The 115,343-nt window shown below is 43.9% G+C and carries 117 protein-coding genes and 3 tRNA genes (1 of these 120 running past the window's edge); 55 read left to right on the top strand and 65 right to left on the bottom strand.

Going from position 1 to position 115,343, the window contains the following annotated elements; translation table 11 throughout:
* On the bottom strand, positions 1–137 hold the 5' portion of the coding sequence (locus tag H6F41_RS04160; RefSeq protein WP_190402216.1) for a PDC sensor domain-containing protein. It extends 4,354 nt beyond the left edge of the window; only the first 137 of its 4,491 coding nucleotides appear in the window; its start codon is at positions 135–137; its stop codon lies beyond the left edge, outside the window.
* Positions 138–466: 329 nt separating this feature from the next.
* Between H6F41_RS04160 and H6F41_RS04155 the strand changes: the two genes are divergently transcribed.
* The gene (locus tag H6F41_RS04155; RefSeq protein WP_190402215.1) at positions 467–1,306 is read left to right on the top strand and encodes an alpha/beta fold hydrolase; all 840 of its coding nucleotides are present in this window, start codon (positions 467–469) and stop codon (positions 1,304–1,306) included.
* 41 nt (positions 1,307–1,347) lie between these two features.
* Here H6F41_RS04155 and leuB read toward each other — a convergent pair whose 3' ends face one another.
* Positions 1,348–2,430 (bottom strand): 3-isopropylmalate dehydrogenase, encoded by a 1,083-nt coding sequence (gene leuB / locus H6F41_RS04150; protein ID WP_190402214.1) that lies wholly within the window; start codon positions 2,428–2,430, stop codon positions 1,348–1,350.
* Between the two features lie 266 nt (positions 2,431–2,696).
* On the opposite strand from leuB, the gene H6F41_RS04145 reads away from it, so the two are divergent.
* Together H6F41_RS04145 and H6F41_RS04140 are read left to right on the top strand one after the other, a co-directional pair.
* Positions 2,697–3,350 carry a flavin prenyltransferase UbiX gene (locus H6F41_RS04145; protein WP_190402213.1) on the top strand — a complete coding sequence of 218 codons (654 nt, stop codon included), beginning with the start codon at positions 2,697–2,699 and terminating at the stop codon, positions 3,348–3,350.
* A 2-nt stretch (positions 3,351–3,352) separates the two neighbouring features.
* Positions 3,353–3,937, top strand: a complete 585-nt coding sequence (locus H6F41_RS04140) for a LapA family protein (RefSeq protein WP_190402212.1) — start codon at positions 3,353–3,355, stop codon at positions 3,935–3,937.
* A gap of 86 nt (positions 3,938–4,023) precedes the next feature.
* Here the strand turns inward: H6F41_RS04140 and ilvN are convergent, their stop codons facing one another.
* From ilvN to H6F41_RS04120, 4 genes are all read right to left on the bottom strand, one after another.
* Positions 4,024–4,563: an acetolactate synthase small subunit gene (gene ilvN / locus H6F41_RS04135; protein ID WP_190402211.1), complete on the bottom strand. Its 540-nt coding sequence runs from the start codon at positions 4,561–4,563 to the stop codon at positions 4,024–4,026.
* Positions 4,564–4,637: 74 nt separating this feature from the next.
* Entirely contained in the window at positions 4,638–6,776 is a 2,139-nt protein-coding gene (locus H6F41_RS04130; RefSeq protein WP_190402210.1) for a DHHA1 domain-containing protein, read from the bottom strand.
* A 60-nt stretch (positions 6,777–6,836) separates the two neighbouring features.
* The gene (locus tag H6F41_RS04125) at positions 6,837–7,508 is read right to left on the bottom strand and encodes a Uma2 family endonuclease (RefSeq protein ID WP_242022904.1); all 672 of its coding nucleotides are present in this window, start codon (positions 7,506–7,508) and stop codon (positions 6,837–6,839) included.
* A gap of 81 nt (positions 7,509–7,589) precedes the next feature.
* The gene (locus H6F41_RS04120; RefSeq protein WP_242022903.1) at positions 7,590–8,756 is read right to left on the bottom strand and encodes a single-stranded-DNA-specific exonuclease RecJ; all 1,167 of its coding nucleotides are present in this window, start codon (positions 8,754–8,756) and stop codon (positions 7,590–7,592) included.
* A gap of 58 nt (positions 8,757–8,814) precedes the next feature.
* On the opposite strand from H6F41_RS04120, the gene H6F41_RS04115 reads away from it, so the two are divergent.
* Positions 8,815–9,927: a histidine kinase gene (locus tag H6F41_RS04115; RefSeq protein WP_190402209.1), complete on the top strand. Its 1,113-nt coding sequence runs from the start codon at positions 8,815–8,817 to the stop codon at positions 9,925–9,927.
* 41 nt (positions 9,928–9,968) lie between these two features.
* Here the strand turns inward: H6F41_RS04115 and H6F41_RS04110 are convergent, their stop codons facing one another.
* Positions 9,969–10,694, bottom strand: coding sequence for an NnrU family protein (locus H6F41_RS04110; RefSeq protein ID WP_242022902.1), 726 nt, complete (start codon positions 10,692–10,694; stop codon positions 9,969–9,971).
* Between the two features lie 123 nt (positions 10,695–10,817).
* Positions 10,818–11,072: a SemiSWEET transporter gene (locus tag H6F41_RS04105; RefSeq protein ID WP_190402208.1), complete on the bottom strand. Its 255-nt coding sequence runs from the start codon at positions 11,070–11,072 to the stop codon at positions 10,818–10,820.
* 48 nt (positions 11,073–11,120) lie between these two features.
* Between H6F41_RS04105 and coaE the strand changes: the two genes are divergently transcribed.
* Positions 11,121–11,738, top strand: a complete 618-nt coding sequence (gene coaE, locus H6F41_RS04100) for a dephospho-CoA kinase (protein ID WP_190402207.1) — start codon at positions 11,121–11,123, stop codon at positions 11,736–11,738.
* 113 nt (positions 11,739–11,851) lie between these two features.
* On the opposite strand, the gene secG is transcribed toward coaE, so the two are convergent.
* The 6 genes from secG to H6F41_RS04070 all read right to left on the bottom strand — a co-directional run bounded on the left by secG (position 11,852) and on the right by H6F41_RS04070 (position 16,972).
* Positions 11,852–12,184, bottom strand: coding sequence for a preprotein translocase subunit SecG (gene secG / locus H6F41_RS04095; protein ID WP_190402206.1), 333 nt, complete (start codon positions 12,182–12,184; stop codon positions 11,852–11,854).
* Between the two features lie 117 nt (positions 12,185–12,301).
* Complete coding sequence (gene ntcA, locus H6F41_RS04090) at positions 12,302–12,928, bottom strand: global nitrogen regulator NtcA (RefSeq protein WP_190402244.1); 627 nt, start codon at positions 12,926–12,928, stop codon at positions 12,302–12,304.
* Between the two features lie 353 nt (positions 12,929–13,281).
* A complete protein-coding gene (locus tag H6F41_RS04085) occupies positions 13,282–14,280 on the bottom strand; it encodes a ribose-phosphate pyrophosphokinase (protein WP_190402205.1) in 999 nt (332 codons plus the stop codon).
* 130 nt (positions 14,281–14,410) lie between these two features.
* A complete protein-coding gene (ftsZ, locus tag H6F41_RS04080) occupies positions 14,411–15,688 on the bottom strand; it encodes a cell division protein FtsZ (protein WP_190402204.1) in 1,278 nt (425 codons plus the stop codon).
* A 151-nt stretch (positions 15,689–15,839) separates the two neighbouring features.
* Complete coding sequence (locus tag H6F41_RS04075; RefSeq protein WP_190402203.1) at positions 15,840–16,652, bottom strand: cell division protein FtsQ/DivIB; 813 nt, start codon at positions 16,650–16,652, stop codon at positions 15,840–15,842.
* Between the two features lie 26 nt (positions 16,653–16,678).
* The gene (locus H6F41_RS04070) at positions 16,679–16,972 is read right to left on the bottom strand and encodes a hypothetical protein (protein WP_190402202.1); all 294 of its coding nucleotides are present in this window, start codon (positions 16,970–16,972) and stop codon (positions 16,679–16,681) included.
* A gap of 199 nt (positions 16,973–17,171) precedes the next feature.
* Between H6F41_RS04070 and htpG the strand changes: the two genes are divergently transcribed.
* Complete coding sequence (gene htpG, locus H6F41_RS04065) at positions 17,172–19,067, top strand: molecular chaperone HtpG (RefSeq protein WP_190402243.1); 1,896 nt, start codon at positions 17,172–17,174, stop codon at positions 19,065–19,067.
* Positions 19,068–19,101: 34 nt separating this feature from the next.
* Here the strand turns inward: htpG and prmA are convergent, their stop codons facing one another.
* Both prmA and H6F41_RS04055 read right to left on the bottom strand, forming a co-directional pair.
* On the bottom strand, positions 19,102–20,025 hold the full coding sequence (gene prmA / locus H6F41_RS04060) for a 50S ribosomal protein L11 methyltransferase (RefSeq protein ID WP_190402201.1): 924 nt from the start codon (positions 20,023–20,025) through the stop codon (positions 19,102–19,104).
* Between the two features lie 95 nt (positions 20,026–20,120).
* Positions 20,121–20,522 carry a DUF4346 domain-containing protein gene (locus H6F41_RS04055; protein WP_190402200.1) on the bottom strand — a complete coding sequence of 134 codons (402 nt, stop codon included), beginning with the start codon at positions 20,520–20,522 and terminating at the stop codon, positions 20,121–20,123.
* Between the two features lie 132 nt (positions 20,523–20,654).
* On the opposite strand from H6F41_RS04055, the gene H6F41_RS04050 reads away from it, so the two are divergent.
* Together H6F41_RS04050 and H6F41_RS04045 are read left to right on the top strand one after the other, a co-directional pair.
* Entirely contained in the window at positions 20,655–22,394 is a 1,740-nt protein-coding gene (locus H6F41_RS04050; protein ID WP_190402199.1) for a serine/threonine-protein kinase, read from the top strand.
* 5 nt (positions 22,395–22,399) lie between these two features.
* Positions 22,400–23,209: a DUF429 domain-containing protein gene (locus tag H6F41_RS04045; protein WP_190402198.1), complete on the top strand. Its 810-nt coding sequence runs from the start codon at positions 22,400–22,402 to the stop codon at positions 23,207–23,209.
* Between the two features lie 50 nt (positions 23,210–23,259).
* Here H6F41_RS04045 and H6F41_RS04040 read toward each other — a convergent pair whose 3' ends face one another.
* Positions 23,260–23,634: a HepT-like ribonuclease domain-containing protein gene (locus H6F41_RS04040; RefSeq protein ID WP_190402197.1), complete on the bottom strand. Its 375-nt coding sequence runs from the start codon at positions 23,632–23,634 to the stop codon at positions 23,260–23,262.
* A gap of 185 nt (positions 23,635–23,819) precedes the next feature.
* On the bottom strand, positions 23,820–24,617 hold the full coding sequence (gene cobA, locus H6F41_RS04035) for a uroporphyrinogen-III C-methyltransferase (protein WP_190402196.1): 798 nt from the start codon (positions 24,615–24,617) through the stop codon (positions 23,820–23,822).
* Positions 24,618–24,854: 237 nt separating this feature from the next.
* Between cobA and H6F41_RS19220 the strand changes: the two genes are divergently transcribed.
* The 4 genes from H6F41_RS19220 to frr are packed head-to-tail and all read left to right on the top strand — an operon-like array spanning position 24,855 to position 28,308.
* Complete coding sequence (locus tag H6F41_RS19220; protein WP_190402195.1) at positions 24,855–26,057, top strand: pentapeptide repeat-containing protein; 1,203 nt, start codon at positions 24,855–24,857, stop codon at positions 26,055–26,057.
* 35 nt (positions 26,058–26,092) lie between these two features.
* Entirely contained in the window at positions 26,093–26,989 is an 897-nt protein-coding gene (locus H6F41_RS04025; protein WP_190402194.1) for a pentapeptide repeat-containing protein, read from the top strand.
* Positions 26,990–27,002: 13 nt separating this feature from the next.
* Positions 27,003–27,773 carry a UMP kinase gene (pyrH, locus tag H6F41_RS04020; protein WP_242022901.1) on the top strand — a complete coding sequence of 257 codons (771 nt, stop codon included), beginning with the start codon at positions 27,003–27,005 and terminating at the stop codon, positions 27,771–27,773.
* Complete coding sequence (gene frr, locus H6F41_RS04015; protein ID WP_190402193.1) at positions 27,760–28,308, top strand: ribosome recycling factor; 549 nt, start codon at positions 27,760–27,762, stop codon at positions 28,306–28,308. Before pyrH ends, frr begins: the two co-directional genes overlap by 14 nt.
* A gap of 42 nt (positions 28,309–28,350) precedes the next feature.
* On the opposite strand, the gene H6F41_RS04010 is transcribed toward frr, so the two are convergent.
* The 3 genes from H6F41_RS04010 to H6F41_RS04000 all read right to left on the bottom strand — a co-directional run bounded on the left by H6F41_RS04010 (position 28,351) and on the right by H6F41_RS04000 (position 29,900).
* The gene (locus H6F41_RS04010) at positions 28,351–29,175 is read right to left on the bottom strand and encodes an RDD family protein (RefSeq protein WP_190402192.1); all 825 of its coding nucleotides are present in this window, start codon (positions 29,173–29,175) and stop codon (positions 28,351–28,353) included.
* Positions 29,176–29,265: 90 nt separating this feature from the next.
* On the bottom strand, positions 29,266–29,652 hold the full coding sequence (locus tag H6F41_RS04005; protein WP_190402191.1) for a type II toxin-antitoxin system PemK/MazF family toxin: 387 nt from the start codon (positions 29,650–29,652) through the stop codon (positions 29,266–29,268).
* A complete protein-coding gene (locus H6F41_RS04000) occupies positions 29,646–29,900 on the bottom strand; it encodes an AbrB/MazE/SpoVT family DNA-binding domain-containing protein (protein ID WP_190402190.1) in 255 nt (84 codons plus the stop codon). The genes H6F41_RS04005 and H6F41_RS04000 overlap by 7 nt, the downstream gene beginning before the upstream one ends.
* A 98-nt stretch (positions 29,901–29,998) precedes the next feature.
* Here H6F41_RS04000 and H6F41_RS03995 point away from each other — a divergent pair, with 98 nt between their 5' ends.
* From H6F41_RS03995 to H6F41_RS03980, 4 genes are all read left to right on the top strand, one after another.
* Entirely contained in the window at positions 29,999–30,709 is a 711-nt protein-coding gene (locus H6F41_RS03995; RefSeq protein WP_190402189.1) for a type III pantothenate kinase, read from the top strand.
* 66 nt (positions 30,710–30,775) lie between these two features.
* On the top strand, positions 30,776–32,179 hold the full coding sequence (locus tag H6F41_RS03990) for an AAA family ATPase (protein ID WP_190402188.1): 1,404 nt from the start codon (positions 30,776–30,778) through the stop codon (positions 32,177–32,179).
* Entirely contained in the window at positions 32,176–33,090 is a 915-nt protein-coding gene (locus H6F41_RS03985) for a hypothetical protein (RefSeq protein ID WP_190402187.1), read from the top strand. The genes H6F41_RS03990 and H6F41_RS03985 overlap by 4 nt, the downstream gene beginning before the upstream one ends.
* A gap of 592 nt (positions 33,091–33,682) precedes the next feature.
* Entirely contained in the window at positions 33,683–34,807 is a 1,125-nt protein-coding gene (locus H6F41_RS03980) for a 3-deoxy-7-phosphoheptulonate synthase (RefSeq protein ID WP_190402186.1), read from the top strand.
* 30 nt (positions 34,808–34,837) lie between these two features.
* Here H6F41_RS03980 and H6F41_RS03975 read toward each other — a convergent pair whose 3' ends face one another.
* Both H6F41_RS03975 and hisB read right to left on the bottom strand, forming a co-directional pair.
* Positions 34,838–35,614, bottom strand: coding sequence for a hypothetical protein (locus H6F41_RS03975; RefSeq protein WP_190402185.1), 777 nt, complete (start codon positions 35,612–35,614; stop codon positions 34,838–34,840).
* A gap of 65 nt (positions 35,615–35,679) precedes the next feature.
* On the bottom strand, positions 35,680–36,282 hold the full coding sequence (hisB, locus tag H6F41_RS03970) for an imidazoleglycerol-phosphate dehydratase HisB (protein WP_190402184.1): 603 nt from the start codon (positions 36,280–36,282) through the stop codon (positions 35,680–35,682).
* A 250-nt stretch (positions 36,283–36,532) separates the two neighbouring features.
* Here hisB and H6F41_RS03965 point away from each other — a divergent pair, with 250 nt between their 5' ends.
* Genes H6F41_RS03965 through H6F41_RS03955 form a run of 3 tightly spaced genes read left to right on the top strand, consistent with a single transcriptional unit; the run spans position 36,533 to position 41,562 of the window.
* Complete coding sequence (locus tag H6F41_RS03965) at positions 36,533–39,439, top strand: cation-translocating P-type ATPase (RefSeq protein ID WP_190402183.1); 2,907 nt, start codon at positions 36,533–36,535, stop codon at positions 39,437–39,439.
* 16 nt (positions 39,440–39,455) lie between these two features.
* Positions 39,456–40,994, top strand: a complete 1,539-nt coding sequence (locus tag H6F41_RS03960) for a YcjF family protein (protein ID WP_190402182.1) — start codon at positions 39,456–39,458, stop codon at positions 40,992–40,994.
* A gap of 46 nt (positions 40,995–41,040) precedes the next feature.
* Entirely contained in the window at positions 41,041–41,562 is a 522-nt protein-coding gene (locus H6F41_RS03955) for an adenine phosphoribosyltransferase (protein WP_190402181.1), read from the top strand.
* 111 nt (positions 41,563–41,673) lie between these two features.
* Here the strand turns inward: H6F41_RS03955 and H6F41_RS03950 are convergent.
* Positions 41,674–41,746, bottom strand: a tRNA-His gene (locus H6F41_RS03950).
* Positions 41,747–41,913: 167 nt separating this feature from the next.
* On the opposite strand from H6F41_RS03950, the gene H6F41_RS03945 reads away from it, so the two are divergent.
* From H6F41_RS03945 to H6F41_RS03930, 4 genes are all read left to right on the top strand, one after another.
* Positions 41,914–42,858 (top strand): glycosyltransferase family 9 protein, encoded by a 945-nt coding sequence (locus H6F41_RS03945; RefSeq protein WP_190402180.1) that lies wholly within the window; start codon positions 41,914–41,916, stop codon positions 42,856–42,858.
* A gap of 71 nt (positions 42,859–42,929) precedes the next feature.
* The gene (locus tag H6F41_RS03940; RefSeq protein WP_190402179.1) at positions 42,930–43,817 is read left to right on the top strand and encodes a hypothetical protein; all 888 of its coding nucleotides are present in this window, start codon (positions 42,930–42,932) and stop codon (positions 43,815–43,817) included.
* A 42-nt stretch (positions 43,818–43,859) separates the two neighbouring features.
* Positions 43,860–44,612 carry a M48 family metallopeptidase gene (locus H6F41_RS03935; protein ID WP_190402178.1) on the top strand — a complete coding sequence of 251 codons (753 nt, stop codon included), beginning with the start codon at positions 43,860–43,862 and terminating at the stop codon, positions 44,610–44,612.
* A gap of 143 nt (positions 44,613–44,755) precedes the next feature.
* The gene (locus H6F41_RS03930) at positions 44,756–46,477 is read left to right on the top strand and encodes a DUF3352 domain-containing protein (RefSeq protein ID WP_190402177.1); all 1,722 of its coding nucleotides are present in this window, start codon (positions 44,756–44,758) and stop codon (positions 46,475–46,477) included.
* A 58-nt stretch (positions 46,478–46,535) separates the two neighbouring features.
* Here the strand turns inward: H6F41_RS03930 and H6F41_RS03925 are convergent, their stop codons facing one another.
* Positions 46,536–46,913 carry a winged helix-turn-helix transcriptional regulator gene (locus H6F41_RS03925; RefSeq protein WP_190402176.1) on the bottom strand — a complete coding sequence of 126 codons (378 nt, stop codon included), beginning with the start codon at positions 46,911–46,913 and terminating at the stop codon, positions 46,536–46,538.
* 107 nt (positions 46,914–47,020) lie between these two features.
* Between H6F41_RS03925 and H6F41_RS03920 the strand changes: the two genes are divergently transcribed.
* Entirely contained in the window at positions 47,021–47,719 is a 699-nt protein-coding gene (locus H6F41_RS03920) for a pirin family protein (protein ID WP_190402175.1), read from the top strand.
* A 60-nt stretch (positions 47,720–47,779) separates the two neighbouring features.
* On the opposite strand, the gene H6F41_RS03915 is transcribed toward H6F41_RS03920, so the two are convergent.
* On the bottom strand, positions 47,780–48,571 hold the full coding sequence (locus tag H6F41_RS03915; protein WP_190402174.1) for a VanW family protein: 792 nt from the start codon (positions 48,569–48,571) through the stop codon (positions 47,780–47,782).
* A gap of 170 nt (positions 48,572–48,741) precedes the next feature.
* Here H6F41_RS03915 and H6F41_RS03910 point away from each other — a divergent pair, with 170 nt between their 5' ends.
* The gene (locus H6F41_RS03910) at positions 48,742–49,869 is read left to right on the top strand and encodes an undecaprenyldiphospho-muramoylpentapeptide beta-N-acetylglucosaminyltransferase (protein ID WP_408962531.1); all 1,128 of its coding nucleotides are present in this window, start codon (positions 48,742–48,744) and stop codon (positions 49,867–49,869) included.
* A 110-nt stretch (positions 49,870–49,979) separates the two neighbouring features.
* Here H6F41_RS03910 and argF read toward each other — a convergent pair whose 3' ends face one another.
* Positions 49,980–50,891 (bottom strand): ornithine carbamoyltransferase, encoded by a 912-nt coding sequence (argF, locus tag H6F41_RS03905; protein ID WP_190402173.1) that lies wholly within the window; start codon positions 50,889–50,891, stop codon positions 49,980–49,982.
* Positions 50,892–50,979: 88 nt separating this feature from the next.
* On the opposite strand from argF, the gene H6F41_RS03900 reads away from it, so the two are divergent.
* Positions 50,980–53,970: a UPF0182 family protein gene (locus H6F41_RS03900; RefSeq protein ID WP_190402172.1), complete on the top strand. Its 2,991-nt coding sequence runs from the start codon at positions 50,980–50,982 to the stop codon at positions 53,968–53,970.
* On the opposite strand, the gene H6F41_RS03895 is transcribed toward H6F41_RS03900, so the two are convergent.
* The 12 genes from H6F41_RS03895 to H6F41_RS03840 all read right to left on the bottom strand — a co-directional run bounded on the left by H6F41_RS03895 (position 53,967) and on the right by H6F41_RS03840 (position 61,816).
* Positions 53,967–54,509: a YqeG family HAD IIIA-type phosphatase gene (locus H6F41_RS03895; protein WP_190402240.1), complete on the bottom strand. Its 543-nt coding sequence runs from the start codon at positions 54,507–54,509 to the stop codon at positions 53,967–53,969. The genes H6F41_RS03900 and H6F41_RS03895 overlap by 4 nt on opposite strands.
* A 65-nt stretch (positions 54,510–54,574) precedes the next feature.
* Complete coding sequence (locus H6F41_RS03890; RefSeq protein ID WP_190402171.1) at positions 54,575–55,234, bottom strand: Na(+)/H(+) antiporter subunit B; 660 nt, start codon at positions 55,232–55,234, stop codon at positions 54,575–54,577.
* A 57-nt stretch (positions 55,235–55,291) separates the two neighbouring features.
* The gene (locus H6F41_RS03885) at positions 55,292–55,969 is read right to left on the bottom strand and encodes a DUF4040 domain-containing protein (RefSeq protein WP_190402170.1); all 678 of its coding nucleotides are present in this window, start codon (positions 55,967–55,969) and stop codon (positions 55,292–55,294) included.
* Positions 55,970–56,044: 75 nt separating this feature from the next.
* Positions 56,045–56,332 (bottom strand): monovalent cation/H(+) antiporter subunit G, encoded by a 288-nt coding sequence (locus H6F41_RS03880; RefSeq protein ID WP_190402169.1) that lies wholly within the window; start codon positions 56,330–56,332, stop codon positions 56,045–56,047.
* Between the two features lie 2 nt (positions 56,333–56,334).
* Complete coding sequence (locus H6F41_RS03875; RefSeq protein ID WP_190402168.1) at positions 56,335–56,619, bottom strand: hypothetical protein; 285 nt, start codon at positions 56,617–56,619, stop codon at positions 56,335–56,337.
* Entirely contained in the window at positions 56,616–57,008 is a 393-nt protein-coding gene (locus H6F41_RS03870) for a Na+/H+ antiporter subunit E (RefSeq protein ID WP_190402167.1), read from the bottom strand. Before H6F41_RS03870 ends, H6F41_RS03875 begins: the two co-directional genes overlap by 4 nt.
* Positions 57,005–58,477, bottom strand: coding sequence for a cation:proton antiporter (locus H6F41_RS03865; protein WP_190402166.1), 1,473 nt, complete (start codon positions 58,475–58,477; stop codon positions 57,005–57,007). Before H6F41_RS03865 ends, H6F41_RS03870 begins: the two co-directional genes overlap by 4 nt.
* Positions 58,474–58,809 (bottom strand): cation:proton antiporter subunit C, encoded by a 336-nt coding sequence (locus tag H6F41_RS03860; RefSeq protein WP_190402165.1) that lies wholly within the window; start codon positions 58,807–58,809, stop codon positions 58,474–58,476. The genes H6F41_RS03865 and H6F41_RS03860 overlap by 4 nt, the downstream gene beginning before the upstream one ends.
* Before the next feature lie 159 nt (positions 58,810–58,968).
* A complete protein-coding gene (gene mltG, locus H6F41_RS03855; protein WP_242022899.1) occupies positions 58,969–60,060 on the bottom strand; it encodes an endolytic transglycosylase MltG in 1,092 nt (363 codons plus the stop codon).
* Entirely contained in the window at positions 60,023–60,577 is a 555-nt protein-coding gene (locus H6F41_RS03850; protein ID WP_190402164.1) for a DUF3727 domain-containing protein, read from the bottom strand. Before H6F41_RS03850 ends, mltG begins: the two co-directional genes overlap by 38 nt.
* A 132-nt stretch (positions 60,578–60,709) precedes the next feature.
* On the bottom strand, positions 60,710–61,138 hold the full coding sequence (gene ruvX / locus H6F41_RS03845) for a Holliday junction resolvase RuvX (protein ID WP_190402163.1): 429 nt from the start codon (positions 61,136–61,138) through the stop codon (positions 60,710–60,712).
* A 36-nt stretch (positions 61,139–61,174) separates the two neighbouring features.
* A complete protein-coding gene (locus tag H6F41_RS03840) occupies positions 61,175–61,816 on the bottom strand; it encodes a bifunctional 4-hydroxy-2-oxoglutarate aldolase/2-dehydro-3-deoxy-phosphogluconate aldolase (RefSeq protein WP_190402238.1) in 642 nt (213 codons plus the stop codon).
* Positions 61,817–61,971: 155 nt separating this feature from the next.
* Here H6F41_RS03840 and bcp point away from each other — a divergent pair, with 155 nt between their 5' ends.
* The 3 genes from bcp to H6F41_RS03825 all read left to right on the top strand — a co-directional run bounded on the left by bcp (position 61,972) and on the right by H6F41_RS03825 (position 64,605).
* Complete coding sequence (gene bcp, locus H6F41_RS03835; RefSeq protein ID WP_190402162.1) at positions 61,972–62,427, top strand: thioredoxin-dependent thiol peroxidase; 456 nt, start codon at positions 61,972–61,974, stop codon at positions 62,425–62,427.
* 35 nt (positions 62,428–62,462) lie between these two features.
* The gene (gene folP / locus H6F41_RS03830; RefSeq protein WP_242022898.1) at positions 62,463–63,356 is read left to right on the top strand and encodes a dihydropteroate synthase; all 894 of its coding nucleotides are present in this window, start codon (positions 62,463–62,465) and stop codon (positions 63,354–63,356) included.
* A gap of 145 nt (positions 63,357–63,501) precedes the next feature.
* Positions 63,502–64,605 carry a phosphotransacetylase family protein gene (locus H6F41_RS03825; protein WP_190402161.1) on the top strand — a complete coding sequence of 368 codons (1,104 nt, stop codon included), beginning with the start codon at positions 63,502–63,504 and terminating at the stop codon, positions 64,603–64,605.
* Between the two features lie 93 nt (positions 64,606–64,698).
* Here H6F41_RS03825 and H6F41_RS03820 read toward each other — a convergent pair whose 3' ends face one another.
* From H6F41_RS03820 to H6F41_RS03800, 5 genes are all read right to left on the bottom strand, one after another.
* Positions 64,699–64,929: a TIGR02450 family Trp-rich protein gene (locus H6F41_RS03820; protein WP_190402160.1), complete on the bottom strand. Its 231-nt coding sequence runs from the start codon at positions 64,927–64,929 to the stop codon at positions 64,699–64,701.
* 40 nt (positions 64,930–64,969) lie between these two features.
* A complete protein-coding gene (locus H6F41_RS03815; protein WP_190402159.1) occupies positions 64,970–65,215 on the bottom strand; it encodes a DUF3134 domain-containing protein in 246 nt (81 codons plus the stop codon).
* Between the two features lie 83 nt (positions 65,216–65,298).
* Positions 65,299–65,637 (bottom strand): YbaB/EbfC family nucleoid-associated protein, encoded by a 339-nt coding sequence (locus tag H6F41_RS03810; protein ID WP_190402158.1) that lies wholly within the window; start codon positions 65,635–65,637, stop codon positions 65,299–65,301.
* Between the two features lie 102 nt (positions 65,638–65,739).
* Complete coding sequence (locus H6F41_RS03805; protein WP_190402157.1) at positions 65,740–66,330, bottom strand: chromophore lyase CpcT/CpeT; 591 nt, start codon at positions 66,328–66,330, stop codon at positions 65,740–65,742.
* A gap of 25 nt (positions 66,331–66,355) precedes the next feature.
* The gene (locus tag H6F41_RS03800) at positions 66,356–66,790 is read right to left on the bottom strand and encodes a DUF29 family protein (protein WP_190402156.1); all 435 of its coding nucleotides are present in this window, start codon (positions 66,788–66,790) and stop codon (positions 66,356–66,358) included.
* Between the two features lie 57 nt (positions 66,791–66,847).
* Here H6F41_RS03800 and H6F41_RS03795 point away from each other — a divergent pair, with 57 nt between their 5' ends.
* From H6F41_RS03795 to H6F41_RS03780, 4 genes are all read left to right on the top strand, one after another.
* Entirely contained in the window at positions 66,848–67,108 is a 261-nt protein-coding gene (locus H6F41_RS03795; RefSeq protein WP_190402155.1) for a hypothetical protein, read from the top strand.
* A gap of 64 nt (positions 67,109–67,172) precedes the next feature.
* Positions 67,173–68,324, top strand: coding sequence for a hypothetical protein (locus H6F41_RS03790; RefSeq protein WP_190402154.1), 1,152 nt, complete (start codon positions 67,173–67,175; stop codon positions 68,322–68,324).
* Between the two features lie 209 nt (positions 68,325–68,533).
* Positions 68,534–69,937 (top strand): dihydrolipoyl dehydrogenase, encoded by a 1,404-nt coding sequence (lpdA, locus tag H6F41_RS03785; protein WP_190402153.1) that lies wholly within the window; start codon positions 68,534–68,536, stop codon positions 69,935–69,937.
* Positions 69,938–70,065: 128 nt separating this feature from the next.
* Positions 70,066–71,298: an LL-diaminopimelate aminotransferase gene (locus H6F41_RS03780; RefSeq protein ID WP_190402152.1), complete on the top strand. Its 1,233-nt coding sequence runs from the start codon at positions 70,066–70,068 to the stop codon at positions 71,296–71,298.
* Between the two features lie 71 nt (positions 71,299–71,369).
* Here the strand turns inward: H6F41_RS03780 and rsmH are convergent, their stop codons facing one another.
* From rsmH to H6F41_RS03765, 3 genes are all read right to left on the bottom strand, one after another.
* Positions 71,370–72,233, bottom strand: coding sequence for a 16S rRNA (cytosine(1402)-N(4))-methyltransferase RsmH (rsmH, locus tag H6F41_RS03775; RefSeq protein ID WP_190402151.1), 864 nt, complete (start codon positions 72,231–72,233; stop codon positions 71,370–71,372).
* A gap of 172 nt (positions 72,234–72,405) precedes the next feature.
* The gene (gene dnaK, locus H6F41_RS03770; protein WP_190402150.1) at positions 72,406–74,307 is read right to left on the bottom strand and encodes a molecular chaperone DnaK; all 1,902 of its coding nucleotides are present in this window, start codon (positions 74,305–74,307) and stop codon (positions 72,406–72,408) included.
* Between the two features lie 183 nt (positions 74,308–74,490).
* The gene (locus H6F41_RS03765; protein ID WP_190402149.1) at positions 74,491–75,198 is read right to left on the bottom strand and encodes a DnaJ domain-containing protein; all 708 of its coding nucleotides are present in this window, start codon (positions 75,196–75,198) and stop codon (positions 74,491–74,493) included.
* 207 nt (positions 75,199–75,405) lie between these two features.
* Between H6F41_RS03765 and H6F41_RS03760 the strand changes: the two genes are divergently transcribed.
* Positions 75,406–75,478 (top strand) — tRNA-Thr (locus H6F41_RS03760).
* A 58-nt stretch (positions 75,479–75,536) separates the two neighbouring features.
* Here H6F41_RS03760 and H6F41_RS03755 read toward each other — a convergent pair.
* Together H6F41_RS03755 and petC are read right to left on the bottom strand one after the other, a co-directional pair.
* Positions 75,537–76,520, bottom strand: coding sequence for an apocytochrome f (locus H6F41_RS03755; protein WP_190402148.1), 984 nt, complete (start codon positions 76,518–76,520; stop codon positions 75,537–75,539).
* 99 nt (positions 76,521–76,619) lie between these two features.
* On the bottom strand, positions 76,620–77,159 hold the full coding sequence (gene petC, locus H6F41_RS03750; protein WP_190402147.1) for a cytochrome b6-f complex iron-sulfur subunit: 540 nt from the start codon (positions 77,157–77,159) through the stop codon (positions 76,620–76,622).
* Positions 77,160–77,404: 245 nt separating this feature from the next.
* Here petC and H6F41_RS03745 point away from each other — a divergent pair, with 245 nt between their 5' ends.
* Positions 77,405–79,153, top strand: coding sequence for a serine/threonine protein kinase (locus tag H6F41_RS03745; RefSeq protein WP_190402146.1), 1,749 nt, complete (start codon positions 77,405–77,407; stop codon positions 79,151–79,153).
* A 93-nt stretch (positions 79,154–79,246) separates the two neighbouring features.
* Here the strand turns inward: H6F41_RS03745 and H6F41_RS03740 are convergent, their stop codons facing one another.
* Positions 79,247–81,511: an Rne/Rng family ribonuclease gene (locus tag H6F41_RS03740; protein ID WP_190402145.1), complete on the bottom strand. Its 2,265-nt coding sequence runs from the start codon at positions 81,509–81,511 to the stop codon at positions 79,247–79,249.
* A gap of 677 nt (positions 81,512–82,188) precedes the next feature.
* Here H6F41_RS03740 and H6F41_RS03735 point away from each other — a divergent pair.
* The 3 genes from H6F41_RS03735 to ribH all read left to right on the top strand — a co-directional run bounded on the left by H6F41_RS03735 (position 82,189) and on the right by ribH (position 84,428).
* Positions 82,189–83,535, top strand: a complete 1,347-nt coding sequence (locus tag H6F41_RS03735; RefSeq protein WP_190402236.1) for a histidine phosphatase family protein — start codon at positions 82,189–82,191, stop codon at positions 83,533–83,535.
* A 102-nt stretch (positions 83,536–83,637) separates the two neighbouring features.
* A complete protein-coding gene (psbZ, locus tag H6F41_RS03730) occupies positions 83,638–83,826 on the top strand; it encodes a photosystem II reaction center protein PsbZ (RefSeq protein ID WP_009626196.1) in 189 nt (62 codons plus the stop codon).
* A 116-nt stretch (positions 83,827–83,942) separates the two neighbouring features.
* Positions 83,943–84,428: a 6,7-dimethyl-8-ribityllumazine synthase gene (gene ribH / locus H6F41_RS03725; RefSeq protein WP_190402144.1), complete on the top strand. Its 486-nt coding sequence runs from the start codon at positions 83,943–83,945 to the stop codon at positions 84,426–84,428.
* Here ribH and H6F41_RS03720 read toward each other — a convergent pair.
* Together H6F41_RS03720 and H6F41_RS03715 are read right to left on the bottom strand one after the other, a co-directional pair.
* Positions 84,418–84,861 (bottom strand): RrF2 family transcriptional regulator, encoded by a 444-nt coding sequence (locus tag H6F41_RS03720; RefSeq protein WP_190402143.1) that lies wholly within the window; start codon positions 84,859–84,861, stop codon positions 84,418–84,420. The two genes, ribH and H6F41_RS03720, sit on opposite strands and share 11 nt — an antisense overlap.
* A 48-nt stretch (positions 84,862–84,909) precedes the next feature.
* Positions 84,910–85,071, bottom strand: a complete 162-nt coding sequence (locus tag H6F41_RS03715; protein WP_190402142.1) for a hypothetical protein — start codon at positions 85,069–85,071, stop codon at positions 84,910–84,912.
* Between the two features lie 367 nt (positions 85,072–85,438).
* On the opposite strand from H6F41_RS03715, the gene H6F41_RS03710 reads away from it, so the two are divergent.
* From H6F41_RS03710 to H6F41_RS03685, 6 genes are all read left to right on the top strand, one after another.
* Positions 85,439–86,101, top strand: coding sequence for a sigma-70 family RNA polymerase sigma factor (locus H6F41_RS03710; RefSeq protein ID WP_190402141.1), 663 nt, complete (start codon positions 85,439–85,441; stop codon positions 86,099–86,101).
* Positions 86,102–86,128: 27 nt separating this feature from the next.
* A complete protein-coding gene (locus H6F41_RS03705; protein ID WP_190402140.1) occupies positions 86,129–86,617 on the top strand; it encodes an anti-sigma factor family protein in 489 nt (162 codons plus the stop codon).
* 128 nt (positions 86,618–86,745) lie between these two features.
* Positions 86,746–87,978 carry an HhoA/HhoB/HtrA family serine endopeptidase gene (locus H6F41_RS03700; RefSeq protein WP_190402139.1) on the top strand — a complete coding sequence of 411 codons (1,233 nt, stop codon included), beginning with the start codon at positions 86,746–86,748 and terminating at the stop codon, positions 87,976–87,978.
* 342 nt (positions 87,979–88,320) lie between these two features.
* The gene (locus H6F41_RS03695; protein ID WP_190402138.1) at positions 88,321–89,454 is read left to right on the top strand and encodes a tetratricopeptide repeat protein; all 1,134 of its coding nucleotides are present in this window, start codon (positions 88,321–88,323) and stop codon (positions 89,452–89,454) included.
* A 161-nt stretch (positions 89,455–89,615) separates the two neighbouring features.
* On the top strand, positions 89,616–89,969 hold the full coding sequence (locus H6F41_RS03690) for a TMEM165/GDT1 family protein (RefSeq protein WP_190402137.1): 354 nt from the start codon (positions 89,616–89,618) through the stop codon (positions 89,967–89,969).
* A gap of 91 nt (positions 89,970–90,060) precedes the next feature.
* Positions 90,061–90,336: a TMEM165/GDT1 family protein gene (locus H6F41_RS03685; RefSeq protein WP_190402136.1), complete on the top strand. Its 276-nt coding sequence runs from the start codon at positions 90,061–90,063 to the stop codon at positions 90,334–90,336.
* On the opposite strand, the gene H6F41_RS03680 is transcribed toward H6F41_RS03685, so the two are convergent.
* From H6F41_RS03680 to H6F41_RS03655, 6 genes are all read right to left on the bottom strand, one after another.
* The gene (locus H6F41_RS03680; RefSeq protein WP_190402135.1) at positions 90,317–92,497 is read right to left on the bottom strand and encodes a molybdopterin oxidoreductase family protein; all 2,181 of its coding nucleotides are present in this window, start codon (positions 92,495–92,497) and stop codon (positions 90,317–90,319) included. The genes H6F41_RS03685 and H6F41_RS03680 overlap by 20 nt on opposite strands.
* A 22-nt stretch (positions 92,498–92,519) precedes the next feature.
* On the bottom strand, positions 92,520–94,538 hold the full coding sequence (locus H6F41_RS03675; RefSeq protein ID WP_190402134.1) for an ABC transporter ATP-binding/substrate-binding protein: 2,019 nt from the start codon (positions 94,536–94,538) through the stop codon (positions 92,520–92,522).
* Between the two features lie 52 nt (positions 94,539–94,590).
* The gene (locus tag H6F41_RS03670; protein WP_190402133.1) at positions 94,591–95,427 is read right to left on the bottom strand and encodes an ABC transporter ATP-binding protein; all 837 of its coding nucleotides are present in this window, start codon (positions 95,425–95,427) and stop codon (positions 94,591–94,593) included.
* Between the two features lie 134 nt (positions 95,428–95,561).
* Positions 95,562–96,491: a nitrate ABC transporter permease gene (gene ntrB, locus H6F41_RS03665; RefSeq protein ID WP_190402132.1), complete on the bottom strand. Its 930-nt coding sequence runs from the start codon at positions 96,489–96,491 to the stop codon at positions 95,562–95,564.
* An 80-nt stretch (positions 96,492–96,571) separates the two neighbouring features.
* Positions 96,572–97,903 (bottom strand): CmpA/NrtA family ABC transporter substrate-binding protein, encoded by a 1,332-nt coding sequence (locus tag H6F41_RS03660; RefSeq protein WP_190402131.1) that lies wholly within the window; start codon positions 97,901–97,903, stop codon positions 96,572–96,574.
* 80 nt (positions 97,904–97,983) lie between these two features.
* Positions 97,984–99,549 (bottom strand): ferredoxin--nitrite reductase, encoded by a 1,566-nt coding sequence (locus H6F41_RS03655; RefSeq protein WP_190402130.1) that lies wholly within the window; start codon positions 99,547–99,549, stop codon positions 97,984–97,986.
* 271 nt (positions 99,550–99,820) lie between these two features.
* On the opposite strand from H6F41_RS03655, the gene H6F41_RS03650 reads away from it, so the two are divergent.
* Both H6F41_RS03650 and H6F41_RS03645 read left to right on the top strand, forming a co-directional pair.
* Positions 99,821–100,567, top strand: a complete 747-nt coding sequence (locus H6F41_RS03650) for a pseudouridine synthase (RefSeq protein ID WP_190402129.1) — start codon at positions 99,821–99,823, stop codon at positions 100,565–100,567.
* A gap of 224 nt (positions 100,568–100,791) precedes the next feature.
* A complete protein-coding gene (locus tag H6F41_RS03645; RefSeq protein WP_190402128.1) occupies positions 100,792–101,859 on the top strand; it encodes a helix-turn-helix domain-containing protein in 1,068 nt (355 codons plus the stop codon).
* A gap of 36 nt (positions 101,860–101,895) precedes the next feature.
* On the opposite strand, the gene H6F41_RS03640 is transcribed toward H6F41_RS03645, so the two are convergent.
* Positions 101,896–102,393, bottom strand: coding sequence for a bifunctional nuclease family protein (locus H6F41_RS03640; RefSeq protein ID WP_190402127.1), 498 nt, complete (start codon positions 102,391–102,393; stop codon positions 101,896–101,898).
* A 263-nt stretch (positions 102,394–102,656) separates the two neighbouring features.
* On the opposite strand from H6F41_RS03640, the gene H6F41_RS03635 reads away from it, so the two are divergent.
* Together H6F41_RS03635 and H6F41_RS03630 are read left to right on the top strand one after the other, a co-directional pair.
* Entirely contained in the window at positions 102,657–103,583 is a 927-nt protein-coding gene (locus H6F41_RS03635; protein ID WP_242022897.1) for an NAD(P)H-dependent glycerol-3-phosphate dehydrogenase, read from the top strand.
* Positions 103,584–103,647: 64 nt separating this feature from the next.
* Complete coding sequence (locus H6F41_RS03630) at positions 103,648–104,463, top strand: sulfurtransferase (RefSeq protein ID WP_190402125.1); 816 nt, start codon at positions 103,648–103,650, stop codon at positions 104,461–104,463.
* A gap of 57 nt (positions 104,464–104,520) precedes the next feature.
* Here H6F41_RS03630 and bchL read toward each other — a convergent pair whose 3' ends face one another.
* The 3 genes from bchL to H6F41_RS03615 form a co-directional block, all read right to left on the bottom strand.
* A complete protein-coding gene (gene bchL, locus H6F41_RS03625; RefSeq protein WP_190402235.1) occupies positions 104,521–105,393 on the bottom strand; it encodes a ferredoxin:protochlorophyllide reductase (ATP-dependent) iron-sulfur ATP-binding protein in 873 nt (290 codons plus the stop codon).
* Between the two features lie 171 nt (positions 105,394–105,564).
* Complete coding sequence (gene bchB, locus H6F41_RS03620; RefSeq protein WP_190402124.1) at positions 105,565–107,235, bottom strand: ferredoxin:protochlorophyllide reductase (ATP-dependent) subunit B; 1,671 nt, start codon at positions 107,233–107,235, stop codon at positions 105,565–105,567.
* Positions 107,236–107,360: 125 nt separating this feature from the next.
* The gene (locus H6F41_RS03615) at positions 107,361–108,638 is read right to left on the bottom strand and encodes a ferredoxin:protochlorophyllide reductase (ATP-dependent) subunit N (protein ID WP_190402123.1); all 1,278 of its coding nucleotides are present in this window, start codon (positions 108,636–108,638) and stop codon (positions 107,361–107,363) included.
* Positions 108,639–108,713: 75 nt separating this feature from the next.
* Between H6F41_RS03615 and H6F41_RS03610 the strand changes: the two genes are divergently transcribed.
* Positions 108,714–108,923 (top strand): hypothetical protein, encoded by a 210-nt coding sequence (locus tag H6F41_RS03610; protein WP_190402122.1) that lies wholly within the window; start codon positions 108,714–108,716, stop codon positions 108,921–108,923.
* 1 nt (position 108,924) lies between these two features.
* Here the strand turns inward: H6F41_RS03610 and H6F41_RS03605 are convergent, their stop codons facing one another.
* Positions 108,925–109,641: a tRNA threonylcarbamoyladenosine dehydratase gene (locus H6F41_RS03605; RefSeq protein ID WP_190402121.1), complete on the bottom strand. Its 717-nt coding sequence runs from the start codon at positions 109,639–109,641 to the stop codon at positions 108,925–108,927.
* A gap of 107 nt (positions 109,642–109,748) precedes the next feature.
* Here H6F41_RS03605 and H6F41_RS03600 point away from each other — a divergent pair, with 107 nt between their 5' ends.
* The gene (locus H6F41_RS03600; protein ID WP_190402120.1) at positions 109,749–110,132 is read left to right on the top strand and encodes a pentapeptide repeat-containing protein; all 384 of its coding nucleotides are present in this window, start codon (positions 109,749–109,751) and stop codon (positions 110,130–110,132) included.
* Between the two features lie 51 nt (positions 110,133–110,183).
* Here H6F41_RS03600 and H6F41_RS03595 read toward each other — a convergent pair whose 3' ends face one another.
* Positions 110,184–110,756, bottom strand: coding sequence for a response regulator (locus H6F41_RS03595; protein ID WP_190402119.1), 573 nt, complete (start codon positions 110,754–110,756; stop codon positions 110,184–110,186).
* Between the two features lie 424 nt (positions 110,757–111,180).
* On the opposite strand from H6F41_RS03595, the gene ftsE reads away from it, so the two are divergent.
* Entirely contained in the window at positions 111,181–111,924 is a 744-nt protein-coding gene (gene ftsE, locus H6F41_RS03590; protein WP_190402118.1) for a cell division ATP-binding protein FtsE, read from the top strand.
* Between the two features lie 87 nt (positions 111,925–112,011).
* A complete protein-coding gene (locus tag H6F41_RS03585) occupies positions 112,012–112,929 on the top strand; it encodes a cell division protein FtsX (RefSeq protein ID WP_190402117.1) in 918 nt (305 codons plus the stop codon).
* Positions 112,930–112,934: 5 nt separating this feature from the next.
* Here H6F41_RS03585 and H6F41_RS03580 read toward each other — a convergent pair whose 3' ends face one another.
* Complete coding sequence (locus tag H6F41_RS03580) at positions 112,935–114,200, bottom strand: adenylate/guanylate cyclase domain-containing protein (RefSeq protein WP_190402116.1); 1,266 nt, start codon at positions 114,198–114,200, stop codon at positions 112,935–112,937.
* A 214-nt stretch (positions 114,201–114,414) separates the two neighbouring features.
* Here H6F41_RS03580 and H6F41_RS03575 point away from each other — a divergent pair.
* From H6F41_RS03575 to H6F41_RS19325, 3 genes are all read left to right on the top strand, one after another.
* Positions 114,415–114,488: transfer RNA gene (locus H6F41_RS03575), tRNA-Arg, on the top strand.
* Between the two features lie 123 nt (positions 114,489–114,611).
* Positions 114,612–115,043, top strand: a complete 432-nt coding sequence (locus tag H6F41_RS03570; RefSeq protein WP_190402115.1) for a hypothetical protein — start codon at positions 114,612–114,614, stop codon at positions 115,041–115,043.
* An 81-nt stretch (positions 115,044–115,124) separates the two neighbouring features.
* Positions 115,125–115,343, top strand: a 219-nt coding sequence (locus H6F41_RS19325; protein WP_190402114.1) for a transposase, incomplete at its 3' end; no start/stop codon positions are given.

Here is a 115,343-nt window from a genome sequence, read left to right as displayed (position 1 = left end):
ATCGCAATTATGATTAATCCCAAGCCCATTGAACCTGTGGACTTGTGTGAAGTAGATGCAATTGGCGGTTCAGGCGATTGCTTATTAATCTTTGTGCCTGAAGAACTCGCTTGTTTTTTGTTAGATGTGCTTGCCATATGCCTTCGCTATAGGGAAAGGATCGGATATTTTTGTGAGAATTATCCTACACCATGCTTGCTCTAATCATCTGTATCGAATGGATGATGGTTTGACCCATAACCTTTAGATTGTTTTAACCGTTGTTAACTGTTTTTATAAGTCTAAAAAGATCTTATTTGCAGTGAATTAGATATAGATGTGGATGCTAGGTAAGATAATTTCAATGGGAGTATACTAGTTCTTCTTGATATTCGCCACTATTTGATTTATTTTTTTGAAGAAATGGTTACTAGTATCAATAGAATTGCCAGAAAATTACTAATAAATTACTAGGTGGATACCTCATTTGAGTTGCGATAGCAAGTTCAAAGTCCTTTGTTTACATGGGCATCCCGGCAATAGTGCGGCGATGCAAATATTTGTGAAACATTTTCAATCACAGGGGATTGAAGCAGTTGCGATTGACTTACGAGGCTACGGCAACCATAGGACAAATGCTGATTTTGCAATGTCTGATCATATACAAGATATTTGGCAAGTCTTGAGCAATGAATCAGCGCATGATTTAACTGACTATTTAATTTTGGGTTGGTCACTCGGTGGCATCTTGGCAATAGAGACAGCCCTACGCGATGGGGCGATTTCTGATGGTCTGGCGCAAAACATCAGGATTGTGGGCTTAGTTTTGATTGCGACTGCGGCAAAGCCACGCAGTAACTTACCAAAAATTGCTTGGTGGGAATATGCCAATCTTGCGATCGCAGTGGCATTACATCGACTCATTCCTCAACAAAATTGGCATATTGAGCTATTTGGCAAAAGATCACTAATTAAATATTTAATTCAGCAACATCATCGCGCTGCCTATGATCAAATTGCTTTTACGGGCGCAAAAGCCTATGTGCAGACTTCAGGCTATGCCCAGAGAGCTTTAGCTAAGGCACTAAGACAGGGCTATGATCGCACTGCGAATTTAGGCAAAATCGCAATTCCTTGTCTGGCGATTGCCGCCGCCGAAGATCGACATATCACTGCTGCGTCAACCGAGGAAACCGCTCAGTTATTACCGAATTGCGAATTTATTTGTTATCCCAATACCGCGCATCTCTTGCCTTGGGAAATTTGCGATCGCATATTGACAGATATCAGCCAATGGTGCGATCGACAGGGATGGATATCTAAATAAAACCTATGGCTCACGCTGCGCATGAGCCATAGGTTTTGATTTTAAATGGCAGCTAGCAAAGCCTCGCCCATTGCCACACAGCCCAGTCTCTCACAACCGTCAGCCATGATGTCGCCCGTGCGTTTACCAGAATCAAGAACCTTATTTACGGCTGCCTCGATCGCATCGGCGGCAGATCCTTCATTAAAGGCATAGCGCAACATCATCGCAGCACTAAGCACCTGTGCCAAAGGATTCGCCAAATCTTTGCCAGCGATGTCAGGGGCAGAACCATGGACAGGCTCAAACACCCCGGGTTTGCCAGCTTCACCTAAACTTGCCGAGGGCAACATCCCAATACTGCCCGTCAACATTGCCGCCGCATCGGAAAGAATATCGCCAAAGAGATTGCTGGTCAGGATCACATCAAATTGGCGAGGATTGCGAATGATTTGCATGGCGGCATTATCAACATACATGTGAGAGAGCTTGACATCCGCATATTCGCTAGCAATGCTGGTGACACACTCACGCCATAGTTGCGAGACTTCTAACACGTTAGATTTATCGACCGAGCAAACTGTACCGCCACGTTTTTGCGCCGCCTCAAAGGCAACTCTAGCAATGCGATCAATTTCAGGCTCGGTATAAACCATTGTATTAAAGCCGCGACGCACTCCATTTTCATCGGCAACAATGCCCTTGGGCTTGCCAAAATAAATGCCACCCGTTAGCTCACGCACAACTAGAATATCCACACCTTCAACAACTTCGCGCTTCAGGGTAGAGGCACCAATTAACTGGGGCAAAATCTGAGCAGGACGGAGATTCGCAAATAGTCCCATACCGCCGCGTAAACCGAGTAAAGCTTGTTCTGGACGTAGATGCGACGGCATGGTGTCCCACTTATCACCACCGACTGCCGCCAATAACACCGCATCACTATTGCGACATAATTCTAAGGTTTCATCGGGTAAGGGATGCCCTGTCGCATCGATCGCTGCACCGCCGACTAGAGCTGTCTCAAAGCTAAAGGTAATATCAAATTTAGGAGCAATTGCCTGTAGCACCGCAACTGCCACTTTCATGATTTCAGGGCCGATTCCGTCGCCAGGCAAAAGCGTAATCTTGTAATTTTTGGACATTTAATCTTAATTCTATGGAACAGGGGCTGAGCAGACCCCAATAGGGTGAGAGCAAGCCATCCTTAAATATAGCGGAATTTGGCTGGGGAATGACTGTGACTCTCATTGCCACTAGGCTCAAGCTATGATTGTTAAAGCCTTTTGGGTTTGAGTAGCCTTACAACCTATTGAGGCTAAAAGTATTACCAAGAAATTTTTGAAAGTGGCGCTTTTAGAAATTTCTTTGGGTTTTAATTAGGCGCAAAGCGCTGTATATAGTGCCAGAAATGCAAAATCAAGAACAAGACAAAAAAGCGATTGTGTTAGGAGTATCTGGGGCATCGGGCATGATTTATGCGGTGAGAACGCTTAAATTTTTGCTAAATAATAACTACAACGTCGATCTGGTCGCCTCGAAGGCAGCGATGATGGTGTGGCAATCGGAAAATAGTATTGCTATGCCCAGTAATTTGCGATCGCAGGAACAGTTTTGGCGCGATCAAAGTGAGACGAGTGACGGCAAATTGATTTGCCATCAATGGGGGGATGTGGGGGCAACAATTGCCAGTGGCTCATTTCGGACATTGGGGATGCTGGTGATTCCTTGTAGTATGGCAACGGTTGCCAAAATTGCCCATGGACTTAGCTCTGATTTGTTGGAACGAGCCGCCGATGTGCATCTGAAAGAAGGACGAAGATTGGTAATTGTCCCCCGTGAAACTCCCCTCAGCCTGATTCATTTGCGGAATCTCACCACCCTCGCCGAAACAGGGGCGCGAATTGTGCCAGCCATTCCCGCTTGGTATCACAATCCCCAAACGATTGAGGATTTAGTGGATTTTGTGATTGCTAGAGCGCTCGATCAGCTAGATGTTGATGCTGACCTCATCCAACGGTGGCAGGGTAGAATGCCAACTAACCTCGCCGCAGGAGAATTGTAATTATGTCGCGATCGCGCTTTGATCAAAATACTAATGCTCCTAATGCCGCAAAAAAAAGTCCTGCTATTGTGATTGTCCAGCTTTTGCTGGTGGGCATCACGATCACACTACTGGCGGCAATCGTGATTCAAAATTTACAGCCTGCGGTACAGGTGATCCTGTTCGGGCAGAAGATGCTTGCCATCCCCTTAAGTGTGGCAATGCTGATCGCATTTGTAAGCGGCGGCATTTTGGCATTGGTAGTTAATGCGATCGCAAATTGGCGACAAAATGTACTAATTCGGCGAGCCGTCATTGCGGCAAAGTCTAGTTCTTCAACAACTAACTCTCAGACTTACTCTACATATGCTGAAGATGATGACGAATATGTAGATGAGGAGGATGAATACGAGGATGAAGATGCCGCACTAGATGATGATCTAGAGAATCTAAATGATCCGCTTGATGACGATGAAGTGGAAGAAGAGGATTATGTCGATGATGACCCTGACACCGTTCCCTATGGTGATCGCCCCAACATGCGATCGAGTGTGGCAACATCACCAAAAAACGATCGACCTCCCCTTGATGCCAAATTTATCCGATAAAAAAGTAGAGTGCCACCCGCGTAGTGGGTGACACTCTACTTTTTTCCTAGTGATGCGGCACAAAGCGTAGCCATAGATCCCAAAAACTAGAAATTAGAAATGGGATTACTTGAAGTATTCTTGGCAATTTTCAAATATTCTGTATTCACTCCCGACTCACGAGTTAGCGAAACCTTACCAGTACGAGCAATCTCGCGAATGCCAAACTTGTTTAACATTTTCAAAATCGCCACCATCTTGCCAGGATCGCCCACCACTTCGATCGTTAAGAAATCATCGGCAACATCAACGATACGAGCGCGGAAGATTTGCGATATTTCAATAATTTCCGATCGCACCGTGGGGGAAGCATTCACCTTGACCAGCATCAACTCGCGCTCGACACAGGGAATATCTGTAAAATCTAAAATTGTGATCACATTAATCAGTTTATGCAACTGCTTAGTGATTTGCTCAATCGTATGATCGTCGCCTGAGACAACCATCGTGATGCGTGTAAATCCATCTTGCTCGGCTGTCCCGACCGCAAGGCTTTCAATATTAAAGCCTCGGCGGGCAAACAAGCTAGCAATGCGGGTCAGCACGCCTGCCTCATCTTGAACGACAACGGAGAGAGTATGTTTCATGGTGACAAATTCGGCAAATAAACAGCACAGTAGACTATATTAATAACTTTGGTTACCTTATTGTGCCGATTAAACTACTTTTGTTCAAATAGTAAAGCAAGTTTTGCGATCGCAATTCCGTACCATTTTTGCATTCTGAGCAGTTCTCCTTCAAGGGGTAATGTCGGTGGAAACTCGCAGATGTAATTCAGTTCACGCAAAGCCGAAACAATCGCACTCGGAGACATCCACCATTGCTGTGAGATATCTAATAGATTTAGTTGCCCTATATTCTCTAAATCAAGGGATTGCACTTGGGCGCGAAATTGCTCAGACGAAGGAATTGGGGGAATATGGGAGCCTAGATAGATATAGTCTGGCTTCGCTGTGGCAACTAACCACTGTAAATGGGTGAATGATGGTGGCAAAGTCCACAAGACAATTGCGTGATAATTACCATCTCCCCCGACTCGATTACGATCTGGACGATCATAATCAACATCACCTTGAAACCGATCGGCTGGACGTTCGCAACCATATAGCAATAATGGTCGGGGTAAAGGACGTGGCGCTTCACTGAGTTTTTGCCACTGCGGGAATTTGGTAATTACGGGCGCAGGTTTATATTGCAGTTGCAGATGTTTGGGCAGATTGTGGCTATTTTGTGGTTTGGCAACTGTTGCCTCACGAATACCAACGACTTCTAACTCCACAGAGGTTGTGTCTTGCCACTGATTAGCGCGTAACTTGTAAGCAATATCCACATAATCAGGGACAGGGCAATATTCGCCCCAACGCCATGCGATCGCTTTGATTTTACCGTTACCCGTATCAAGCTCTAGAGATAGATGCTTGACCTTATCCTTGCCGCGAGTTTGTTGGGAAATGACGCGCACATTTTCGCTATAAAACACAGGATCAGCATTGCCGAGTCCGCAAGGTTGCAGGCGATCGCATTGTTGCAGAAGTGTCATTGAGATATCACTGAGATCGACGCGAACATCAATATTAATTAGGGGGCTAATGTGGCTGGGTAAAATATTTTCGCGATCGGCAAATTCTCGCAGACCTTGCCGCAGTTTCTCCAAATTTGCCGCAGGCATGGTAAAACCTCCCGCCGCCTTATGTCCACCACCTTTAAGACGAATACTCTTAATCGGCTCATATTCGATCGCCTCAAAAACATGAAATTCAGGGATTCCCCTTACCGAGAATCGCACAGTGGCAAATTGTTCAGAATCATCATCATGGGCATCTTCATAACTGCCAATAAATACAGGTGCGCCATAACGTTCCACCAACCGCGAAGCGACAATCCCAATCACGCCATGATGCCACCCCCTAGTCTTGCTCCCCTCTCCCTTCTTGGGAGAGGGGCTGGGGATGAGGGCTTTTTCCCTTTTGCTAGAGGAGATCGGAGTGAGTGCTTTTTCCTTCTTGGGAGGGGGATCGATTTTCCAACTTTGATCGCGTAACTTTTGTTTTTGATCGATAACTTGACGGGTTGAATCTTTATCGAGATCGATATTTTGGTCAAAAATTTGTGAGCGATTGAGGATATCCGCAGGTTGTTGGGGCGTGACAGTTTGATTGGTACTTTGCTGTGCTAGTTGATGTTCTTTTTCGCTCACCATTTGTGCCAATCGTTGCTTTTCTGTTTCAGCTTGACGGGCTTTTTCTTCAGCAAATTTCAGGGCGATCTCTTTCTGTTCAGCTTCAAGGCGAGATCGTTCGACAGCCGATTGACTATCATTGGCGATCCTTTGCAGTCTTTCAATTTCGGCTATCAATTCGGCGGTGGCATCGGTGGGCGCAGCAGGTGGCACGAATGCTCCTGCCCTAAAATTTCTGTCATTGCCAAATTCGCGATGAAACCAGATGCCTAACTCATGCGCATTTTCGAGGAGAGTGAGGGCTTGGCGGCTGTCATCTTTGCCTGTATGAGCGGCATTGTTGCCTCCTTTGCGAATGTTATGGAAAAGTTTAGAGACTTTACTAGAAATGATACCTTCTGCTTCAAGTCGTCTTAGCAAATCTACTTGTGCTTCATCTTCTGCTTGATAATGCCCTCTCTGGTCGGCGATGTGCTGGGCAAGACGCTCGGCAAATTGTCGCAGTTTGATGATGCAGGTATTACTGTCGCTATGGAAATACAGTTCAGCACGGGCAGCAAGGTTTACCAATTGTGGATCATGCTCGCGCAAAAAACTAAAATTTGTTGACTTTATTTCCATTTGCTCCTACCTTAAGTTGCTTCCTTCCAAACTGGCAAACTTCTCAATCTTTAGCACTCATCAGAATTGCTTCATTAGCCATGCAGTGACGGTTGATTGATTTTCTTGGCGACTGCGTTCGAGAGCTTGTTCTAATATTTCGAGTTTTAGTCCAGATAGCACTAGGGATTGGCGAATATGATGGCTGCTGCCATCTGGGGCGATCGCAAAGGCATAGATTTTCATAGTTTGGACATTGACGATCCAATATTCTTTGATGCCTAGTTCTTCGTATTGCAGGCGTTTTGTGCCGAGGTCATCGTTGAAGGTAGTGTCAGATATTTCGATGACAAGATCGGGTAAGGGATATTGCTCGAGGTCAATGATGCGCGTTCCCCAAGCGATCGCATCGGCATTGTCACCAATGTAGTAGGAGACATCGGGCTGAAATTCGATTTTTCCTAATTGGCGATAGGAACAGGCATCATGTCCATTGAGTGGAATGCTTCGCATTGCTGCAAACAATCCCACAATCATAATGATGGTCATGTGAACTTTGGCGTGATCGGAACCTGTGGACATATCCTCAAATCTCATCTGGTGGTTGTAATAGTAACTTTTGCATTTGCCACTATCGGTTGCATCGGCGATCGCCACAAATTCTGTCCAAGAGGCACTAATCCATGTGTTTAGTTGGCTTGAGGCTGGTTTGAGTAATGTGTTCATAATGACTTTACCTAACTTAAACTTCATAATACCAATTCACAAAAGTGTGACCACAATGTTTGTGAATTGAAAACTAAACTCAGTAAGGGTTTTCAAACAAAGAAATAGCTATGCCATTTCTTTGTTTCCCTTGGGATCAGGATAGAGAGTATCCTGCACCTCCCGATCAACTATTACTAAAACTCGCTCTTGAGTAATATCAAAGCCCTCTGATTTGAGCTTTGACATATAGGCGATTGCTTCTTGTTCAATCTCTTTGCAAAGATCTTGGCGCTGGCGATTGGTGGCTTCACATTCTTGAGCCAAGATAATCGCTTGCCCCATGTCCTCGCAGGTTAACAAATCAATAATTACCTGCGGATTACCAATTCGCCCGATCGCATTAATACGCGGTCCTAGTCCAAACCCAATCGCTTCAGGTTTTAAACCTGTTTGTTTATCCTTAGCAATTCCCGTTTCATTAATCAGGGCAATAATGCCAATTACTTTAGATTGCGATAGTAGGCGTAAACCTTTTTTGACTAATCGGCGATTAATACCTGTGAGTGAAGCAAGATCGGCGATTGTGCCAAGGGTGAATAATTCTAATAAAGGATTCTCTAATTCGGCACGTTTGCCGAAGCGATCGCTTAATTCCAACGCCAACACGTAAGCGACACCGACACCTGCGATCGCAGCATAGGGAGAATCGGGTGCAACCTGATATTTAGGATTTAAGATTGCCGTTGCGGGGGGGATTTTGCTAGTGTCTTCGGGGACTTCGTGGTGGTCGGTGACAATTACAGAAATATTTAATGATTTGGCAAGGGCAATTGCCTCATAGGCAGCGATGCCATTATCCACGGTAATAATTAATTTGACGTTGCGATCGCAACAATCTTGAACAATACGCTGATTAATTCCATAGCCTTCAGTCATGCGACTGGGGATCTCATATTCGACAATGCCACCTAATAAACGCAGGGTACGAATGAGCAAAGCCGTACTAGTCATCCCATCAACATCGTAGTCACCACAGATAACAATGCGATCGCAATTCTTAATCGCCCGCTCAATACAGTCAATACTAGTAATTAAATCAGGAAATTCTCGCTTAGGATCGGGTAGTGCCTCTAATTCAGGATCAAGAAAGATTTTGGCAGCTTCGGGACTATTAATACCCCGATTTAACAAAACCTGCGCAATTATCGGTGAAAGTCCCGTTGAACTGGCAATCGTCTCTGACAACTCTGGTTGAGGTGAGAAAATCTGCCATCGCTGTTGAGGTAAAACCATGAGAACAATAATATAATTATTAAGAATGTCTTAAAATCCGTTGCGAGTCCGAAAACTAATGAGGACTATTCCAACATTACCTGAATCAACCTTACAACTCTTACTATTTATTGACGATCGCCCCAAGGCAAAGGATTTAGTCAAAGAAGTGGAGGAATTTTTGCAACGCGAAAGTGAATGTCGCTCTGAACTACAGGTCATCAACGTGGCAAGTCAGCCACAGCTTGCCGAACTATTTAAAGTGGTGATGTCGCCAGCGCTTCTCAAATTATCACCTTTACCACGGCAAACAATCGCAGGGAAAAATATCCTCTCACAACTTGAAACCTGTTGGGATACATGGAAACAGCAAGTATTAGATCAGACAACCAATCATCCCCCTGAACTCGCTCAAAATATTGATTACATGAACGAGGTTGCTAGGTTAGCCGACGATGTATTTCGGTTGTCACAGGAAAAAGCCGAGATTGAAGAGCAAATTCGTTTTAAAGATCGGGTATTGGGAATGCTTGCCCACGACCTCCGCAACCCATTAACAGCAATTTTGCTAGCCATTGATACGATCGAAAAAAGTGGCGATAAAATCGACCCACAAATGGTATCGCGCCTACTCAAACATGCTCGGAATAAGGCAAGGGATGCCGATAGTATGATCACCGATATTCTCGAAGCAGGTAGAGGAGCAAATACTAAGTTTCGGACGCAACGCCAAAAAATTCAATTTGATCAGCTTTGTCACAGTGTCATCAGCGATTTTTATTTCAATAAATGCTTAGAGGGGAAACATCAAAAATTAATCAAGGATATTCCCACGGATTTACCGCCTGTCTATATCGATCAAGAAAAAATCCGTCAAGTTTTAATCAATCTATTGGGGAATGCCACTAAATACACGCCTGAAGGCGGCAAGATCGAGCTAACGGTCATGCATCGCACCGCCCAAAAAATTGAAATTAGCATTACTGATAATGGTCCCGGTATTCCTGCGGAAATGCGCGATCGCGTTTTTGAAGAGCGCTATCGTCTAGAACGAGATGATGAGGCTGATGGCTATGGAATTGGTCTGTCCCTTTGCCGTCGGATTATTAATGCCCACTACGGTCATATCTGGGTCGATGATGCAATCGGCAAAAAAGGCAGTTGCTTCCGATTTACGCTACCAGTTTACTAATAACCGAAGGGGACGCAATGTGCCCCCTTCGGTTATAGATGTTATAAATTTAGATTGGCTGAAGCCGTAATTACGATCGGATGTAGCCATCGGAACAACAGAACTGTAATAGCAACACCAATATAGGCAGGACGGACAAATTCTTGTAAGACCAGTTGCTGGCGACCTTGGGCAATTGCCAAAAATGGCAAAACTGAAGTGCGTTCCTTCACCGCCAAAAAAGCATCGCCGTAACGCTTAAACAAACGCTGATCGCCATGCCATACAGCAAATAAATGATAAACAACCAATGCGATCGCAGTTGTCAAAGTGAAAGATGATCCCACCCAAAGCGCATGGGCAATTCCCCATAAACATTGACCAATCATTTGAGGATGGCGACAAATACGAATGATCCCCGTTTCAAACAAATGTACTTCTGGTCTTTTAATCGCCGCAACTTCAGTTAAGTTAAACGTAGCAGGATAGAGAAACAAGAAGGAAATTGCTGAAAGAATCCATACAAACTCATATACGCCCGTAACTGCCTTGACATCCCATAACTGCACGCCATCATAACGGTGGTTAAAGAAATAAATCATCAGCAAGACCGCCAAAGGAATACTAACTAAGGCAAAAATCACACGATATAGCCTTGCCCCAATTCGTTCCTCTGCCCACATCCTTAATTCGGCAAGCCCACTGTGGGCGATTGCAAAGCCCAAAATCAGACCTAGCATCACAAAATGCGTGAGATAGTTTGAGAAGAATTCGCTAAGAGAGGTCATGTTAACTAGGGACAAAAAATGAAAGAGAATCGTAATAAATTTTAACTTTTATTGCCTAGCTTTTAAGGATAGGTAGAACTAAAACCTGTGGTGCACGCTGCGCGTGCGCCACAGGTTTTAGCTTTAACCATGCTTGAGTTTGAACCGTAAGATTGCTAAATTCAAAACTAAGGTAACTGCATTGGCAATCACAATGGGCGAACCATTTACCAAAACCCCATACGCCAACCACAAAGCCACACCTGCAATAAAAGCAATTAACATCGGTAAGGAAATATCTTTAGTTGATCGCGATCGCCAAACTTTGATCACCTGCGGTAAAAAAGCCAATGTCGTTAGAGACGCAGCCATAAACCCCACAATATCTTTGATTTCCATAAGTTCTCAACTTTTATTCCTAGATTTCGAGTCACTATCTCCAAAACTATGCAGCAACGCATTATCGGGCTTACAGGGGGAATTGCCACGGGTAAAACCACTGTTTCTGATTACTTACACCATACCTATGGCTTACCAATTTTGGATGCGGATATCTATGCAAGGCAGGCTCTCACCAATGAGCGGCTCAGCAAAATTTGTGATCGCTATGGCAAATTAATATTTGATGATCAAGGTCATCTCGATCGGCGCAAGCTCGCTGCGATTGTCTTTGACAGCGAAATTGAACGTCAATGGCTAGAAAGCCTAATTCATCCATACGTCCGAGAATGTCTACAATCTGAAGCCAATCGTCTTGCACCATCAACCGTTGTCATGGTGATCCCCTTACTTTTTGAAGCAAATATGCAGAATTTGGTAACTGAGACTTGGGTGATTGCTTGCGATCCCCAACAGCAATTACAAAGACTAATGCAACGCAATCAGCTCTCAAAATCTGAAGCTATACAAAGGATTTGCAGTCAAATATCACAATCAGAAAAAATTGAACTCTCAGATGTCGTAATTGTTAACTCTGACAATACCCAAGATTTATTTTTTCAAGTCGATCAAGCTTTGCTTAATTCACCACTTGGGTTGTATACTCCCTTCCCAGTGAAAGATTAGACGTTGCGTCGCGAAGCGCCGCAACACTAATTCTTGGGTTTTAATGTCTATTTTTAGACTGTGGGAAAGCAATCTCGCCCCAAAAGAAAAGGAGCGAAATCGCTCCTTTTCTTTTATGGAGTTGCTGGCGTTGTGGCAGGCAAATCTAAGGGAATTGGCTGGGCATTAGGAACAGTATTTGTGGCGGGGGCAATTTGAGCAGGGGGAGAAGTAACTGTTGAGGTTGTAAACCAACCACCGCTAAGCACTACAGTTAAGCCCAAAAAAGCAGCAGTTAAGAACCAAGTCACACGGTTAAGAGCAGTTTCTGCACTTTTGGTGCTGGAAAATAACTGAGCTTGTCCACTAAAGCCACCTAAGCCGTCACTTTTAGGACTATGTAACAATATGAGAACTACTAAACAAATAGCAACAACTGACCAAATTACTTTTAATGTTTCGTACATTTTAGATACTTTCTATTGATGGTTTTCTATACACAGCTTAGCGTATCAATACTTTGATTAGAAGATTGACATCACACTTTGCCGCAGATCTAACTAATTACACAAACTTACTCCAACTTAAGCAAACTGTTGTCCTAGCTCAATTGGATTATGCACAGTAATCCGTTTCTTAGAAATGGCAATCATCTTTTGTTTGCGTAAATCACCGAGTAGCCTTGTCACAGTCACTCGTGTTGAGCCAATTGCCTCTGCGATCGCTTGGTGCGAAAGTTTTAGATCGATCGTTACCCCATCTGCCGAAGGTGTACCAAAATCACGACAGAGAATCAACAAAAAGCTAACTAATCTTGATCCCATATCACGATGAGCTAAGGTTTCGATCATCATCTCCGTTTGTAAAATGCGCGATGATAGCCCCCTTAATAACACCATCGGTAACTCAGTATCTTCTTTGAGGGCCTTCTCAACTTGATCGATGGGGACAGAAAGCAACTCCACAGGCGTAAAGGCAACGGCATGATAAAAGCGATCAGAGCGATTACCTGTAATTAAAGATAAAACTCCGAATACACTATTTTCTCGCAATAGGGCTACCGTAATTTCTTCACCTGCTTCGTAAACTCTCGAAAGTTTTACTGCTCCTTTAACTAAAAAGTAAAAACGCTCCGCAGGATCACCAGGGAAAAAAATTGTCTTACCGCGTTCAAACGTTTCTGTCATGGGAGGAAACATTCCCCCATTCATTTCGCGAAAGACTTCAACAAGAGCACGGTCTGCCAAGCTTATACACCCTCTTTAGCCAAAAATAAAACAATATATAAACTATCGTATAAGACACTTTACGCTTTAGCTAAACCTTACTAAATGTTTTTAAAGATTAAATTTATAGCTATTGCTATCGAGTTACTGCGCTTAGCGCAGTAACTCGTCTTTTGGATAAGACTAATGGCAGCTACAATAACTTTCAAAAACATTTAGATATAGCTTAGTTAATGGGAAATCCTTATAACTCATAGGTTTAAGTAATTAACATCACTTAAACTTACTACATAACTGTAGTTTGTATCGTGGGATACGCTTTTACATTAAAGCGATCACTACCGAAACATACTACTTACAGAGGTATCTTCATGGACGCGCCAGATTGTTTCACCTAATAGATCTGCTACCGACAGTACCCGTAGCTGAGAGAAATAGCTGTCTTGTCTCACAGGTGTTGAGTTCGTAACGATGACTTCCTCAAATACTCCACTAGACAGGCGATCTATGGCAGGAGGCGAGAAAATAGCATGGGTGGCACAGGCATATACCTGTCTTGCCCCTTCTTTCCGCAGTAGTTTCGCAGCTTCATAGATGGTTCCAGCCGTATCAATCATGTCATCAACAAGAACAGCAGTTTTGCCATTGACATCACCAATCACATTCATCACCTCCGCCACATTATGGCTTTGGCGACGCTTATCAATGATTGCCAGAGGTGCATCATCCAGTTTTTTGGCGAAGGCTCGAGCGCGAGCTACTCCACCAACATCTGGAGAAACTACTACTAAATCAGGTAAATTCTTTTCCTTGAGGTAATCAAACAGCACAGGAGCGCCATAGACATGATCACAAGGAATATCAAAATATCCTTGGATTTGTGCTGAGTGTAGATCCATGGCAATTACGCGATCAGCACCAGACTGGACGATCAAGTTAGCAACTAGCTTTGCGGTAATTGATTCTCGACCTGCGGTTTTGCGATCGGCGCGAGCATAGCCGTAGTAGGGCATGACCGCCGTAATTTGTCTTGCTGATGCACGACGACAGGCATCAATCATGATTAGCAATTCAGTTAAATGGTCATTGACAGGGCGACAGGTGGGTTGAATCAAATAAACGTCACAACCACGAATTGATTCCTGTACCTGTACATAAACTTCCCCATCGGCGAAATTTTTGCGTACCATCGGCCCTAGTTCAATCCCTAAATAGCGGGAAATTTCTTGGGCAAGCGGCAGGTTTGCCGATCCAGCAAACAGCCTAAGTCGATCTTCACCGCTATTTAAAGAAGGTAGTCTGTGAAGTCCGTGCCTAGTAGTTGTTAAGTGTGTCACTGCAATTTATCAAGAGTTAACATAGCCATATGCTTCTATTGTCGTGCTTAATTAGCTCTTATTAGCATTAATTTACGACAAAATTAGATTGAAATAGACAGAATTGTATTTCTGTTGATTTCTGTTGACTTTATTTTGGAGAACGACGACGTTGGAGAAAATCAGGAATGTCTAGTCCTGGCTTGCTAAGTTTGTTTTCTGGCTGTACAGCACTAGTAGTCGATGAAGACTTAGTTGGTTGGCTAGGTGGTAGGGGTGGGACTTTCTTGGAGATTTGGGGTGGAATTGCAGGATGATTTTTGGGCGTAAAGCCAGTTGCAATTACCGTGATTCTGATTTCACCGTCCATCTTCGGATCAATAACTGCACCAAAAATAATATTGGCGTTGGGATCGACCACTTCGTAAATTGTCTCTGCGGCTGCATTTACTTCGTGAAGTGTCATATCCTCACCACCTGTAATATTGAAGACTACACCACTGGCTCCTTCGACTGAAGTCTCAAGCAAAGGTGAAGAAATTGCGGTCATGGCGGCTTCTCTTGCTCTAGACTTGCCTGAACCGATGCCAATACCCATCATGGCTGAGCCTGCATCTGCCATAACTGCACGGATGTCAGCAAAGTCAACGTTAACTAAGCCGGGGATCATGATGATGTCGGAAATGCCCTGCACGCCTTGCCGCAGGATATCGTCAGCGACCCGAAATGCTTCTTGGACTGGGGTTTGTTCAGAAATGACTGAGAGTAACTTGTCATTGGGGATCACAATCAAAGTATCAACACGGCTTTGTAAGCCAGCGATTCCTTCTTCAGCCTGTTGTCCACGACGACGACCTTCAAAGGTGAAAGGACGAGTTACTATGCCCACAGTCAATGCGCCTGCTTCCTTGGCGACCTCAGCAATAATGGGGGCAGCTCCTGTGCCAGTGCCACCGCCCATACCTGCGGTAATAAAAACCAGATCGGCTCCTTCAACGGCTGCGGCAATATCATCACGGGATTCTTCGGCAGCTTTCTGCCCGATCGCAGGATTACCGCCAGCACCCAAGCCTCTGGTCAATTTTTGACCCATTTGAAAACGTTTAGAAGCAGAAGATTGTAGTAAAGCTTGAGCATCGGTATTAAAAGACCAGAACTCTACACCAACCACATCACTTGCGATCATGCGATTTACAGCATTGCCACCGCCGCCGCCAACACCAATTACTTTAATTTTTGCAACACTGCCCAACATGATATTATCCGCTTTTGCATCAACGCCTAACTGCTGCTTCATCCGATTGTGAGAGTGACTTGGGTTAAGTCTAGAGTTATTTGAAAACTCAGAAAGTTCATCCATTTGCACGTCTACTTCTCCGTTTTCTGAACCATTTGAGTCCAAATTTGACCAGTCATTTTGAGATATCATTTATTGAAGGATGTCATAAATAGAATCGTGTTTGCTGATGCTCTTTAGATCTTTTAAAGTTTAAAACACATTTGGTTCAGAAGACTGAATTACAGTTTAAACCTACCAGAAAGAAATAATAATAGCCTTAAATTGGTAATGACATAGAGATTTAAGATTTTGTTTCAGCAGATTTTTCTTGGAGTGGCTCATTCATTTCTAAGATTGGCTTGTCAGGCTCGGTAATGTCAATATGTTTGAGGCTTTTAGGATCAATTTTGGTCGAAAACATTCTCATCCTGTCGAGTTCTTCTAACTGTCTATTAAAAAGCTTCGGCTCGTATGTACCAAAATATACTAATCCCAATTCTGTTGTTAGGGCTAGATTTGATTCGTCGCGGGCATCGACCTGAGAGATTTTGATTTGGCTTTGGCTAACTTGAGTATATAGTTCTGACCATTGCTTGATGGGGCGATTTTCTGGCTCTAAAACGACTAGATTTGGTTTTTTGATATTGGGAGGATAGGCTTTAGTGGGCATCCATATGCCTTCATTGTCCAGGAATCCCTGTTGACCTTTGCGTGTAGCGCTGGCAATCGGTGCGCGTTCTTGAACTTTGATCGTTAACTTAAAGGGGAAAATTGTGCGCGAGATTGATGCGCTAGAGATTGGGACAGATGATTCTAGTTTTTGAGCAATCTCTTGGGGCTGAATTTGAAAGATTGATTGGGGATATTTGAGTGGCAGTGCCTTTTTGATTGTCTCTTCAGAGAGTAAGTTATTTCCCTCAATTTCAATTTGATTGGCACTGCGTAGTTGCCATTCTGGAAGCATAGCAACCCACAACATTCCCCCAGTGATGCCTGTGATGAATGCTATTTGCCAAATGCGTTGAAAGATGCGAAGTCGGCGTTGTTTTCGCAGTTGTTTGCGGCGCGCCACATAGTCTGCCTCTCCAGTGGAGATAGGGAATTCAACGGTCATCTTTGATCCTACCTGTTGCTGTGCTGCTAGGAGTCGGAGGAGGGACTACTAGCAAATTGTCGTTCCAGCATAGCAACGATTTCTGCTCTTCGGTTAGAAATGGCGAGGGGATCATTAGTTGCGGGGCGCAAAAACATTACTTGTTCAGTATGTTTATAGTTAGATACTTGTTTTTTGTGCATTAAGGACTGGATTGCCTTGACAAAAAATATGACTGCACTGATTACTAAAAGTACAGACACTGAGATGTAGATAATTGCTGCGATCGCCATATCTGTATGTGTGGATTCAAAAGTGCTGCTATCACAATAGATGAGCAAATTGGGTTTTTCAACTTAGCGTTACAAAAATGTATAGACTGGCTTTGCAAACCTTCATACTCATTGGGAAGGGTGTAGGTACGGAGAACGCGACAACCTCTGGGGATTTGCTTTGGTGTTGGTTCGGTATAATCAGGCTTGATTGACACTCAGTAACATTTAGCAACACATTTAGTAATAAGTAGGAGCTTTGCAAGCTATGCAAGAGCAGGGAACGATCAGCATTCATACCGAGAATATCTTTCCCATTATCAAGAAGGCTTTATATTCAGAACGAGACATCTTCTTGCGGGAATTGATTTCTAATGCAGTGGACGCAATTAGTAAGCTGAAGATGGTGTCTTATGCTGGCGAAACTAATCATTCTGCTGAGCCAGAAATTGTGGTGACGATTGATAAGGATAAGAAAACCCTTGCGATCGCAGATACGGGCATCGGCATGACCGCAGATGAAGTAAAAAAATATATTAACCAAGTTGCCTTTTCTAGCGCTCAGGAATTTGCGACCAAGTACGCCAACAGTGGCACAGGTGATCAACAAATCATTGGTAACTTTGGTTTAGGGTTTTATTCGTCATTTATGGTGGCGAGTAATGTCGAGATTGATACGCTGTCCTATAAAGAAGGGTCAGAGGCGGTGCATTGGTCTTGTGATGGCTCGACTACGTTTACCTTAGACGATAGCGATCGCAAAACTGTGGGGACGACTATCACCCTCACTTTGCAAGAAGATGCTGAAGAATATCTGAATGAGTTTGATATTAAGCGGATGATTCGCAATTATTGCGACTTTATGCCCGTGCCGATCAAGCTCAATGATGAAGTAGTCAACAAGCAAACGGCTTTATGGGACAAGTCGCCTAAATCAGTTACTAATGAAGAATATCTAGAGTTTTACCGCTATCTCTATCCCTACCAAGACGATCCACTATTCTGGATTCATCTAAATACGGACTATCCGTTTGTGATTAAGGGGATTTTATATTTCCCGAAAATGAAGGCGGATATCGACCCCAATCGCGGACAGATCAAGTTGTTCTGCAATCATGTTTTTGTCAGTGACAATTGCGATGATGTGATTCCTAAATTCTTGATGCCGTTGCGCGGGGCGATCGATAGTACCGATATTCCTTTAAACGTTTCTCGCAGCTTCTTACAGGGCGATCCCAAGGTTCGCAAGATTCAAGATTTTATTGCCAAGAAGGTGGGCGATCGTTTGACCTCACTTTATAGTGAGTCTCGCGAGGAATTCTTGAAGTGCTGGCAAGATATCAGTATCTTTATGAAGTTTGGCTCGATGAACAGTGATAAGTTTTATCAGCAAGTTAAAGATATTTTGGTGTATGCCACCACTAGCGAAGCCGAAGAGGTCAAGAGCGAAAGTGGTAACTATACTACTTTGCAGTCCTATTTAGAGCGCAACAAGGCGGAACACGAAAACCAAGTTTTCTATACTTCTGACCCGATTGCACAGGGAACTTATGTGGAGTTGCATAAGAACCAAGGCATTGAGGTTCTGACCTTTGATGCATTTATCGATAGTCACTTTATTAATTTCCTTGAGCGTGAATTTAAGGATATTAAGTTTGCCCGTGTCGATGCGGAAATTGACGATCGCCTTGTGGATAAAGAATCGAAGACCGAAATTGTCGATCCGAAAACTAATAAGACTAAAAGCGATCATCTCCAAGATATTTTCCGCGCCGCGCTGAATAAACCAAAATTGGTAATTCGCACAGAGGCAATTAAGGCTGAGGATGCGGCTTCGGCTCCACCTGCGATCATTCTATTGCCAGAGTCAGCTCGTCGGATGCAAGAGATGATGGCCTTGATGCAGCAAGGTACAGTGAGCTTCCCTGAAGATCATATTTTGTTGGTAAATACGGCTCATCCATTGATGGAAAAGCTGATCGATCTTGATAGTAGTCAAGTTTTGGTGGGTGGCAAATCAGAATCGGCGGATCTTGCCAATTTAATTTGTACCCATGTCTATGACCTTGCCTTGATGGCACAGAAGAGCTTTGATGCTGACAGCATGAAGGGATTTTTGCAGCGTTCTAATCAATTACTGACTAAGTTGACTAGCAAAATCTAAACAAGAAAGGGTCGCAAAGCGACCCTTTCTTGTTTTAGTATTCAGAGCGTCTAATGGTCAAACAAGCCCATTCTTGACGTTTCCAGAATGTTGCGACTACCCATTTATGATCATCTAGAGCCTTTGCGACTTTGGGAACTTGTTCGATTAAAATGCCGCTTAAAATCCCCCAGCCATTTTCATCGACGAGTTGATCGAAATAGGGAACCATATCAACGATGATGTCAGCGAGGATATTGCAGGTAAAACCATTAGCTGGTTTGGGCATATTGGCAATTAAGTCCTGAATGCTGCCTTCTTGCACCCAGATTTTTTCTTCGGGAATATTGTTGAGTTGGCGGTTGTGGTTAGTGGCTTTGATTGCCAAGATGTCATTATCGATCGCAAAAGTTTGACTTGCGCCAATCAATAGTGCGCCAATACTGAGAATTCCTGAGCCACAGCCCACATCAGCGACAACGATATTATCTTCGGGCTTGACATCCCAAAGGCGCATTTCTAGAGCTTCTAAACAAAGCTGGGTGGTGGCATGAGCGCCCGTACCGAAGGCACTGCCAGGGTCGAGGCGTAAAACTTTGCGATCGCAGTCGGCAGGAGGGTCAATCCAAGCAGGATAGATGACCAACATATCACCCACCTCTTGCGGGTTCCAATGCTGTTTCCAACTTGATGACCAATCTTCATCATTGATGATTTTCCATTGGGTGACAGGAGGATCGTAGTTAACTGCGATCGCATCTTGTTCGAGCCATAGCGCCAGCGCCGCAAGATCTAAAACCTTACCTTTCTCCATCGGAATATAGCTACTGACATAGAGCTTGCCATCTTTTTTTTGAGTTGCCATCCCTTGGCAACCAAAACTTTGCAGCCGCCAAAAAATTTGTTCCTCTAGAGATTGGTCGGCAATTACTTGAACTTCCCACCAACTATTATTTGCGGTGATCATCGAAGGTGACATTTGGCGCTTATGACCGTTGTATGAATTATTTTTAATTAATGCTTAGTTATGTTGGCTGCATCCTCATCGCTTCAGCGTGAGAATTATCAAGCTTGCTAGTCTTGGATATATTCCTGTTGCTGTAACAGGGCATATTCAGCGCGTTGAGATTCACGACCTAAGTAAGCCGCATGTTCAAACATGCTGACAGGCACGTTCTGAGTATTTTCAAAAATATTGACACAGAGTTCCTTTGCCGTCCTCCCCGTAAAAAGCTGCACTGCTTGCCGATCGACTTTGCCCTTAGCAGGAATTGGTTTGCCAGTGTCAGGATCAACTGCTAAGCCTTGCTCATTGATGATATTGCTATAGTGCTTGGCACAAATTAGGTTTTGTTGACGATCAACATAAATAATAAAGTAACCGCTAGGATCAAGATCTAGCGATCGTTTAGATAATTCATCATCAATATTTTGGAGTTGTTGAGCGAGATTATTCGATTCAGCAGACAGATTCATTCACTTTGAGGGGCAAGAATATTTTTCTAATTAACCTATAATACGACTTACAGAGCGGATCAACAATCTCTTACTCCATTAGACTGTAAAGCGCTATAGTTTGCCCATACATCACGAAAGAGGCGATTAGTCATGCCAGCGAAGGTACTAGATGGAAGGTACAAATTAATTAAACAAATTGGTACAGGTGGGTTTGGGCATACCTTCATCGCTAGAGATATGCGTCGTCCCGGTTCACCACCTTGTGTTGTCAAACAACTCAAACCCGCTAGTGACGATCCAACATTTATTCGTGAGGCAAGACGATTATTTAACACGGAAGCAGAAACCCTAGAGAAGTTGGGTAAGCATGATCAAATCCCCCAGTTACTTGCCTATTTTGAGGAAGATAAACAATTTTTTTTAGTCCAAGAATTTATCGAAGGTAAATCACTCTATCGGCAACTCAAGGCTTCTTTGCCTGAAATTTCAGATTTAGATAACAAGACGCAAGAAAGAATTTTTCAAGAATTAGAACATATTGATGAGCCACCTAGGGATAAACAACTGACTGAGCTAGAAGTGCTTAAAATTTTGCAGGATGTGCTTGATGTTTTGGAATTTGTGCATTCAGAGGGGGTGATTCACCGTGATATTAAGCCAGACAACTTGATTTGCCGTAAGCAAGATCAAAAAATGGTCTTAATTGATTTTGGCGCAGTGAGAGCAATGCAGGATGCTAACTCTCAAGTTACTACGGAAAATGGAGAATCACGATTTACGGTGAGCATTGGTACACCAGGGTATATGCCAAGTGAGCAATGTGCAGGGCGACCCACCTATAGTAGTGATATTTATGCGTTGGGGATGGTTGCCATCAAGGCTTTAACGGGTTATGCACCGACGGATTTGCCGAGTGACCCCAATACGGGCGAGATAATTTGGCGGGATAAGGCAAAAGTGAGTAATGGTTTGGCGATGGTGTTGACGCGGATGATTCGCTATCACTATACCCAGCGATATCAATCTGTCCGTGAGGTCAAGCAAGGCATTGCAACCTTTGCGACCATGAATGAAGTGGAGCGCCAAGCGACGACTAGCAAAATTGTGAGAACAGTTAGTACAGATAAATCGACTTATAGTTTGGATAAAGCGAGATCGGATTATGCCTCATCCTCGCCTCGACGATCTGTGCCAGTTTCGACTGCACCGAACTCTAATTCAGGAGTTCTATTTTTATTTGGGGGATTATTAACCGTCGTTGCCATCATTTTTGCGTTTGTTTTGCCTGCGATGATGCGAAACAATCAGCCAACCGTTATTGTCAAGAATTCCCCGCCAGTATCGACACCAACTGATTATGTACCTAGCCCTGTGGCAACAGCTAGTCTGCCAGTGAATCAATTTGTAAATTTGCAAGTAAATCAGGATGCGTTAACTATTCCTAACAATATAGTTGGCAATGCTATCCATACCTATACGGTTCAAGCGAAGTCGGGGCAAGTGCTAAGTGCATCGATCGCAGGTAATGGGTTGGTGTTTACGGTGCTGAATGAGCAATCTTTTGCCTTGCCTAGTGCGGTAAATGTGGTTAGTGCGGATATTCCAATTGCTGTTGATGGTGCTTATATCGTGCAGATTAAGGGTTCAGGTAAAGCGAATGAGGGAAACTATCAGTTAAAACTGGCTTTGAAAGGAACAGAATCAATACCAACTAATCTGCAAACCAGTCCAACCAATAGCCCTATACCAACTATTACTGCTGCGCCAATGCCAACAGTCTCGCCCACCACAGGTACAGCAAGCCCTAGTCCATTAGCAACGCCAACGCCCACACCAACGCCTACAGAAGCCGCGCCGCCGCCGATAGAGATCAAAATTAGAAATCGTTAAAAGCTATGCAAATATATGGAATTGACTTTACTAGCGCCCCTAGTCGCAAGAAGTCAATTGTTTGTGCTGAAGCTTATTTAGCAGCAGATATTTTATATATCGAGAAATGCTACCGATTTAGTGATTTCGAGAATTTTATGGCTTTTTTACTGCGATCGCAAAAGTGGGTGGCAGGTGTCGATTTTCCCTTGGGGCAACCGCGCAAGTTAGTAGAAAATCTGCAATGGGGCAAGACTTGGGCAGAATATATCAACCTTGTGGGGCAGATGACTAAGCTGGAATTTGTGGAAACCTTAAATCAATATCGACATAATCGCATAGCTGGCGATCGCGAACATTTGCGAGAGACTGATCGAATTACGGGGGCAATTAGCCCGATGAAGGTCTATGGTGTGCCAGTGGGCAAGATGTTCTTTGAAGGAGCGCCGCGAATGCTTGCCGCAGGATTTCAGGTCATGCCCTGTCACACCACCGATGATGCTCGTACTGTCATCGAGATTTATCCTGCATTGCTAGCTAAGCGCCTAATTGGCAGATCAAGTTATAAATCCGATCAGCGACAAAAGCAAACTGTAGAGATGCGATTATTGCGCCAAGAAATAATCAATCAAATGCGATCGCAAAATGGGCAAGCTCACCTTAATTTTGGAATCAACCTAAAACCCAAAATAATTGATGAAGCAATTAATGATCCTTCAGGGGACACAATTGACGCAATCCTTGCCTCCATCCAAACTGCATTAGCTATCCGACAACCTAACTACGGTATTCCCGAAAATTGCGATCGCATCGAAGGATGGATTTGTGCATCCTAAAACCTGTGGCGCACGCTGCGCGTGCGCCACAGGTTTTAGGATGCACCTAGCTATTTAATCGACTGTTTCATTAACTCTTTGAGAAAAGGGATATCTTTTTGGGTGAGTTCCCAGAGGGTATTGAGATCTACGTCCAAATAGCCAAACGTTAAACTATCTCCCAAACTAGTCAACTGTCGCCAATTAATCTGCGGATATTGATCCACAAAAAAGATTGGTAAACGTTTGGCAGTTGCCGCAATAATTCCTAAGGCTCTTTCTACAGCAAAGATAGTTTTTTGATCGCGACTAAACTCTAAGAAATCAATACCTGACACAAAGGACTCAGTGGCAGCAATTGCTTCTAAAATGTCATGTATTTGTCCTTCCAAACGCTGATTACTACTTTCATTGTCACTAGGAATACTCACTTTGTCGGTTCCCATTAGTTTTTTCCGTATGCTCCAATGCCGATTATTTGAGATTACAGCGCTTTGCGCTGAAATTAAAACCTAGAGAATTTTTTAAAAGCGCCGCTTCACAATGCTTTCAAAAAATTCTCTGTAATACTTCAAGCCTCAATAGGCTATATCTAAAGTTAAGAACAACAGTTGAGGAAGTCTCTCAAACTCTAGATATCTCGAAAGTTTACAATATTACCGATCACTGCGATCGCAGGCGGCGAAAAGTTACTCTCAGTAACTAGCTCCACAATATTCCCTAAACAGCCAATTAATTCTGACTGATCAGCGCGAGTACCCTGCCGAATTAAGGCAACAGGCGTGGTTTCGGGCAATCCTGCCATCATAACTTTGGTCACAATCTCGGCTAAATTGTGCAGCCCCATATAGACCACAATTGTCTCAGCAGATTTTGCGATCGCATCCCAATGTACATGTGGACGATATTTGCCAGCCGACTCATGCCCCGTCACAAAAATCACGGACGAACTAAAATCGCGGTGGGTCAGGGGAATCCCTGCATAGGCAGGCGCAGCAATGCCTGACGTAATTCCGGGAACCACCTCAACAGCAATACCAACATTACGAAGATCCGCCATTTCTTCACCACCGCGCCCAAAGATAAACGGATCACCACCTTTTAGACGTACCACAATGGCATGTTCCTTTGCCTTATCAATAAGTAACTGAGTGGTTTCTTCTTGTAAAAGGGAATGATGTCCACGCCGCTTACCTGCATGGATTTTTTCTGCGATCGGATTAATCATGGCTAGAATCTCATCGCTCACCAAAGCATCGTAAAGCACCACATCACAGGTCTCTAGTAAAGCTTTGCCCTTGAGGGTCATTAATCCCGCATCGCCAGGTCCCGCACCAACTAAATAAACCTTGCCAAACGCAGGAGCAACTGTTGCTGATTCATCTGATTCATTGGTAACTATTTCTGTACTTTTCTGCGTATTTGTCATTCGTCATCAAAACCGTAATATCTAAGCCAAATATTGCAAGGCGATCGCATCATCATTTTCCTCATGTATCCTAATTAAAGAAGCGGCATCTAAATCGCCGTAATTCTTTAAATATTGAGACGCAGCCCATTTTGTTAAGCCAAATCAAGGAGAAATAGAGAACATTCACATATTTGAAAATATGTCTAAAAATCTTCTTGAGATGTAACGAGTACAACGAATCAAAACGAGGCAGGCGTGAATATTACTGACTTTACCAAAGCAAATCTTACCAAATCAAGTCTAGAAGGGATTAACCTCAAGGGCGCAGATCTAAACCGCGTTAATCTTAGCAATGCCAAACTAGACGATGCCGTACTCACCAAAGCCAACTTGGTGGGAGCTTTTTTACATAGAGCTAATCTCAATCGTGCGAATCTTTCTGAGGCAAATTTATCAGAAGCAAATCTAACCTCAGCACTTTTAGTCGAAGCCGATTTGCAACACGCTTGTCTCGACTCAGCTTACCTAGTTGCCGCAAACCTCAACACTGCCAATTTAACCAGTGCATCCTTGATTAGTGCCGACCTGAGTCTAGCGACGCTAACGGGTGCTTGTCTGAATGGCGCAAATCTTAGTCAGGCAAATCTCAACGGCACATTTTTTATTGAATCAAATTTGTTAGGTGCAGATCTAACTGAGGCGGATTTCACAGGAGCCTTGATGATCAAATCAAACCTCAGTGGGGCAAACTTGAGTCAATCCTGTTTGATGAACGCCGATCTGACAGGCGCAAATCTGACGGGTGCAGAATTGCAGGATGTGGATCTATCGGGTGCAATTCTCAACGAAGCCAACCTAAATGCCGTTGAACTAGTCTTTGCAAATTTGACTGGCGTTTCTCTCTGTCGAGCCAATTTGGGCTGGGCAAATTTGCTAGGTGCAAACTTAGAAAAAGCTAGTTTGATTGGCTCTGATCTCAGTTGGGCAAATTTGAATGAAGCAAATCTCACTGATGCAGATTTGAGTTGGACAAATCTCACTGGCTCATTCTTAATGAAGTCCAACCTCAATGGCGCGAACCTAAGTGGGGCAAACCTCTCGAATGCCAATCTCAGTGGCGCAAACCTGAGTGGGGCAAATTTGATGGGGGCGAACCTCAGTGGCGCGGACTTGACTAATGTTGATCTGCGCGGCGCTTATCTAATTCGGACCAACTTGCATAATGCAATTTTGAATGAAGCTAACTTGACAGGTGCAAATTTAGATGAAGCAGTGCTTAACGGAGCAAGTTTAAATCATGCCAATCTCAATCGTGCCAATCTGACTAGAGCAAGCCTAACGGGTGCAAGTTTGAAAGGAGCTTTCATGCTGTGGACTAACTTGAGAGGGGCTTTTATGCTGTGGACTAACTTAGATGGCGCAAATATGACGGGCGCGATTTTGCCAGGCGAGAAATAGCAAGATTAAATCAAATAGTATGGCGTGAAATATTCATGAAACCAAAAGAAATCATCGATCGCTACAACCAAGGTCAACGGGATTTTAGCGATAGCGACCTTAGTAGTCTAAATCTTAGTGGATTTGGATTGACTGCGATCAACCTCGCAAATTCTAATCTTCGGGAAGTAGACCTATCCTCAGCAACTTTAAATGAAGGCGACTTATATGGCGTAAATATGAGCATTGGGGTCTTAAACCGCGCTAGCTTGGCGAATGTAAATCTCTGCGAGGCGGATCTAAATGGTGCTAGTCTGATTAAGGCAGATTTGCATGGTGCTAGGCTGGAACGCGCTAATTTAAGAGATGTAGACCTAACAGGTGCGAATCTTAATGCCGCTAGTCTTGCCAATTCTGACTTGACGGGAGCTAATTTAAGTTGTGTGTCTTTAGTTGGAGCCAACCTAGAGGGAGCAAATCTTGCCGAGGCATTTTTGAAAGGAGCGAATTTAGATGGGGCAAAATTAAACGGAGCAAATTTAGAAGGCGCTAATCTAAGTGGAGCTAGTTTTAGTGAGGCTAACCTTAGTCAGGCAAATATGACAGGATCAGATCTGTCCCGTGCTAATTTGTATGCCGCTAATCTCAGTGATGCTTTATTGTCAAAAGCCGATCTCAGTGGTGCAAATCTAAGTAATGCCAATCTCAATGATGCTGATCTAAAAGAAGCAGATCTTAATGGTGCATTTCTAATTGATGCTCAGTTAGGCAGGGCATGTCTTGAGAGTGCCAACTTCAGCAAATCTAATTGCTATAAGGCTGATTTTAAAGGCGCACTTTTACTCAAGACAAATTTTAATGGTGCAAATTTAAACTGCACGGATTTCTCGAATGCTTATTTGCAATCCGCCGATTATAAGGCAGGTCGCGATCCAGAGCATGTAAACGATTAATTAGGAATGAAACATGAACGCTAATATGGAAGAGACTACAGGACATGGAATTCCCAAAAAATATAAACGTATTTTGTTGAAGCTCAGTGGCGAAGCTCTGATGGGCGATCGCAGTTTTGGGATTGATCCTGAAGTTGTCCAGAATATTGCTTTACAGGTTGCCGAGATTGTTAAAGATGGTATTGAAGTTGCGATCGTGGTTGGTGGCGGCAACATCTTTCGTGGCATTAATGGCGCAGATAAAGGGATGGATCGGGCTACGGCTGACTATATTGGCATGATTGCCACAGTGATGAATGCCCTGACTTTGCAGGATGCCTTTGAAAATCTCGATGAGCCAATTCCGACTAGGGTGTTATCTGCGATCGCAATGCAAGAGATTGCCGAGCCATATATTCGCCGTCGTGCCATTCGCCACCTTGAAAACAATCGGGTGGTTATTTTTGGCGCAGGTTCGGGAAATCCTTATTTCACCACTGACACCACAGCAGCTTTGCGGGGTGCAGAGATTAATGCTGAAGTGATTTTGAAAGCAACTAAGGTCGATGGTATTTATGACAGCGATCCTAAGAAAAATCCTGATGCGAAACGATTTCAATCAGTGAGTTTTGACTATGCACTGATCAACGATTTAAGGGTGATGGATGCGACTGCCTTTGCACTTTGCAAAGAAAATGGTATTCCAATTATTGTGTTTGATCTTGGTGTTACAGGTAACATTCGTCGCGTCGTCATGGGAGAATCGATTGGTACTTATGTTGGAGGTTCCTGTGAAGTTAACTGATGTTGAGGCGCGAATGCAGAAAGCTGTAGAAGCGACCCAGCACAATTTCAATACTGTGCGGACGGGGCGTGCAAATGCATCGCTATTAGATCGGATTACGGTGGAATATTATGGTGCAGAAACGCACCTCAAGGCTTTGGCAAATATTTCTTCGCCCGATGCCACCACCTTGCAAATTCAACCTTTTGATCGTTCGACGATGCGGGCGATTGAGAAGGCAATCTCTGAGTCAGATATTGGTCTCACCCCAAATAATGATGGCACAAGCATTCGCTTAAATATTCCTCCTTTAACTACTGACCGTCGTAAGGAGTTGGTGAAGATGGTTGCAAAGCTGGCTGAAGAAGGAAAGGTTGCTGTTCGCAATGTTCGCCGCGATGCGATCGATTCAATTCGTAAGCTAGAAAAGGCTAAGGAAATTTCTGAAGATGATTCCAAGAGTCAACAGGAACAAGTAGATAAGTTAACGGAAAAGTTCGTTAAAAATATCGATAAGGTAACTGTGGAAAAAGAAAAGGAAATTTCTACCATATAAAAAAAACGGCGCGATGCGCCGTTTTTTTTGATTTTTTTTGATCTATCGCCTGCGGGGACGACGAGCTGATCGCTTAACTGGTTGCTCATCATAGTCATTATCCCGAAAATCATCTTTGTCCCAATCATCAAAATTATCCGCATCACCCTTGTATACATCTCTAGGGGGATCTAAGGGTTCAGCATAGGGATCAGCGCGATCGTACTCACGATCGCTAGGAAAGTCAAAGTCTTGAGGAGGACGGGATTTGGTACGGGGGCGGCGCTTGGGTTTGGTTCGAGGAGCGCTATATTCATCATCATAGATGCCCCGTTCTTGGCGCTCTTGATATAACTTAGTTGCCTGTTGTCCTGCTTGGTTAAACAGTTTACCTAGTTTTTGATCGATCGCAAATCCTTTACGGCTTTGAATTGAGATGGTGCGACTAATGCGATCGTGAAAGGCTTGACGTTTTTCTTCATCGACAATCGCAAAAGCAGCATCGGCAGCGAAGGGAATCCAAGCAAACACAATAAAGGTGGTGGTAATTGTCTCGATCAGAAATATAGAACAGGCAAAGACAAATATTTCGCGCTTAAAAAATGCAGCTAGTCCCGCAGTTTTGCCATATTCGGCATCAATGACCCGAATGCTCATCAGCCATCTACCAAAGCTCTGACCTTGACTGCTGGTAGAAATAAACACCCGAAACACAAACCAAGTCACCACAAAGGTAAATAGTCGAAGCGGGTTAGAACTGCTAATTGATAGTAGCGATAAAACTAGCTCTGAGATAAACCAACAACTTAAAAAGTCGATAATTAGCGCTCCGAGGCGTTGATTGACCGTGGCAAGGGGATAGCGGCTGTAAGCTGGCTCGAAGTCCATTGTGATTGCTTGATTCGTGATGAAGACACAGAGATATTCTATACTGCGAGGGATGATGCCATTGCGATCGCATCTGACGGTGAGGTCAATTTAGATTTGGATAATTTGATTTAACAAATCGCATACTTGGGCAAACAGCTCATTATCGAGTTTACCGAGGGGATGAGGCTTTGAATTTCGTAATCGCCAATCAAAGGACTTAGGCTGATGACAAAGGACATAGCTTGTTTTGAGTGTTTTCCCTTTAGTAGAACTGCCGATGGCGATCGCAAAGGGATTGTCTGCGTTGTATGCCGCAGTTGTCATGGGTAAGCCAATAACGATCGCGGTTTTGTCGTTAAAGTTACGCGGTGATAGGACTAAGAAGGGATGAATGTCACACATTTCTACTCCTACTTGTGGATTACAGTCAATCCAGATAATGTCTTGACGATCGGGTATCCAGTTTTTAGAGGGGTTTGACGATACTTTTACCACTGTTCAGCCCCTAGCCTTTGGGAAGTAGTCATTACTTCACCGCCATGTCGAACTGGGTCAAACTTGGCAAGTCGTTCTTCTAGGGTTAGTGGAGGATTTGCTAATGGGGTAATGATCACCTGCCCATCAATTACGCTTAGGTTGACGCGCTGATTAATTTGAAGATTGGCAGCACGGGCAATCGCGGCAGGTAGGCGCACACCTAAGTTATTTCCCCATGCTTTGATATCTAATGTTGCTTCTGCCATGATGATTATTTCTAAATGAGATAGTATGTCTAAACATAAGTATAAACGAACTAGAAATTTCTGCTTTAATGATATTTATATTGACTGGTAAGTGATCTGTGACTAAACATCTTGCGATCGCAATTGGCAACACCAGAATTAAGGCTGTAGTTTTTGATCGCAATCAACAAATTCAGGAAGCCTATGCTTATCCTCATGATCAATTAGCAATGCTCGAAGCCAGACTTGGAGCTAGAGATTTTGCGAGGATTGCGATCGCAACCGTTGTTCCTGAATTAATTACTATTTGGCATGATCTACCGCAAACTAAAATCCTGAAAACAGTTGATGTTCCTCTGCAAGGACTTTATGCAACGATGGGATGCGATCGCGCTTTAGCAGCTTTTGGGGCGGGACAATCCTATGGCTATCCAGTTTTAGTAATTGATGCGGGGACAGCGATTACATTAACGGGGATTGATGCCGAGAAAAATTTAGTTGGTGGGGCAATTATGGCGGGTTTGCGCTCGCAATTTGCTTGTTTGCATCAAAACACGGCAGCCTTACCCGAACTAGAAATTCCTAAGATTTTGCCAGAACGCTGGGGCAAAGATACAACTAGCTCGATTCAAGCAGGAATTTCTCAAATATTACTAGCAGGTTTGCAAACTTATATAAATGATTGGCGATCGCAATTTCCTCAAAGCTCTGTGATCATCACAGGTGGAGATGGCGATCAGCTACGAGATTGGGGCTTAGGTGTAAACGCGAGCGATCCACACTTAATTTTTAGAGGAATCTGGCATTTTTGCCTTAAATGCCCTAATTAATGAAGATATCACTAAATTTTGGCGACATTTACAATTAAAATGTAATGAATATTTTGTGCTTTAGTAATGAATTTCGATCCAAAACTTTGCCGTAATGAGAGCGAAGTTGAAAGCAAATTAATTGTGCAGTATCTTTTACCAGCTCTTGGTTATGACTCAAGTAAATGGCATCAGGAGGTCGCACTTGGGAGTATTCGTCTAGATTTTCTGGCTTTAACTTCTCAGATTTTTCCTAATATTATTGATTCATCTCCTAGGGTTTGTGTAGTCATAGAGGCAAAGCATCCCAAACAAAATCTTAATCTTCATGTACGACGATTACAGCGCTATTTAACTAAATTACAAGTGATGTATGGAATCTTAACCAATGGCAAAGATTTCCGTATTTATCAACTTAATAATGACCATATCGATCTAATATTTCAATGCCAAGGGGCAGATATTACTGATAAAATCGAGAAAATCAAAGATATTGTTGGTAGAGATAAATTAGCAGGAATTAACAATAAATCTAGCCATGCAATCAATTTTCCAGATCAGTCAAATGTCATCTCTCTTAAAGCTGACAATATCGAAATCCTTAATCCAGAAACTAATTTTTTAAAGACTATGAAAACGATCGCAATTTATCACAACAAAGGTGGGGTTGGCAAAACCACCACCACAATCAATCTTGCGGCGGCGATGAGTCGTAAAGGGTTAAGGGTGTTAATTATTGACTTAGATAGTCAGGCAAATACAACCTATGCGGCTGGCTTGATGAAGTTTGACACTGAAGAAGAAGACACCCTCAAAGACAGTAATATTTACAATGTTGTCTTCTATCCCAAATCCAATTACATTCCTGAAGTTGCCTTAAAAGGTAGTTTTACTTATCCTGAAGTTGATGTAATTCCTGCCCATATCAATTTGATTTGGCAAGAAGCAAGACTGGTTGACAAAGATAGTTCTAAAACCCATTTAGTTAAAAAATTAGAACTGGTAAAAGATGATTATGATGTAGTTCTAATTGACACTCCACCTTCCCTCAATTTATACGCCAAAATCGCTCTCATTGCCTGCGATTATTTAATCATTCCTTCAGACCTTAAACCATTCGCCAATGAAGGTTTACGCAATGTCAAAAACTTTGTCGAAGAAATTGATGAGTTTCGTGTTTTTATTAATCAACCTGCAATCAATGTGCTTGGGGTATTACCTTCTAAAATTTTGACAAATGCTAATTACATCAAAGCGACTTTACCCAAGCAGGAAAAAGTTGTTGCCGAGCGTTATGGATTCCCAGTGTTAGAGACTCGCATTTTTCAACGAGAAGACCTATCACGCGCCATCGATAACTTTGTGATGGAAGGCGATCGCCAGATCCCTGATCCTAAGTCTATTTTTGACTTTAAGCCTGATTCGATGTCTGCCGCCGAGTTTGAAGAGTTAGCCAATGAAATTCTTGAAAAAATAGGACTACACAGATGAGTTTATTAACGTCTTCGGTTGATCTCGATACGATTTCAAGACCAGAATCAGTAATTCCTCATTTTCCGTCAAGTCAGATTGAGCATCTGGCAAACTTATTCTTAGCGGCTGGCGATACAGTCAGTCCGATTCTATTACGCAAAATTTCTCCCATTTCCTTTGAGGTGCTAGAGGGACATTTTGAATATTTGGCGGCGCTGAAAGCTCAAGAAATAGATGAGCAATTTACGGCAATTAGGGCTTATGTTGTCCCACCTGATTTAGAGTCAACAATTTTGGAACAGTACCAATTTTTGCGATCGCATTCATTACCCACCACCACTGAGCCTCAGCCAGCCAGAGAGAAAGTTCCTACCCAACAAATAGATTTAGCTCAATTAGAACAATCTATCTCAAATCACTTAGAACAAAAACTTTCCGCATCAATCGATCGGGTTGTCGAAGAACGGGTTAACTCTAGTTTGCAAGTATTTGCCAATCAAATTACGCAGCAATTAAATGCTGGTTTGCTTGATATTAAGCAACTTTTAGCTCTTGTTCCTATCAATCAAGCTGTTGAGTTAGCAATCCAAACAGAATCTACCCCAGAGAAAATCACTAAACCTAAAACTTCTAGAAACACTACTAAAACTAAAGAATCTAGTTCTAAACCCAAAGCAAAAAGCAAACCTTCTATTAATAATGATGCTCCTAGTTCCTTACAGGTGCTCAATGATTTTAATACTCTCAGTTTTGCTGATTTAGAGCGTAAATTATCGCAATTCAAACCAAGCCAGCGAAAACTTGCTCAACCAATTTATGCACAAAGACTTCTGCAACCTGATCATAAGTTTCAATGTATCGAGGACATCATCAACAACGTCAGTGGTATTAAGGAAACCACTATGAACAAGATTATTTCAGGATGGTAATACAATTTATCTTTCCCACTATGTGCTAATCTATATGTCATGGGAATAGATGAAAGAATTTACAAAAAATAGTCGTTCTGAACAGAAGTGCTTTTCGCAACTGTTGTTTTTGCATGACATTTTTATATATAGGGCTTATGTGCAGGAGTTTAAATCATGGTAATCCTAACTAGGCTTAGGCAATTTCTCGGTTTGCTAAGCCTAGTTGTTTACCGTTAGCTCTGCACATTTTCAGAAATGTCTCAGATCATGCTCCCCCATGAAAAGAGGCAGGTTGCAAGGTGCAGCTATCCATCGCTACATAACATGATATCTGTACCTTGCTTTTTACAGTAATTTCATCAAAAGATTTGGCTTAAAAGTGCGTGCTTCGTCACTAGCAATGTACTTAGGTAGATGAACTTTTTGTGCTTTAGTTTTTTGGTCTCTAGGCGCATAAATGATAATTATGCCTAGCTACTTACAACTGCGCCGATTATGTCAAATTTGTCGGGTACGCCCCTGTCAATTTTTGCCCTTGACCTTGTAACAAAAATTTATCCGTGGGATACGTTAACCACTGTAGGAGGCTAAAGTATAAGTAGATATTTATATGGAGTTAAATAGCGTGCCGCCAACTGAAGTCGCCCAAATTTCTAGTCAAGACATAGCAGAATTAGATCAAATCAAAACTAGCGATCTACATGTAGTCGAAACCTGTCCACTGCTTGCACCTGTAGAGTTAAAAACTGAATTGCCAATTACCTCTGCGATCGCAAAAGTTGTGTCCAGTGCCAGAGACAGGATTCGCAATATTTTAAATGGTAGTGATCGTCGCCTATTAGTGGTAGTTGGTCCTTGCTCAATTCATGATGTCAAAGCTGCTCGAGAATATGCCGAAAAATTAGCCAAATTTCGTGATCAGGTTAGTGATTCCCTTGAAATTGTGATGCGTGTCTACTTCGAGAAGCCACGCACCACCATCGGTTGGAAAGGGCTAATCAATGACCCCCACCTCAATGGCACATTTGATATTAACTATGGTCTACGCATGGCGCGGGAGCTACTGCTCGATGTCGCCAAACTAGGCTTGCCTAGTGCCACTGAATTACTTGATCCGATCGTGCCTCAATACTTAGCAGATCTGATCTCTTGGACAGCGATCGGCGCAAGAACTACCGAAAGCCAAACTCACCGAGAAATGTCTTCTGGTCTATCGATGCCCGTTGGTTTCAAAAATGGCACCGATGGCAGTATTGATGTGGCGATTAATGCCCTTTTGTCAGCACGTCAGCCCCACCGTTTTCTCGGTGTGAGCAATGAGGGAAGGTCTAGCATTGTGACGACGACGGGAAATCCTGACGGACATATCGTGCTACGTGGTGGCAAACAAGGCCCCAACTACGATAAAACCCATGTGGATGCGATCGCAAATCGTCTTCGCGATCGCAATTTATTGCCTTACATGATGGTCGATTGCAGTCATGACAATAGCGGACAAGATTACAAAAATCAGCCGATTGTGCTGCAAGATATTGCTGAGCAAGTGCGGAATGGCTCCGAAAATATTGTGGGCATCATGCTCGAAAGCCATCTCAATCGTGGTAAACAACCTTTTCCCAAGGATTTAAATAAGTTGGAATACGGCAAGAGCATCACTGACGGTTGCATCAATTTTGAGCAGACCGTCGAGACGCTGACGGATCTCGCGAATGCAGTTAGAGCAGGTCGTTTATAAACAAAAAAGCACCCTTTGGGTGCTTTTTTGTTAGCGCTGCCGAACTAAACCAAGGGGACAACGCTCTGGTTTGCGGAATTCCCATTTTACGGCTCCGCTTTCTGATAGCTCTGGTGGTGGTAAATCTTCGAGAATAGGGGAGAGACGAATTACAAAATCGGTGTAATGCAGGGAATAAGCTTCTTTGTAATATTTTCTACGACGATCGGGGTCTTCCTCGATTTCGCAACCAATCCATGCAGGAACTGGTGTATGAGGACGGGTTCTCTCAAAATATGCCCTTAAAGGCTCTGGTTCAATCCCTTCTGCGATCGGAAATAGATCCGAACCTGTAATCTGATTCCATGCAGTTGTGATATCACTGGGGGCATAGGAATAGATTTCGACTTGATACTCATTGGGGGGAACGGTGACATAGCATTGCAAACAATCTTCGCTATTTGCGATCGCAGTTGCATCTTGAATCTCATCAAAATCATCATCACCAAGTACACCTGATACCACCATCTGTCCACAGGACAAGTCTAGTCGCCAACGTACTCGCGCTACCCACTCATCACGCTCTTGTTCGTTAAGGTCGCCCATGACAACGCGGACATTGTAGCCGTCATCCTGATAGAGATCCATCGCTAAAAAAGCTTTCTGCTCAAAGATAGCTTCTTGTAATTTGGGATTGTCTTGGTTCCAAATTAAGTTGCAAAAGCCATCATAATCTTTGCTGACAAAATCCTTTGCACCGACCCAAATCATGCAGCCAGCTTCCCAAAATCCAAACTCAATGCGATCGCCTAAAGCCATAGGAGCCATAAACTACCTCTTGCAAATAAATTGGTTAGCTCCGTGTCGTGCAAAGCACGACACGGAGCTAAAGATTATAAAACGCCTTTAGAACTAGGAATTACCGAGGCACGGCGCGGATCAACTTCGACAGCCATTTTGATGGCACGGGCAAAGGCTTTAAATCCTGCTTCGATTATGTGGTGAGAGTTACCGCTTTCTAACAGTCTGATATGTAAAGTCATTTGCGCGTGATTGACTACAGCTTGAAAAAACTCTTTCACCAGCTCTGTGTCATAGGTTCCCACCCGTTGATTGGGAATAACTAGACCATAGACTAAATAGGGACGACCCGAAAAATCGAGGGCAACCTGTACCAAAGCTTCATCGAGGGGAGCCACAAAATGACCAAAGCGATTAATTCCCTTGCGATCGCCTAAGGCTTGCCCTAGCGCCTGCCCCAATACAATTCCCACATCCTCATTGGTGTGATGATCATCGATATGGAGATCCCCTGTGGCTTGCACATCTAGATCAATCAACCCGTGGGAGCAGATCTGATGCAACATGTGGTCGAGAAAGGGAATCCCAGTATTAATGTTTCCTTTGCCTGTGCCATCAAGATTAAGCGCCACCGTAACATCGGTTTCGCCAGTTTTGCGGTGGACTTTGGCAATGCGAGGAGAATCGTAGGACATAGCAGAGCTTGATTGATAAAGGTTTTGGAGGTTTCAGCCTTAAAATCAACTGTATCACAGACTCTGATAGGCTTAAACTGATAGTTATCTCAGCATTATTTATAGCTACCACCACTTGTCTAAGGACAAATTAAAACCCAAGAAGCGAGTTGCGGCGCGAAGCGCCGCAACTCATCTTCTGGTTTTCTGTCCTAACAAGATTGGCGACAGCTATAAATCTAGGCATCCCGATAGTTGGCAAAATCATCAAATGACCAATTCTCCGAATCCGCAAACTTGGCACGCGCTCACGATCGATGATGCGATCGCAATTTTGGATGTGAATCCAGAAGTAGGGCTGGAGGGTTGGCAAATAACTGATCGCCAAACCGTTTATGGACGAAATGAGTTAAACGGTAAGGCGGGCAGAACAAAGCTAAGTATCTTCATTGATCAATTTACCAATGTGATGTTGCTAATGTTGATGGGGGTTGCCCTCGTGTCAGCAGGGTTAGATTTGCGAATGGGACAATTTCCTAAAGATGCGATCGCAATTTCAGCGATTGTTATTCTTAACGGTATTTTAGGCTATGTACAAGAAAGCCGTGCCGAGGATGCCCTTGCTGCCTTGAAAAAAATGGCGGCTCCGAATGTGCGGGTGTTACGAGAAGGGAAAGTTACGGAAGTTCTATCGGCGGAATTGGTGATTGGCGACATTGTATTTCTGGACGCAGGAATGCAGATTGCAGCCGATGGACGCTTGCTCGAAGCGGTGAAGCTCAAGGTAAGAGAAGGATCTTTGACTGGAGAATCGCAGGGAGTAAATAAGTTTGCCGATCAATTGTTTGATGCCGATGAATCACTGGGCGATCGTCGCAATATGGTTTTTCAAGGAACTGAAGTATTGCAAGGTCGGGGGATGATGCTGGTGACCGCCACGGGGATGCAAACGGAATTAGGGAAGATTGCGAACCTCTTGCAAGATGTGGAATTGGAAGAGACTCCATTGCAAAAACGCATGGGTGAGCTGTCTAAGGCTTTAGTGATTGCCTCCTTAATTTTTGTGGCGCTTGTGATTGCGATCGGACTATCGCGGAGTGGCAACTTTGTTAATTTATTAAATACCTCGCTGAGCATGGCGGTTGCCGCTGTGCCAGAAGGATTACCTGCGGTGATTACAGTGACCTTAGCGCTAGGTACACAGAGGATGGTGCGCCGCAATGCCCTGATTCGGAAACTGCCTGCGGTGGAAACCCTTGGCTCTGTGACCATGATTTGCTCTGACAAGACAGGAACGCTGACCCAGAACAAAATGGTGGCGGAAAATATTTTCACCAATAGCTACACAGCGCAGGTGAGTGGCACGGGGTATGAGCCGATTGGGGAATTTGCGATCGCAAGACTAGCGGGCGATATGCTGGCAAGTGATATCAGTGTTTATCAATGTGCGGAGCTGCAACTATTATTGGCAGCGAGTGCAATATGTAACGATTCCTACTTGCAAAAGCGCCCTGCTGTAAGTCAATCTCCAAGTCAATCGAATCATCGCCAGCTAAATCGCCTTAATGAGCAGATTAATGGTCACGCGCAATGGAAAATCATTGGCGACCCAACGGAAGGGGCGTTGCTGACCTTGGCAGGAAAAGCCAACCTTTGGCAAGCACAATGCACTCACTATTTCACGAGAGTCGCGGAAATTCCCTTTACCTCGGAGCGTAAGCTGATGAGTGCCATTGCCGCGATCAAGAATATTGCTGCCGAAGATACGCCCGAATCGATGCGAACCATTGCCGCGTTATTACCCAATCAACCCTATTTTCTATTTTGCAAAGGTTCTCCCGAATTAGTTTTAAGCCGTTGCGATCGCATTCAAGTTGATAAAGCCATCAACTTCATTTCCATTTCCCAGCGCACCGCCATCAATATTCAAAATACCTTACTTGCCTCAAAGGGAATGCGTGTTTTAGGCTTTGCCTATTTACCCCTCGATCATCTACCAACGGAAGAGGAACTGACGAACATTGAAAATAATCTCGTTTGGTTGGGCTTAGTCGGTATTCGTGACGCACTGAGAGCCGAAGCGGCAGCAGCAGTGCAGGTTAGTCGTCAGGCGGGCATCCACACAACGATGATCACAGGTGATCACCAATTAACTGCCCAAGCCATTGCCCGTGATTTAAATATCTTTTATCCCGATTGTGATCGCGTTTTAACGGGTCAGGAAATCGAATTGATGAGCGATGACGAGTTAACAGCGATCTCTAGTAAAACCTCTGTCTATGCCAGAGTGTCGCCAGAGCATAAATTGCGGATTGTGCAAGCATTGCAGCGTCGAGGTGAAGTGGTCGCCATGACAGGGGATGGGGTCAATGACGCTCCTGCATTGAAACAGGCAAATATTGGCATTGCTATGGGAATGACGGGAACGGATGTCTCCAAGGAGGCCAGCGATATGATTTTGCTGGATGACAACTACGCGACTATTGTCGCAGCTACAGAAGAAGGGCGTACAGTCTACGCAAATATTCGCCGCTTTATTAAGTACATTTTGGGTAGTAATGTCGGGGAAGTAATTGCGATCGCATCCACACCATTTTTAAATGTAAATTCAATTCCCCTCACGCCTTTACAGATCCTCTGGATGAACCTAGTCACCGATGGTGTGCCAGCGCTTGCCCTTGCCGTTGAGCCGTCAGAAGATGATGTAATGCAACATCCGCCTTTTCATCCCCAAGAGAATATTTTTGCAAGGGGATTAGGTTGGTATATTTTGCGAATTGGGGTGGTGTTTGGGCTACAAACCATCGCCTTAATGGAACTAATCTACAATTCCGACAATCCCGCATGGCAAGCTCACTGGAAAACGATTACATTCACAACTCTCTGTATTGCTCAAATGGGACATGCCCTTGCTTGTCGTTCCGATTCCAAACTAATTATTGAGTTGAACCCGATCGCAAATCCCTATCTCTTAATTTCTGTGGTATTCACCACAATTTTGCAGCTTTCTTTGCTCTATGTGCCACCATTCAGGGATTTTTTTGGTACAGATGCCCTCTCTTTGCCAGAGCTAAGTTTATGCTTTGGCTTTAGTTTGCTACTGGTCTTGTGGGTAGAAACCGAGAAACTAGTCTCAAGGTGGTGGGCAAAGCGTCGCATCACCGAGAATTTGCCATAAGTCCATGAAAAAGCCCATGAAGAAAAAATTCCCTTGGTTGCGATCGCTACTGGTTTTAGGATGCTTTGGACTCGTCATTTCCTTCATCGTGCCACTATTGGATCGGATTATCCAAATCTATCAACTGGTTGCCACATCTTCACCGATTTTAGGCGGCTTTGTAGTGCTGTTAGTCATTGGCTTGTTATTCGGGCTATTTTGGTTGATTTGGCACTATTTACGACTATTTCAATCTGAACCCTCTACCCCCCGTCCCATACCTGAAGCTCCCACCGACAAAATTGAAGCGGCACAAGATAGTCTGGAATCCCTAGAGCGGCAGGTGCAGCAAATTCAAGATGAGGTGATGCGCCGTTCGTTAGCAGCCCAAACAGAACAACTAAAACAGAATTTCATCCGTCAGGAATTGCGGGTAGTTGTCTTTGGGGTTGGTTCGGCGGGGAAAACTTCACTAGTCAATGGCTTGCTAGATCTGGCAAGTCAAGATATTGAGGCTAGGGGGACAGTCGGTGCAACCATGGGAACGACCCAACTGGGCAAAGTTTATCCGCCTGTAAAGTTCCCAAACTTAGATGTACCTGTGCAAATTACTGACTGCCCCGGTATTTTAGAGGCGAGTGCCTTGGGTAGCGATCGGGAACAGGAAGCAAGAACCATCGCCACAGAGGCAGATTTAATCGTGTTTGTGGTGGATGATGATCTGCGGCGTTCGGAATATGAGGTGCTTAAAGCCCTAACGGAAATTGGCAAACGGACTGTTCTGGCTTTTAATAAAATTGATCGGCTCACCAAAGCCGATCGCGAAATCATTCATACCAATTTGCGATCGCGAGTTTTCGGATTGATTCCCCCTGAAGATGTGGTTGCCATAGCAGCTAGTCCCACACCCATCACCCTCGAATCTGGCGAAGTTGTCCAACCCAAACCCAAAATCCAGCCGTTACTAACGCGATTGCTCGATATCCTCAGCTATGAAGGCGATGAGTTAGTGGCGGATAATGTGTTATTGCGATCGCAAAGTTTGACTGCCGCCACTCGCGAAGCCCTATCGCAGCAGCAACAGGCAGAAGCAGACAAGGTCGTCGAAAAATTTCAATGGCTAGTTGTGGGCGTAGTCTTTGCCACCCCCTTGCCCGTTGTCGATATGCTAGCCACAGCCGCGATCAATGCCCAGATGGTGGTGGAAATCGGCAAAGTCTATAGTTGTGAAATTAACATCGAGCGTGGCAAAGAGTTAGCAAATTCCCTTACCCGCACCCTCGTCAGTCTTGGCATCGTTAAAGGCGTAGTCCAAATCATCACCACAGTCATTTCGGTAACTGTGGTCGGGTTAGCCCTCAAAGCCACAATTCAGTCGGTGACGGCTGCTTATCTCACGCGCATCGCAGGTAAAAGTTTTATTGAATATTTCAGTCGCGATCGGGATTGGGGTGATGGTGGTATTGCCGAGGTCGTCCAACGCCAATTTCAGCTCAATCGCCGCGACGAGTTTCTTAAAATATTTGTGCAAGATGCGGTCAATCGAGTCATGGTGCTAGTCAAGCAGCAGATGTAAGCGCAAATACAGATTAAGATTGGGAAGTTATTTCGCCATTAACCCTATGGACTTTAAAAGTATTATCCGCGATATACCTGATTTTCCTCAACAGGGCATCATTTTTCGAGATATTACGCCACTACTCGCCCATCCGCAAGGATTAACCAAAATTATTCAGGGTTTCCAAACAAAATTTGCAGAACTAAATATCAGCGCAATTGATACCGTAGTTGGGACAGAATCACGGGGATTTATTCTTGGCGCACCCCTTGCCATGGCTCTAGGTTGCAGCTTTGTACCAGTCCGCAAGCCCAAAAAGTTACCCTCAGCCGTATTTCGCGCCGAATATGAATTGGAATATGGCACTGATGCCCTAGAAATCCATCAAGATGCGATCGCAACGGGTGAGCGGGTGATCATCATTGATGATGTCATCGCCACGGGTGGCACGGCAGCCGCAACTGCCAAGCTAGTTGAGCAGTCTGGGGCAGAACTAGTTGGTTATGGATTTTTGATTGAACTAGATTTTCTCAATGGTAGACAGGCTTTGCCAGAAGTGCCAATAGTTTCATTAATTAACTATTAAAGTGGTGTTGTGATTAACACAGAGCGTTAGTTACAACACCACAAAAGAAAACAGGTCGTGCAATGCACGACCTGTTTTCTTTTGTGGTGTTGTTGGCTTTTCTTTGAGAAGGGCGAATGATGGGAATTGAACCCACGAATGGTGGTACCACAAACCACTGCCTTAACCACTTGGCTACACTCGCCATTTAACCGTTAATAATATTACTACTGCTTGGTGCATTTACACAAGTGGTAACAAAATATTTTTTTCAAGGACTTGTCAATTTGCCGCAGTGTAGTTTTGGTGTCTGTATCAACTTCCAAAAACAAAGTAATATTACTTACGGTCTTCGTCTAGAGATGTATAAATATGATGCGAATACTGGCATTGGTTCCAGGTGGGACTAGCGAGCAGTTACTATTTTTCCCGACACTGGATACCCTCAAACAACAGTATCCCAATGCCGAGATCGATGTGGTGGTCGAGCCACGGGCAATGGCAGCTTATCGTGTTTGCCAATCTGTGAACCGCGTCCTCAAGTTTGACTTTAGCGATCGCAATTCTCTGGCTGATTTTGGTAACTTACTCGGTACAATTCGCGATCGCGAATATGATGCTGCAATTTTGACTCAGCCGAGCTTTTCCAGAAATCTGCTGTTATGGCTCAGTGGCATTCCTAAGCGCATCTCCTTTGCAGGAGAAGGCGACTTTTTGCTAACGGATGTCATTGCATTTGATGCAGAAGCCTATGCCGCCGTGCAAAGACATAACTTGCTGATGGCGCTCAATATTCAGAAATCCTGTCCACCAATTAAGGTCAATCTGCCCAAAAGTGATTTGGACTGGGCGGCTAGCGAGCAGAAACGTTTAGGTATTCAACAAAGTGGTTTTATTCTGCTCAATTGTGGTGCTTTAGCCAATTATCCTGCGGCTAGCTGGGCAACAATTGCCCTCGATATGCAAGCTAAATTGCCCAACTTACCGATTGTGGCAGTCGATAGCGTGAATAATGCGACACTATTGCAGCAATTAGCCCTTAAAGTTCCTAATTTGTTAATCACTAGTCCCTCTGATATTGGCAAGCTGACCGCAATGGTAGCGGCAGCAAATCTATTTATTTGTGCAGAAGGTGATGCAATGCAACTAGGTGTTGCGGTTGGCACGGCACTGGTGGCAATTTTAGGCTCTAATACAGAGGCAGCAGTATTACTACCGATTGCCGAAAATCAAATCAAATATGTAAAAGCAACTAGTGGTCAAGCCATCGGTGAGATCAACCCACAGACAGTTATCGCTAAAATTTGGGAAGGTTAAAAACAAGGCTTGCATAGCAAGCCTTGTTTTTAAGTCTGATTTTGTTTTTGACCATGATTAGGTCTATGAATATGCAAGGCAGTGCTTTCCTCTGGTCACGTCTAATTAACTCGGCGGCTGGACTGATTTTTTTGACGAGTATCTCGGCGCTGATGCCAACCATGGCAAATGCTCAGGCAGTTTCTCCGCCCCCATTGCTTTGTGCAAAATTAACCAATCGTCGCTATGTGGTGATACTCGATCGCCCTGCCAATCAATTGCCCCAGTTGCCAGAATTTTTGGCGATCGCTGCGATACCTTGTAATTATCTCAATGCCTCAATGACTTTTTTTGGGGGGTTTGATAATGTGGACGCAGCCTCCTTTCGGGCGGGGCAATTACGCCGCCTTGGACTAGATGCGGTGATTCATTCCTTTTCGAGCAAGGTGAATAATATTCCTAGCAATTTACAGGCATCCATGGTGCTAGTGGAGCTAAACGCTGAGCCAAATACTGCTCTTGCTCAAGTGCGATCGCAAACGGGCAAAAGTGCCTCTCTAGCCACATTTAATAATCGCTCGGTGATTATTTCCGCACCCCTATCGAGCCGAGAAAGCGCCAACGCAATTGCTACAAGATTACGCAGTCAAGGGCTGGCAGCGCAAATTGTGGGAGCTGCTTTAATTGCTGAACCTGTGGCAAGTGCGACTACTGCTAATCCTAAACCCTCTAACCCTCCTAAATCCAGCCAAGCCCCATCAAGTCAAGCTAGCGCCACGACCCGCTATCGGGTCTTGATTCCCAATAATAATTCCAACACCTTAAAAAAAGTGCGGGAAATGATTCCTGATGCTTTTCCAACCACATTCAAGGGCAAGCCCTATATTCAGGTGCGTACCTATACCGATCGCGCTAATGCCCATCGTGAGCGAGATCGACTTGCTGCTGTTTTCTCAGGGACAATTTTGATTCAAAACTAAAGGCAAAAATTCAAGTCAAAAACTAGAAATACCGTTAAACCTATGGCATCGAGTTCTCAATCTTTGACTACGGCTGAGATCCCTACTTATACAGTCCGTGTGAGTGATCGTGCCAAGTGTGTACGCCTGTCGCTATCGGTGGAGGCGGGTTTAGAGGTTGTGATTCCTACTAATTATGATCACCACAAGATTCCTGAGATTGTCGAAAAAAAGCGTGATTGGATTACACGCAATCAACTCAAATTGAATCAGAGGGAAGCATTTTTTCAGGCTCAATCGCCCCATGAGTTGCCAACCAAAATTAATTTGCGATCGCTAAATGAGGAGTGGCACATTGAATATCAGCAAGTCCCGACCAGAGCTAGGGCAATCAGTATTCGTGAGGATAAAACCCAATTCAAGTTGGTGGTTAATGGGGATATTACCGATGTAATTGCTTGCAAATTTTTCTTAAAAAAATGGCTGATTAAAAAAGCAGAAAAGCATTTGAGCAGTTGGTTACGCCAAGTCAGCATTAACATCCAGTTGCCCTATCGCACTACAACGGTACGCAGTCAAAAGACACTGTGGGGTAGTTGCTCTTGCGATCGCAATATTAGCCTCAATTACAAATTGCTATTTCTAGAACCTAATGTCGTTGAATACGTCCTAGTTCATGAACTATGTCACACGGCACACATGAATCATTCGGATAAATTTTGGCAATTAGTTAGAAAGTTTGAGCCAAATTACAAATTGTTAGATAAATCTCTCAAGCAAGCATGGCAAATAATCCCCGCATGGCTTGACTGGTAAATGATTCTGTCGCTTACATTTCAGATTAAAAGCCTGTGTAGATGTGATTAAACTCACCCTTGATCGATGATGCCTGTCTATGGGTATTTTGGGGTTAGGTACTATACTGACATTTTGAAATTAAAATTCTGAGGTTTTAAAATATGACAGAAACAAAGCCAAATTTGCTGCCAATTATTGGCGGTGCGGCTGTGGTGGTTGCTGGTGGCATAGGTGCTTATTTCTTTTTTAATAAGACAGTCACCGCGCCTACAGCTAGCACCGCAGGTACATTAACTGTAGTGCCACAGCAATCAGTAATGTCAATTTCACTATCGACTGATGGTGAAGCATTGGCGAAACTGGAACAGTTTTTGTCACCAGAAACCAAGAAAATCTACGATCAAGCCCTAGCTGAATTCAAAAAGGGACTTTCGTCATCGGATTTTGACTATGAAAAAGATGTAAAACCTTGGATTGGTAAGAATGTCTCGATCGCAATTTTACCCAAGGACAGAGCCACCAGCGCCGCACCTCGTCAGTTAAAATCCGCCGCACCTCGCTATGTCCCCATGAGCGACACAGGTTCTATCCAATTTGTGCAGGACAAACCTACATCCGAAGCACCTCCTAATATTCTGCTTGTCCTTGAAGTTAAGGATAAGGCTGGCGCTGAGAAATTTTTGACTGAAAAGGTAAAGGCTAAGTCAGGTGGTAAGGAAAAACAATCTGACTATAAGGGTGTCAAAATTACTCAGTACGGTGAAGGGGACAAGGCTAGTGCCTCGGCAATGGTTGGCAATTATTTAGTGATTTCTCCCTACGAACAGGTAACCCAAAAAGCGATTGACACCTTTAGTGGTGGGCCATCCCTTGCGACTTCCGCCAGCAAAGACGATCTCAAATTACAAAATTCCGTTGCTCAGGTCTATATTCCTAATTTTGGCGAGTCCATTGTTGAGCTAGCCGCCCTCAGCCCTGAAGCAGAAACAATTCCCCCAGAATCATTGGCACAATTGAAGAAGGTGAAGTCCTTAAACATGGGCTTTGGTATTGACGATGTAGGTATTCGCTTTAAGGCAATTAGTAAATTTGACCCGAATGCGATCGCAGGTTTTACCAATTCCCCCAATAAAGTTCTTGGACAGGTTCCTTCCCAAGCCTTTAGTGTGATCAGTGGCTTTAACATCAAGAACTCTTGGGAACAGTTTGTCAAATCCGCAGATAGCTCTCCTGAACTGAAGGAAGGCATCGAAGAAGTGAGAAAGCAACTGAAGTCTTCCCCCTTAGCAATCGATCTTGATAAAGATATCTTTGGATGGATGGATGGTGAATTTGCGATCGCATCCGTCTCTAGCAAGCCAGAGGGCATCTTGGCACAAACTCAAGGGCTCGCACCATTGATCTTGCTCCAAACCACCAACCGCGCCGCAGGTGAGTCGCTATTAGCCAAGTTAGATGACTTTGCCTCTAAAAATGGTGCACAGGTCGCCAAAAAAGACGTAAGTGGCGTATCGGTTACCGAATGGTCTGCCCCTGGTGCTGGTGCAATTGTTGCCCACGGTTGGAGTCAACAAGACACTCTATTTTTCACGGCAGCACCAATTGTGTCGCTGTTCGTACCTAAGCCCGCTAGCGCCCTCGACGCTGATGCTAACTTCAAGTCAATTGTTAGCACTTTGCCTACCACTAATGTGGGCTACTTCTACATTGATGTTGACAAGACTTGGAGCATTTTCCAAGGTTTCTTGCCTCCCTCTGAAGTAGATGCTGAGACTAAGGCAGTGATTCAATCAATTAAGGGCTTGGCTGGTACTGCTGCTTATCCCAACCCAGAAACTTCTGAATTGGAATTTGTGCTAGCGCTCAAAAAAGGCGGCAAATAACCCTCAAACCATTCATTAAAAGTAATCAAAAAGGTGACGCTTTGCGTCACCTTTTTGATTATTGCTCTAAATACTTTTTGCCCCACAGGTGCATCGCATCAAGTACAGGTCGCAAAGTTTGCCCCAAATTCGTGAGCGAATATTCCACCTTGGGCGGCACTTGAGTATAGACTTCACGGTGCACCAGTCCATCCTGTTCCATCTCTCGCAATTGCTGCGTGAGCATTTTTTGGGTGATGCCACGTAGGCTGCGATGCAACTCACCAAAGCGTCTTGTGCCGCCAAACAATTCATGCAAAATTAAAACTTTCCAGCGACCACCAATCGCATCAAGGGTAGCTTCGACAGGACAACTAGTGCGATCACGGGGTTCTGCATCTATGAAATCTCCCTGTGCAATCGGAGTAAAAGTCAACAAATTCGAGTATTTTTCCATAGTATCTTTTTAGTATGTACCTTACAAAAAAGTGCATACTTTACTTAAAGAATGTGACTAGATTATATTTTATTTGTGAATCATCAACGCATTTGGAGATAAACGCTATGTTGACTATTCGGAAATCGGAGGAAAGAGGACATGCCAATCACGGTTGGCTAGATAGCTATCACACCTTCTCTTTTGCTAATTATTATGATCCGCAACATATGGCATTTCGAGCATTGCGGGTTATTAACCAAGATCAGATTGCGGGGGGCAAAGGGTTTGGCACGCATCCCCATCGTGATATGGAAATTATTACCTATATGCTCGATGGAGCTTTAGAGCATAGAGATAGCATGGGTAACGGCTCGGTAATTCGGGTTGGGGATGTGCAGCGCATGAGTGCTGGCTCAGGGATTACCCATAGTGAGTTCAATCCATCGGCAACGGAAACGGCGCATCTATTGCAAATATGGATTTTACCGAATCAACAAAATGTCACCCCTAGTTATGAGCAAATTTCTTTCTCGCGGGAAGAGAAGTTAAACCAATTACGGTTAATTGCTTCGCCCGATGGTCGTGATGGCTCGGTGAAAATCTATCAAGATGCCTATATTTATGCTTCCATTCTTGAAGATGCTATAGCTGTAACCCATAGGGTTAAACCAAATCGTTATGCATGGATACAGGTGGCGCGAGGTAATGTGTTAGTGGGCGATCAACTGTTGAAGGGAGGAGATGCAATTTCTTGCGATCGCAATATCGATTTGCAGATCGTCAGCCAAGGCAATGCTGAAATTCTAGTATTTGATTTGCCCTAGTTTAGCTCTAGTTTTACCTGCATGAAAATGCACCTGCGGCAAAGCCGCAGGTGCATTTTTTTAGGATTTAACGCAGGGTGCATAGCGACTCATGGCTGCGTAGTCTTGTTGCCAGACTTCTGGTTTTGCATCATTAGGCTGGATATAGCGAACAGTCTTCACCACCCAACCCGATAGATATTCTGGAGTGGGGGGATGGATCTGCTCGCAGACTTGCGATGCTACTTTAATTTGCCAAGGTCTGGGTGCAGTCCCCCATAGACTAGACTCCACCTTGCCGTCCTCTGCAAGAATGCGAAATCTGATCTGCAAGGGGATATGACTCTGGTTGCGAACGATTAAATCTTTGTAGCCATGGGCAACAGCAGCATCTTGACCTAAGGTGTAAAATCTGGATTCGCCATAGGCATCGATGCTATGGCAATGTCGTTCTAAAATCTCACAGCCCCCATATAGCAAAGTATTAAAAAGATTAGTGGCGACTAGGCATAATCCCCCACCTGCATCGGTTAGCACTTGTCCCCTCACAAATACAGGTGCTTCTCGAAATCCATTTGCCTTAGTTGGTGCGCCAATGCGATCGCTAAAACCAAAAATTTTGTTGGGCGGTAAATTGAGAAAGTTAATTTTCTGGGCTGCGAGTTGTAAATTCCAAATGCGATTAGCGCGAATTTCGGAAGTGCCGCGATCGGGAATGGGAGTCTCGAACTCTATCCATTTATGCAAGTATTGATCAGCTTGATGGGGCTGTTGATGCCTTGCATAATGAAATGGGTATCCCTTGGCTAAGGCTTTTGTATATTTGATGGTATTACGGATTGGCGTTTTGAGATTCTGCCAAATTTTTTGCATTTGCCCGTTAATTTTTTTGTTTGTTGATTTTCAGCAATTCCCTAAATTAATTTTCACACAAATTCAAGACCATCCAGAGATGAAAGTTGTCACGCAGTCGCTACAATAACCGCAGAGAAAAGTTACATATTCTCACGATCATTCAAGATAGCCAGAACCAAATAAACACCGTGAGCGCAACTAATCAAATTCAAACTTCGCCCAATTTGCAGCCAGCCAAGAAAAGCAAAATTGTCTTGACAGGTGGCGGTACGGCTGGACATGTTAGTCCCAATATTGCGCTGATTCCTGACCTTGTGGCTAGTGGCTGGGAAATTGTCTATATTGGCTCAAAGAATGGTATCGAGAAACAATTGGTTGCGGAAACGGGACTGCGTTATTACGGCATTTCCTCTGGGAAATTGCGTCGTTATTTTGATTGGCAGAACTTTATCGATCCGTTCAAAGTGATTAAGGGCATATTTGATGCTTACTTTGCGATCGCAAAAATTAAACCGCAAGTCGTATTTTCTAAGGGCGGATTTGTGACTGTCCCTGTTATTTTCGCGAGCTGGTTACAACGGATTCCTGTGATTATCCATGAGTCAGATTTTTCTTCAGGTTTAGCCAATCGCCTATCCATTCCCTTTGCGCGGAAGGTCTGTGTGACCTTCCCCGAAACTGTGCAGCATTTAGCGAAATATGCCGCGAAGGTAAAGCATACGGGGCTACCAATTCGTCCTGATATTCTATTGGGCAATGGCGATCGCGGTCGAGCGCTGTGCGGTTTTAATTATGATTTGCCCGTGCTTTTTGTGGTGGGTGGTAGTACGGGTTCAGCAAAAGTTAATCAAGCAATTCGTTCAGTTTTAGATGTGCTCACTCAGAAATATCAAGTTGTTCATGCTTGCGGTAAAGGCAATCTCGATGTCAATCTGCAAGGTCATCCCAACTATCAACAGTTTGAATATTTGGGAAGCGAACTCGCTGATATTTTAGCGATCGCAGATTTAGTGGTGTCACGGTCAGGGGCAAATGCTGTATTTGAATTTTTGACTTTACGCAAGCCCAATTTGCTCATTCCCCTATCAAAATTATCCAGCCGTGGTGATCAGATTCTTAATGCCAAGTCATTTCAAGCGCGTGGTTATAGTGCGGTTCTATTGGAAGAGGACTTAACCCGTGAGAGTTTGCTAGCGGCAATTGCGGATCTCGATAGTCGTCGTGATGAATATATTCAGAATATGCAGCAGAGTGAAGATGCTAATGCGATCGCAAAAATCGTGGCATTAATTGATGAATTTAAGCAGCTTTCCTAAAACCTCATTAATAACCCCTCCCTAGCCCTCCCCTTGCAAAAGGGAGGGAATGAAATTTTTAGTCTTCCCCCTTGGCAAGGGGGAATTAAAGGGAGTTTTTGAAAATGTCCTTACAAAACACTGGCTAGTAAAGCTTTTTGAGCATGAAGACGATTTTCGGCTTCATCCCAAATTCTTGACTGAGCACCTTCCATAACTTCGGCGGTAATTTCTTCGCCACGGTGGGCGGGCAAACAATGTAGGGCGATCGCATCTTTATGTGCCAAAGCCATCAATCCTGCATTTAATTGATAGGGTTGGAAAATGGGAATCCGATCCTCTGCCTCTGATTCTTGTCCCATGCTTGCCCAGACATCGGTATACAGCACATGGACATCCTGTGCGGCTGATTTGGGGTCGTCGGTGACGATTACCTCGGAATTTTGAGCGAGTGCCTTAGCTTGAGCAACAACATTAGGATCGGGCATGAAACCTTGAGGGGAGGCAATCCGCACATTCATACCGACGAGAGCGCAGCCAATCATTAGCGAATGCGCCATATTATTACCATCACCAAGATAAGTCAGGGTTAGCCCCTTGAGAGATTCAAAGTTTTCCATAACCGTCAACAAGTCCGCCAAAACTTGGCAGGGATGCTCTAAATCGCTGAGGGCATTGATAATCGGCATCTTTGAGAACTTGGCAAAGGTTTCTAGTTCCGCCTGCTCAAAGGTGCGAATTGCCAAAACATCTAAATAGCGATCGAGAACTCTGGCAGTATCTTCTATGGGTTCGCCGCGACTGACTTGAGTTACATTAGGATCAAGGTCGATTACATGTCCACCCAGTTGGTGCATGGCGACGGTAAAGCTAACTCTAGTTCTAGTCGATGCTTTGCGAAAGAGCAAGCCAAGGGTTTTGCGCTGAAAGTCAAACTGTACTTCTCCTGCCTTGAGTTGTTTGGCTAATGTCAGCAATTCCTGAATTTCGCTTGGTTGCAAATCCGCCAAACTAAGAAGATCTCTGCCCTGAAGGTTTCCCATTTTTGTTAGTTAGAAAAGACTTGTAATGACTGTATCATCAACTTACAGCCCTGAACGCTCATCATAAACCTCGCTTTTAGACAAATTCATGAAGTTAATTCCTTCAAAAATAAACCTATTGAATATCTCTAAGCATTATTACCTGTGGCTGTTTTTGGGGCTTTTAGGTTTAGTTTTGATTAGCGAAATAGTGGCGCGACTGGGGGCAGAAATTTTATGGTTTCAAGAAATGGGCTACCTACCCATGTACTTGGTGCGGCTATCGGTGCAGATGGGATTGGGAATTAGTGCTTTTGCGATCGCAATCTTCTATTTATTCCGCAATTTACATATTTCCCAAAGGCTCAAATATGCCGATCTGCACGCCGATTTACCTAGGGATGTAGCCCGTCAGCAACTAAAAGCTCGCCGCCGATCATTGAATCAACAGGGTGAATTTCCCCAATACATTCCCACATCCCTACGCTTACGTTGGTTATTGCCCCTCACGTTGGGCTTAGCTTTACTCACCTGTTTACTGCTGATTCATTATGGACAGGTGGCGATTACCCAATGGCGACCTGTAACCAGCCAGTCCAGTACCCCACTGATTGCCCCGTTTCTATTTCGCCCCGAAACTATTGCCCAATTGTTAGCCCAGATTAGCAAAGATAGTCGTGCTGCGATTGGTACTTTGGTGGTGGCAATTGGCATCCTTATCTATCCCAAGGTTCTTTTAAAAGCGATCGCAGTTTTGATCAGTGGCTCAACTGCATGGGTGATTTCTCGACAATGGACGCGGATTATCCCCTACTTTCAACCCACCAGTTTTGAGCGCACCGAGCCAGTTTTTAATCAAGACATTGGCTTTTATATTTTCAATTTACCCACCCTAGAAATTCTGGAATTTGGTCTAGTTAGTATTGGTCTATACGGTTTTATTGCCGTACTTTTAACCTATCTCCTATCGGGCAGTAGCCTCAGCGAAGGCAAGTTTATCGGCATCTCCCACGATCAACAGCGTCATCTCTATGGCATGGGTGGCGTGATGATGCTGGTCATTGGATTTAGCTATTGGCTCAATCGCTATGAGCTTTTATATTCACCACGCGGCGTTTCCTATGGCGCAAGCTATACCGATACGGTGGTGCAGTTGCCCGTATATACAGGGCTGAGTTTTTTAGCCTTTGCGATCGCAATTTACTTAATTTTGCGCTGGATCAAATTTCACCGTCAACCCGTTAGTCGCAAGCCTGTAGTTGCCGCTTTATCCATATATCTAACCATGGCAATTGGTCTCGGTATCGGCTTACCGATCGCCGTGCAATCTCTGATTGTGCAGCCCAATGAACTTGCCCGTGAACAACCCTATATCCAGCGTACGATCGCCCTTACCCGCGAAGCCTTTGGACTCGAAAGCATTAATTCACAGGTATTTAACCCACAGGGTAAATTAACCGAAAAGTCAATTCAAGATAATGATCTCACCGTTCGCAATATTCGCCTTTGGGATCAACAACCACTCCTCGCCACCAATCGTCAACTTCAGCAAATTCGCCTCTACTACAGCTTCCCCGATGCCGATATCGATCGCTATACGATCAGTGAACAAAACTCTAGTCCCACAAATAGCAAAACTAGCCAACAGCAGGTACTCATCGCTGCCAGAGAATTAGACTATACCGCCGTTCCCCAAGAAGCCCAAACTTGGGTAAACCAGCATTTGATCTATACCCATGGCTATGGCTTTACCCTCAGCCCTGTCAATCGGGTTGGGGCAGGAGGTTTGCCAGAATACTTCATCAAAGATATCGGCGTTACTCAAGGTACTCCCCTCACCACATCTAGCCCAGCCGTGCGGAATAGTATCCCCATTGGTCAGCCCCGCATCTATTACGGTGAAAATACCGATACCTATGTGATGACTGCCACAAAAGTTAAGGAACTAGACTATCCCAGCGACAATGACAATGTGTACAACATTTACGATGGACGCGGTGGCATTGCCCTCAATTCCTTTTGGCGCAGGATTTTATTTGCTAAATATCTCAACGATTGGCGCATGGTAGTCACCCCTGAATTTCTGCCCGAAACTAAGTTACTGTTTCGCCGCAACATCATGCAGCGAATTAAAGCAATCGCCCCATTTTTACGATATGACAGCGACCCCTACATCGTTGCCGCCCGTACCAAAAGCAATACAGAAGATCCCAGTAATCTCTATTGGATCGTTGATGCCTACACCACTAGCGATCGCTATCCATACTCCGATATTGGCAAAGAAGGTATTAATTACATTCGCAATTCCGTCAAGGTGGTAATCGATGCCTATCACGGCAAAGTGGACTTCTATATTGCCGACCCCAGTGACCCAATGATTCGCACATGGTCAAAGATTTTTCCTGATTTATTAAAACCTCTGAGCGCTATGCCTGCAACTCTGCGCCAGCACCTTCGCTATCCTGCCGATTTTTTCTCCATTCAATCAGAACGCTTGATGACCTATCACATGACTGACGCGCAAGTGTTCTATAACCGTGAAGATCAATGGCAAATCCCCAATGAAGTCTATGGCGATAAACCTCGCCTCGTTGATCCATATTATCTGATTACGAGTCTGCCTGAAGTTCCCTTTGAAGAATTCATTCTCCTATTACCGTTTACTCCCAAAGAACGTACAAATTTAGTAGCTTGGTTAGCGGCTCGTTCCGATGGAGAGAACTATGGAAAGTTACTGCTCTACACTTTTCCGAAGCAAATACTCGTTTATGGTCCAGAACAAATCGAAGCCCGCATCAATCAAGATCCCGTTATTTCTCAACAAATTTCTCTCTGGAATCGTCAAGGTTCACGGGTAATTCAAGGCAATCTATTAATCATTCCCATTGAACAATCGCTCTTATATGTAGAACCACTGTATTTAGAATCAACCCAAAACAAATTACCGACCCTAGTCCGCGTGATTGTCGCTTACGAAAATCGGATTGTGATGGCGCAAACTTTACAACAGGCGATCGCGGCGATCTTCAAACCAGAACCAGACATCACTCCACCAATTATTCGTCCTGTCGAAGCTCCAGTGACAGAGCCACAGCCTTAAATTTTTACACCCGATTTCCGAGCAATCCAGATTTCCCAATTACGGAGAAAGCTCGATCGCGCCTTAAACATAGTGGCAAGCGATGGCTTGAATACTAATTCTTCGCAAGGAGGCTGTACCAAAATTGTAAATAGTCCTAACCGATTACCCACAATCGTATCGGTAAATAGACGATCGCCCACCATTGCCACCTGTGCCGCAGGCAGTTCCATTGCTTCGAGAACTTGACGGACTACCCGACGTGACGGTTTACCCGCACGACTGCGATAGGGAAGATTGAGACTTTCGGCAACTTTTTGAATACGGCGATCGCTAAAATTATTACTAGCTAGCCAGATGGGATATTGCGATCGCATTAGCTCTACCCAACGACAAATTTCTTCCGACGCATCGGCTTCATCATCACCAATCAATGTATTATCCACGTCTAAAATCAAGCCGCGTAATCCATGGGTTTCCATGAGTTGCGGCGTGATCGTGTAAATTGGCGCTGACAAAACAAGGTCAGGAGCAATAAGTTTCCAAGCTTTCACAAATATTTTGAAAATGTTAATTAAATAATTAAGAATATCTTATCTCAGAATTACCCCAGCAGCATGAAGTGCTATAGCAAGCCACGATAGCGAATGAAGACTAAAACAACTGACCATGAGCCTAGTGCTACCTTAATCGCAACAAGAATATTCAGAATTGGGATGATGCCACCACTAATTAGCTCTCCCATTTGACCATAGGGTAGTTCTAGCCCAGAAAGTGTGATCACTGATAAAACAATAAAAATTAGAACCGATATCTTCTCCCAAGTTGCGGCGTGCCATCGCTTATATAGGTTCTGAAGTCTTTCTGGAGAGGAAGTAATCGCAATCAAGCCGATCGCCGTTCCACCTGCGACACCTGCGGCAAAGCCTCCTCCAGGACTGAGATGTCCACGAATTGCTAACTCGATCGCTACCAATGCCGCAATAGTTGCTCCCAATTGAGCAAGGACTATCGAAGTTTGATCGGTAAATTGGTAAATTCTCGTAAAGGGTTTCTCATTGGCAAGCAAAAAGTTTGCCCCCATAATTGCGATCGTAAAGACAATTACTTCAAAAATAGTGTCGTAAAGGCGATTGCGAAAAATGATGCCTGATACGACATTACTTACGCCACTATCTTGGGCGATCGCCTCGACAATCGAGAAAGGCAAACTAGGCGCAGGGTTGGGCAAAAATAGCATTTTTATAAAAAAAGCAATTCCCGCGATTATATAAATCCATTTCATTGTTCTTGGGGGAGTAGTTAAGATGGTAGAAGTTTAGAGTTATCCCAAAACTAATTGCTAGATGTGAATTAATTGAACATTAGCCAAATCTGGATTCGCTTGCATAATCTCATAAAGCCGATGCAAACGGATTTTGATTTGATAAAATCTGGCTTGATTAACTTCTTGAGGCTCAGCATCATGCAAAGTGGCATGTACAAGTTTATCAATTAGTGCTTGTTCTAAGGCTGCTTCGTTCTCATAGGGAACTAATTCAACTCGCATATAGTATTTACTGAAAGTATTCTTGAGGACATCGATCAATTTCTCAAAATTAGATATAGAAATATGATCGTGAGCTATTTTATTATCCTTATCTATAACTGCATGTTCATCAAACTGCTCAGGTTGTTGTAATTCTTTTTGCCCTAATTGCCCAAAGGGAAGATAGAGCTTATTTAATTCTTCTTCTAAATCATGAGCGATCGCCATCTCCTCAACCACACCCAAACGCAAAACTAAAGAGGAACGTACCGCCACTGCTTGGAGCATTGTTGCTAAAAAAGCTCCGACTAGTGCCTCAGTCAGCGCCACATCCGCCGCACCTAAAATCGTATAGACTAACGCCGATACTGCTCCTAAAATGCCGCGAATGACTAGAGCTTTGTAGGGATTAGTTTGGAATACCAACATTGATGCTGATATTGGTAACAGCACTGCGATCGCATAGACATAACCATCGTAATTACTAATCATTTACTGTTTTAATACTGTTCTAATCTTGGGGAATGCTTAATTGTTTTTGGGATGTGTGAATGCAACGCAACGAATCTATTTCTTTTTAGCCGTACTGCTGGAACAGTATGCCAGCACATAGCACAGCATCGTATTCCATAGAGCTAAGGAAATAATTGCAAGAATCAGTAATGGCAATTCCTTGGGGCGGAGTAAGACTAAACCAAATACAATCGAGATCGAGCCAATGGTGTCAGATACCGAAAGGCTGTGCAGTTTAAAAAGCACCGATCGCTTCGTTAGTAAAGCCGAAGTTCCCCAAAACCAGAATATTAATCCACCAAAAATACAAATGTAACTGAGGATATTCGCTAAAGTGGTCATGCTTATATGTCTCCTGTCCGCCTAATGATATGAGCTAGGAGCATAAATCCCGCATTACCGACGCTCAAAATAATTACGCCCACTACACCGATCATCCAATCATCGCGCAATATTGCTATCACTAAAATCATTACGGCAGCTTTGGCGGCAATACTGGAAAAAGCAAGCATAATTTCCCAAATATCGTCATTATTCTTCCACGCCTGATATAGCGGAATTACTAAAGAAAAAACCATCGCGCCCACGACAAAATTTAATATGGCATTAGTTGATAAATCAATGTTCATGGATTATTCCTCTTCTGGCGTTTAATAACGTGATGCACTAAATACCAGCCCTCATCGTGATGGCTCAGTACAATGGTTTTGGGTGTGAAGGTAATCAAGAAGATATCTAAGAAAACTAATGCTGCCGATCGCCGATATTTGGCTTTTTCAATCACCACTTCTTCGTATTTATGGGGTTGCAGAATCATTTCTAGTGATTCGACATAGGCTTGGGGGACTGCTTTAATAAGTCTACCGATGCCTCGCAAAATATCTTTAAAGCGAACGTTTTCCGATCGGTAATAGGGCATGATCAGGGAGATACTCACGCCAATGATGATATTGGTGATACTGAAATTGGCGGTTAGCAAAAACCAGATCACGATTCGTAAAATAAATTGTCCAATCATGCCAGCACCATCCAGAACAGTAGAATTAACGTCAGGCTCATAACCCCAATCAGATGCTCAAAATCCTCAAACAACTTGGAAAATTTGACCGTAGCGCGTTTAAAAATTAGCCAATAGGCTAACCAACCGATCGCGATCGTTGCTAGAGGTTTGACGGCATTTTCCAGAGTATAGGCTTCATAGTAAACGGCATTTGCCACAAACAAGCCGCCTAATAAAATGGCGATCGCCACCCAAAACTCCACCTGCAACGGTGCTTTCAGCACTGATTGCCCTTGATCATTAGTCTGATTGTGGGGAGTTTGATTGTAATGGGGCAGGAAAATAAACTTCGCAAAGGAGATCGCTGTACCTAAAGCCGCAATGTTCATGCCGATTACTTGCCAAGGTAGGAGATTTTTCATGGTTAATACTTTCGCCCCAAATCCAGATAGTAAGGGAAACCCAGAAATGGAAAAGCTGGCAATTACCAAAGGTATCCAGAGTTGATTGAGAATAGGCTGATGCTGCAATTCTTTGAGGTTACGGCTAGGCAATTTGCCCGCAATTAGGAACAGAGCCGCTTTGACTAAGCCGTGGGTGAGCGCATAGAAGCCGCCAACCTCTGGTGCTGCGAGGATAAAACCTAACTGCGAAATGGTGTGAAAGGCTAACATCCGTTTGGAATCTTTCTCGAATACGGCAAAAAACACGCCAAACAGAGCAGTTAAAACCCCAAAAATTCGCACGATTGGATCAAGTTCTTCGATTAGTAAGGCACAGCGCACTAATGGCAAGACTCCCGCCTTCACGACCACGCCCGACATCATCGCCGACACTGGCGACTCCGATTCGGCATGGGTTAAGGGCAACCATAGCCCTGAAACAAAGATGCCACCCTTAGCTAATAGCCCCAAAAAGATCAAGGCGATCGCTTCAGGAGGTGCGCCCCGCAGTCCGCTAAAGGTAAAGGAATTGTTGGCTTTGTAAACCAATACCGCCCCAATCAGGTAAAACAGCATGGCAACGTTACTGACAAACAAATAGCGCAAGCCAATCCAAATAGAGCGATCGCTACGGGGGTAAGCAATCAACAAAAATGTGGCAATGCTAATTACCTCTAGGGCAACATACAAACTAATAAAATCTGAGCAGGCAAAAGCGGCATTGACACTGCCATGCAAGATCAAAACTTGGGCATAAAAAAAGGCAGTTCTATCTGAATGCCAACAATAAATAATCACCGCCGCCGTGACGAGAGCATTGGTCAAAATAAAAAATCCTGCCAAAGGATCAAGAACCAAGGTCACGCCAAAGTTATCGAGCAGTCGTAGGTTAATTGGAGTTTGCTGGACAAACAGAGGAATCACATATAGCGCTGATGCCAATGCACCGACTAAAGCCAAAATGCGATCGCACTTCGGAAATATATAAATAATGAATCCCACCAAAAATGGTAGGACAATCCAGAGCAACGTTAGAAAAGTCATACCAGATCACTCTTCTCAATCTCATGAATTTCCAAGGTGGGATTATTGCGTGCGAGTTTGATCACCCCAACTAACATCAATGCTTGAATTGAGAAGCCAATCACGATCGCCGTCAAAATTACAGCCTGCGGTACTGGGTCAGCGTAGTTAGTTCTTGGGATATCGCTGAGGATTGGTGTAAATACTCCTTGTCGGGATGCAATTACTACAAAATAGGCGATTACGCCCGTGCTCATCACATCCATAGAAATGATTTTCATGACAAGATTCCTTTTCAGGATAATTCCTAAAAAACCAAGGAGTATCGTTGCAAGGACAAAGGCTTCTAGCACATTAATTTTCTCTCGTAGTATTAACGAATAGAATTTACTTTAGATGTTTATGGAGCTTTTATATTCCAATTAAACCCAGAAAATTCTCTATACATAGCTGCTATAAAAAGCTAAGAGAGTCACGGTAATTTGTACCGTGACTCTCTCTTAGCTTTTTATTTATTGCTTTGGTGTTTGTTGTTGAATTTTTTTATCGATCTCTTGCAGGGCTTTTTCGTGATCTTCTAGGGTACGACTAAAAACATGACTGCCATCATACCTAGCGACAAAAAAGAAGTAATCAGTGTTGGCTGGCTCCAAAGTTGCCTTAAGGCTGGCTAATCCTACCGATGCGATCGCACCTGGTGGTAGCCCCTCATTGAGATAGGTGTTATAGGGAGACTCGGTGCGTACTTGACTCAAGGTTAGGGGTTTTTCACGGGTTTGGCGAATATTTAACCCATACTCAACAGTGGGGTCAGATTCGAGGCGCTTATTTTGCTTCAAGCGATTCCAAAACACACCCGCAATCAGACGACGCTCAGATTCGAGTACAGCTTCCTTTTCGACAATACTGGCGAGCGTGACCCAATCTTTGAGACTAATTTTGTTTTTCGGATTCCCTGATTGGTCTTCGTTGTAGATAGGTAGAGCTACTTGCTCAAAGCGATCAAGCATCAAATCAATAATGCGATCGGGAGTTGCTTCCGAGGGCAAGATTTGATAGGTATCTGGGAACAGAAATCCTTCTAAACTGGGTAAGTCTTCAGGAATCCAAGGTCTTCGCCTTGGGCTAGTTCTCTGAGCTGCTAGTACAAATTCTTCTGCTTTAAAAAATCCCTGCGCCTCAAATAGAGATGCCATCTGCGCGATTGACCAACCTTCAGGGATGGTAAATCTTACTTCTGTAGATTGATCACTTTGGATTTTGCCAACTACTTCTGACAATGGCTGATTGGTCATGAAATCGTAAGTTCCTGACCGTAATGCTCCTGCGTTACTCCCCCTTAGTGTTTGCCATTGTAGCCATATCCGCAGGGCTAAACTCGAACGAATTACGCCTGCGGCTTCTAACTCTTGTGCGATCGCTTGGGTTGGCATTCCATCGGTGATCGTCAAGCGAATTTTTGAACCGAAGCTACTAGGTGCTGCACTTGCCCAGAGCCACCATGCACTACTAGCGATGCCAGTAAATATGATGGTTGCAGGGAGTGCAACACCAAAAAATAGCCAATTAGAACTCTTCTTCGGCATCTTCTGTGCTGAGGACATGATCTAGATATTGCTCCACATAAGGCTCAAGGTCTGCCATTTCCTCGGCTGTAAGGATCTGGGGCTGACCGTCATCGCCAACTTTGGCAATAAACATGAGTGGATCGAGGGATGTAAATACGGAAAAAGCTTGCTCTTCATAATAGAAATGCGCTAGTTCTTGAAATTCACCACAGTTGCCGTCTTCTTCAGTATCAATCTCAATGATGTCTTCTTCCGTTGGCTCAGGTAATTCCCCTGCCACGGTCAAGGTATGTGCCGAACGCTTGAGGGAAAGATTTTGTTCTGCTAAAACCGCCTGAGCGACTGGAAAAATTAGATCGATTTCTTCCTCAGTAACATCGACTAATTCAGTCTCTTCTTCGTCATCAGTTTCTTGCCATGCAAAGATTTGCACAGAAAAATCCACTGGTTGCAGCAACAAATATTCGGTGCTGTCCACTTTAAATGCGGTTTCGACAGTGCAAGGCAAACTCTTACCTGCGTCATCCGTCAGTACGATCGTCGATCCTTCCATAGATTGCTGTTTTGTATCCTATAGCACTACTAGCTTAGAGAAACCCTGTGGTATAAGGCTTTTGGCGCTCCTAAGCATTATGACAGCAAAGGGGACAGTTTATAGAAAAGTCTCGCAAAGCAAGAATTTAATCTATGAACTTGGTTGACATTTAAGAGCTAGCCATTGTTGCAAGATTAGTGCCGCAGCTTTGCGATCAATCATCTCTTTATTGTGCCTTGTGGAAATCCCTTGAGACTTCATCATCTCTTCGGCTTCGTAGGAGGTTAAGCGCTCATCGACATATTCCACTGCTATACCTAATTGTTTGGCAGCGCCATTGGCAAATTTTTGGACATGTTTGGCTTGATGCCCCAGAGAGCCATCCATGTTGTAGGGTAAGCCAACCACAAGGATATTGATGCTCCGTTCTGTAATTAGCGATCGCAAAATTGCCATGTCTTCATCCCACGATTTACGAATAATCGTAGTAATGCCATGGACAGATATGCCGAGGCGATCGCAACCCGCGACACCAATTCGCTTTCTGCCGACATCAAGCCCTAATGCTGCATATTGCATAAATTACTTTTGGAATGTTGTGCAAAGCAAGACATGCTATTGATTTTGAAATGGTTGAACCTTTTGGATTAATGCTTGCGATCGCAAAGTGATCGTTGTCCAATCATCATTGGCAATCACTTCTTCGGTAAACAAATGACTAGAAATGCCCACAGCGATCGCCCCTGCGGCAAGATATTGATCGGCATTTTGCATCGTAATCCCACCCGTAGGAATTAAGGGAATATCGCGAAGTACAGGCTGGAGACATTTTAAATAATCCACTCCCCCCGCGATTTTGATGGGAAAAACCTTAACAGCCGCAGCACCCGCTTGCCATGCGGTTACGATTTCGGTGGGGGTCAAGGCTCCTGCAATTACAGGAATATGATTTTCGACCCCCTTAGCAATTAATTCAGGATTGGTATGAGGTGTAAATAAAAAGCTACAACCACAGTCAATCGCTCGTTCTGCCATATCTAAATCTAAGATTGTGCCTGTACCAATTTTGCAATCAGGTAGTTCCTGTTGCAATTTGGGAATGAGCGACTCCGCGCGATCAGTATTCCAAGCAATTTCAATCAGCTTAATGCCACCTGCGGCGGAAGCAAGTGCCATTTCCCTTGCAGTACCAACATTATCGGCACGAATAACGGCAATAATGCGATGCTGCTGCAACAAACTGAGCCAAGGATTCACAGGATTTTGCAAAAGTTTGCATTTGCGATCAACTGCCCAAGATCATGACACAAAGCTTTGTTTTTGCAAACCCGACAATAAGCAGCCGTGCTTCATGATATAAAGCGAGTAGCGGCGCTCCGCGTCACTACTCGTTCTCCTGATAAAAAATATCTATGAATTTGAAAGTAGGCGATATCGCTCCCGATTTTAGTGTGCCTGATACCCATGGCAACCTCGTAACCCTCTCTAGCCTCAAGGGGCAGCGTGTAGTTTTATATTTTTATCCCCGTGACAATACTCCCGGATGCACTAAAGAAGCCTGTGGCTTTCGTGATCATTACGCCCAGTTTCAAGCCAAAAACACGCTGATTTTTGGTGTTAGTACCGACGATGCCAAGTCCCATCAAAATTTTACAGAAAAGTTTAAGTTGCCTTTCCCTTTACTCTGCGATGTTGACGCGCAAGTTGCCACAGCCTATGAGAGCTATGGACAGAAAAAATTTATGGGCAAAGAGTATATGGGTATCTTCCGCAATACCTTTGTGATTGATCCAGACGGTAAAATCGAGAAGGTTTATTTGGCTGTCAAAGCTGAACCGCATCCCGCGCAAGTTCTGGCGGATATCTGATTAAATAACAGCCTATTGATAGGAATGGTGAAAAATTGAGTTCCAGTAACACCAAGACTGCTAATGCACCGCAATTAACATCACAATTAACTAATTGGACGGTTCGCGATCGCAAATTTGTTTGGGGTGCGCGAACTTATCTAATGGGGATTTTGAATGTGACCCCCGATAGCTTTAGTGATGGTGGTCAATTTAACTCACGGGATGCGGCTCTGACTCAGGTCGCGCAGATGCTTCCTTACATCGACATCCTTGATATTGGTGGCGAATCAACCCGCCCCAATGCTCAGCCTGTCAGCGCCCAAGCAGAATGCGATCGCATTTTGCCAATCATCGAAGCAATCCGTACTGAATATCCAGAGTTGCCGATTTCTGTGGATACAGTTAAAGCGAGTGTGGCAAAGGCGGCGATTGCCGCAGGGGCAGATATGCTCAATGATGTGTCCGCAGGCAGATTTGACCCAGAGATGCTGCCCCTAGCAGGTAAGTTACAAGTGCCAATTTTTTTGATGCACATGCAGGGGGAACCACGCACAATGCAAGCCAATCCCAAATATCGGGATGTTGTACTAGACATTAAGCAATTTCTCAATGATGCCATTGCTGTAGCCAAGGCTTGCGGGATTCCGCGTCATCTGATCGCGATTGACCCCGGCATTGGTTTTGGCAAAACCCTTGAGCATAATCTGGAGATTTTAAGAAACTTACGCGCTTTCCAAACACTAGCCGCACCAATGCTTTTAGGCGTATCACGCAAAAGTTTTATCGGCAAAATTTGCAATCAACCAGATCCCTGTGATCGCTTATTTGGCACTGTGGCAGCCTGTGACGCTTGTATTGCTGGCGGAGCCGATATTTTGCGCGTCCATGATCCTAAAGAGGTTTTTAGTGCCTGTCAGATTAGTGACGCGATATATCGGCGTTCCTAGAAATTGCATGATTTGCATAATTCTGATGCATAAATATGCGATCGCAAAAACTATCCGTAACAGTCCATCAGTTACAATAACCAAATGGGATGTAGGTTTTAATACAATCCAGTAAAGTTTGTAATCATTTTTTAGAGGGCAAGACGTGCCACAGGCTAAGCATTTGCTGATTGGCTCCACCAGATCAGGCAGTGGGAAATCAGCAACAATTTTGGGACTGACATACAACTTGCAAGCCAAGGGTTACAAAATTGGCTACGGTAAACCAATTGGTACTTTTACGACCAAAGAATTACCCGAATCGGCAGAACGAACTGAAGCTGATGTGGAGTTTATTCAGCAAGCTCTAAATCTACCGCCATCACTTTTACGCCCCACACTCCTCAATCTTGATCGGGAGGCTCTTCAGCGCCGACTTTCTGGCGAAGATCAAGCTGATTATAGAATTAAGCTAGAGGAATACAAAAAAGATATTGATGGTGACTTAGTGCTTTTAGAAGCGCCTGCAAATACCGCCGAGGGAACAATCTTTGGCTTGTCATTGGAGCAAATGGCGGATCATCTCGACTCCCCAATTTTATTGGTAATGCGCTTTGGCTCATTGCTAGTCGTAGACCATATCTTGATGGCAAAACAACGCTTTGGCGATCGCCTCTTGGGCGTGGTCATTAACGACATTCCCGATGAACAATACGAAACTGCGCTCGAAGTGCTACATCCCTATCTAGAAAAACAGGGTGTTCCCGTGCTTGCCCTCATGCCCGAAAACCGGACTTTAAAGAGTGTCAGCATTGCGGAAATCATTGAACAACTGGGGGCAACCGTACTTTGTCAGCCCGAAAATGTAGAGCTAGACAAAATTATGGTAGAGGAGCTAAAAATTGGGGCAATGGATGTGAACTCCGCCCAAAGCTATTTTCGTAAGTCCTATAACAAAGTAGTTGTGACGGGCAGCAGTCGTATTGATCTGCAATTTGCAGCACTAGAAACATCGACCAATTGCATAATTTTGACAGGTCGTCCCATCGTTAACGAAGATGTTGCCCACAAAGCCATGGAGTTAGGTGTTCCCATCCTTGCCGTCAGCAAAGATACCCTCAGCACGGTCAGCATCATTGAGGCATCTTTAGGACAAGTCCGTTTGCATGAAGGTGTCAAAGTGACAAGCATCTGCGACATGATGGCGAAGTATTTTAATTTCAATCGCTTTTTGAAATTAATGGAAATCCCTACTCTAGTCGCTGTCTAAGTTTTCTCTACGATAAAAACGAGTTGTGGAGCGAAGCTCCACAACTCGTTTTTTTGTTTTGATTTGCCCTAGATAACTCTTTTTTTGTCAGATTCACATTTCTTGCAAAGTCTTCCACCCTGGCATCCATAGCGATCGACGTTGTAATGCCTTAGCATTCAACCAAAAACGTACTGAATCATCACAAGCTGCTTTTATTTCTGCAAAAACCAGATCGCCTTCATTCTTGCGATTAACCACCACAAAATGCCTCCAACCGAAGGTTTCTTGCATGGCAGTCCACTTAGAACCGATCAGATGGGGGAATTTCTGTTTTTTGGGCATATCACCTCATAAACAATGGAGCTAGCTCCATTGTTTATGTCTAGTCAACATCATCATCATCAAGATCGTCATCATCATCATCGATGTAGCTAGGATCGTCACCAAGCATCAATTCGCTCAACTCCTCAGCTTCATCATCAAACTTAAGGCTAGATTCCGTACCTTCTCTAGCAATGAGGCGACCTGTAGACTCAAGCCAATCAAGAATCGAAACTTCCTGTTGGGTGGGAATGAGTGCTGCGGGTTGGTTACGACGCTGTACGCGCAAGGCGGGATTGTTAATCATAAAAATATCAAATAAAAGTTTGAGTCTCATTCAAGCAATGTGTTTGCATAATTTGTTGGCACATTGCTTGAGGTCTACAAAACTTAGAAGCCTGCGGGCAAACCTAAGCCACCAGTGAGGTCTTCCATTTTTTGCTTCATTGTGCCAGTCGAAAGCTGATATGCATCTTTTAGTGCAGCGAGTACCAAGTCAGACAAAACCTCTGCACCTTCATTCAAAGCAGCAGGATCAATTTCCACGCCTTGAGGTTCTTGGTTGCCGCTTAGGGTAATTTTGACTAAACCACCACCTGATTCACCAGTTAGACGCAGTTGATCTAATTCTTCTTGCAGCTTTTTAGCGCCTTCTTGAATTTGCTGGGCTTTTTGGAAGGCTTCTTTCATTTTGCCTAAACCAAAGCCAAATCCTTTTCCCTCTGACATAGCAGTATCAGTTTTTTATCCTAAGTTTTCCCGTACATTATGTCACTAATCGTCACGATTCGGTAAGTACGGTCATTGCTAATGATGGCTCAAAGCGCAGAATTAGTAATGGGTAATTTCATGGCTAAAGTCTTGAATTTTTTTGAACTTGTAAAAATCCACAGTTGCCCCCCAGATAGCTGTGCCTGTTTCAGGATCGACTCCATGATCGCCACTCCAAAATTCATCAGCACTAGCCTCAAAACCTAAAACAACTTGGCGCGATTCGTTTAAATATTGAAAACAACATTTCGCTTCCTTGGGCATTTCGGCTTTGTAGCGATCGTTAGTAAATGAGACATCTAATAAACAACCAGCGAGGGGTTCGATGTCATTAATGGTGATTTGATTAAGCCGATCGCGATCGCGTCCAGCCCCAGTCCATGCGACAGGATCTTTAAATCCCCAATATTTCACCTGAATCTTGCCGTCATTTTCTACAAATTGCAAAATACGCTGACGATAAGGGCGATCGAGAATTAGGGCATTGGCTTGTTCGGCAAAGATGGCAATGCTGCCCAAAACGTTAAATGGGATGGGACGTTGCCACCAGACTAAATTCACAAACCAAACAGGTTGATCTAGCGATTGTTCACGATTGCTAAATTCACCTGCCATCCATGATGCGAGAGTTAATAGTTTTTCAGTTGTCATAATTTAATAATGAAGAATGCAATCGCTATTTCCAAAATCTTTTATGCAAAATTGATTCGATATCTCGTTCAAATTCCCATGCTTCAGGGAAATTCGTATCTGGATAGTCAGCAGTTAGAGCGTAAAGCGCAGATGAGTAGTTAAAATTAAACCTTTCATCCCAATCTTCTTTTAAGCTAGGGGCATCTCTAAAAATAAGCTTAATGCCGCATCGATAAAAGCTAATGTCGCTTTGCCATCTCTCAAACTGATTGGGTAAGGGGACGTATAGCCTTTTGAGCATATTTACGATCAAGTTTTTCAGCTTGTCATCTAAATCTCTTTTAAGGATATAGATCAAGCTTTCAAATTCTTCAATCAGGTTGTCTAAGTCCAGATTTTCAAAATCTTTGGCTTTAAGCTTAGTGACATTTTTCTGAATCCAAAGTATATAATCTTTATCAAATAAGGACTGATTCATTCTAATCTTTGCCTGTAAAATCAGTTGAGTATACTGGGAAAATACATAACTACTACTATGTTATCTTCCGCACTCAACCCAGTGAGGGATGATTGGCATTTTCTTGAGGTTTGGATCGATCCAATGCAGTCGCCGCCATATTTACTAATGTTGATGGGCGATCGCATGGGTGTATGTCGAGTTTGCGATCCTGTTGAAAATTATAAGGTTGTGTTAACTAGTCAAAGCTATGAAGAGGCACAATTATGGTTACTAGAAGATGAGTTTGAGCTAATTAACGGAAGACTTTCTCTTTCTGAAGTTTTAAAAGGTATGTAAGAAGTTGTAAAATTGTCTTGAGATCATTTCAAAGTATATATTAATACTATTAGCAATACTGTTTATGGCTACATTAGGAGGGATATTAATTGCTGACAAAAACTCCAAATTGGATTCTGGAGCTGCTTTTTTACTTTCCCATAAATGTAATGTCACTGAATTAGTATTTATTGATCCAAATTGGGAAGTAGAAGTTAAAGTAGCTTCTCCTTATGTAGTTGCTCGTTTTAAAGGCGCTACAGACGCAAATGATGCTTTCAATAAAGGCTATATTTTGGCGCAGCAAGGTTTAGATATTCTTTCAGTTACAGGCAAAGATAATTTATCAATTAAAAATGGTGATGATGAGTATCTAGTATGGTGGCGTAGTGAAGAATCCGAACAAATATTAAGGGTCGTTACTCTTTGTAGATGGTCAATAGAAGTTAGTATTAGTTTCGCTACTGAGCAGACTCAAAAACCTATTTATCACGAAAGCTTTCGCTACATTCGTTTGGCGCAAATTACTGACGATCTTTTTGATGCTTACCGAAATATGTATTTAGCACTTGAAATTTTAGTTAGTACAATTAGTCCAATAGCCAGAAAAGAATCAGAAAAGAATTGGCTAAAAAGAGTAATTAGCTCTTCCCCTGATTATTTTACTGAACAAAGAATAATTGAAGAAATTTATAAAATACGATGTGATTTATTTCATGCCAAGAAAAATAAAATTTATATACTACCACAAAAGAGTTTAGATGACAGAAAAAGAGTTTCTGATGGGTTAAATCATTTATCTACCTTGGTATTTAAAGTGCTTAGAAAATCACAGAATGTAAGAAGAAAAACAGGCGGAATTGTTAGCTCACTTAATGAATACTATAGTAAACAATCAGAAAAAATGTTTATTATTCTATCCGATGATGACACTCCTTTTAATGCTAATGAAACCATTGATAGCCCAACCTTTAAAAGTTCAGTAAAGATGATTACAAGATATGATTATGATTTGTCTGAGCAGAATTTTGTTGCTTTATTAGGTTCTATTGATGCTAGTAAATTACGAAATCTTAGTAAAATAGCTAGGCTTGGTTTGATTCGAGGAGATATATTAGCTATTACTGAGGTTGTTAGAGCTTCACTCACTTATAATTTAATTGATAAACTTGAAGTCCAAATGCGTTTACATGAAGATAATGAGATGAGAGAGTTTAAGCGATTTTTTTCTAGATAAATAAATTTTATTTTATCTAATTAAAATTTTTTAAGTATAACTATGTAATAATTTTGAAAATTTAGTGTGGCTAAATACTACAATTATCGATTAATGAGTTATAGCTATCATTCACTACTGAGATTGCTAAGTAATAACCTCGATAGGTAGCTAACAGGAGGCGCAAACGATGTCAAAATAGTAGATCGATTCTACTGGAGAAAGATTAGGTGTCGGACAAATTTGATTACGATTTGATCATTATTGGCGCTGGCGTTGGTGGACATGGCGCAGCCCTCCATGCCGTCGCCTGTGGCTTAAAAACAGCGATCGTCGAAGATGGCGTAATGGGCGGAACCTGCGTTAATCGTGGTTGCATCCCCTCCAAGGCATTACTAGCAGCTTCGGGACGAGTGCGTGAAATGCGGGCGAAGTCTCACCTTAAGGCATTAGGTATTGATGTCGGTGAAGTGAATTTCGATCGCAGTGCGATCGCCAGTCATGCCGATAACTTAGTCCTAAAATTGCGTGGCGACTTGACCAATAGCCTCAAACGATTAGGCGTAGATATTTTGGAAGGACGTGGTCGTGTGGCTGGTGTGCAGAAAGTTAGCGTTGGCGATAAGACTTACACCGCCAAAGACATTATTCTCGCCACAGGTTCCGAGCCATTCGTGCCTCGCGGCATTGAAATCGATGGCAAAACTGTTTTTACTAGCGATCAGGCTGTGCGTCTAGAAACCTTGCCCCAATGGGTGGCAATTATCGGTAGTGGTTACATCGGGCTAGAATTTGCCGATGTTTACACAGCGCTTGGTTCAGAAGTAACGATGATCGAAGCGTTAGATGTATTAATGCCCGGATTCGATCCTGATATTGCCAAGATTGCCGAGCGTGTACTTCTCAAACCTCGCGATATCGAAACTAGAACTGGTGTATTCGCCACCAAGATTACCGCAGGTTCTCCCGTCAAGATTGAACTGACCGATGCCAAGACCAAGAAGGTAGTGGAAGTTCTGGAAGTGGATGCTTGCTTAGTTGCCACAGGAAGGATTCCGCTTACGAAGGATCTTGGTTTAGAAAGCGTAGGTATTGCACCAAATCAACGGGGATTCATTGATGTGGATGACACGATGGCAACTTCCGTTCAGCATCTTTGGGCGATCGGTGATGCGACGGGCAAGATGATGTTGGCTCATGCGGCTTCGGCGCAGGGTATTGTTGCTGTTGAGAATATGTGTGGTCGTGCTTCTACGGTTGACTATCAAAGTATCCCTGCGGCAGCATTTACCCATCCTGAAGTTAGCTTTGTCGGTTTGACTGAACCACAGGCTAAGGAGAAGGGTGCAGCAGAAGACTTTAAGGTGGCTACCGCCAAGTCTTACTTTAAGGGCAATTCCAAAGCGATCGCAGAGGGAGAAACTGAAGGGCTAGCCAAGATTGTATACCGCGAAGATACGGGCGAACTTTTGGGCGCACATATTATTGGTATCCATGCTTCAGATTTAATTCATGAGGCATCGGCAGCAATTCGCGATCGCAAAACAGTTCAGGAATTAGCCACGATTGTTCACGCGCACCCAACCCTCAGCGAAGTTTTAGATGAAGCTTACAAACGGGCTGCCCATATCTAGGGATTGCATCGGTTCAACATATGAAAGCGCCGCTTCGCGGCGCTTTCAAAAATTTCTGTGGGTTTTAATTCAGGGTAAAGGGCATAATATAAGGCTATACAAAATCAAAAAAGATTAACTCATCCATCATGGCTACCGTTAACGACAACTATCTCAAACTCAAGGCAGGCTACCTGTTTCCCGAAATTGCAAGACGGGTAAACGCCTTTATTGAGGCAAACCCTGACGCAAAAGTGATCCGTCTTGGCATTGGTGATGTCACCGAACCCTTGCCCCAAGCCTGTCGTGATGCCATGATCAAAGCGGTCGAAGATATGGGCGATCGCAGTTCTTTTAAGGGATATGGCCCTGAACAAGGCTACGCATGGTTGCGTGAAAAAATTGCCGCCCATGATTTCCAAGCCAGAGGCTGTGATATTGACGCTTCCGAGATCTTTATTTCCGACGGCTCTAAGTGCGATTGCGGCAACATTCTTGATATTTTTGGCGATGACAATATTATTGCTGTTACTGATCCTGTTTATCCTGTGTATGTGGATACTAACGTGATGGTAGGTCACACAGGTGATATCAACGAGAAAGGTGAATATGAAGGCTTAGTTTATTTGCCTGTGACTGCCGAAAACAATTTCACCGCCGAAATTCCCAGCCAAAAAGTCGATCTAATTTATCTCTGCTTCCCCAACAACCCCACAGGTGCGACTGCTACCAAGGAACATCTGCAAGCATGGGTAGATTATGCCCGCGCTAACGGTTCAATTATTTTCTTTGATGCCGCCTACGAAGCATTTATCACCGATCCTAGTCTTCCTCACTCCATTTATGAAATTGAAGGGGCTAAGGAATGTGCGATCGAGTTCCGTTCTTTCTCCAAGAATGCAGGATTTACAGGTACTCGCTGCGCGTTAACAGTAGTTCCAAAAAACTTGATTGGTAAGGCTAAAGACGGTTCTAACGTGGAATTATGGAAGCTCTGGAATCGTCGTCAATCCACTAAGTTTAATGGTGTTTCCTACATCGTCCAACGTGGTGCAGAGGCAGTCTATTCTGAAGAAGGTCAAGCGCAAACTAGAGCCTTGATTGACTTCTATATGGAAAATGCCAAGATTATCCGTGAGCAACTAACCGTCGCAGGTTTGGCTGTTTATGGCGGCGAAAATGCTCCCTATGTATGGGTGAAGACTCCCGCAGGGCTGACCAGTTGGGATTTCTTTGATAAGCTCTTGCAAGCTTGTAACGTGGTGGGAACCCCCGGTTCTGGTTTCGGTGCAGCAGGTGAAGGTTACTTCCGTATTTCGGCTTTCAACAGCCGCGATAATGTGAATGAAGCCATGCGCCGCATTGTTGAAAAGTTTAAGTAAGTTTTTACTAGCAATATAAGTTTTGCACTTTACAAAAAAGGTAGCGCAATGCGCTACCTCTTTTGTCTTTTCTATTTTTTCTGGGCAATGCGTAACTTTGCCGATCGCGATCGCGGATTGGCTTTAATTTCTTCATCAGTTGCCATAATTACTTTTTTGGTGATTACCTGTAGACGTTCATCCTCGCGAAAAGTATGTTTAACAATGCGATCTTCGAGACTATGAAACGTAATCACAGCAATTTTGCCACCAGTTTTAAGCCAGTTGGGGGCAACTGCTAGCCATTTTTCAAGGCTTTCTAACTCACGATTAACAGCAATGCGAAGGGCTTGAAAGGTGCGAGTAGCAGGATGAATTCTGCCATGACGATAGCTAGAGGGAACACAGGCTGCGATCGCATTTGCTAGTTCTAAAGTGGTTTTAAAAGGACGCTTCTCGACAATGTGACGGGCAATGCGGCGCGACAACCTTTCTTCGCCTAGTTTAAAAAAGATATCAGCTAGTTCTTTTTCTGGATAATGATTGATAATTTCGGCGGCCGTGAGGGTTTGGCGATTATCCATCCGCATATCGAGTTCGCCAGACTCACGGAAGCTAAAGCCGCGCTCAGCTACATCAAACTGGGTGGAGCTTACGCCCAAGTCTGCCAAGATACCATCAAAAAGTAAGTTGGGGTTTGGCTTATATTCACAGAAGTTGCCACGCCAAAATGTGACTTGATTGCCATAGCCTTTGAGATGTTCACTGGCGGCATTGATCGCCATTTCGTCGCGATCAATACCCACCAAAGTGACATTGGCGGCTGCTTGTAAAATTAAGCCGCTATGTCCACCTCCACCAACGGTGCAATCGAGATATGTCCCGTCTGCAATAATCTCTAAACCTGCGATCGCAGATTCAGCAAGGACAGGAACATGATGAAACGGAGCAGTCATACTTGTTGATTTTTGGCTAAATCTGAGCTTGCGGAGAGTTGTGTAGATACTATACTTTCAAAGCTGTAGCCAATACTGTAGTCAATAACTTTTACATGGCTCATTTCACAGAAAATTCTTTCAATAAAAAATAGGAGGAGCGCGAAGCGCTCCTCCTATTTTTTTAGCTTAACTATTTCGATTCAGTGAAATCAGCATCGATGACATCATCATCGCCACTTGCCGCATCACGAGTGCCATCTTCAGGAGCAGCTCCTGTAGATGCTTCAGCGCCACCTTGTTGATAGACAGAAGAGCTAAGAGCATAGAGTGCTTGCTTCAATTCTTCAGTTTGAGCAGCGATTGCTTCGTGGTCATCCTTAGCGATCGATTCACGAAGAGTCTTAACCAATCCTTCGATCTTGGTCTTGTCAGCTTCAGGAACCTTGTCGCCAAGATCCTTAATTTGCTTCTCTGCTTGATAGGCAAGAGAGTCAGCTTGGTTCTTAGCTTCAATGCGATCGCGTTTTTCTTTGTCTGCCGCAGAGTTACGTTCTGCTTCATTAACCATGCGCTCAACTTCATCCTTAGGCAAGGTCGAAGCACCAGAGATCGAGATGGTTTGAACTTTACCAGTTCCCTTATCCTTCGCGGTTACGGATAGCAAACCGTTAGCATCAATGTCAAAGATAACTTCGATTTGAGGTACGCCACGGGGAGCAGGAGGAATACCATCAAGACGGAAGGTCCCAAGACTCTTGTTGTCATTGGACATTTCACGCTCACCTTGGAGGACGTGAATTTCCACATTGCTTTGTCCATCAACCGCAGTCGAGAAGACTTCGGACTTCTTGGTAGGAACGGTGGTGTTTCTAGGAATAATTTTGGTCATTACGCCGCCCAAGGTTTCAACACCAAGAGACAGAGGAGTAACGTCGAGCAAAAGAATGTCTTTAACTTCACCAGCAAGTACACCAGCTTGAACGGCTGCGCCAATCGCCACAACTTCATCAGGGTTGACGCTTTGGTTAGGATCTTTGCCAAGAATCTTCTTAACAACTTCTTGAACCGCAGGAATACGAGTTGAACCACCAACAAGAACAACTTCATCAATCTTAGACTTGTCGATCTTGGCATCACGGATCGCTTGCTCAACAGGAATGCGACAGCGATCGATCAAGTCGGAGCAAAGTTCTTCAAATTTAGCACGGGTCAAGGTGGTGTCTAAGTGCTTAGGTCCATCTTGAGTTGCAGTGATGAAGGGCAGGTTAATTTCAGTTTGAGTGACGCTCGAAAGCTCAATCTTTGCCTTCTCAGCCGCTTCGGTCAAGCGTTGCAATGCTTGCTTGTCCTTGCGGAGGTCAATACCTTCAGCAGATTGGAATTGGCTCGCAAGAAAGTCAACGATCTTCTTGTCAAAGTCATCACCACCTAAGTGAGTGTCGCCACTAGTGGACATTACCTCAAACACACCGTCGCCAACTTCGAGGATCGATACGTCGAATGTACCGCCACCAAGGTCAAATACAAGGATGGTTTCGTTGGTCTTGCTATCTAGACCATATGCTAGGGCAGCCGCAGTAGGCTCGTTGATGATCCGCAGAACTTCAACACCAGCAATTTTGCCAGCATCCTTAGTCGCTTGACGCTGAGAGTCATTGAAATATGCAGGAACGGTGATAACTGCTTGAGTCACAGTCTCGCCAAGATACTTACTAGCGTCATCAACTAACTTACGCAATACTTGGGCAGAAATTTCTTCAGGTGCAAATTGCTTAGATACCGCAGGAGCGTCGATTTTGACGTTTTCGCCAACCTTCATTACTTTGTAAGCTACTTGCTTCGACTCGCCGCTAACTTCGTCATAACGTCTGCCGATAAAGCGCTTTACTGAATAAAAGGTGTTATCAGTATTCATCACCGCTTGGCGCTTAGCAATTTGTCCAACCAAGCGATCGCCATTCTTAGCGTATGCAACAACTGATGGTGTGGTACGGAAGCCCTCGGCGTTTGCAATCACCGTTGGCTTGCCCCCTTCCATGACGGCGACGACTGAGTTTGTCGTACCTAAGTCGATTCCAACTACTTTAGCCATAAGGCTTCCAACTCCTAAGTTTTGTTAATCTTTAATCTCATACAAGATTAGCTACTTTTCTCGATTAGCACATCAGGGGGACTCTACCTAATCTGGTAGGGTTTCCCGTACCGCGACCAAAAGGATTAGACAAGTTAAGAGGCGAGAGGGTCGAGTAGCGACGCGGAGCATCACCACTCAAGTTTAGGCTGTTTGTAAATTTTGCATGGCGCTTTGAGCGTAATAACGCATTTCTTCGGCTCTACGCCACAGTTCTTGACCAGTGTGGAGGTGATGATCATCAAAATTGAGGGTGAAATAATTTAGTTCCTCGATGCCATCACTGATGGCGTTAAGACAGTGATAAAGATAGCTAGCAATCCCTGCGGCTGAGGCAGGATTGGGCATTGCTCTAAAAAAGATCTGGGCTTTGGCATAGGAACCACGACATTCATCGATATAGTCTTCAAAATCTTCCATTAGACCATCATCATAGGGATCGTCAGCAAGAGCATCAATTTGGTCGTCGAGACTATCGAGAATACCTTCGATAAGATCAATAATCGGTTCATAAACCTGTTTAGACCATCGATCAATTTTTTGATCTTCATTGAGATGAATTTCACGCTTAGTTGGTGCTCGCTTCACTCCCTGCGATGCGCCATTAGGTTTGTGCTTAATACCAAGACTGCGATCGTAATGGGCGCGAGATTGAGGATTACTTAAGACTTCATAAGCAAGGTTAATAGACGCAATTTGATCATGGTTATCAAGGTGATGGTTGCAATCAGGATGATATTCCTTAACTAGCCCACGATAGGCACTTTTAACCTCGGCAGGAGCAGCGTTGTAGCTAATTCTGAGGGTTTGATAATGGTTTACTTGTTGAATGCGATCGCTTGTCCTAGCCATGTCCTTGTCTAATTGAATCTAATCTAATTGCTTCTTTTGCAGGCAATCGCAAATTTTGCGCTAGTAAGCATTCTGTAGGGATATTTAGTCAACGTCAACCATTTGTTATGGCAATGCTAAAGACTATAAAACTTATGCCGATAATGTTTGCAGATAAATGTTGCTTTTGCGATCGCAATTCTGTTACTATTCTTTAGCGTTAAATTCGCTGGTGTAGCTCAGTTGGTAGAGCAACTGATTTGTAATCAGTAGGTCACGAGTTCGAGTCTCGTCCCCAGCTTAAAAATCGAGCATAAAAAAAGCACCCATAGGGTGCTTTTTTTATGCTCGATTTTTGCTTAGAAATTCATTTCTGCGGCTTGAACCTTCTCGACTTGCTTCTTCTTCAATACCAACAAGATTTGGGTAACGATGACAGATGCAAAGAAAGCTAGCAACCACTGAATACGACGAGGATCTTGCAACACGATTTCGCCATCATGCTGACCAAAACCACCAACATTAGGATTAGTTGTTAGAGCTGAACCAACCTTAACTTCACTGCCAGGTTCAACCACCAAGGTTGCACCAGCAGGAATAGTTTCAGTAGCAATACTGCCATCAGTAGTCTGGATAGAAATTTGATAACCACCGTAGATGCCTTCTTCTTCGTTAGGCTCCACAGGGCTGATTTGGGTAACTAGACCTGAAACAGAAGAGTTGTATTCGTTGTTATTGCTCTTTTCTCCAGTGGGATAAACCTGTCCACGACCACGGTTGCCGCCAGCATGGACAGCATATTTCAAGAAGTGAATATTCTTATCCTTAGCAGGGTCTGGAGAAAGTACGGGGAAAACAATTTCCGAATACTCATCACCAGATACAGGCCCAACTAAAACGATGTTTTCTTGATCATCGCTGTATGGTTGATAGTAGATATCCTTGGTTTTTTCCTTGAGTTCTTCAGACAAACGATCTTCAGGCGCAATCTTAAATCCTTCTGGCAATACCAATACTGCACCTACATTAAGTCCACCCTTGCTGCCATCAGCAGTTACTTGTTGCAGGGTGTGGTCATAGGGAAGCTTAACAACGGCTTCGAACACAGAGTCAGGGGTAACAGCTTGAGGTAATTCTAATTCAATACCTTTTTGAGCTAGGTGACAGTTAGCGCAAACAATTTTACCAGTGGCTTCGCGGGGACTTTTATAAGCTTCTTGAGCAAAGTATGGATAGGCTTGAGCAGACTGAACATTAAGACCAAATAATAGAGTTAAGCTCGTGAGAACACATAGGCTGACTCCCACAAGTAAACGGTTAGCACGGAATAAAGCTTTTTTCATGAATGAGTTCAAATGTGATTTAGAGACTGACAGGCATCATATTTTTGAATGGTATTAAGTGAAGTGCCAAACACTTCACCTACATTAAAGTCACCAAGACTAAGACCACCAAGGTGCTTCATTGGTGCGGAAGTCAGTTTCTGTCCATGTGCTGAATTGCACGATGTCATCTTCGACTGTGGCGTGAGCAAGTGCGAGGGACAATGGCGCAGGCCCGCGCACAACTTTTCCTTCGTTGTTGTACTGAGAGCCATGGCAAGGACAGATAAACTTATTCTCAGCAGCATTCCAAGGTACAACACAACCAAGGTGAGTACAAACTGCATTCAAACCATAGGATGCAATCTCTTTGTTCTCGGTAACAACAATGTAGGTAGGGTCGCCTTTGAGTCCTTGAGCAAGTTCACGTTCACCTGCTTGATGACTAGCCAAGAAAGCTGAAGCACGAATGTCTTTGCCAAGTGCATCTTTAGCAGCAACACCGCCACCTGCACCACCACGAGAGGGAGGAACAAAATAAGCGGCAAAGGGTAATGCTGCCCCAAGGGTGGTTACAGCAGCAGACCCCCCTAAAATTAAGTTCATAAATTGACGACGACCCATGCTAGGGACATCGGCGGATGCAGAAGCTTGACTCATAAATTTGACTAAGGATTTTGCTGAAAAATATTACGTTTTATATATCGCTGTTTACCATGATATCGACAATCTTTGGACTTCTCGCTAGTTGTTTTGCAACGAAATGTTAAGCAGTGTAGATTCAACGGATATTGTTAAGCTTAACGTGAGCTTTATTGATACCGTTTGGATCGAAATTAGTGGATAACTAGTTTAGCCTTTAATCTCGATTAGTTTTCATTCTTCTGAGACGTAATGATGCCTGTATGAACGAAAAATCCACTTCACAGTTCTCCAAATATCGGATCTTAGGACTAGTTGGCAGAGGTCAGTTTGGCAAAGTGTTGTGTGCGCGGATGCGGGACACAGGCAAGTTGGTAGCGCTCAAAGAGCTGGAACACAAGCGATTTCCTACTAGTAAGCTTTTGCGTGAGTTACGCTTTTTACTCACCTTACAGCATCCAAATATCGTTTCCTGTACTGCGCTCATGCATCACCAAAACTATCGATATTTGGTCATGGATTATTGCGAAGGTGGGACATTGCGAGATCTGATGCACCATAGCAAGACTCTATCGGTACGGCAATGTTTCGATTTGGTGAATGATGTTTTGTTGGGGCTAGAACATGCCCATGCGGCGAATATTATTCATTGTGATATTAAACCTGAAAATATTCTTCTCAAAATTACAGCTAAAGGGTGGCAGGCTAAAATTTCCGATTTTGGGATTGCGCGGCTTAGTCAAGAGATTGGATCTGATGGTAGCAATACAGGATCTCCCGGATATATGGCTCCTGAGCGATTTTATGGACAATTTTCGACTGGATCGGATATTTATGCCGTGGGCATTATGTTGTATGAGCTTTTAGTCGGCAATCGTCCCTTTTCGGGGATGCCGACGGAGTTAATGAATGCCCACATCAATCAGAGGGTGATGATTCCTGATGGTATGCCTCAATCATTAGTAGCAGTCATTATGCGATCGCTAGAAAAATTACCGAAGCGTAGGTATAGCTCTGTCCATGAAATGCGACAAGATTTGGCGGCAATCAGTGAGGAGGATTTCCGCAAGATCAAAATTGGGATCAATGCTGAAAGTGTTGCCAATGTTCCCTTTGCCCAAAAAGCAGCATATTTTGATCAGCAGGAAACGTCTGAGAAAATCATTGGATTAGTTGGCGCGGAAAAATCTCGTTTTTATAGTGCTTCCAGTCTTTTATTACATTGGCACAGCCTAACATTGGCTCAATCCGAGCAAATTGCCAAATCAGATCATGAAATTGAGGCAATTACTTTTGCTCACAAGACTTTATTTGCGGTTACCAAACGCTCAATTTATCAGTTTGGGCAGGGTAAACCCAAATCTTTGTATCAGTGCCATTCGGGGCAACAGGGATTTAAATGGGCGATCTCGCCCCATGGTGATTGGTTTGCGATCGCAATAGGTAAACAGCTAGAAATACGTAACATTGTCTATGGTCGCGCCATGCGATTAGAGTTTGCAACGAGGGATTTAAGTTGCATTATTGCCTTTGATCAACATCATTTATTAGCGATCGCCAATAAGCCAGAAAGCAAAGAAAGTAGAGCGATCGTCATTTCACGGCGCTGTAACATCATGTATCGACTCTCGCTACCGATACCAATTAGCTGCGGCATTGCGACATTTACGAGCAATCGTGTTCTGTTACTAGAGGAAGGCGATCACAAAAATATATTTCTACTTGATCTCAACCCCTATCGCCTGATGCGAATCCCCTTAGAATACGATGTTTTGCTGATGGTATCTACGCCTTGGGGATACGCACTTACGGGTAAATACAATGAGTATCAAACAATTTTGATGTTCCTCGATTTACGGGGCAACAATATCAATAATCAGATTATTGATGGTGAAGTAACTGCGATCGCGCCAATTGACGTTAATTTGTTAGCAATTGCCACAGTAGAAATTACAGGCTACAAACTGTACTCGATCAATCTCAAAAAATTAGACATGGAGCTAGTCTTTTAAAAAACAAAAATTGAGTTGCACCGCAACTCAATTTTTGTTTTTTGGTAATGGTTATAAAAGAATGGGGGACAGCGAATACTGTCCCCCATTCTTTTATAACTGTGATGCCGAAGAACGCTTACGACGAGAAGCCTCAGGAGATTGAATAGGAACAAATTCCTTAGCTATGTCCGCGCTATCCTCTTTAGGCAATCCACCTTCACTTTCATTAACATCCGTCGCCTCAAATGACTGAGTACGATTAACCCTCAAAATCACACCGCTAGCAGTCCCATTGGTCTTAACAGGCGCGATAACAGGATCATTACTATCGTCAACTTCAGGGGTAACCACAGTTGGTTCTGATAACGCCTCTGGTAATGCCACATTAGTCACCTCAGCTACTTCTTCTGGCTCATCGGCAACTGGTTCCTCCACAATTGTTCTTCTAGCAGAATCAGCAGATCGCAAATTACCAAGATTATTGGCAGGCTTGGGAGCTTGTCCCGGAAGGGCGACCGTAACAATGACATTACGAGGATCTTTAATCTCGCGATCAACTAATACTAGCGGGGAAACCCCAATCAGAGAGTACACATCCTGCTCTTCTTCGGTCATTTCCACCACAATTAATTCTGGTGGTTCTACAACTTTGGTGCGAATTTCCCGTTTATTTGGGCGTTCAGGGGTATTTTCTGTCGCCACCACAGGAGCAACCTCAGCAACAACCTCATTCAATTCTGGGCTAGGTTCAGCCTTAGAAGGTGTAGCTGCAATACTTGGCAAAGATAGTTTTGAAGGCACAACTCTGGGTACAAAAGCATCCCGTTCAATACGAGGCTCAAATCTTGCCTCTACGAAAGGCTCAACCTTTGGCTCAATTCGCGATCGCATATCAACGGGTGGCGTTTTGTCCACCTCGCGCATACGCGATTCACGACCATCCTTACTATTGAGGACTGCACGCTTGCCACGTCTACGCAAATTACTACGTTCTTGGTAGCTAGGATGATTGACCAGATTTGGTTCTAAACCACCCGCCAAGTCTGAATCACCATCTTCATAGTCAGAAGTAAAATCAAGTTGATTCGATTGCTTCGCCTCCCAAGTCCGAGAAGTAGCATCAACGGGTTGCCCCACGGCTTCACCGGGGAGGTGCATCAAATGACCAAGACCACCACAGGAAGCACAAGGGCGACCAAACAACTCATAAATGCTTTGACCTTGGCGCTTACGGGTCAGCTCGACTAATCCCAATTCGGTGAGCTGAGCAATTTGAGGTCGCGACTTATCCGATCGCAAAGCCTTATTGAAATGTTCTAGTAAATGCAATTGATCGAGTCGGGTATCCATATCAATGAAGTCCACCACGATCACACCAGCGATATTCCGCAAGCGCATTTGTCTGGCAATTTCTACCGCCGCCTCACAGTTAGTCCATAGCACAGTCTCACGGGAAGTTTGCGATCGCGTAAATGAGCCAGAGTTAACATCAATTACAGTCAAAGCTTCCGTTGGCTCAATGATAATGTAGCCACCACTGGGCAAGTCTACCCTTGGCTTTAAAGCCTCACGGATACCCGCATTCACCCGAAAATATTCTAAAATCGAAGTGCGCTCACGGTGATGATCGAGCATCAAACCACTAGGAATTTTGCCATCCCCCCAGCCCAATAAATGCTGCTTAATCCGTCGTAACCCATCACTAGTATCAGTAACAATACGATTAACTTCAGTGCTGTACAGATCGCGCAATACTCTCTGCACAAAATCTCGCTCGCGATCAAGCAAAGTTGGCTGGCGAGTGGTCGCCACATCCTGCTGAATGCCTTCCCACTGACGTTGCAAATTATCGAGATCCTCAATAATCTGCTCCTCAGACATCCCATCGGCCTCAGTCCGCACCAAAATACCCATGCCCGCAGGCTTAATCAAAATCGCAAGGGCGCGAAGACGATTGCGCTCTGCCTCACTACGAATTCTGCGCGATAGGTTTACGCCTCGCCCAAAGGGTAGCAATACCACATAGCGCCCAGGGAGAGAGATATTCCCCGTCAAGCGTGGCCCTTTATTACCCGTTGGCTCCTTCATCACCTGTACCAACACCCGTTGCTGCGGTGAAACGAGATCACTGATGTTGCCAGAGGAGCGCCGCATCTTCAAGGGGCCAAGGTCAGTGATGTGAATAAATCCATTGCGATCGCCATCGCCAATATTTACAAACGCAGCATCAATACTGGTTAAAACATTTTCGACAACGCCCAAGTAAACGTCACCAACTTGGTGGGTTCCCGCAGCAACAACAATTTCTTCAATTTGATCTTCGCTAAAAACAGCAGCAATTCGATACTGCTCGGCAATAATTATTTGCTTTGGCATTCAATTTCCTCGGAATTTCTTCGATTCAAGAGAGCCAGCCTAAGAAAATATCCGAAAAACATTTTTTCTAAACTTCATATAAAAAATATTAAAAAAAATATCTTCTAAACCCTTTATCAACCCATCTATCAGCAGACATAAAAAGTCTTAGTAGGGGCTTCAAATAGAACATACAAATAACGAAAACAAGAAAAAATTTCGATCACAACATGCTCCTATCGCCAACTGTTTACTTAGCTATGTACCGAGCTAATAACTTAGTTGCTGTGTCTGCTCTGACATCACGACAACCAGACATATTGCTTTGTGTGGAAAATTGGTGGTATTTCGTTACAAAAATATGATTTATTTCTTAGACTGGCGTTTATGAGACTATCTAAAAGGTGCTTACACCATTTATCTGGAACATTCAACTTCCAAATAAAACAGCGTACTTGATGATTCAAGTTTATAGTTATGGTTAGTAAGCTTGATTGCTTGACTAGCAGTTAGATGCGTTTAGCTAACAGCTATATCAATCCTATCCTATTATTGTAGCGCAGCTTCGGTAATTCTGGCGATCAAAACCCTTTGAGCGCTACAATTTCTTAACAGTGTTTTAAGATTAGCCATTAATTGAGATTAATCTTAAAGCAGTATCAATATAAATCAATCTAGAGCAAATTGAGGGTAAGGTTCTGAGTACGAGAGTAGTTATCGTCCGTCACGGCGAAAGTAATTTTAATATCCTGCATAAAATTCAAGGACGGGGTAATTACGATCGCCCAGAATTACAGTCTGTCTTGACCGATAAAGGTAAGCAGCAAGCAAGGTTAGCAGGCAAAGCCCTAGCAAATTTAACCATTGATGTCGCCTATGCTAGTCCTCTAGTTCGCGCTCAGCATACCGCCAATCTTATTTTGGCAGAAAATCTTCAACCACCTACTTTAAATACTACCGAAAGTTTATTAGAAATTGATCTCACTGAATGGGAGTCAATGCTTTCCCGTGATGTCAAGGAGCAATTCCCTGAAAAATATCATCTCTGGCAAAATCAACCTGAACAGTTTCAACTAGGCGATCGCTATCCCGTCCTTGACTTATTTGAGCAGGCTAAAGCTTTTTGGGCAGAAATTTTGACCAAACACCAAGGCAAAACAATCCTGCTAGTTGGTCATAGCGGCATTAATCGCGCTTTAATTTGCTCTGCAATCGGTATTCCCGTTAGCCTGTACCACAATATTCAGCAAGTCAACTGTGCCATCAGTGTGCTGAATTTCCAAGGCGCAAATATCACTGATGGCGTGCAGCTTGAATCACTCAACCTTGCGAGCCATCTTGAAGATATTTCAGGCTCACCATTGCCCCCTACGAAGCAAAATCACCATGGGCCACGTTTATTGCTAGTCCGTCATGGTGAAACCGAGTGGAATCGTCAAAAACGTTTTCAAGGTCAAATCGATGTACCCCTCAATAACAATGGTCATGCCCAAGCCCGACGTGCTAGCGAATTTCTTGCTCAGGTCAAAATTGACAAGGCTTTTAGTAGCCCTATGCTTCGCCCTAAAGACACAGCTTTAGAAATTTTAAGCAAACATCCACATATTCAGATTGAGTTATTTGATGAACTCAAGGAAATTTCCCATGGTCTGTGGGAGGGTAAATTTGAGCATGAAATCGAGGCTGAGTTTGCAGGACAACTAGCCCTATGGCAATCACACCCCCAAACCGTGCAGATGCCTGAAGGTGAAAACCTCCAAGAAGTATGGGATCGAGTGGCGATCGTTTGGCAAAAAATTGTTGAATCTGTCCCTGCGGGTGAAACTGCGCTTGTTGTTGCCCATGATGCAGTCAACAAGGCAATTCTTTGTCTATTATTTGGCTTTACACCCGAACAGTTTTGGATCTTCAAGCAAGGTAATGGCGGTGTAAGCGTCATCGATTATCCCGAAGGAGCGAAGGGAAAACCTATTTTGCAATCTTGCAATATCACCACCCACCTATCGGAAGGCATTCTCGATCGCACTGCCGCAGGTGCGCTCTAAACAATCAACTACCTCAAACTGAAGAGAGACGCATTTTCTGCTAATTTGGTGTAAAGCAATTGTATTAACATATTTTGATTTAGGATTTCGGAGTTTAAAAAAGTGACTATTTTATTCCAGCTATTATTGGCAGCATTCGTGCTTTTTTCCTTTGTTTTGGTCATCGGCGTTCCCGTTGCTTACGCATCCCCTAGCTCTTGGAATCAATCGAAGCCATTGCTATTCCTAGGTTCTCTAATTTGGTTAGCTTTTGTAATCGTAATTGGCATTTTGAATGCCTTCGTTGCTTAGTTGTCCTGATTTATACTAAATATCATGTTCACAAATTTTTAAGAGCCTTGCACCGCAAGGCTCTTAAAAATTTGTCTTTAAGATAAACTATTTGAAAATCGCAGTAAATTAACTCTATGACCGTTTTTGAAGGTAGCTTTACCAATACTGACAGCCTCCGCTTTGCGATTGTCACCGCCCGTTTTAATGACTTGATCGTCGGTAAGCTCCTCCAAGGTTGTCAAGACTCATTACTGCGCCATGGCGTTGACGTGTCAGAGAGTGGCAGCCAAGTTGATTATGCTTGGGTTCCCGGAAGTCTTGAGATTGCCATGGTGGCTAAGGAATTAGCCGTGTCAGGGCGCTATGACGCAATTATTTGTTTAGGTGCGGTGATCCGTGGCGACACCCCCCATTTTGATTATGTTGCTAATGAAGTATCTAAGGGGGTGGCAGCAGCATCCTATCAAACAGGTGTGCCAATTGTTTTTGGAGTATTGACTACTGATACGATGCAGCAAGCTCTAGAACGCGCTGGCATTAAGAGCAATAAGGGTTGGGAATTCGGTATGAGTGCAATCGAGATGGCAAATCTGATGCGTCAAATTCGCGCTAAACAATAAATCCTGTACTCTGTCCCTGTGATGCTTGCCAACTGCGAGCATCGTAGTATAAGTCTTCCAGACAAATGCTGTACAGAGCATCTTTAAGTTTGCGATCGAGTCTTTGCCAGAGGGCAAAGGTTACCCAATCAGCAGCTTGCTTTTCCTGAGGTTTTAGTCGGGGTAAAGGATGCGTATCTTCGCCAACCGCCGATAGGATTTCGCCTAGGGAAATATCCTTGGGCGATCGTTTTAGTCGATAGCCCCCTTGCACACCGCGAATTGATTCCACTAGATCCGCTTGGCGTAGGGATATCAAAATCTTTTCTAAATAGGGAGCAGGGATTGATTGGCGATCGCTAATTTCTCGCACAGAAACTGGCTTACGTTTTGCCCAAACTACCAGATCGAGCATCGCCTTCACACTGTAATGACCTTTTCTGGTTAGTTTCATAGGCGTATTTAATACAAGTTCCTGCAAAAGCAGGAACTTGTATTATTTCTAAGTTTGCAAAAATCCTTGAATAGCCACAGACAGATCAACAGGGGCAGGCAGCATCTCGCCACCACGCCAATCTAGCACCTGTACTAAAATCAAATAGCCTAGACCAAGAGCCACGGCGACAATGCCTGTAAAAACCGATATCCACTGCGATCGCTGCATAATTTAATTTCAGATAAAAGACAAATAAAAGATTTAAGCAAAAAACAAGCAAAAAATCTAAAAGAATCGACAGAATCAGAACAACATACTGACTAACTGCTATTATCCTCTTGAAATATCTTTTATCCCAAATATCCAAATTAAAAGTTGCCTATGTTCAAGCTACCTAGCATTAATACTTAGCATTAATCTAGTTAGTCAGCAATTTATCTGGATATCAAAACACCAAGATACTGGATATTCGGGATAAAGCTCTATTTTGATAGGAACAAACTTTTCTCATCCCTCGTCCTAATCCTTGAACACAACAAAACACAGTATCTTTTGATTCCTGTGTGGATTCAAGTCCAGTAGGAGCGAGTAATTGATGAGTTATAGCAGCCTATCTTGGTCAACCAGCATCGGAGGGTATACGCCCTCCAACTCCGTGTCCGTTGATAAGCTCCCCATCGTTGAACTGGTACAACTGTGCCAAACTGAAGCGCAAGCTAGTAAGTCTGCGTTTGCTGAATTGATGCGACGTAATCAGTCCTATGTCGATCAAGTTCTTTATAAGCTCGCTCCTGATTGGCAAGACCGCGCTGACCTAGCCCAAGAGGTGTGGTTACGTGTTTACCGTAATATCAAGCGCTTGCAAGAGCCCGAAAAGTTTCGCGGTTGGTTGAGTCGCATTGCCACCAATTTGTTTTATGACGAATTGAGGAAACGGAAACGGGTTGGCAATTCAGTCTCCCTTGACGCACCATTTAAGTCTGGGGATGGTGATGAAATGAGTTGGGATTTGCCTAGCGCTGCCCCCAGCCCAATCGAAAACATGTCTACGCAGGAGTTTTATGAGCAACTCCGTCAAGCCATTAAGGATTTACCTTCTAGCTTCCGAGAAACCATCGTGCTAAGGGAAATTCAGGGTCTATCCTATGAAGAAATTGCGGAACTAACAGGTGTATCACTAGGTACAGTCAAATCACGGATAGCTAGAGCAAGATTGAAGCTACAAGCGCAATTACAACCCTATTTATCTAGTATGTAAAAATGTAACGAGGGGTGTATTGAAGTTATGAGTGCTAAACAAATTTTTGATAGTTCTATGATGATTCCAGAGGAGCGCTTTGAGTTACTCAGTGCTTATATCGATGGTGAGGTAACTGAAGCTGAGGAGCAGCTTGTTGAGCAATGGATGTCTGACGACGCTAATTTGCGGCATGTTTATCATCAGCAAATCAAGCTGCGTCAAGCATTAATCGATCTACCTGTACCTGTGGCTGTAAATTCTTCTGTCAAGAGAGACACAGATGTGATGATTAATCGCGTCATAGCAGAAATTGACAAGCGATCGCAGCGACGCAAGTGGAAATTAGCGGGCATTGGTATATCTGTAGCGGCGGTGGTTGGGGTGTTTGGCTCACTATTCACCTTAAATACCAGTCCACAATTTAGTCCTGTTTCCAATAGCATTAAGTCACCAGCACAGGTCAAGGAAGAGCCAATCTTAATTGCGATGGAAGAACCGCTTGTACCATTGCCCAAATCAATGAGTAGCAAATAAAAATAACAATAAGGCATAAGGATTATGTCTTGTTGTTTTGTGTTGGCGGTTTTCCGTCTACAAATAAGAATTAACATCATCAAAAAATTTTTGTAGAATCTAGATATTATTTGGTCGCGAAAATAGCTATGAGAGACTCAAACAAAAAATCTCGTTACAAGCAGCCTTTGATTTATGCTTCGATGCTCCTGTTGGGAGTCATTTTGGGTGCTTGGGCTGTTGTGTCTGGAGTGCGATCGCCAAATACAACAGCAGTTACACCTGTCACGCAGGTTGCTTCTGTCACACCTGCAGTAGCGCAAGATATTGATCGTACCAAGTCAATTACTGTTCCTCGCAACTATGTTGTCGATGCCGTAAATCGTACAGGACCAGCAGTGGTAAGAATCAATGCATCACGAACAGTTGCCACTAATCAACAAATTCCGCAGGAATTTTTAGAAGACCCGATGTTTCGTCAATTTTTTGGCGATCAGTTACGACGGATGCCGAGAGAAAGAGTGGAGCGCGGCACTGGATCTGGGTTTATCATTAACAAAGAAGGTGACATTATTACCAATGCCCATGTTGTGAGCGGAGCAGATAAAGTAACGGTCATCTTGAAAGATGGTCGCCAGATTGAAGGAAAAGTTTTAGGTAGTGATGAACTAACGGATATTGCTGTGGTTAAGGTCAGCCCTGACAATTTACCAGTGGTCAGTCTTGGCAGTTCGCAAAGTTTACAGCCAGGTGATTGGGCAATTGCGATCGGCAATCCCCTTGGTTTAGACAATACCGTAACTGCGGGCATCATTAGTGCCATCGGTCGCAATAGCGGTGAAATTGGTGTTGATAAGCGAGTTAGCTTTATTCAAACCGATGCAGCTATTAATCCCGGAAACTCAGGTGGCCCATTGCTTAATCAAGATGGTGAAGTCATTGGTGTTAATACGGCTATTATTCAAGGTGCACAGGGTTTAGGTTTTGCAATTCCTATCGAAACAGCTCAGCGCATAGCCAAACAGTTAATTGATAATGGCAAAGTCAGTCGAGCCTATCTCGGTATTCAGATGGTTACCCTTGATCCAAATGTGAAACGCCAAGTCAATCAAGATCAGGAGTTTGGGATTAGGATTGCTGAAGATAAAGGAGTTTTAATTACTAGAGTCGTTGACGATGCGCCTGCGGCAAAGGCTGGTGTTAAGCGTGGTGATGTAATTGTCAAGCTTGATGATAAAGAGATCTCAAGTGCGGATCAAGTTACCCAACTTGTAGAAGGTCGCTCTGTTGGTGACAAGATTCGGATGGAAGTAAAGCGTAATGGTCAATCACTAGCCCTAAGTGTTGAAGCATCACAGTTCCCATCTAAGTTTCCAAATTAATGTGTTTCTAAAAAAGAAGTGACGACACATAAGCATGTGTCGTCACTTCTTTTTTTATTTGCTGTAATAAGTAACTGGACGCAATTAAATAAAAACCACTACTGGGTTGGGTTCGTAATTCACAAAAGTGTGATCACGCTTTTGTGAATCGGTGTAAAACCTCTATGTCAGCCAAATAGCTTGTGTTGCTCTTTAAAAGGTCGATCTCAGTAAGATAGTTTTAAACTTAATTGAAGCGGTATAGCAATTTTTAAGTATGAGATGTGGTGATTCACCAAACAATTACCTCTAGATCATTACCTTGACATTATCTTTTGGTCATTAGCAATTAGATTTATTACTATGAATCATAGATCTCTCACCTCCCAAGAGTTAACCATAGTTGAAGGTAATCAATTTGAGCATTCTCTGATTGTGCATTACCCTGAAGGGCAGCAAAGGATCTTGCTAGATACAAAGAACTATGTGCTGGGACGTGCACCTGAAAATTCAATCGTTTTGCGATCGCAATCGGTATCAAGGGAACATGCAACGCTAACGGGTATTACTGTAGCAGAACCGTTATTACAAATATTTAGGATCAATGATGGCACTCCTGAAAAAGGCAAAAGCACTAATGGTTTGCTGATCAATGGCACAATGCGTGACTCTTGGGTATTAATGCATGGTGATGAGATTGTCTTTAGCAGCAACACTAAAGCTATTTATCGGGTCGAGCCTGAGCCACCCTATGTCAATGGTAATATCGGTCTTTTTTTAGAATGTCTACATAATTTAGCTAGCAAAGAACAACAGTCTGGGAAATATAGCAATGCGGAGAGTTATCTCAATCAGATTTTGGTCTTAACTCAGGATTTGCATGGGTCGTCACACCCTAGCGTTGCTAATTGTTTACTGGATCTGGCTTCTCTAAGTTATGCCCAAAATATATTTGATAAAACTGAAGAATATTTTTTACAGGCGATCTCCATTCGTAAACAAGCTTTAGGGGAAGATCATTCTGAGGTTATTGCGGCAATGATTGATTTGGCGGCTATTTATCATAGTCAAGGTTTGGAGGCAAAAGCAGAATCTTTGTTGTTGCAAACCTTAGAAATTCAGCAAAAGTCATTGGGTGTAGATCATCCAGAGGTTGCGGCTAGTTTTGTTGATTTAGCATTTATCTATTCTTCACAAAAGCGATATCAAGAGGCGAAAAATCTTTACGAAAAAGCCCTCAAGATTTATAAACGATCGCCTAATGACCAAAGTCATAATCTGACATCCGTCCGCAAAAAGTTGGAGAATGTCAAAAAGAAATTACGTCCCGAATGGCTATCTTTAGGTGTACTAATTCCTACTTCCCTCATCGTTTTATCTGGAGTGGCTGCCTACACTGTCTTTGCACCAAAGACAGATATTAGTTGTGTGCAAGTGTTACCCGATGGCAGTACAAAAGTTATTTCTGGCAATGAGTGTCGCCAGATTAGTAAGTAGCTAGTACAAACCAAAACTCAAGAAGGGAGTGGTGGCGCTTCGCGCCACCACTCCCTTCTTGAGTTTTATGTCCTAAGCAAAACTTACTTTGCTATAGCTACTTAGATTTGCTAAGAAATGTTAAAATGAAATGATTATGAAAGCTTGAATAATGCCTGTAAATGATGCCTGTAGAGACTGAATCACAATTGCAAGAGTCACTTCCTGATAAGTCACAATCAAAGTTACCATCTACTGCTGAGCATTGGCAGATTGTGAGTGCGACTTTTATTACCGTGTTTATCGCTGAGCTTGGTGACAAGACCCAACTAACCACACTCGTGATTGCGGCGCAGTCCCATCAGCCTTGGATTGTATTTGCAGGTGCAGCAATCGCTTTAGTATCGACTAGCTTGTTAGGTGTTCTTGCGGGTAAGTGGTTAGCGAAAACATTTTCGCCAAATTTGCTTAACACTTTGGCTGGCTTGAGTTTTCTGATTTTATCCATCAGCCTATTGTGGGATGCGATCGCATAAATATTTTAAAAGTGCGGCGAAGTGGCGCTTTTAAGAGGTTTTTAATTCAGCGCTTTGCGCTGTAATGGATTTATTTAAGAGGGAATTAAAAATGGACTGGCAATTACTGTTTCTAAGCTTTGGCACAATTTTTCTGTCGGAATTAGGTGATAAAAGTCAATTGGCAACAATGAGTTTAAGCGGCAGTTCCGCAGCACCAAGATTTGTATTTCTCGGTTCTGCGGCGGCATTACTATTGGCAAGCGCTGTGGGCGTATTTCTAGGAGACAGTATTTCTGTATTTTTGCCAACTAAGCTATTGAAGGCGATCGCTGCCGCTTTATTCGCAATTATGGCAATGCGCCTATTTATGGCTGATGCTGATTAGCCTTAACGATACTAAGCGATACGGCACAGGCTTTTAACTCTGGTTGCTTGGAGTCAGGACAGGATTCGGCATGTGTGAGGGCGTTGGCTTCAGCATTGTCTGCCCAGAGACTGCCCCAATGCATCGGCACAAAGACAACCCCTTTTGCGATCGCATTTGTAAGCATGGCAGGAAAATGTGAAGTACCTCGACGAGATTTCACTTCTACCAGATCGCCGTTATTGATTGATAACTTCGCTGCATCTTGGGGATGGATTTCGATAAAGGGATGAGGATGCATCTGCCTAATTTTATCAATACGACCTGTGCGGGTCTGGGTGTGCCAATGCCCATATAGTCTGCCAGTGGTGAGAATGAAAGGATACTGTTCGTCAGGATCTTCAAAAACCCCTTTGGAATGATAAGCTCCAAATCTTGCTTTGCGATCGCTAGTATGGAACTGAAAGTCAGTATATAGCCGCTTATTGCGAACTTGGTCTAAATTCGTTTGTGTATCAGGGTTCGGCCATTGAATTACGCCTAATTCTGTCAGTTTGGTATGGCTAATCCCTGTAACATCACAGGGGCGACCGCGAGTAACTTTTGCAAATTCAGCATAGACATCCGCAGAATTTTTAAATGGGAACTGGGCAGCAAATCCTAATCGGCGACCGACTTCCGCAAAAATTTCCCAATCGGCACGAGCTTCACCAAGGGGAGTTTGGAATGACTGGCAGAGAGTAACACAGCGTTCCGAATTGGTCATTGTGCCAGTTTTTTCACTCCATTGGGTTGCGGGTAGAAGCACATGGGCAAAGGCAGAGGTTTCCGTGGGATAGTATGCGTCTTGGTAAACTGTGAATGGCGATCGTAATAGAGCCGCTTTGGTTCTGACCAAATCAGGAAAACTAACGGCAGGATTGGTGGCGGCAATCCAGAGAAAGTCCACTTCTCCAGCTTCTAGACCCCGAATTATATCCCATGCAGTCCGTCCGACCTGTGGCGAAATTTGTCCAGAGGGAAGTCCCCAAAAGCTCTCTAATTCAGCGCGATGTTCGGGATTTGCCACAAACCGATATCCTGGCAGTAAATGTGCTAAGCCGCCTGCTTCTCTTCCTCCCATGGCATTTGGTTGTCCTGTTAAAGAGAAGGGGCCAGATCCTGCTTTACCAATTTGAGCGGTGAGTAAATGCAGATTAATAATCGATTGTACTTTTGCAGTGCCTTGAATGGATTGATTTACACCCATTGACCAAATGGAAAGAACCCGTTGCGATTCTGCCCAATATTTGGCGGCTAGTTCTAAGTCTTCAATCTTGATCGCACAACGTCGCGCTACGAATTCAGGGGTATAAAGTTGGGTAATTTGCTCAAATTCAGCAAAGCCTGTGGTGTGGTTCTCAATAAATTTGCGATCGCATTTTTCCCACTTCAACAATAAATGAGCGATACCATTTAATAAATCAATATCCGTTCCCGGTTGAATCGCTAAATGTAAATCAGCCGCTTCCGCAGTTTGGGTGCGGCGTGGATCAACAACAATCAGCTTGACATGAGGATTCTTTTTGTGATGGCGACGAAAGCGATTGAAAATAATTGGATGACATTCGGCGGTATTTGTGCCGATCGCAAAGAGACAATCAGTAAGATCGAGATCTTCGTAGCAACAGGGGGGGCCATCCGCACCAAAGCTTTTGACATAGCCAGACACAGCCGAAGACATACAGAGCCGCGAATTAGCATCAAAGTTATTCGTTCCCAAACAGCCCTTGAATAACTTCTGAGCCGTGTAATAGTCCTCGGTTTGGAACTGTCCTGAACCATACATGCAGAGAGAATCTGCGCCTTTGTTATAGATGGCTTGCTGGATTTTGGTTGTGATTGTGTCAAGGGCTTCATCCCAACTGACTTGACGAAATTCTTGATCAAGGCGATCGCGGATCATTGGATGTAGTAGTCGATCCTTTTGAATCGACTCAGCAATAGTCGCTCCCTTAACACAAACCATACCCTGACTAGAGGGATGGCTGCGATCGCCTCTGACTTTAAAGCGATCGGGAAATTTAGCAGTGGGTTCTTTAGTTGTCTCCACAATTTCCAATCCACAACCCACACCACAATAGGGACAAAGGGTTTTGACGGTTTGCGATGCGGAATGGTGAGTAGGAATATTAGTAGACATATTAATAGAGCAGCCTTGAGAGCTATTGGCGTACCGCCATCTTTTTATTTGCAAAGCCCTTAATAGTATCAAAATAAACTGGCTCTGTAAATTGAGAATAGGGCATGGCACGTAAAGCTGCGATCGGATCAGCAGGATCGAAGATAGAACCATCGGCTAATACAATCGGCGCTTTATCTTCATCGGCAACGGGTAGATCTAATTCTCTCGCTGCTTGTTGATAGACATCGGTTGCTAGTAGGTTGTAAATCACTTCCGCATGGTTTTCAGGGAAATTCACCAATCCCCAACGCGCCATTTGCGCCAATACCCAGAGATGCTCTGATCGTGATGGCATATTCGCTACGCCAAACTGACAGAAATCCTTGTAATATTTGGCTTCCATCGTACTGACACGATAGGGACCCGCAAACCCAGGGCGGATGTAAACAGGATCGAGATTTAGATATTGTGGTTGCGATAGAGTCAAGACAACTTCATCGCGATTTTCCAATGGTTCGCAGAATTGGGCAGCTTCTAATAAAGCTTTCACGATCGCCAAGTGGGTATTAGGGTGTTGCTCTGCCCAATCTTTACGAACTCCTAATACTTTCTCAGGATGTCCGCGCCAAATATCAAGGTCAGTTGCCACAACAAATCCAACGTTATTATTGACGGCTCTTACATTCCAAGGTTCACCCACACAGTAACCGATGATATTGTTTGCCATCAGGTTAGAAACCATCTGTGGTGGTGGAATCACAATGACATCCACATCCTTATCGGGCTGGATGCCCCCACTCGCAAGCCAGTGACGCAGAAGTAAGTTATGCATCGAAGCATGATGCACCATGCCTAGGGCTGGGTTGTAATAGTCTTCAAAACTATTGATATAGGTTTTTAGGGTCGCAAGATCATGTACCCCTTCTTCTCGTAGTTTGTTACTGAGGGTAATCGCATTACCATTGCGGCTCAGTGTCAGCGAAGTTACGATAGGTACAGGAATTTTATTACCCATGCCAAGAGTGATCGCTAAGGGCATTCCTGTAACCATTTGGGCGGCATCAAGACGACCTTCGCGAATACCGTCGGCAAGATCATTCCAGTTATTTTCTTTAGAAAGGGTGACATCAAGACCATATTTGGCAAATAGTCCTTTTTCCTTTGCGATCGCAAAAGGCGCACAGTCAGTGAGGGGAATATAACCAATGGTGAGATTGGTTTTCTCAATTTTGCCCATACTGATCGCTGCCTTGCTCTTGAGTTTGGCTTTTTCGAGCTTGATCTGTTTCTGACGATCCAAGAAGTTCACGACTTCACTGCGTAGGCGGTAGTAATTGGGATGATTGACAGCTTCGAGGCGCTTACGCGGATGAGGCAGATCGACATTGAGGACTTGACCAATTTTCGCTTCAGGGCCATTGGTCATCATAATAATGCGATCGCTAAGCAACAATGCCTCATCAACATCATGGGTAATCATGACTGCGGAAATTTTGCTTTCATCGCAAATGTGCATTAACTTTTCTTGCAAACGACCTCTCGTTAAGGCATCCAATGCCCCAAAGGGTTCATCTAATAATAGGATTTTGGGCTTAATCGACAGCGCCCGCGCAATTCCTACTCTTTGCTTCATCCCGCCCGAAATTTCTCTAGGGTACTTATCCGCAGCATGACTTAAGCCCACTAAATCGATATGCTCTTGAATAATGCGATCGCGTTCAGCTTTAGACTGACCTCTCAACACGCGATTCACCGCCAAACCAATATTTTGACGAACAGTTAACCAAGGCAACAGCGAATGGTTTTGGAACACCAACATCCGATCTGGCCCTGGCTCACTAACTTCCCGACCTTCCAACACAATACCGCCAGCACTAGCCTTATCGAGTCCCGACAAAATATTTAGCACCGTTGATTTACCACAGCCAGAATGTCCAATAATCGAGACAAATTCACCTTCCTTCATCTCAAAATAAACATCTTTGACCGCCACATAGGGCTGTCCATTGTTGGTTTTAAAGGTACGAGTAACGTGATCGATTTCTAGAAATTTAGACATGGTGATTGGGTGATTTGTGGTTGGGTGATTTATGCAAGCCAATAGCTAACCGCTAATCCGCCTCATCAGCTAATGCAAAGCGGTTATACAAGAATTCGAGAATGTAGTTACGCAAACTGTAGTAGCGAGGATCATCAGCGATCGCTTGACGATTGCGAGGACGGGCAAAGGGAACATCTATGATTTCGGCAACATGGGCAGCAGGGCCATTACTCATCATTACAATGCGATCGGCAAGGAAAAGCGCCTCATCAATTTCATGGGTAATCATTAGCGCTGTCACCTTGTTTTCTCGCCAGATTGCTAATAGTTCTTCCTGAAGTTCTTCACGGGTCATCACATCCAACGCCCCAAAAGGCTCATCAAGAATCAATACTTCAGGACGAATTGACAATGCGCGGGCAATCGAGACCCTCTGGCGCATCCCACCTGATAATTGTTTGGGCTTTTTGTGCATCGCTTCCGTCAAGCCGACTAGCTCTAAACTATGCTTTGCAATTTTGATTTTCTCTTCCTTAGATTTGTCGGTATACACCTGCTTAACAGCAAGATACACATTCTCAAAGGCAGTCATCCAAGGTAATAGAGAATAGTTTTGAAACACCACCATCCGATCAGGACCGGGACGAACAATCGGCTTAGAACGCAAACAAATTTCACCCGTGGTCGGGCGGTTAAAGCCCGCCACCATATTCAGCAACGTCGATTTACCACAGCCAGAATGCCCAATCACACAGATAAACTCGCCTTCATACACGGTCAAGTTCACATCTTGGAGGACAGTGTAGGGGCCTCTAGGTGTGGGATAGACTTTAGAAACGTTATCAACTACCAAAAATGGATCTTGATTTCTTGGCTGTTGATTTTCTGTCAGGTCAAGGGTCTGCATAGATTTGATGGTTGAAAAGATTTGTGGCTTTTAGCTAACAGATAACTGGAGGCTTTTTTGATCAAGGGATGAATGTAATGGTCATGGGATGGCTAAAAGCTAAGAGCCAACTGCCCGTAGCTTTTAGCACAAATCTAAGCATCAGACTGCACAGTAAATTTGCTGATGTAATAGATCAATTTGTCTAGCAAGAATCCAACGACACCAATATAAAATAGCGCCAGAATCAGTTCACTACTCTTTTGGCTGTTGTAGCTATCCCAAATAAAGAAGCCAATCCCCACACCACCTGTCAGCATTTCTGCTGCCACGATCGCCAACCATGACAGACCAACAGCAATGCGTAAACCTGTGAAAATGTAAGGCGCGGCTGAGGGCATTAAAATTGTGATGAAGTAGTCAATTTTGCTGAGGCGCAAGACCCGCGACACGTTGCGATAGTCTTGTGGAACTTGCTGTACACCAACGGCTGTATTCATCAGGATTGGCCAAATCGAAGTTACAAAGATCACGAATAGCGCGGCAGCTTCGGTAACATCGAGTCCCACTGATTTCAAAGACTCATTAACACCTTGAAATGCAGACATGGCAATTGGTAGCCATGCAAGGGGAGGAATTGTGCGTAAAACTTGGAAGATTGGGTCAAAGGCGCGGTATAGAAAAGCATTTGTACCGATCGCAATCCCAAAGGCAATGCCAATCACTGCCGAAGCTGTATAGCCAATTGCTACACGACGGAGGCTAGTCATGGTTTTGACACCCAAACCTTGCTCAATGGTCAGCTTGTCCTTGAGGGCTTGACGCGCAGGGCTATCAACTTTTTCTTGAGTATTTACATCAAAGGAATTGCGATCGAAAAATGGATGCCAAATGTATTCCTGCGTCTCTTGCCAAACCTTAGTTGGTGGTGGCAAAGGTGGCTTTGCTCCAGAACAAAGAATTTGCCAGATGCCTAGCAAAAATATTAATGCGATCGCAGGCGGAATAATAAACTTTGCCTGCTTCTGAAACCATTCTCCAATTTTATTCGGAGAGAATTTGGAACTTAAGCTCCCTGCCGCCATTTTGGTATCTCCTAAAACGCTAAAGATGAATATTTGCAATGATGGCAAGGGGCTAAAGCCCCTTGCATAGAAATCAACTTCTAAACCTTCTTGATCTTCAATCCTTCCAAATAAGCTTTAGGATTTTCAGGGTCAAACTTGACACCATCAAAGAAGGTTTCTACACCTCGCGAAGTGCTGGCAGGAATGTCGGCTTCCTTGCCGATCGCCTTGGCAGCTTCTTTCCACATGTCTTCACGGTTTACCTTGTCCACTAAAGCCTTAGAGTCGGTGCTAGCATCAAAATAGCCCCAACGGATATCTTCAGTAACAAACCAAAGGTCATGACTCTTGAAAGGATAAGAAGCATTATCTTTCCAGAACTTCATTGACAAATCTAGGTTGTCCAAAGTACGTCCATCACCATAATCAACCTTGCCTTGTTGTCTACCCAAAATCTCGGCAGCAGGTACTTTTAGCCATTTGTCAGCACCAACGATTTTACACATTTCTTCTTTGTTAGCTGGATCTTCGCACCATACTTGAGCTTCGAGAACAGCCTTGAGAAGAGCCATCGCTGCTTTAGGATTCTTATCTACCCAGTCAGCACGGAGAGAGAACGCTTTTTCAGGATGATCTTTCCAAAGTTCACCTGTAATCAGGGCGGTATAACCAGAGTCTTGGGCAACTAGGCGTGCATTCCAAGGTTCACCGACACAGAAGGCTTGCATATTGCCAGCCTTCATATTGGCAACCATCTGTGCTGGTGGAACCACGATTGTGGCAACATCTTTGTCAGGATCAACGCCATTCGCGGATAGCCAGTAACGCATCCATAAATCGTGAGTTCCGCCGGGGAATGTGACAGCACATTTTAGTTCCTTACCAGCCGACTTCAGATTGGCAAAGGATTCTTTAAGTGCATCACTCTTAAGTGCAATCTTGGCATCTTTAAAATTATTAGCAACCGAGATCCCCTGTCCATTTGTATTCAACCTTGCCAAAATGTACATAGGCAATTTTTTGCCGTTAGTAATTTTGCCTTCAGAAATCAGGTAAGGCATCGGTGTCAGAATGTGAGCGCCATCAATACCACCTGCATCGGAACCAAGCACGATATTATCGCGAGTCGTTCCCCAAGAAGCTTGTTTGAGAACTTCGACCTCGGTCATGCCGTATTTTGCAAAGTAGCCTTTTTCTTGGGCAATGATTAGCGGCGAAGCATCGGTAAGAGCGATAAATCCTAGCTTGGCTTTAGTAACTTCAGGAGCATCAGCAGCATTGACTGGGGCAGCCGTAGTTGTGGCGGGACTTGCGGTTGTTGTAGTTGTAGCTGTAGGGGTTTCGCTGCTAGTACAAGCATTAAGAGCTATCGCGCCGACGGTTGAGAGTCCAGCAGTGGTTAAAAATTTACGGCGAGAGAACATACCCATGTTTGATTTCCTGATTTCTTGATTGGTTTTGAATTTTTAAATGTTTGATTTTCTCTAGCAGAGCGCTAGAAAGAGATGGATTAGCCAACGGAAACTAATTCGGCTGAGTTAGTGATCGTTGTCCCATTCTGTTTGGGAACTGCACCGAAGCGATCGACAAGCAATTTGCCAACCACTTCTCGCAAATCTTCGCAAGGAACTTTTTCCATTACGCAAGTGCCGAGATGGGCATCTTTGCCGACAGTGCCGCCCATGTATATGTCCACACCATCGACAACCTTGCCATCTTTACGCGCCTTACAGCCAGTGAAGCCGATATCGGCAACCTGTGGCTGAGCGCAGGAGTTGGGGCAACCGCTCCAATGGATGCGAACAACTTGGGGGACATGATAATCTTCGGCAAGTTGCTTGGTCAGTGCGAGGGAACGGTTTTTTGTTTCCACGATCGCAACTGGGCAGAATTGATTTCCTGTACAGGAAACCAAACCACGCATGAGGTTGTCAGGCTCGGCGGGGAATTTCTGAAGTAGCGGCTCCTTTAGTAAAATAGGAACTAGATCATCAGGAACATTAGTAATCAGAATATTCTGTTCCACGGTTAGGCGAAGATCGCCATTACCGTAGATGTCCGCAAGACGCGCAAATTCGTACATGTCATCGGCATACATCCGGCCAACAGGAATCTGTAGTCCGACGTAATTCAAGCCTGCTTGCTTTTGTTTGTGAACACCAATGTGATCCCGCTTCTCCCATTCAATTTCATCTTTAGCGGCAGCAATCGCAAGGGGCTTACCGATTTGCTTCTCTACTTCATCACGGAATTTGTCAATTCCCCATTCGTCAATTAAAAACATTAGGCGTGATTTGTCACGTTTTTCGCGCAAGCCATTGTCACGGAATACGATTAATAGGGCTTCGCAGAGGGCAACCACATCTTCAGGAGGAACCCAAACATTGAGAGGAATCGCTGCCGCAATCCGCTTTGCTGAGAAGAAACCACCAACGAGTACATTAAATCCGAAGGTTTCTTTTGATTCTTCCTTAAAGGCAGGAACAAAAGCTAAGTCATTAATTTCGGCATGGGTGGAGTTGTCGCGGCAACCTGCGATCGCAATATTAAATTTACGCGGCAGATTCGTAAAAGCAGGATTTCCTTCACCGTTATTGGTAAGTAAGTTCTGTACCTGAATTGCTAATTCGCGGGTGTCATATAGTTCATTGGCATCAATACCCGCCACAGGAGAACCCGTAATATTACGGATATTATCCATCGCAGACTGCACGCTAGTTAGCCCTACAGAGCGGAACTTCTCGAACATTTCGGGAACATCTTCGATCGGAAAACTGCGGATTTGGATATTTTGGCGAGTGGTAATATCCGCAACACCATGTTGTTCGCCGCATTTTTCGACTACCGATGCCAGCACACGCATCTGGTCACTATTAAGGATGCCATTGGGAATTCGCATCCGCACCATAAAGCGTCCGGGGGTACTTTTGCGAAAGAATACGCCTAACCACTTCAAGCGGTGTTGCAGATCGTCATCATCGATTGCTTCCCAACCAATTTCAGCAAAGCGAGCTATTTCCGCCTTCACTGCTAGACCATCTTTTTCAGCCTTGAGGGCTTCGATTTTGTTTGCCATGTGTTTTATCCTTGGCTCATGCTGCAAATCTCGGAGTTTGACCATCGCTAAATCAGCGAAATCTCAAATTCGTCGTTTTTAAGCGTTGTTACGACCTTGTATGTAGTTCACACTACTTAACGTTTCGATCCCAATTCGTATAAGAAAATACATATTTTTAAACTTTATTTAATAATTGCAATAATTCAATGCGGTAAATGCATAGTTGCTTGCAGTAAGTCCAATTCAATATCCTCTAAAGTCCCTTCTGAAAATTTTTCTAATTAGCACAATGAGCGATCGCATTCAAAAAATCCTGTCGAGACATGGCATTGCCTCAAGGCGCGGAGCTGAACAAATCATCCAAGCAGGGCGCGTCAAGATCAATGGGATCATTGTTACGGAATTAGGAACAAAAGCAGATCCTAATTGCGATCGCATTGAGGTTGATGGCAAACTGCTGCACATGCAAGCGCCAGAATTTGTATATCTATTAATCAACAAGCCCGTAGGTGTTGTGAGTACCTGTGATGACCCCCAAGGCAGAACCACAGTTTTAGATGTTTTGCCATCCGCTTATCAACATTTGTATCCAGTGGGGCGACTGGACTATAACAGTAGTGGCGCATTGATTTTGACCAACGATGGCGAATTTGCCAACTATCTGATGCACCCCAGACATCATGTTACGAAAACCTATTCAGTATGGGTAAGAAACATTCCTAGTCCCAATATTCTCCATCAATGGCGCTCAGGGATCATCCTCGATGGCAAGATGACACTCCCTGCCACGGTCAATATTTTACAGGTGGATCAATCTCGTTCCCAGCCACGCACACAATTAGAAATTATTTTGTCGGAGGGGCGCAATCGCCAAATTCGCCGCATGGCAGAACAGCTTGGTCACCCTGTATTGTCACTGCATCGTCTGGCGATCGCCTCAATTCCTCTAGGCGATCTCAAATCAGGGACATATCGTCCATTATGCGATCGCGAAATAACTCAACTATATCCAGCCCACAACCGCGACAGAGATTAATCCCGATGCATAATTCACATGCGTAAAATTTAGGGCTTGTTTAGCGCTTGCAATAAAATCTTTGCAAAATGTTATATTGCTATAGTCAAAGTAATATGACTACACCAGATTACTGCCACACAAAAACTCTCTAACAAACACTATTAGCGATCCAGTCCCAGCTATAGTCAATTCTGGTTAGACTAGTTTTCACGTCCATCTCTTCATACATGTCTGTGAGTATTGTGAATATTACAACCTCGAAGCAAGCAGAGAAATTAGCAGAAATTGGAGCACGCTTCAAGAAAATTCGGGAAGAGAAAGATCTTTCAATTCCGCACCTGACCGCAATGACATTAATATCTGAACGCTATTTACGGGCAATTGAAAACGGGGAAATAGAATCATTGCCTGAACCTGTATACGTACGCGGATTTATCCGCAAATATGGAGATGCTCTAGGATTAGGCGACCTCTCCGCAGAATTCCCTCTAAATCCTGTCATTGCCGAGCAGAAATGGGCGGGGAGTGCCGCCGCCGAATTGAGACCGCTCCATTTGTATGCTCTCTATGTTGGAGTCATCGCAGGTGCTGTCGGTTTATTAGCAACATTTATGAATGCTCCTGATGCCAATCGCATCAATGACAGTCAAACTAATTTTGGTGATGCGGCAAAGCTCACCAAAGCAGCAGCGCCGATCCCTATTGCCCTCAAAGATGTGTTATTACCCAAGGTTGGTGGTTTAGGGGTTTTAAGAAAGGATTCGACAGGTTCTGTATCCGTTGCAGTTCCCACCATTGTCACTAATACACCACCCGCCGCAGCGACGAATCAAACAGTTAGCGCTACGGTTAGCACTATTGCTGCAAATTCTGTACCCACAGCTACCAACAATTCTCAACCAATCAATCCGAACCTCAGTAATACATTGGGCAATTTAATCAACAGCACCAATACACCCACCAGCTTCATCGGGACTAATGGTGAATTTGAATTTGTGGGTAATAAGCCAGTTAATGTGGGAATTGTGATGCGCGGCGAATCATGGCTGAGAATTACGGTCGATGGAAAGACTGAATTTGAAGGTGTCCTCAATGAAGGCAAAAAGTTAGCATGGTCTGGGGATCGCCAAATTTCCATTCGGGCAGGGAATGCCTCGGCTGTAGGGTTGAGCTATAACAAGCAAGCAATTCAGTTACTTGGTAAAGAAGGAGAAGTAACCGAAAAAATATTTGGATTGGGGGCAAATCAGGACAGTGGTTTTGTTGCAAATAATCCCCGACTCAGAGGTTTAGTCATGCCAACTAACTAAACAAAAAAGGGGTGCGTTGCACCCTTTTTTGTTTAGTTAGTTGCTTTCAATGCCACTATTTTTAACTAGTTCCTCAGGGGTAAGTTTTGCCAAAAATTCTCGAAAAGCCCTCCTTTCAGCTTCATCGGCATCCTGATCAACAGGAATTGAAGCCTCCAGAATTACCTCTTCCATTACCCAAATAGGACATTTAGCACGAACTGCGATCGCAATTGCATCACTAGGTCTCGCGTCAATTTCTTTTTTGACATCCCCCTGCGAAACTGTGATCACGGCGAAAAAAGTGCTGTTTTTGAGTGCATGTACCACAATGCGCTCGACCGTAAGTCCCCAAGCATCAAAAAAATTAAGCAGCAAATCATGGGTCATCGGTCGCTCCGATGGTCTGCCATCTAAACCACCCACGATTGCCTTTGCCTCAGCCTCACCGATCCAAATCGGCAAAGCCCTCCGTTCTAAAGTATCTCGCAGTAAGACGATAGGATTACGGCTGACCGCATCAATAGCAATTCCAGCCACCTTCATTTCGATCATTGTTGCTAGCCTTTGTCAAGAAATGAGCGAAAATACTTCACATAAACCCAAGCTCTTGATGTGATATTGGTTATTAAAGACAATCAATATATATCCAGCAAGAGTTTTAGAATTTGAGAAGCTTTTGCAAGCTATTATATCACCGTCTTGGTTGTGGAGTCTGGCTTCTGGTCTTGGGTTGATCGTTGTTACATTGACCAAGAAACGGGCGCTAGAGCCTCGTCCCGACTGCAGATTCGTTTATCACATTAGTTATGCAAAATATGAGATCAGACTTAAAAAAGGTAACAATTATTGGATCTGGGGCATGGGGATCAGCCCTAACTAGTCTGGTCAAAACTAATCAACATCATTTACAAGTATGGTCAAGGCAAAGTCCTTATTCTTTAGCCGAAGCTGTAGCTGATAGCGATGCGATTATCTCCGCAGTCTCAATGAAAGGGGTCAGGGTAATTGCCGAGACATTACAAACGGTAAAGCTTTTGCCTCATGCTGTATTAGTTAGTGCAACTAAGGGCTTAGAGACTATAACAGGTCAAACTCCATCCCAAATCTGGCAATCGCTGATCCCCGATCATCCGCTTGTGGTTTTGTCGGGACCAAATCTATCGGAAGAAATTATGGCAGGCAAACCTGCGGCGACAGTAGTTGCTAGTAAAGATGAGAATGCTGCCCAGTTGATTCAACATATTTTTGCTTCTCGTAATTTTCGGGTCTATACCAATTCCGATCCTGTGGGCGTAGAATTAGGCGGGACGCTCAAGAATGTAATTGCGATCGCAGTTGGCGCTTGTGACGGACTAAATTTGGGTACAAATGCTAAATCAGCATTAATTACACGATCCCTCATTGAAATCATCCGCGTTGGTGTTTACTTTGGGGCGCAACCAGAAACATTTTGGGGTTTATCTGGATTGGGGGATTTATTAGCAACTTGCAATAGCAATCTTAGCCGCAATTATCAAGTGGGCTATGCGATTGCACAGGGGCAAAGTCTGGAAACTGCGATCGCAAATATTCACGGTACGGCCGAGGGTGTGAACACGGCGAGTGTATTGGTGGGAATTTGCGATCGGGAAAAAATTTATGTGCCCGTGTCTCGCTATGTCCATAGACTGCTCAAGGGTGAAATTACATTACAACAAGCGGTTGAAGGATTAATGGAGCGTGATCTCAAGCCTGAAAACTAAACCAACTACTTGCTGCATGGCGCAAAGCGCCTTATCCCCCATCAATATTAAATTTTAAAAAACTATGGATTTCCCCCCAGTTGTCTCTGCCGAGTGGCTCAATGACCATCTCCACGATCCCCAGCTTGTGATTATCGATTGTCGGTTTTCACTGATGCATCCAACTTTGGGGCGCGAACAATATCACAAAAATCACATTCAAGGCGCTCACTATCTCGATCTCAATCTAGATTTATCTAGCCCTGTCCAACGCCATGGTGGACGGCATCCCTTACCAGATTTTCCACAATTAGCGACGAAACTTGCCCATATGGGCATCAATTCTCAGCAAACGATGGTAGTCACCTACGATGATTCAAGATTTGCCTTTGCTTCTAGGCTATGGTGGCTCTTGAGGTATATGGGACACGAGCAAGTGGCAGTTTTAGATGGAGGCTTTGCGGGTTGGCAAGCCAACAATTACCCCACTAGTGCCGAAATACCTACCGCAACAATTGGTGAATTTATGCCCCAACTACAGACTGCATGGGTAGTTGATATTGAAACAGTCAAACTTCGCAAAGACTTGCCAGAAGTAGTCTTGATTGATTCGCGAGAAGGCGATCGCTATCGTGGTGAGCGCGAACCAATTGATCCCATTGCAGGGCATATTGAGGGAGCGGTTAATTATCCTTGGCAAGAAATGACGAATGAACAAGGTTTCGTAATTGATCATGGCGATCGCTGGCGCGAGGTCAGCAAAGCCCAAGAAGTAATTGTTTACTGTGGCTCAGGGGTAACTGCCTGTGTCAACCTGTTGTCCCTGCATCGATCTGGTATTAAAAACTGCAAACTCTATGCAGGCAGTTGGAGCGATTGGTGTTCTTATCTTTCCAAATAAAAAGTTCCAAATAAAAAGTGCCGCGCAGAGCGCGGCACTTTTTATTTATTTCAAGGTTTAGTCAAAACCAAGTAGATCAAAAATGTCACGATCCTTGAGGGGCTGAGCGTATAAAGGTTCAGCATTTTCCAACATTCCCTTGGCTAGCTTCAGATATTCTTGCTGCACTTCCAAGACTTCAGGATCGGGATCCATCTCAAATACCGTACATTTTTTCAAACGACTGCGGCGAATCGCATCAACGGTGCGGAAATGGGCAAGGGTTTTCAAACCAACACGGTCATTAAACTTGTCAATCTGATCAGTTCCTTCGCTACGGTTAGCAATAATGCCACCCAGACGCACCTTATAGTTTTTGGCTTTAGATTGAATTGCCGCCACAATGCGATTCATCGCAAAGATCGAGTCAAAGTCATTAGCAGTCACAATCAGACAGTAATGGGCATGTTGCAAGGGAGCTGCAAAACCACCACAAACCACGTCGCCCAACACATCGAAAATAACCACATCGGTATCTTCGAGTAAATGATGCTCTTTGAGTAGCTTCACAGTTTGCCCTGTAACATAGCCGCCACAACCCGTACCTGCGGGGGGGCCTCCTGCCTCAATACACATCACACCGTTATAGCCTTCAAACATGAAGTCTTCCGTCTTCAGTTCTTCAGAATGAAAGTCAACGGTTTCGAGAATGTCGATGACGGTGGGAACCATTCTTTTCGTGAGCGTAAAAGTGCTGTCATGCTTAGGATCACAACCAATTTGGAGGACACGCTTACCAAGGTGAGAGAATGCTGCCGATAGATTTGAGGAAGTGGTAGATTTACCAATACCGCCTTTACCGTAGACAGCAATCACCAAAGCTCCTTCAATGACCATGCCAGGATCTTGATGAACCTGAACACTACCTTCTCCATCTTCACATTTAGTAATCGATGGTGGATGCGCTGTTAAAACTGCCAAAATAAACTCCTTATATTATGAATAAATTTTTAAGCCCCTCACCCCCAGCCCTTCTCCCGCAGGAGAGGGAAACTAGAAAGAAAATATTAAACTCTTGCTCCTCTTCTCCCGATGGGAGAGGAGGCTGGGGGGTAAGGGCAATTACTGACCAATCGCTGCTTTTGCTTCGTAGAGAGTTTCTGAAGTAATCGAGGCAATGCCACGATCGATCGCAAATTTCTCTGTGTTGCGTTTGATTTTGCCACGGACAAAGAAGGGAATCTTCTTTAATTCCGCTTCACCGTCAGCACTCCAAGTAATACCTTCAACCTCTTGGGCTAAAGGGGTGAGAACAGCTTGACTAGAACCGCCTGTTGAGGCAATTACAGACTCAGACGCTCGTAATTCTTGAGTTGGAGCATGGGCTGGCGCAGTATGCAGATGGCTCATATGACCTTCAGCAAACTCAAAGTCTTCCTTGAACATGCCAATCAAATGTTCCTCTAGCCCCATCATCAAAGGATGTACCCAGCTATCAAAAATCACATTCGCGCCTTCCCAACCCATTTGTGGTGAGTAACGGGCAGGCACATCTTGCACATGGATCGGTGCAGAAATTACCGCGCAAGGAATACCCAAGCGTTTAGCAATATGGCGCTCCATCTGAGTGCCAAGCACTAGTTCTGGAGCAGCTTCAGCAACTTTTGCTTCTACGGCTAAGTAATCATCACTAATCACGGCTTCAAGTCCATGTTTTTTGGCAACTTCCCTCACTTCCCGCGCAAATTCACGGCTATATGTGCCAATGCCCACAAGGGTAAAGCCTAGTTCTTCTGTAGCAATTCGGGCTGCCGCGAGGGCATGGGTGGCATCACCAAAGATAAACACGCGCTTACCTGTGAGGTAAGTGGAGTCAACCGATCGCGAATACCAAGGAAGACGGGAAGCATTGGGGTTTGCGGCTGAGGATAGGCGCGAAACATCCCAGTTGCCGAGAGTGTCAGATTGCGATCGCAATAAAGCTTGGCTTACATCAATATCTGCAACCTTACCAATTTCGGCAATAAAGTCACGAGTTGCACCAACCCCAATCGGCACAGTCTTAATAATTGGTTGGGCAAAACTGCGTTGTAGCCAAGTACAGGTAGTGAGCGCAATTTCAGGATAGAGGCAAATATTAAAATCCGCATCAGGAATTCGCATCAAGTCCGCAGGTGTTGCGCCCATCGGGGCGACCACGTTTACATCTACGCCGATTTCCCCTAGTAACTTAATCACTTCGCGAATATCATCACGACAACGGAATCCCAGTGCCGTGGGACCAATGATGTTTGCCTTCGGACGAATCTGGGGATCGCGCTGAGGGCGAGGGGTATTGGGTGGCGGCACAACGGGCAGCAGTAAAGTCCGCACCAAATGATAGAGAGTTTCGCTTGCACCCCAATTTTCCTTTTTGGAATAGGCGGGCAATTCCAAACTAACGATGGGGATCGGTAAGCCCATACCTTTAGCAAGAGAACCTGGTTGATCCTGAATTAATTCCGCAGTGCAGCTTTCACCAACTAGCATTACTTGAGGCTTAAATCTTTCGTAAGCATCGCGTACCGAGGTCTTCACCATCTCCGCAGTGTCACCCCCAAGATCGCGAGCTTGGAATGTGGTGTAGGTCACAGGGGGACGGCGATCGCGCCTTTCGATCATCGTAAATAGCAAATCAGCGTAAGTATCGCCCTGTGGTGCATGCAGTACATAATGTACCCCTTCCATACCAGTCGCAATTCGCATCGCTCCCACATGGGGAGGCCCTTCATAAGTCCAGAGGGTTAGTTCCATAAATTGGGTAATTGGTAGTTTAGTTGTTAGTTTTGGGCTGTCAGCTTTTAATGGGCTGTTAGCGATTAGCAATTAGCCGTTAGCTTTTAAAAGGCTAATCGCTAATTGCTAACAGCTAATTACTCTTACACGGTCAGTCTTCTACGTCTCTCAAGAGGACGGGCAAACAATTCTGCTAAATCGGCGGCTTGGTCGTAACCGTGAATTGGCGAAAATACTAATTCAATTGACCATTTGGTCGCCATGCCTTCAGCCTCAAGGGGATTAGCCAAGCCCAGACCACAAACTGTGATATCAGGTCTAGCTTCACGACAACGATCGAGTTGCTTTTCCACATCTTGCCCCTCAGAAATCGCCGTACCGACTGGCAAAAGGTTGATTTCGCTGTCCATCAACATGCGATCAATATAAGGAGTACCGACTTCGACTAATTCCATGCCGCATTCTCTAGATAAGAAACGTGCCAAAGGAATCTCCAATTGTGAGTCAGGAAATAGAAAGGCTTTACGTCCTGTCAAAGTTTGACGATAGCGCTCTAACGAAATTTTGGCGCGATTGACGGCTGGCGCGATCGCATCTTCAAAACGATCTCGCTCAACATTCCAAGCATCGGCGGCTGTCTTCAACCATGCCGTTGTTCCTTCGATGCCAAAGGGATAGGGCGATGGTAACAAAGTTGCACCACGCGCAATTAGCGATCGCACTGTATCGCTGAGAAATGGCTGCGCTAACAGTAACTTTGTCCCCTTACCAATGGACGGCAAATTTGCCGCACGACGAGGCGGGAAAAAGCTAACGGGAATACCCATCTTGTCGAATAGTCTTTGGAATTGGTCTTCCACCACATCCGCGAGACTGCCGACCACCATTAGGTTAGGCTCATCTTCACTGCGGGGCAGTACGGGAACCATTGAACCTAGACAAGCATCTTCGCCTTGGGTAAATGTCGTTTCGATACCACTGCCCGAATAATTGAGAATTCTCACCTTAGGAAAGAATCGCTGATTGAGCCGTTCCGAAGCCTTGGCAAGATCGAGCTTAATTACCTCAGAGGGACATGATCCCACTAGAAATAATGTGCCAATATCGGGGCGGCGCTCTAGCAACTGATCGACAACGCGATCAAGTTCTTCATTGGCATCCGCCAGTCCAGCTAAATCTCGTTCACCGAGAATAGCTGTGCCAAATCTTGGCTCTGCAAAAATCATCACGCCAGCCGCAGACTGAATTAAATGAGCACAGGTACGAGAACCGACGACAAGGAAAAAAGCATCCTGCATTTTGCGATGTAGCCAGACAATACCTGTCAAGCCACAAAACACTTCTCTTTGTCCCCGCTCCTTTAGAACAGGTAGATCGGTGTTGATTTGGTTGGGAATTTCCGTGCAAGGCTCTAGAGCCATACTTTGCTCTCCTCTTGGGCTAATACCCTATTTTTTTAAGTTTTTGAAAGGCTTTGTCTTCCTTCTAAATGGAAGATGCCGAAATTTGGATTAAAGCAAGGCGATCACAACGCGATCGATGGGTTAGTTATCCTTACTATATTTAGTAAAACCAAGAGACTGGGGAAAAAGTTGCAAAGGTTTACAGGAGTATCAGGATTTACATTTGCTTTATTGCGATCGCAAGTATATATACTTAGCGAATACAGCTTTTTCCGATATCCCAGTGGGGCTAAGTTTAATTAGGCTATTCAATTAGATCGCGAATGACAATACTTGCCAAATTTAAGCCAAATAATGCGGGTAAATAGGAAATCGTGCCGTAGTATGAGCGCTTAAAATTACTACCATCGGTTAGATGCAAAGAATCACGATTAACTAACTCCTCAGAATAGACAGCAATAATATTCGCATTCGCAAAACCTTTGCGCCGCAGCCCTTTGCGAATCTTGTAAGCAAATCGACAACAATCAGTTTCAAAAATAGGCGCAATTCTAATTTTCTGGGGATCAACTCGACCACCAGCCCCCATACTGCTGGCAACTTTTACGCCATTGGTGGCAGCAGCACCAAGGAAATAAAGCTTTGGCTGGAGGCTGTCGATGCAATCTAGCACCCAGTCAAATTTAGTGGTAACTAACTCCATCATCAGATCAGGAGTCAAAAATTCTTTGATAACGGTCAACTGGATATCGGGATTAATGTCAGACATTCTTGCCGCCATCACATCTGCCTTATGAAGATTAACAGTGCTGTCTAGAGCTACAATCTGGCGATTTTTATTAGAAGGATCGACGCGATCACCATCGACAATCGTCATTTTGCCAATTCCTGCACGACATAGGAACTCAGCCGCAAAACTACCAACTCCGCCCATGCCCACAACTAAGACATTTGCTTGCTTAAGCTTATTGAGACTATCTGAGCCAATCAATAGCTCTGTACGTTGTAACCAGTCTGTCATTACAAAAAATCAAATTATACCTTGTTGCCTCATTTCTTGACGCATCGACTCTTTGTTATGATGATAAAGCCGATTTCAGCGCTTCTAGGCTTAGCGAGGCTTAACCTATGACATTCCCTTCCCATGCCGCCCTAACCAAAGCAGAATTAGTTGATCGCTATGCCAAGGGTGATCGCAACTTTGAACAAACCCATCTCCATGACATCGACCTGCGTGGTATTTCTTTACACGGCATTGATTTGAGCGAATCAATTTTAACCCACGTTGACTTGACTGGAGCCGATTTACGTGGCGCTGATTTAGGTTGGGCAGATTTGAGTAAAGCTAATCTGGAAAAAGCCGACCTGCGTGGGGCAATCTTGACCAGAGCGGATTTGAGTCAGGCTAACCTCAAAAATGCCAACCTACTCAAAGCTGACCTTAGCTTGGCTAAGCTTGAACGAACCAAATTAAGTGGCGCAATTATGCCCGATGGTTCTGTCCACGACTAGACACTTTAGTAACCAATTGCAGTAGATCTCTTGGTTACTGAGTAATTAAGATTACTTGAGTTTTTTCTTGATAAAGTCAACAAGTTGTTGGAATTGCTTCTGTTGAGATGCAATTTGTTTCTCTAATAAAACTTGCTTAGCTTCCAGAGCCTCAATACGTTGGACAAGAGCGCTATCGGCAGCATCGCCAACCGTGGCAACTGGAGCCGCAACTTTATTAATCACTGATATCGGCGGACGCTTCTGGACTAAGACCATTGCTCGCTTAATTGCGGTGATCAGTTCCTTCTGCTCAAAGGGCTTTTCTACAAATACTAAATATTTATCTTCAAAGGGTTCAGGAATTTTACTAGTAACTTCTTCCTTGCGACCAGACATCAAAACTAGGGGGATACGGCTTAGCTCATCACTTTGTTGCAAAGCTTCATATACCTCAAACCCACTCATCCGAGGCAATAAAAAATCTAGCATGATCATCCAAGGCTTTTCCTGCTGGATCATCTCTAATCCTTTGATGCCATCGGCGGCTTCTAGCACCTCGAAGTTAGACGGCGGAAGCATATCGCGAACCATGTTGCGGATTACGCGACTATCATCAATCACTAGTATTTTGTGAGCTGCCACTGCTGATAATCCCTCATTTTTGGGTGGATAGACGTTTAGTTTGATTAGCTAGTTTCTTTAGCAATCATCATTAACCAAAGAACTGACTTGCTAGTTGCATGGTAAGCGAACAGTAGCAAGTATGTTTCAGTTTGAGCAGAACCCAGTCAGAACTCGCATCGGTTAGAAACTTGTCAGGTAATCAAGCCCGCAATAATTTATCATATAGCGGTTTCCAAACTTAGATGCGATCGCATTTAATTTAGCAGCAATTTTGCATTTAAGAATCAGTTTTGACAAAAGTTTGTGTCTCTATCCTTGCTGACTCCCTGCTGAGAATTAAGCCCTTGACGTAGTCTGTATAATCTCAAGTGCAAAGGTTGACTACTGTCTCGCTATGCTCAGAATTTTTTAGAATTTTTTAGAATATTTAAAGCGCTCGCCCATGCTAAAACTGCCAACTAAAATTAATCCGCAACCCAACAATAAACATTCTGAAGAATCTGACCAAAATAGCGCCAACAATCAAAAGTCAGTAATTGTCAAGTTGGAGAACGTTCGTAAGACCTATGCTAATGGTGCAGTTGGTTTGCGTGACGTGAACCTCGAACTGTATAAGGGGGACTTTAAATTTATTACAGGTCATTCGGGCTCAGGCAAGTCTACGCTGTTAAAGTTGCTGTATGGAGCTGAGCAAGCAACCGATGGCGATGTCATTGTGAATGGATTTAACCTGAATAGCTTACGGGGAAATAATCTTGCCATGCTGCGCCGCAAAATTGGCATTGTCTTTCAAGATTACAAACTTGTGCCGCGCCGCACTGTTTCGGAAAATGTGGCGTTTGTGCTGATGGCTCAGGGCTATACCTATAAAGAAATCCAGCGCCGAGTCCAACCTGCTCTGAAAATGGTGGGTCTAGTACACAAAGCGAATTGCTTTCCTGAAGAATTGTCAGGTGGAGAACAGCAACGAACAAGTATTGCGCGGGCGATCGTTAATACGCCACCACTAGTCCTAGCCGATGAGCCGACGGGTAATCTCGATCCAGACAATGCTTGGCAAGTTATTAAAATCTTGAAAAAGTTGAACTCGTTTGGGGTAACAATTTTGCTGACTACCCACGATGAACAATTGGTCAGGGCTGCCAATCATCCTGTATTGCATTTGCAAAACGGCTATATCGTGTAATTATTGAGCGAACAAAAAATCTCACTTTAAATAGCGCATTTTCAATAGCACAGTCAAAATAATCAAAATAAATTGTGAATCACAAAAATGGTACAAAACGTCGTTCGCTTCTTTACTAAGATTGACTACCTACTGCGTGAGACTTTTTTAGGCTTGCGACGTGGTGGCTGGATGAACTGGGCTGCAATTAGCACCGTGGCGGTCTTGTTGTTTTTATTCGGCGCAAGTTTACAGCTCTCTTGGCAATTAGAAAATGTATTGGGGCAACTTGGCAGTCAGTTAGAAATTTCTGTCTATTTGGATGAAAATACGGTTGGGGAGTCGATGCAGTCCCGATTGCTATTGGTTGATGGCGTTGCTTCGGCAAAGTTAATTGCTAAGGAAGATGCGTGGGAAAATTTGATCAAAGATTTAGGGGCAACTGATCTGAGTCAAGCAACTCAGCAACTCGGTGGTAATCCATTGGTTGATGAATTTAAGGTGCGCGCTGTGACTAGCGATCGTGTCCCTGATGTTGCCAAGAGAATTGCAGGATTGAAGGGGATTAATGAAGTTTGGTATACAAATGAGGTAGTCGAACGCATTGGTCAACTGCGTCAGGCTTTGAGTAATAGCAGTGTGGCAATCGTGGCAATTTTTACCGTAATTGCGATCGCAGTTATTACAACGACAATCCGTTTAATTGTGTTGGCAAGACGACGCGAGATTGAAGTGATGCAATTGGTGGGAGCAACAGCCGTCTGGATCTATTTCCCCTTTGTATTACAGGGCATATTTTTTGGCATTACTGGGGCGGCGACTGCCTATGTCATGTTGATGCTCAGTTTAAATTTACTCGGCGATGCGATTGTGAATCAGCCAGAATTAATCAAGTCACTGACCCTAGGGTTGACAACAGATCTGCGGGTACAATTTTTGCTGCCAATGGTTCTTGGCATTTTTGGATCAATCATCGGCGTGTTAGGAAGTTTACTGGCGGTTAGGAGATTTTCTTTTAACTCCTAATAATTTTAGGAGCTTTGGTTTCCGACGAAAATTCGCCAAATTGCGATCGCATCCTGTTTTCCTTTAACCAATACTGGCTCACAAGCAATAGCATCATGGACTTGCAAAGCAAGGTCTGAATTAGTAATAGCTACGTATACTGGCTCAGATATTGTGATTGCCCCCGCAGGAGTTGTACCTTCTAATCGCTTGGCTGTATTTACCACATCGCCGATGGCTGTATAGGTACGAACATCTTGACTACCAAATAACCCCTCAATCACTGAACCACTATGAATAGCACAGCCCACACCTAAAGCATATGGTGCAAGCACTTTTTGGGCAGATTCTTGCATTGCTCTGGCAGCAGATAAACCCTGTGCAGGAGATTCATAAATAGCCATAATCTCGTCAGCCGTAAAGCTAATTCTCAGTGGTTGATATGCAGCAGCGATAGGCTCGACTTCGCCATAATAGTCATTAAGGACAGTAGCTACCAGATTGGGGTCGGTTTGTTCGCACCAATTCGTAAACTTCCGAATATCCATAAATAAAATCGTGCGATCGCATCTTTGAAAATTGAGAGCTTTCGGATTACTTACAGCAGTATTTACCACATGAGTCCCCATTCCCCATTCTGCTAAATTCCTTAAAGTCTGAGCTATTTTCTGTAATTGGTCGCGTTGTTGAGCAGTTTGTAAACTCAGAAATCCTAACAATGAGCCGATAAATGTCAAACTGAGGATCAGATATAGATGTGTAGTCTTGTTGGCAAACTCGCTGATCTGATTCCATGTGACCACTGTTTCACCGAGTTTCAAGCTAGTGACCGCATAGAAAGCAACTACCATCAGACTTCGGATAATACTCTCTAATGGCAATATCCAATTAGTTAACGACTTATGCCAGTGATCACGCATTCCTTGCAAGCTAGCAATAAGTAAAGAAAAAGTCCAGAAGGTAATATGACTGGGTGAGGAAAAAAATGATGCTCCCTCCAGTTGTAAGTCAATGATCGTATAACAACAAACGCCGATCAAATTTCCAAAGAAGCGGTTAGCTGATTGACGTGACAAGTACCAAGACTGCAATAGCATCACCCCTATCAATAGATATTCTGTTGCATCGGTTAAATAATTACCCATACCGTGCAAGGTGATGTCAGACATGCTTTTGAGAATCAAGAAATGTCCACTATTACCAAATAACTCGCCCCAAAATGCTGCCCAGCGATCCCCATGAATTTTGGTATCAATTAAATCGCGCTCAGATAGTTGATTGTAATGAGACATTTTTTACTTATAGAGTCCTGCCATAGATTACGCTTCTCACAAATGATCTGAGGTTTTAAGTTTACTTATGGTGATCGACTTGTTTAGCGCTCTTTATCAATTATCTCAACAAAAAGTAAAGAAATCGGAAAGGATTGGGTTTATGACATTGGTTAGAAATCGCGATAGGTACTTAATTCTTAGCCTTAGGCTATGGTATGATGTCAACCTATAAGGGTATGTAGCTCAGTTGGATAGAGCATCAGATTCCGGTTCTGAGGGTCGGGGGTTCGAGTCCCTCCATACTCGTCAAAAATTAAAGAGAGTAATCGCACTTATGCGATTACTCTCTTTGTTTATATTTGCATTTATATTTGCAATGCGAATTGGCAATAAAATTGACGTAACTGTTTTTTACTGAACTTTTTATATATGGAACGTGGATTATTATGGCTGCCCCTATTAATTGCCTTCTTTTGGCTAGCGTGGTCAGGCTGGAATGAGTATCAAAAGATTGAGTCCTATAAACGCTGGGCTGAGCAATTTGAACGTCACAAGTACGATATTTATGCAGTGTTAGGGCAAAAGGATGACCTCCTAACATGGGGCAAACCGACACGCAAAGATCCCCGCGATATTCAAACGGTTAGTTTTCAGGATATTGCCAGAATCAGGTTTCGGATTGACAGTAAGTTTTTTGACGAGAAAGATGCTGAATTTCCCTTAAATGCTAAGAAAATCTCTCTGGAATTGGTACTCAAGACGGGCGAGATGCCCAGTATTAGATTTACAGATGTGGATATTGCGGCAAATTGGTATCGATTCCTTTGCGATCGCCTATCTAATCGCACTCCACAAACTTAGTTTTGATAACTTTCAAAGTTAACTCTTAACCTCTATAGAACCCATTTGGTATCTTAGGAAGAGTAATGAAAGGGATCAAACATGGGATATAGCAGTAGCCTAAGCGATAAAGAGTGGGAGATTATTGAACCTCTGTTGCCGAGAAAAAAGAAAACTTGCCCACCAAAATGGATAAAACGTCAAATATTAGATGGCATACTTTACCAACTGAAGCAAGGATGTAATTGGGCAGACTTACCCAAGGATTTACCCCCATACTCCACAGTGTATTGGCACTACAAGCAATGGCGAGAGTCAGGT

Origin of the sequence: Pseudanabaena mucicola FACHB-723, assembly GCF_014696385.1 — a bacterium.
GTDB lineage: Bacteria > Cyanobacteriota > Cyanobacteriia > Pseudanabaenales > Pseudanabaenaceae > Pseudanabaena.
Note: the sequence above shows the minus strand (reverse complement) of the source record. Positions and strands in the feature narration are given on the sequence as shown.

Excerpts from the sequence above, each read along its gene's own strand:
- H6F41_RS03975 (WP_190402185.1), bottom strand. The coding sequence starts at position 35,614 with ATGGCTCCTATGGCTTTAGGCGATCGCATTGAGTTTGGATTTTGGGAA.
- H6F41_RS04000 (WP_190402190.1), bottom strand. The coding sequence starts at position 29,900 with ATGGCAGAAGCAACATTAGATATCAAAGCATGGGGAAATAACTTAGGT.
- H6F41_RS03655 (WP_190402130.1), bottom strand. The coding sequence starts at position 99,549 with ATGGCAAACAAAATCGAAGCCCTCAAGGCTGAAAAAGATGGTCTAGCA.
- H6F41_RS03985 (WP_190402187.1), top strand. The coding sequence starts at position 32,176 with ATGAGTTTATTAACGTCTTCGGTTGATCTCGATACGATTTCAAGACCA.
- H6F41_RS03885 (WP_190402170.1), bottom strand. The coding sequence starts at position 55,969 with ATGATTAGTAATTACGATGGTTATGTCTATGCGATCGCAGTGCTGTTA.
- H6F41_RS03600 (WP_190402120.1), top strand. The coding sequence starts at position 109,749 with ATGACATTCCCTTCCCATGCCGCCCTAACCAAAGCAGAATTAGTTGAT.
- htpG (WP_190402243.1), top strand. The coding sequence starts at position 17,172 with ATGCAAGAGCAGGGAACGATCAGCATTCATACCGAGAATATCTTTCCC.
- H6F41_RS04145 (WP_190402213.1), top strand. The coding sequence starts at position 2,697 with ATGCAAAATCAAGAACAAGACAAAAAAGCGATTGTGTTAGGAGTATCT.
- H6F41_RS03900 (WP_190402172.1), top strand. The coding sequence starts at position 50,980 with ATGAAGTTAATTCCTTCAAAAATAAACCTATTGAATATCTCTAAGCAT.
- H6F41_RS03800 (WP_190402156.1), bottom strand. The coding sequence starts at position 66,790 with ATGAATCAGTCCTTATTTGATAAAGATTATATACTTTGGATTCAGAAA.
- H6F41_RS03850 (WP_190402164.1), bottom strand. The coding sequence starts at position 60,577 with ATGGAAGGATCGACGATCGTACTGACGGATGACGCAGGTAAGAGTTTG.
- H6F41_RS03805 (WP_190402157.1), bottom strand. The coding sequence starts at position 66,330 with ATGACAACTGAAAAACTATTAACTCTCGCATCATGGATGGCAGGTGAA.
- H6F41_RS04010 (WP_190402192.1), bottom strand. The coding sequence starts at position 29,175 with ATGGACTTCGAGCCAGCTTACAGCCGCTATCCCCTTGCCACGGTCAAT.
- ntrB (WP_190402132.1), bottom strand. The coding sequence starts at position 96,491 with ATGGCGGCAGGGAGCTTAAGTTCCAAATTCTCTCCGAATAAAATTGGA.
- H6F41_RS03715 (WP_190402142.1), bottom strand. The coding sequence starts at position 85,071 with ATGCAGCGATCGCAGTGGATATCGGTTTTTACAGGCATTGTCGCCGTG.
- H6F41_RS04130 (WP_190402210.1), bottom strand. The coding sequence starts at position 6,776 with ATGGAAATAAAGTCAACAAATTTTAGTTTTTTGCGCGAGCATGATCCA.
- H6F41_RS03945 (WP_190402180.1), top strand. The coding sequence starts at position 41,914 with ATGATGCGAATACTGGCATTGGTTCCAGGTGGGACTAGCGAGCAGTTA.
- H6F41_RS03585 (WP_190402117.1), top strand. The coding sequence starts at position 112,012 with ATGGTACAAAACGTCGTTCGCTTCTTTACTAAGATTGACTACCTACTG.
- H6F41_RS03810 (WP_190402158.1), bottom strand. The coding sequence starts at position 65,637 with ATGTCAGAGGGAAAAGGATTTGGCTTTGGTTTAGGCAAAATGAAAGAA.
- prmA (WP_190402201.1), bottom strand. The coding sequence starts at position 20,025 with ATGTCACCTTCGATGATCACCGCAAATAATAGTTGGTGGGAAGTTCAA.
- ilvN (WP_190402211.1), bottom strand. The coding sequence starts at position 4,563 with ATGAAACATACTCTCTCCGTTGTCGTTCAAGATGAGGCAGGCGTGCTG.
- H6F41_RS03695 (WP_190402138.1), top strand. The coding sequence starts at position 88,321 with ATGAATCATAGATCTCTCACCTCCCAAGAGTTAACCATAGTTGAAGGT.
- H6F41_RS04075 (WP_190402203.1), bottom strand. The coding sequence starts at position 16,652 with ATGACCGTTGAATTCCCTATCTCCACTGGAGAGGCAGACTATGTGGCG.
- H6F41_RS03990 (WP_190402188.1), top strand. The coding sequence starts at position 30,776 with ATGAATTTCGATCCAAAACTTTGCCGTAATGAGAGCGAAGTTGAAAGC.
- H6F41_RS03680 (WP_190402135.1), bottom strand. The coding sequence starts at position 92,497 with ATGTCTACTAATATTCCTACTCACCATTCCGCATCGCAAACCGTCAAA.
- H6F41_RS04125 (WP_242022904.1), bottom strand. The coding sequence starts at position 7,508 with ATGAAGTTTAAGTTAGGTAAAGTCATTATGAACACATTACTCAAACCA.
- H6F41_RS03610 (WP_190402122.1), top strand. The coding sequence starts at position 108,714 with ATGCCGAAATTTGGATTAAAGCAAGGCGATCACAACGCGATCGATGGG.
- H6F41_RS03865 (WP_190402166.1), bottom strand. The coding sequence starts at position 58,477 with ATGACTTTTCTAACGTTGCTCTGGATTGTCCTACCATTTTTGGTGGGA.
- H6F41_RS04140 (WP_190402212.1), top strand. The coding sequence starts at position 3,353 with ATGTCGCGATCGCGCTTTGATCAAAATACTAATGCTCCTAATGCCGCA.
- H6F41_RS03705 (WP_190402140.1), top strand. The coding sequence starts at position 86,129 with ATGAGTGCTAAACAAATTTTTGATAGTTCTATGATGATTCCAGAGGAG.
- leuB (WP_190402214.1), bottom strand. The coding sequence starts at position 2,430 with ATGTCCAAAAATTACAAGATTACGCTTTTGCCTGGCGACGGAATCGGC.
- secG (WP_190402206.1), bottom strand. The coding sequence starts at position 12,184 with ATGTACGAAACATTAAAAGTAATTTGGTCAGTTGTTGCTATTTGTTTA.
- H6F41_RS03745 (WP_190402146.1), top strand. The coding sequence starts at position 77,405 with ATGAACGAAAAATCCACTTCACAGTTCTCCAAATATCGGATCTTAGGA.
- rsmH (WP_190402151.1), bottom strand. The coding sequence starts at position 72,233 with ATGACTGCTCCGTTTCATCATGTTCCTGTCCTTGCTGAATCTGCGATC.
- H6F41_RS03980 (WP_190402186.1), top strand. The coding sequence starts at position 33,683 with ATGGAGTTAAATAGCGTGCCGCCAACTGAAGTCGCCCAAATTTCTAGT.
- H6F41_RS03605 (WP_190402121.1), bottom strand. The coding sequence starts at position 109,641 with ATGACAGACTGGTTACAACGTACAGAGCTATTGATTGGCTCAGATAGT.
- H6F41_RS03740 (WP_190402145.1), bottom strand. The coding sequence starts at position 81,511 with ATGCCAAAGCAAATAATTATTGCCGAGCAGTATCGAATTGCTGCTGTT.
- H6F41_RS03640 (WP_190402127.1), bottom strand. The coding sequence starts at position 102,393 with ATGATCGAAATGAAGGTGGCTGGAATTGCTATTGATGCGGTCAGCCGT.
- H6F41_RS03720 (WP_190402143.1), bottom strand. The coding sequence starts at position 84,861 with ATGAAACTAACCAGAAAAGGTCATTACAGTGTGAAGGCGATGCTCGAT.
- H6F41_RS04110 (WP_242022902.1), bottom strand. The coding sequence starts at position 10,694 with ATGACCTCTCTTAGCGAATTCTTCTCAAACTATCTCACGCATTTTGTG.
- H6F41_RS04050 (WP_190402199.1), top strand. The coding sequence starts at position 20,655 with ATGCCAGCGAAGGTACTAGATGGAAGGTACAAATTAATTAAACAAATT.
- H6F41_RS03965 (WP_190402183.1), top strand. The coding sequence starts at position 36,533 with ATGACCAATTCTCCGAATCCGCAAACTTGGCACGCGCTCACGATCGAT.
- H6F41_RS03650 (WP_190402129.1), top strand. The coding sequence starts at position 99,821 with ATGAGCGATCGCATTCAAAAAATCCTGTCGAGACATGGCATTGCCTCA.
- H6F41_RS03635 (WP_242022897.1), top strand. The coding sequence starts at position 102,657 with ATGAGATCAGACTTAAAAAAGGTAACAATTATTGGATCTGGGGCATGG.
- bchB (WP_190402124.1), bottom strand. The coding sequence starts at position 107,235 with ATGGAACTAACCCTCTGGACTTATGAAGGGCCTCCCCATGTGGGAGCG.
- ntcA (WP_190402244.1), bottom strand. The coding sequence starts at position 12,928 with ATGAATGGGGGAATGTTTCCTCCCATGACAGAAACGTTTGAACGCGGT.
- H6F41_RS03875 (WP_190402168.1), bottom strand. The coding sequence starts at position 56,619 with ATGAACATTGATTTATCAACTAATGCCATATTAAATTTTGTCGTGGGC.
- H6F41_RS03690 (WP_190402137.1), top strand. The coding sequence starts at position 89,616 with ATGATGCCTGTAGAGACTGAATCACAATTGCAAGAGTCACTTCCTGAT.
- H6F41_RS03670 (WP_190402133.1), bottom strand. The coding sequence starts at position 95,427 with ATGCAGACCCTTGACCTGACAGAAAATCAACAGCCAAGAAATCAAGAT.
- H6F41_RS03780 (WP_190402152.1), top strand. The coding sequence starts at position 70,066 with ATGGCTACCGTTAACGACAACTATCTCAAACTCAAGGCAGGCTACCTG.
- H6F41_RS03790 (WP_190402154.1), top strand. The coding sequence starts at position 67,173 with ATGGCTACATTAGGAGGGATATTAATTGCTGACAAAAACTCCAAATTG.
- H6F41_RS03795 (WP_190402155.1), top strand. The coding sequence starts at position 66,848 with ATGTTATCTTCCGCACTCAACCCAGTGAGGGATGATTGGCATTTTCTT.
- bcp (WP_190402162.1), top strand. The coding sequence starts at position 61,972 with ATGAATTTGAAAGTAGGCGATATCGCTCCCGATTTTAGTGTGCCTGAT.
- ftsZ (WP_190402204.1), bottom strand. The coding sequence starts at position 15,688 with ATGATATCTCAAAATGACTGGTCAAATTTGGACTCAAATGGTTCAGAA.
- H6F41_RS03930 (WP_190402177.1), top strand. The coding sequence starts at position 44,756 with ATGACAGAAACAAAGCCAAATTTGCTGCCAATTATTGGCGGTGCGGCT.
- H6F41_RS03820 (WP_190402160.1), bottom strand. The coding sequence starts at position 64,929 with ATGCCCAAAAAACAGAAATTCCCCCATCTGATCGGTTCTAAGTGGACT.
- H6F41_RS03675 (WP_190402134.1), bottom strand. The coding sequence starts at position 94,538 with ATGTCTAAATTTCTAGAAATCGATCACGTTACTCGTACCTTTAAAACC.
- petC (WP_190402147.1), bottom strand. The coding sequence starts at position 77,159 with ATGAGTCAAGCTTCTGCATCCGCCGATGTCCCTAGCATGGGTCGTCGT.
- H6F41_RS04105 (WP_190402208.1), bottom strand. The coding sequence starts at position 11,072 with ATGGAAATCAAAGATATTGTGGGGTTTATGGCTGCGTCTCTAACGACA.
- H6F41_RS03890 (WP_190402171.1), bottom strand. The coding sequence starts at position 55,234 with ATGAAATGGATTTATATAATCGCGGGAATTGCTTTTTTTATAAAAATG.
- ribH (WP_190402144.1), top strand. The coding sequence starts at position 83,943 with ATGACCGTTTTTGAAGGTAGCTTTACCAATACTGACAGCCTCCGCTTT.
- cobA (WP_190402196.1), bottom strand. The coding sequence starts at position 24,617 with ATGACAAATACGCAGAAAAGTACAGAAATAGTTACCAATGAATCAGAT.
- H6F41_RS03870 (WP_190402167.1), bottom strand. The coding sequence starts at position 57,008 with ATGATTGGACAATTTATTTTACGAATCGTGATCTGGTTTTTGCTAACC.
- H6F41_RS03570 (WP_190402115.1), top strand. The coding sequence starts at position 114,612 with ATGGAACGTGGATTATTATGGCTGCCCCTATTAATTGCCTTCTTTTGG.
- H6F41_RS04120 (WP_242022903.1), bottom strand. The coding sequence starts at position 8,756 with ATGGTTTTACCTCAACAGCGATGGCAGATTTTCTCACCTCAACCAGAG.
- H6F41_RS03755 (WP_190402148.1), bottom strand. The coding sequence starts at position 76,520 with ATGAAAAAAGCTTTATTCCGTGCTAACCGTTTACTTGTGGGAGTCAGC.
- H6F41_RS03960 (WP_190402182.1), top strand. The coding sequence starts at position 39,456 with ATGAAGAAAAAATTCCCTTGGTTGCGATCGCTACTGGTTTTAGGATGC.
- H6F41_RS03710 (WP_190402141.1), top strand. The coding sequence starts at position 85,439 with ATGAGTTATAGCAGCCTATCTTGGTCAACCAGCATCGGAGGGTATACG.
- H6F41_RS03935 (WP_190402178.1), top strand. The coding sequence starts at position 43,860 with ATGGCATCGAGTTCTCAATCTTTGACTACGGCTGAGATCCCTACTTAT.
- pyrH (WP_242022901.1), top strand. The coding sequence starts at position 27,003 with ATGAACGCTAATATGGAAGAGACTACAGGACATGGAATTCCCAAAAAA.
- ruvX (WP_190402163.1), bottom strand. The coding sequence starts at position 61,138 with ATGCAATATGCAGCATTAGGGCTTGATGTCGGCAGAAAGCGAATTGGT.
- H6F41_RS03815 (WP_190402159.1), bottom strand. The coding sequence starts at position 65,215 with ATGATTAACAATCCCGCCTTGCGCGTACAGCGTCGTAACCAACCCGCA.
- H6F41_RS03630 (WP_190402125.1), top strand. The coding sequence starts at position 103,648 with ATGGATTTCCCCCCAGTTGTCTCTGCCGAGTGGCTCAATGACCATCTC.
- dnaK (WP_190402150.1), bottom strand. The coding sequence starts at position 74,307 with ATGGCTAAAGTAGTTGGAATCGACTTAGGTACGACAAACTCAGTCGTC.
- H6F41_RS03615 (WP_190402123.1), bottom strand. The coding sequence starts at position 108,638 with ATGGCTCTAGAGCCTTGCACGGAAATTCCCAACCAAATCAACACCGAT.
- mltG (WP_242022899.1), bottom strand. The coding sequence starts at position 60,060 with ATGTCCTCAGCACAGAAGATGCCGAAGAAGAGTTCTAATTGGCTATTT.
- H6F41_RS03700 (WP_190402139.1), top strand. The coding sequence starts at position 86,746 with ATGAGAGACTCAAACAAAAAATCTCGTTACAAGCAGCCTTTGATTTAT.
- H6F41_RS04055 (WP_190402200.1), bottom strand. The coding sequence starts at position 20,522 with ATGAATCTGTCTGCTGAATCGAATAATCTCGCTCAACAACTCCAAAAT.
- coaE (WP_190402207.1), top strand. The coding sequence starts at position 11,121 with ATGCAGCAACGCATTATCGGGCTTACAGGGGGAATTGCCACGGGTAAA.
- H6F41_RS03955 (WP_190402181.1), top strand. The coding sequence starts at position 41,041 with ATGGACTTTAAAAGTATTATCCGCGATATACCTGATTTTCCTCAACAG.
- hisB (WP_190402184.1), bottom strand. The coding sequence starts at position 36,282 with ATGTCCTACGATTCTCCTCGCATTGCCAAAGTCCACCGCAAAACTGGC.
- H6F41_RS03685 (WP_190402136.1), top strand. The coding sequence starts at position 90,061 with ATGGACTGGCAATTACTGTTTCTAAGCTTTGGCACAATTTTTCTGTCG.
- H6F41_RS03880 (WP_190402169.1), bottom strand. The coding sequence starts at position 56,332 with ATGACCACTTTAGCGAATATCCTCAGTTACATTTGTATTTTTGGTGGA.
- argF (WP_190402173.1), bottom strand. The coding sequence starts at position 50,891 with ATGGGAAACCTTCAGGGCAGAGATCTTCTTAGTTTGGCGGATTTGCAA.
- H6F41_RS03915 (WP_190402174.1), bottom strand. The coding sequence starts at position 48,571 with ATGCAAAAAATTTGGCAGAATCTCAAAACGCCAATCCGTAATACCATC.
- H6F41_RS04040 (WP_190402197.1), bottom strand. The coding sequence starts at position 23,634 with ATGGGAACCGACAAAGTGAGTATTCCTAGTGACAATGAAAGTAGTAAT.
- H6F41_RS03580 (WP_190402116.1), bottom strand. The coding sequence starts at position 114,200 with ATGTCTCATTACAATCAACTATCTGAGCGCGATTTAATTGATACCAAA.
- ftsE (WP_190402118.1), top strand. The coding sequence starts at position 111,181 with ATGCTAAAACTGCCAACTAAAATTAATCCGCAACCCAACAATAAACAT.
- H6F41_RS04115 (WP_190402209.1), top strand. The coding sequence starts at position 8,815 with ATGAGGACTATTCCAACATTACCTGAATCAACCTTACAACTCTTACTA.
- H6F41_RS03940 (WP_190402179.1), top strand. The coding sequence starts at position 42,930 with ATGCAAGGCAGTGCTTTCCTCTGGTCACGTCTAATTAACTCGGCGGCT.
- H6F41_RS03660 (WP_190402131.1), bottom strand. The coding sequence starts at position 97,903 with ATGGGTATGTTCTCTCGCCGTAAATTTTTAACCACTGCTGGACTCTCA.
- H6F41_RS03765 (WP_190402149.1), bottom strand. The coding sequence starts at position 75,198 with ATGGCTAGGACAAGCGATCGCATTCAACAAGTAAACCATTATCAAACC.
- H6F41_RS04025 (WP_190402194.1), top strand. The coding sequence starts at position 26,093 with ATGAAACCAAAAGAAATCATCGATCGCTACAACCAAGGTCAACGGGAT.
- H6F41_RS03920 (WP_190402175.1), top strand. The coding sequence starts at position 47,021 with ATGTTGACTATTCGGAAATCGGAGGAAAGAGGACATGCCAATCACGGT.
- H6F41_RS03925 (WP_190402176.1), bottom strand. The coding sequence starts at position 46,913 with ATGGAAAAATACTCGAATTTGTTGACTTTTACTCCGATTGCACAGGGA.
- H6F41_RS04045 (WP_190402198.1), top strand. The coding sequence starts at position 22,400 with ATGCAAATATATGGAATTGACTTTACTAGCGCCCCTAGTCGCAAGAAG.